Raw genomic sequence first — 115,343 nt, 5'->3', positions numbered from 1 at the left:
GAAGAGTACGAGGTGATGAAGCAGCACGCGGCCGTGGGCGCCGACACGCTGATGAACATCAACCCCGAGTTCCACGTCATTTCCGAGGCCATCCGCTCGCATCACGAGCGTTGGGACGGCCGCGGCTACCCCCGTAGCCTGGCGGGCACGCAGATCCCCATCTTCGGTCGAATCCTCGCGGTGGTCGATGCCTTCGAGGCGATGACCAGCGACCGTCCCTACCGGGCAGCCATGCCCACGCGCGAGGCAAGCCTCATACTTCAAGAAGGGGCCGGTTCCCAGTTCGATCCCGCCATCGTCGAGGTCCACCTCCAGCTCCTCGCCGAGGGCATACTTCACACGCAAAAGCAGAACGGCGAGCACACCGGCATGGGGCTGCCGGAGTTCTTCAACGCCGAGCTGCTCGAACGCGTGGCAAGCTGAATCCCCGCCCGGATCTCGTCCCGGGCGGGGAGACTCTTGGAGCCAATGGTCGGATTTGAACCGACGACCTGCCGATTACGAATCGGCTGCTCTACCGCTGAGCTACATTGGCGCGGGCGCTCGGCCTCGGCCGCTTGCGTAAGGCGGAACGCCGCCCGCCCTCTCGGGGGTGGCGGCGCCCACGCTCTCTGGTGGCCAGGGGCAGAATCGAACTGCCGACACTGCGATTTTCAGTCGCATGCTCTACCGACTGAGCTACCTGGCCTCGCCTTCGGGCCGGGCGAGCGTGCCGCTTCGGCAGGCGCTCGCCCTGATGGCCCTCGGGTTCTGGCGGAGCCGACGGGATTTGAACCCGCGACCTTCTGCGTGACAGGCAGATATGCTAACCGCTACACTACGGCTCCGCGATGCGCCTCTGTGCCGTTCTGGTCGGTATTCCCGGCCTCATAGGCGAAGGGTAGGATACCCGGCCGGCGCGCGGCGTGTCAACGAGAGTCGGGGGCTTCAGGGGCGTGCTGGCGGACGGTGGCCGTAAGCCAGAGGGCCGGGCTCAAGGTTCGAAGCGGGGGACGCGCGCCGCCTGCCTCAGGACTCGAAGCCGGCGACGCGCGCTGCCGGATACTTTCCCACGCCGAGGCTCTCCAGGGTGCGCCGTATCGCCTTCGGCCCGTAACCCAACTCCTCGTGTTGCGCCTTCGGATCGCCGTGTGGCACGCTCACGTCGTGGACGCCGAGCCTCACCACGGGCACCGTGGAACCGATGTCGGAGAGCGCCTCCAACACGGCGCTGCCCAGGCCGCCCATGACCGTGTGATCCTCGACGGTGACGAAGGCGCGCGTCCTGGCTGCAAGCCTCGACAACAGCGCCACGTCCAGCGGCTTCACGAAGCGGGCGTTCACCACTCCCACGCGCGGGTCGTCGGCCGCGGCCTCGAGCGCGTAACCTAGAGTCGGGCCTATGCCCAGGACGAACACCTCGGTGCCGGGCTTCAGCAGCTCCCACGTGCCCCACTCGACCTCGGGCCACTCGCTCACGGGTGCCTCGGGCGCGGCTTCCACCCCGCCACGGGGCCAACGGATGGCCTTCGGGCCGCCCACGCGCAGGGCGGATTTGAGCATGCCCCTCATCTCGACGGCGTCCTTGGGCATTCCGACCATGACGTGGGGGACGCTCCTCAGGTAGGCGAGGTCGTAGATCCCTTGGTGGGTAGCGCCGTCGCCGCCGACCAGGCCGGCGCGATCGACGGCGAAGACGACGTCGAGGCCCTCGAGGGCAACGTCGTGGATCACCTGATCGAAGCCGCGTTGCAAGAACGTGGAGTAGATGGCCACGATCGGCTTCTCGCCCCGCAAGGCCAACCCCGCGCCAACTGTCACCGCCACGTCCTCGGCGATGCCGACGTCTATGTAGCGGTCCGGGTGGAGCTTGCTGTACTCGACCAGGCCGCTACCCTCGCGCATGGCTGGGGTGATGACCCAGACGCGGTCGTCGCTGCTGGTCAACTGATCGGCGGCGGCGCCGAAGGCGTTCGACCAGGTGTAGCTCTTGCCCTTGGCCACGGGGTGCAGCGGATCGAAGCTGGAGGCGCCGTGCCACGTGATGGGGTCGGACTCGGCCACCTTGTAGCCCTTGCCCTTGCGCGTCACCACGTGGAGCATGGTGGGCCCGTCGAGCTCGCGGATCTTGCGCAGGTAGTAGAGGAGTTGCGCGATGTCGTGGCCGTCGATGGGGCCCACGTAACGCAAGCCCATGGCGTGGAACGGGTTGTTGCTGGCCGGATCGAAGAAGCGCCGGGTGGCCTTCTTGGCCCGGCTGGTCAGGTCGGCGAGCGGCTCCCAGACTCGCGTGAGGCGTTGCTTGGCGCGGTCCTCGGCCTTCTGGAACCACCCCTGCACCTGCAGCGTGCGCATGTAGTGGTTGATGGCGCCGACGTTCTCGCTGATCGACATCTCGTTGTCGTTCAGCACTATCAGCATACGCGGCTTCAAGTGGCCGATCTGGTTGAGAGCGGCGAGCGCCATGCCGCCAGTGAGGGCGCCGTCACCGATGACTGCGACCACGTCGTAGTCGGCGTTGCGCGCGTCCCGGGCCAACGCCATGCCCAAAGCCGCCGCCAGGCTGGTGCTGGCGTGACCCACCGTGAGGGCGTCGTGTTCCGACTCGCTGGAGGTCGTGAAACCCGCCAGGCCGCCCGGTTGGCGGATGGTCTCGATGCGGTCCTTGCGGCCCGTGAGGATCTTGTGCCCGTAGGTCTGGTGGCCGACGTCCCACACGATGCGATCGCGAGGGGTGTCGAAGACGTAGTGCAGCGCCACGGTGAGTTCGACGGCGCCGAGGCTGGAGGCCAGGTGCCCGCCCGCCAGGGAGCATGCGCGGATGATCTCGCTGCGCACCTCCTCCGCCAACAGGGGCAGCTGCGCCGGCCTCAGTCGCTTGAGGTCCGCGGGCTGGTCTATGCCCGTCAGGAGCCCTTCCGGTGGGGTCGCGCTCATGGACTCTGAGTCCCTACCGGACCGACGTTCGTGCTCACGAGCACTTGGCCGCTGCGCAGGCGCACGTCGCCGAAGTACGGGGTGAACCAGGTGGTCTGTTTCAGCTCCTCCTTGATGCCGCCGTTCTCGTCGGTGGTCCGGCTGGTGAAGTCGATGACGAACACCTCGATCTCGCCGGCGGGGACCGTCACCTTGCGCTTGTCGACGACGATGTAGCTGTAGTCCACCTTGACGTCGAGCGTCTGCTTGCCCTCCTGGGCGCTGATATGAACGTTGGTGGTGCCCGTCCACAGCTCACCGACGCGCAGGCTGTTGGGCGCCGGGTACTCGTGAAGCGGCGGGTCGAACTCGTACGTGGTCCCGAGGCGCTCCTGACGCTTGAGCCACACCCCGTCGGGGCGGACCTGGCGGTAGCTCATCTCGTCCAGGCCGCGGCCCCGCGCGTTCCAGGCCACCCAGACCTCGCCCTCCAAGACGGTGGGGCCGAGGATCTGCACGGTCGTGGTCGGGTCGGTGAGGCGCGCTCCGTTAGGCAGGTACTGCCAGGTGGCGCCCGTCTGGTTCGGGTAGTAGGTGATGGGCTCGGTGAGCTGAGCCACACCCACTCTCTTGGTGTCGTCCGTGGTGGGGGCGCAGGCGGCCAGCGTGAAGGCCACGAGGGCAAGTAAGGCGGCAGCCCGGGTCTTGTTGCGCATGGCCCGAGTCTACCGCGCCCTCACGCGGGAATCACTTACCGATGTCCGTCCGGTACTGAGCGCCCGGGAACTCGATGCTCGCAACCACGTCGTAGGCCGCGGCGCGCGCGGCCGCGGCATCTTGCCCGACGGCCACCACGCTCAGTACGCGGCCGCCACTGGTCGAGTAGACGTGCGGTTGGTCCACCGGCACCATGCCGCCGGCGAAGACGTGCACGCCGTGCGGCAGCCGGCCCGGCAGGCGTACCTCCACGCCCCTTACGGGCGCCTCCGGGTAGCCGGGGGCCGCCAGCACGACGCAGGCGGCGTGCGCGTTGCGCCAGGTCACCGGCGCGCCGGCCAGCCGGCCTTGCGCCACGTCGAGGAAGAGCCGGGGGGCGCTCGAGGCGAGGAGTGGCAGCACCGCCTGCGCCTCCGGGTCGCCGAAGCGGACGTTGAACTCGAGCACCTTGGGTCCGGCGGGCGTGAGCATGAGCCCGACGTAGAGCACCCCCCGGTAGAGCATGTCCTCCTCACGGACGCCCCTGAGGACGGGTTTGACGATGCCGTCCTCGATCTGCCCAAGGAGCCCGGGATCAGTGAGGGTCACCGGCGCCACGGCTCCCATGCCGCCCGTCATCGGCCCCAGGTCGCCGTCGCGCAGGCGCTTGTGGTCGCGCGCCGGCGGCAGGAGCCGGTAACCGCTCTCGTCCACGAAGAGCATGACGGTCAGCTCGGCGCCCGTAAGGAAGTCCTCGAGGATCACCTGGGCGGCGGACCGACCTTCGAACACGGCGCGTACGGCGGCCTCCGCCTCCGCGCGGGTCTTCGCGACGGTCACCCCCTTGCCGGCCGCCAGACCCGAGTCCTTGACAACGATCGGGACCGGTTGCTGGCGCAGGTGGTCGAGGGCGGGGGCGAGTTCGTCGAACGCCGCGTACTTTGCCGTGGGCACGCGCCAGCGCTCCATGAAGGCCTTGGCGAACGCCTTGGAACCCTCCAGGCGCGCAGCGGCCATGGAGGGTCCGAAGACCGGGACGCCCGACTGCCGGAGGATGTCCGCGAGGCCCGCCACCAGCGGCGCCTCGGGCCCCACCACCACGAGTTCGGGGGCGCTGCTCAGCACGGCCTCGGCTAGCTGCTCAACGGTCCCCCCCGCCTCGAGCATGGCGACCTCGGCGGCACCCTGCCGCAGGGCCCAGGCGAGCGCGTGCTCGCGCCCGCCGGTTCCGACGACCACGACCTTCACGGCAACTCCCCGCTAAGGAGGCGCCTTACGGCCTCCGGGTACGCCTCGTGCTCGGCATTCAGCGTGCGCTCGGCGAGGCTGTCCACGTCGTCGTCCGGCAACACGGGCACCCGGCGCTGCAAGATGATGGGCCCCGAGTCGACCCCCGCGTCGACCAGGTGAACAGTGCAACCAGACTCGGTGACGCCCGCCCGCAACGCCTGACCGTGCGCGTCTAGGCCGGGAAAGGCCGGCAGCAGGCTCGGGTGGACGTTCAGGAGCCGGCCCGCCCACGCCTCGGTGAACCCGGGCGACAAGAGCCGCATGAACCCTGCCAGGCACACCACGTCCACGCGCGCCGCGAGCAGCCGTCGCTGCGCTTCCGCCTCGAACTCGGGGCGGCTGCGCCAGGGCACGTGGACCGCCTCCACGCCTTCGCTCGAAGCCCGCTCCAACGCCCGGGCATCCGGACTGTTACTGAGCACCAGCACCACGCTGCCCAGCGCGTTGTCCGCGGGGAAGGCCTCGAGCAGCGCCTGAAGGTTGGAGCCGCGGCCCGAGGCCAGGACGGCCAGTCGGGCGGGTCTCGTAAGCGGGAACCTCACCGGCCTGGTCTCACTCGCGGTCCTCAAGCGGGGCGCAACCGTTCCGGGTGGAGCTTGGTGAAGTAACGCTTGACGCCCCCGACGGTCATGGCCGCGTCGGAGGTGACCCTGTAGCGCTGCCTGATGCCCGGCAGGGCGCCGTCGGCCGCCAGCTCGGCGTCTTCGAGGGTCCGGATCCTCGCCACCAGGGCTGCGTCGTCCTCGCCGGCGTTCATGCCCCCCAGCACCTCCTCGCTCCACACGCGGTTGCGCTCCAAAGTGAGGCGCAAGTGGGCCGCGGCGGCCTCGGCACCCGCCACCGGACCGAAGTGGGTGAGGATCAGCCGCTCGGGCCGCGCTTCCAGCATCCGCTTCACGCTGCCCTCCCAGGCGTCCAGGTCGAGGTCGGGCGGGGGCAGGGCGGGGCGCAGGACCCCGGAACCAGCCAGCTTCACCCCGGCGCTGTCGCCGGTGAAGAGCGTGCCGTCGTCCAGCAGGTAGCTGACGTGGTGCGAGGCATGCCCGGGGGTGTAGATGACGCGCACGCGCAGGCCGCCAACGTCGACCTCCTCGCCGCCCGCCACCGCAGTGACGGAGGCGGCGGGCACCGGCCGCATGTGGCCCCAGAGAACCTCCAGGGAATCGCCGTAGACGCGCAGCGCGCTGGCCATCAGGCGGCTCGGGTCCACCATGTGAGGCGCCCCCACCTCGTGAACGACGACCTGGGCGTCGGTGCCGGCCACCAGGTCACCCGTGGCCGAGGCGTGGTCCAGGTGGATGTGGGTGAGGAGGACGTAGCGCAGCTCCGCCGGGTCCAGCCCGGCGCCCTCCAGGCCGGCGAGAACCGCCGCCCTCGTGCTGCCGGGGCCACTCTCGACCAGTGCGAAGCCGCCTGTGGGCAGGGGCAGCGCGAAAACCGCTATGGTTCCAGGGTTGCCGCAGTGCCCGGTATCGAGTTGCAACACCCCGCCCCCGAGGTCGCGCACGCGCGGGTAGTCGGGCGGCACTACCCCGCCGGCGCCGGCGCCCCCACGCAAGGAGGCCGGATCGAAGGGCTCCGGCACGCTCACGCAGCGACGACCTGGTTCACGAGGGTCCCGATGCCCTCCACCGTGACCTCTACCGTGTCGCCCACCCGCAACGGGCCCACGCCCTCGGGGGTGCCGGTGAGCACGACGTCGCCGGGGCCCAACGTCATGAAGCGGCTGATGTAGGAGAGGACTTCCGCGACCGGGAAGATCATGTCTGCCGTGTTGCCGTCCTGCTTGACCTCGCCGTTCACCCGGAGGGTGACCTGCAGGTTCGTCGGATCGAGGTCGGTCTCGACCCAGGGCCCCACCGGGCAGAAGCCGTCGGCCGACTTGCCCCTCACCCACTGCAGGTCTGCGCGCTGCTTGTCGCGCGCCGTCACGTCGAGGGCGCAGGTGTAGCCCAACACGTACTGCAGCGCGTCTTCGGGGCTCACGTCGCGCATCTCGCGCGCGATCACTACCGCCAACTCGCCCTCGTGCTGCAGATCGCCCGTCCAGCTGGGGTAAGGCACGTCGTCGCCCGCGCCGGTAAGGGTGTTGAGGCCCTTCAGGAACAGCCCCGGCTCGGTAGGCAGGCCGGCCTTGTCGTTGCCCATCTCACGAATGTGGGCGGCGTAGTTGCGGCCGACGCAGATGATGATGCTCGGATCGCATGGGGGCAGCAAAGACACGTCGCTGAGCGGCACCGTGTGCCCGCTGGGCGAGCCGAGCATGCCCGTGAGCTGGTGGATCATGCCGCCCTCCAGCTCGCCCCAGTGAACCCCGTCGAAACTCCTGTAACGAACACGTTGCATCTTGGTCACGCCTCCTTAGGTAGTGAGCCTATCCGTGATGTCGTCCCACTCCTTCATCTGCTCGAGGAGCTTCGTCTCCAGACTGTCATGTTCCACCGCCAGCGCGGCGAGAAGCTCCGAGGCCGGCGGCGGCGGCCCGGGCGCGCTCCAATCACCCACACCCAAAGCGGCCAGGTCGGCCACGTCAAGTCCGACGGGCCTGGCCAGGAGCTCCCTCACGCTCTCCAGCCTGGCCTCGACCGCATGGATCTCCTCTTCGAGGCCCGCCAGGCGCCTGTCGAGCTGCCAGCGCGAGGGTCCGGCGGCTTCGCGCGAGGCGGGCTCGGAGGGCTTTGTCGCGGGCGGCGAGGCAGATGGCCGATATGTGGCCTCGCGCTTCCTCGCGTAATAGTCCCAGTTGCCGCGGTAGTCGGTGAAGGTCCCGCCTTCCACCTCCCAGACGCGAGTAGCCAGTTTCGCAAGGAACCGCCGGTCGTGGGACACGAGCAGCAGGGTGCCCTCGTAGGCGTTCAGCGCGTTCTCGAGCGCCTCGATCATCTCGACGTCTAGGTGGTTCGTGGGCTCGTCCAGCACCAGGAGGTTACAGCGCGCCAGGGTGAGGTCGAGAAGCGCCAATCGCGCCCGCTCGCCGCCGGACAGGTCGTTCACGCACTTGAACTGGGCCTCGTAGGGGAACAGGAAGCGGCCCAGCACGTTGTGGGCGTCGGCGTCGCCCATCCGCCGCAGCAGCTCCTCGAACAGCGTGGCCTCGCCGTCCACGCCGCGCAGGTCCTGGTCGTAGTACCCGAGCCGCACGCGGGCCCCGGTGCGGACGGCGCCCAGCGGGTGATCCGAGGTCAGCTCCCCGAGCAGCAGGCGCAAGAGCGTGGTCTTCCCCGCCCCGTTCGGCCCCACCAAGGCCACGCGCTCGCCCTGCCTGAGTTCCAGCGTGACGTCGTCCAGCAGCCGCGTGCCGCCGAAGCTCTTGCTCATGTGTTCTGCGGTGAGGACGATGGCGCCGCTCGGGTCGCAGTCGAAGGTGAAGCGGGTGGTGCGCTCGGCCCTCGCGAGCTCGTCGACCATGTCGGCCTCGTAGCGATCCGCGCGCTTCTCCATGGCCTTCGCGCGGCGGTGAAGCTTGGCGCTCTGCCCCGCCCAGCGCTTCATCTGGTCGGCCGCGGCGTCCAGGCGCTTCAGCTCCCGCTCCTGGTTCGAGCGCGTCAGGGCCTGAATGCGTTCCGCTTCCAAGCGCGCCGCGCGGTACTCCGTGGGGTTGCCGTTGCCTACTCGCAACTCGCCCCGGCTGACCTCGGCCGTCCGGCTGCAGGCGCCGTCGAGGAAGGCGCGGTCGTGCGAGACGATGAGCGCCGCCCCCGGGTAGCGTGACAGGTGGCCCTCGAGCCACGTGCGCATCTCGATGTCCAAGTGGTTCGTCGGTTCGTCGAGCAGCAGCACGTCAGGCTGCGCCATCAGCAGCTGGGCGAGGCCCAGTCGGGTACGCTCGCCGCCCGAGAGCCGCGGCACCGGGTCGTCGTGGCGGCCGCGGAAACCCAAAGCGTCCAACACCGCGTCGCGCCGCGCCCTACGCGCGTAGCCCCCGCGTCGCTCGAAGGTGGCGTGGAGCCCCTCCCAAAGGTGGTAGCGGTCGGGGTCGTCCAGGCCCGCGGCTTCCAACGTGGATAGGCGCGCCTCCAGCTCGTCGAGTTCGGCGAACGCACGCTCCGAGACGCTCAGGACCGTGTCGGCTTCGCCGAACTCTGGATCTTGGTCCAACATGGCCAGGCGCGTGTCGTCGGCCTGGAACACGGTGCCCCTATCGGGCTCCTCGACGCGCATGAGGAGCTTGAGCAAGGTGGACTTCCCGGAACCGTTGCGGCCGATGAGCGCCGTGCGGTCGCCGTCCCTCAGCTCGAGGGTCGCGGCGTCAAGTACGACCTGCTCGCCGTAGACCTTCTCGACGGAATGAAGCGCGGCCAGGAGCATGCGGCAACCAGTCTACCGCCCTTCCAGGCCGCGCTCCCGTCGCCCATCCACGGGCCAAAACCGGTCCTACTCGAAACGGATGTTGTTCTCGGTCTCCATGTCGAAGGCGTGGAGGTGGCTCAGGCGCGCCAGCAACTCGACGTTGTCGCCAGGCTTGACGGCGGCGTGGGAATCGACTCGCGCGACGATGCTCTGGTCGCCGCCCACGGAGGCGATGATGTGGGTCTCGGCGCCGAGCGGTTCGACCACGTCGACCACGGCCTTGATGACGTTGTCGCCCTCCGGGATGTCGGTGTAGCCCTTGAGGTCGATGTCTTCGGGGCGCACGCCCACGAAGACCTTCTTGCCGTTGTGCCGGGCCAGCTTGGACGCCAGGGCGGCATCCGGCTTCAGATCGAACTGCGGGCTCTTGAGCCGGCCGTCTTGCACGGTGCCGACCATGAAGTTCATCGCCGGTGAGCCGATGAAGCCGGCCACGAACTTGTTGACGGGCTTGTCGTAGAGGTTGATGGGGTTGTCGACCTGGTGGATGAGGCCGTCCTTCATGACCACGATGCGCGAGCCCATCGTCATGGCCTCGACCTGGTCGTGTGTGACGTAGACCGTGGTGACGCCGAGGCGCTGGTGCAGCTTGGTGATGCTGGCGCGCATCTCGACCCTGAGCTTCGCGTCGAGGTTCGAGAGCGGCTCGTCCATCAGGAAGACCTTCGGCTCGCGCACGATGGCGCGGCCGAGGGCGACGCGTTGGCGCTGGCCGCCCGAGAGTTCGCGGGGCCGGCGCTCGAGCAGGTGCTCGATCTGCAGGATGCCCGCGGCGTCCCTGACGCGCCTGTCGATCTCGGCCTTGGGGGTGTGGCGCAACCGCAAACCGAACGACATGTTCTGGTAGACGTTCATGTGCGGGTAGAGGGCGTAGTTCTGGAACACCATGGCGATGTCGCGGTCCTTGGGCGGAACGTCGTTGACGATGCGGTCGCCGATGCGGATGGTGCCCTCGGTGATCTCTTCGAGGCCGGCGATCATGCGCAAGGCGGTCGTCTTGCCGCAACCCGATGGGCCTACCAGGACCATGAACTCTTCATCGGCGATGTCTAGGCTGAAGTCCTTGACGGCGGTGACGTTACCGAACCGCTTGTAGACGTTCTCGAGTACTACCTCTGCCACAGTTCAGGCCCTCCTAGACCACAGGATGCTTGCTAGCGAGAGAATAGCATGCTGCGCTGCGAGCGACCCGAAGGGCATACAGGCGTAGTACTTTCTCAAGCGCCACTTCCCCCGAACCGCGCAGCCCGCGCCTCGGCCGCGGCGTCGCCGCGCGGAAGCCCGGAGTCCGGCCATCGACCCCGCCGCCCGAGCCTCGGCTAGCGACCCTAGGCCGGCGCCCGGGCCGCACTCCCGAACCAGCGGCGCTGCAGCGCCAGCGCCACGTTGACCAGCCCGATCATCACGGGCACCTCTATGAGGGGCCCGATGACGACCGTAAACGCCACCGCAGAGCCGATGCCGAACACCGCGATGGCCACGGCGATGGCGAGCTCGAAGTTGTTGCTGGCGGCCGTGAACGCGAGCGTGGTGCTGATGGCCCCGTCGGCCCCGAAGCGCCGCCCCATCCAGAAGCTCACCAGGAACATGACGACGAAGTAGAGGGTCAGCGGCAGGGCGATGCGCGCCACGTCGAGCGGCAGGCTGAGGATGGCGCCGCCCTTGAGGCTGAACATGATCAGAATCGTGAACAGCAAGGCTGCCAGCGTCAAGGGGCTGATGAAGGGTAGGAAGCGGTTCTCGTACCAGTCCTCCCCCTTGGCGGGTATCAGGATCACGCGGCTCAGGACGCCCGCGGCGAAGGGCACGCCCAGGTAGAGGAGCACCGCCCGCGCGACCTCGCCCATGGAGATCGCGACCAGGTGACCCTGCAGTCCCAGCGCCCGGGGCAGGACGGTCGCGAACAGGTAGGCGTAGGCGCCGTAGAACAGGACTTGGAAGATACTGTTGAGCGCGACGAGGCCGGCGGCGTACTCGCGGTTCCCGCCCGCCAGGTCGTTCCAGACAATGACCATGGCTATGCAGCGGGCCAGGCCTATGAGGATGACTCCCACCATGTACTCCGGGCGGTCGCGCAGGAGCAGCACGGCAAGCGCGAACATCAATAGCGGACCGAGGACCCAGTTCTGCACCAGGGAGAGCAGGAGCACCCGGACGTTGCCGAACACCGCCGGCAGGCGCTCGTAGCGCACCTTGGCCAAGGGCGGGTACATCATGAGGATCAAGCCGATCGCGATGGGCACGTTGGTGGCGCCGACCTGCACGCGTTCGAGCGCGCCCTCGATGCCGGGAACCAGCGCCCCCACGGCCACGCCGAGCGCCATCGCGACGAAGATCCAGAGCGTCAGATAGCGGTCCCGGACGCTCAATCCGGGACCGGCAGTAACGGTATTGCTCATCAGGCCTTGGGAGCCTACTCGGGCACGCGGAACATGAAGCGGAAGTGGATCTGGTTCGGGTGATCCTTCCAGGTCAGGATGGCCTGGCGGTAGAGGAACGGTTGCTCGTCCGCCTCGCTGTAGTCCTTGTTGCGATAGAAGGACGGGTAGAGGTCGATGACGTGCCAGCCGGGAGCCCAGCTCGCGGTGAACGGCACCTGGACGTCGCCGTTGGTGCTGAAGCCGCAGGCGTAGCCGAAGTAGACGTTGTCGATCACGATGGCGAAGATGTTGTCGGTCTGGGTCCAGCCGACGCCCTTCATGTGGAGCATGATGTCGGTACCGAAGGGGCCTTCGGCCGGATCGAGCGAGATGGCGATCGGGGTGATGTTGAAGAGCGTGGTGGCGAGGACCTCGCCGCCCGCGCTCGCCTCGAGCCTGTGCTCGCCCCCGAGGACGTCGGGCGTCTCGAAGGGGAGCGTGAAGGCCCCGCTCGCGTCCGTGGTCACCTTACCCACCTTGACCATGGCGGCGCCGTAACCCGCCAGTGTCACGCGGGAGCCGGCCATGTTGGTGAAGGCGAGGTCGAGCGCCGTGTTTGGCGCGAAGCCTTTGCCGTGGATGTGCCCTTCCGTGTACACGCCGGAACTGACCGGGTCGGTCCAGATTGCCGGGCCGGTCCCCGTCGGCTCGGTGCCGGCGATGGTGGCCGGGCCCTGCGTCTTCATTTCGGGTGGCATGACGGGTTCCCCGTCGGTGACGGTGAAGGTGAACTCCGGTTCGGGCAGGTAGGCGTAGGGCGAGGAGGCCAGCGCCAGGTAGGGCGAGTTGAAGGGCGCGTTGCGGAGTTGCACCAGGTGCTTGCCGACGCGGCCGGCGGCGGGGATGGTGACCACGGCGGTTCCCTGGGTCTCGACGGCCGTGACGAACCCGGTGATGGCGTTGTCGTACATGACGGCGTACCAGCCGGCGACGTTGTTCAAGATGTCGAGGCCGGTCACGGTGAGGGTTATGTCGGAGCCGACGGGCCCGCTCTCGGGCGTCATGCTGGCGCTCATCGCGACCTTGAAACCGGCCTTGTTGACGTTCACGCCGTCCTCGCGGACGTACACGTCGTGCGTGCCCCCGAAACCCTCGGGCACCGTGAAGTCGGCGGCGAAGGTGCCGTCGGCGCCCACTTGCGCCGTGGTCAGCAGCACGTCGTTCTCCTCGAACTCGCGGCCCGAGAAGGTGCCGGTGTACTCGCCGTCCTTCATCTCGAGCTTCCACTTGCCCTTGAAGGCGCCCCAGAAGATCTGGAGTTCGGCGCCGGCATCGAAGCCGCTGCCGGTGAGCGTGGCGTGGGCGCCGACGACGCCGTGGTCGGGGCTGAGGTCGACCTCGCCGACGATGCCTTTCGGGAAGGTCGCCTGGGAGCTGGCGGCATCGCCCTGGGCGAAGGCGGCGCCGAGGAGCATGCCTACGAGCGACAGGAGGGCGACGAGCTGGACCCAGCGTCCGCCATGGCCCGTGCCTTTGGTGATTGGTGAGTCATCCATGTGTTCACTGCTTTCATGTGCCTTGCTGCTGGAAGCGTTGGACGCCGCCGCAGATACTCGAGAGGCGGGCGTACTCAGAAGGCGGGCACTGGCGAGGGGGCACTTGCAGAGAAGTGCACGTATCAGGAAGGGGCGCCCCCGAGTTCGGAGGATCGTCGCAACGTTCCCGGGGGACGCCCAAACGGTCGAGCCTAGGTGTTGGGGATGCCTAACCGAGCAGCCAGTACCACCAGTGCGCCTTCTCCCGTTTACGCAGGAGGGCGTCTACCCCCCAGACATGCCCGGCGCCCAAGGACGCCACCAGGAAGAAGGCGAACATCTGGATGAGCTGGACTTCGAACCAGCCGTTGGTTGGCGGCATGTCGGCCGTGTAGAAGCTGAACATCATGAGCGTGCCGACCAGGGCCGAGACGCGTGTGAGCAGGCCCAGTACCATGCCGATGCCGACGGCCGCCGCCCCTAAGACGATGAGCCATAGCACGAACTCGTTGCCCCACAGCGCCGTGTAGATGTCGCCCATCGGCCCCTTGACCACGCCCGGCAGCAGGGCGCCGGCGTTCAGCCAAGCGTCCCAGCCGCCGCGGGCCAGGTTGTAGGCCACTTGCAGCATGCTGAGGCCGAGCACCACGCGCATGGCGAAGAGGGCGAACTCGCCGGTCGACAGGCGCGCGCTGCGCCCGAAGGCCTCCTCGGGCCACTCGCTTGGCGGGGTGTTGAGGCGCCCCTTGTCGCGGGTCGCCGGCACACCCTTGGGTGCCGCCGCTTGCGCTCCGTGGTCGGAGACTGCCACCTCTTACCTCTTCTCGATCGTCATCAACGAGCTGTAACCGCCCTCGCGGTCCTGCCCGATCGGTTCCCAGACGACGCTGTTACCCGCGTCATCGGTGACCGTGATGGTGTACTGCAGCGTCCCGGTGGGGTAAACGGGCGGGATGACCCAGGCGCCGACGAAGAGGTAGATTTGGGGTGGATCCTTGGGGTGCAGGCCGTATTCCATGTCGAACGAAGTGCCGTCCTCGAGCTTGGCGGTGACCTTGATGCCCCTGGCCACGACCTCTTCGGGCGTGAGCTTCTCGCCCGTCGCGGCGTCGTAGACCACCGCGCGCCACACGACCTGCTCACCGGTCTTGAAGACGGGCGTGAGGACGCACGTCGGTCCGACAGGGTTCTTGGCGCCGCGAACGACGTCGGCGTTAACGACGTAGGCGGGCCCCTGCGCGAACGCCGCTGCTGAGAGGGCGAACGCGAGAAGGACGGTCAAGCTAGCTAGTGTCTTACGCATGAGGTGGTGCTCCTATATCCGATGACTATTGAGCGACCGTGGACGGAATTGCCACGTGCCATTCTGTTCAGACGTGCTCTCGGGGCGACAGGGACAACCGTACCGGGGCACGGCGCCCCGCCCAGGGTGCACCAGAATAGGTCCACGCGCGAAGAGTAGCACGACGGTGGTCATGCACTACTTCGCGTGATACGTGAGCGACCTGCGCGCGAAGTATGGGAAGCGTAAGCGCTTATGGTCTTGAGGAACATGATTTCACGGTGCGGGCCAAATCAGGCGGCCCGTCAGCCTCCGACGTCGATCCGGAGTGACGGGCCGCCTGCTTGCGGGTGGTGGAGGCGGCGGGAGTCGAACCCGCGTCCGAAACCCCCTACAGTGGGCGTCTACGCGTGTAGCCGTTGATCGATTGTCGGCGCGCGGCTGGCTCATCGGCGGGCACTGCCGAGCGCTTAGACGTCAGAAGTCTCGCCTTCGGGTCAACGTCCGAACCCTACGGCCAGCCCACTTTAGGACGTTCGGTCCGGCGAGCCGTGGGCGGGGCTTCCGGGGAACGCTAACCGCGGTTAAGCAGCTAGAGCGTAGTTATCGTTGCCAGTTAATGGCGTTGCAGCTTGTTGACGCGGCCAGCTGCACCCGCGACGCGCAGCCTCACCTTCGAAGGGCCCCGTCGAAGCCGTGTCGCCCCCACGAGAACCACACCACCGGTGCGGCTAGAACTCCTGAGCCAGCCCTACGCCGGCCAGCTCGACGCCAGTATACTGGCGCATGGCCCATGCCGTCAGTATGCGGGGCATCACGAAGCGCTTCCCGCTGGTGATAGCCAACCAGGACGTCGATTTCACGGTGGACTGGGGCGAGGTGCACGCGCTCGTCGGCGAGAACGGCGCCGGCAAGAGCACGCTCATGAAGATCCTCTACGGCATGCAGCAACCCGATGCCGGCACGATCCAGGTGAACGACAAGTCCGTCGTCATCCGCTCGGCGCGCGAGGCCATTGCCCTCGGCATCGGCATGGTGCATCAGCACTTCATGCTCGTCGAGCCACTCACGGTGGCGGAGAACATCGTGCTGGGTTCCGAGCCGCGCGTGGGCCCCGTGCTCGACATGCGTACCGCCACCCGCCGTACCGAGGAGCTCATCGAGGAGTTCGGGTTCGACATCGCTCCGGACAACCGAATCGAGGACCTGCCCGTAGGGCTGCAGCAGCAGGTCGAGATCTTGAAGGCGCTGTACCGCCAGGCGCGCATCCTGATTCTCGACGAGCCGACGGCCGTGCTCACTCCCCAGGAGACGGTCGGTCTCTTCCGCTTCCTGCGAGACTTCGCGTCCAAGGGCCACGCGGCCGTGTTCATCAGCCACAAGCTCGACGAGGTGGTCGAGATCTGCGACCGCATGAGCGTCATGCGTGACGGAGCCATGATCGGCACGGTGGAACGCGCCAACACCGACCAGCGCCGCCTGGCCAACATGATGGTCGGCCGCGACGTGCTCCTGCGCGTCAAGAAGGGCCCCGCCGACCCCGGCACCGTCGCGCTGGAGGTGCGGAACCTGGTGCTCAAGCACGTCACCAAGCCGCGCAACGTCTTGGACGACGTCAGCTTCGAGTTGAGGCACGGCGAGATCCTGGGGATCGCGGGTGTCGAGGGGAACGGGCAGTCGGAGCTGGTCGAGGTCATCACCGGCCTGCGCCTCGCCGACTCCGGCACCGTGCTCGCCCGGTCGCGGCAGGACCCCGCGCTGCAGGACATCACCGAACACGACGTGCGGCAACGTCACGAGCTCGGTATCAGCCACGTTCCCGAGGACCGCACGGGCCGCGGCCTGGTGATGCCGTTCTCGGCCTCTCTCAACTCGATCCTGGGTGATCATTACCTGGCCCCCTACACGGGCGCGGTGGGCCTGCTGCGCGCGGGCGTCATAGAAGATCACGCGCGCAAGCTGATCAAGGACTACGACGTCAGGCCAACGGACCCGAACATCACCGTCAGCCATTACTCCGGGGGTAACGCGCAGAAGCTCATCGTGGCGCGGGAGCTGGAGCGCGGCCCGAGCGTCCTCGTCATGGCGCAACCCACGCGCGGTGTAGACATCGGCGCCATCGAGTTCATCCACCAGCAGATCGTCGCCGCGCGCGACGCGGGCCTGCCGGTCCTGCTCGTCTCCGCCGACCTCAACGAGATCATGAGCCTTTCGGACCGCATCATCGTCATGTACGAGGGCCGCGTGATGGGCGAGATGAGCCAGGCCGAGGCGACGCCCGAGAAGCTCGGGCTCATGATGGCCGGCTCGCTGGAGCAGGCGGGCACCGCGGCCCCGGGCGTCAATCGTCCTGGAGGAAGCGCCTGAGCTGCGCCGCAAGCTGCGGGTACTCGATGAGGAACGCGTCGTGACCGTGCGGTGAGGAGATGGTGGCGTAACGCGCGGCGGGCAGGTGCTCCACGAGGGCCTTGGCCTCGGCCTCCGGGTACAAGACGTCTGAGTCGATACCCAGGACCAACGCGGGCATGGTCATCTTGTTCAACACCTGGCGCAGCGTTCCCCGGCCCTCGGCCAGGTCGTAATCGTCCATGGCGCGAGTGAGGCTCAAGTAGGTGTTGGCGTCGAAGCGCTCCACGAGCTTCACGCCCTGATAGGCGAGGTACGACGCGATCTGGAACGAAGCGTCGAGGGCGTCGTTGGCACCGCGCAAGGCGGCGGTGGGGCCGTGCGAGTCTGCGCTGGCGCCGTGCGAGCCTGATGTGGCGCCGCGCGGGCTGTCCTTGGGGTTGCGCACGCCTCGATCGGAGCCGCGCACGTCGCCGTTCACCCGCTCACGTCCGAACTTCTGCTCCAGGGAGTCATACGAACGGTACGTGAGCATGGCGATGGCGCGGGCCAGCCCGAGGCCCGTCTCGGGTTGACGCTCGAGCGCGTACCGGCCCCCCTGCCACGCCGGGTCGGCGGTGATGGCGCGCCGTGCCACCTCGTTCAGGCCGATGGCCCAGGCGGAGTGACGCGCGCCGATGGCGATGGGCACGATGCCGCGCACCATCTCGGGGTGGCCGGCCGCCCACTCGAGGACCTGCATGCCGCCCATGCTGCCGCCGATGACGGCCCTCAGGCTGGTGACGCCGAGTTGGACGAGGAGCCGGTGCTGCACCTCCACCATGTCGCGGATCGTGTAGCTGGGGAAGTCGGGGCCGTAGGGGTGGCCCGTGTCGGGGTCGAGGCTGCTCGGCCCGGTGGTGCCGTAGCAGCCGCCGAGCACGTTGCTGCATATGACGAAGAAGCGCCGCGTGTCCACCGGCTTGCCGGGGCCGATGAGTGGGTCCCACCAGCCCGGCACGTCCTCCCGGTCGGTGACGCCGGCGGCGTGCGCCGAGCCCGTGAGCGCGTGGGCGATGAGGACGGCGTTGCTGCCGTCCTCGTTCAGTTCGCCGTAGGTCTCGAAGGCCACGGCCACCCGCTCGAGCCGGCCGCCGCGCTGCAGGTTCAGCGGTCGCTCGGGGGTGGCCACGTCCGCCAGGCGCGGCCGAACCTGCCCCACGCTCCCCTGTTTGCCCGTGCTCGCGCGGGCGATGAGGGCGGCATGATCGCCCCACGTCTCGTGGACGAGGACTGGGCGCTCGGGGCGCTCGTGGCTCACGGGCCTAATGCGGCTGCCGCTATCAGTCGGCCGCGACGCCGGCGCGCTCGCCTCTGGCTGCCGCCAGCGCCTGGGAGAAGTCCTCGATGAGGTCATCGATGTGCTCCAGTCCTGGGGTCACGCGGATGCGGCCCGGGGCCACTCCCGCGGCGATGAGCCCTGCCTCGTCGAGCTGCGAGTGGGTGGTGCTGGCGGGGTGGGTGACGGAGGTCTTGGCGTCACCCAGGTTGACGAGGCGCGAGGCCAGCTTGACGGCGTCGAGGAAGGCCTTCCCAGCCTCGGTGCCGCCCTCGATGTCGAAGGTGAAGAACGCACCGGCGCCCTTGGGGAACTCGGCGCGGGCGCGCTCGTAGCTCGGGTGGCCCGGGAGCTCGGGGTAGTTGACGCTCTCAACCTCGGGTTGCTTCAGGAACCACTGCACGAGCTTGCGCGTGTTCTCGATGTGCTTGTCGGCGCGCAGGCTGAGCGTCTCGAGCCCCTGCAGGAGAAGGAACGCGTTCTGGGGGGCGAGGGCCTGGCCCTGGTCGCGGAGGCCCTCCACGCGGGCGCGGATGGCGAAGGCGATGTTGCCGAACTGCGAGCCCTTGCCGAACACTTCTGAGAAGACGAGCCCGTGGTAGCTGGGGCTGGGCTCCGAGAAGCCGGGGTAGCGGCCATTGCCCCAGTCGAAAGAACCCATGTCGACGATCAGGCCGCCCAGTGCCGTGCCGTGGCCGTTGATCCACTTGGTGGCAGAGTGGATGACGATGTCGGCGCCGTGGTCGCCCGGACGGTAGAGGTAGCCGCCGATGCCGCCCGTGTTGTCGACCACCACCGCCACGCCGCGGTCATGGGCCAGCTGGGCGATCGACCGGATGTCGGGCAGGCGCAGGCTGGGGTTCGGGATGGTCTCGAGGTAGACGGCCTTGGTGTTCTCGTCTATCAGGCGGTCGTAGTCGGCCAGGTCGTCGTCGCCGCCCACGAAGCGCCCCTCGATGCCCAGGCGCGGTAGCGAGACGCTCAGCATGTTCTTGGTGCCCCCGTAGACGTTGGGCGACGCCACGATGTTGTCGCCCGTCTCGGCCAGCATCGTGAAGGTAAGGAACTCGGCGGCGTGCCCGCTAGCGGTCGCAAGCGCCGCGACTCCCCCCTCGAGGGCCGCGATGCGCTTCTCCAGCACGTCGTTGGTCGGGTTCATGATGCGGGTGTAAATGTTGCCGAACTCCTGCAGCGCGAAGAGCCGCCCGGCGTGATCTGCGCTGTCGAAGTTGTAGGCGGTCGTCTGGTAGATGGGGACGGCGCGAGACTTGGTGGTGCCCTCCACCGTCTCTTGCCCGGCGTGGATCTGCAGCGTTTCGAAGCGGTAGGCCATTTGGGTGGTGCTCCTGTTCAAGGTCCGCGGTCAGCGCGGTGGGAACGAAGGTCTTGGGGTGCTCCCGAGCGAGTCGGATCGCTGGCGCTTGTGTGCATGCGCATGGGTGCTCGTGAGCGGGTGCCCCTCAAAGTTGCTTGTGAGCGGGTGCACTAGCATGCGTGCTCGTGCACAACCGTACTAGCGCGTTGCTCGTGCGTTAGTGGAGCCGGCGGGTCCGCGTCTACCGGCCACCCGCGGGCGCCATGCAGCCGAACCGCCCGCCCCACCAGCCGTAGGGGCGGAGCGCCTCGGCTTCGCGGCCAGAGCCGCCTAGAACATTCGTTGAGGTGAAGGGGTGTTGCCCGGGCGCCTCAAGCGGTGCGCGTGTAGTTGCAAGTGGTGCATGCCGGCCCTCCTCGATGACCGTTCCGGCTTCGGCGCTGGGCCCGAGATCGTCTCGTTGGCACGCGCCTGTTCCTTCGGGTCGTAAAGATGAGGCTCTTCGCCCCTATCTGTCCGGTCGCTCACCATCGTGGCTGTGCTTCCGGCTGGAGTTAGCACCCGCCTGAATGAAGGCTGGTTGCTGCGGCGTCGTCGGGCCAGGTCCCTCGGCCGCTCTCGATAAGGCCACCCAACGTCCTGCTCGGTGGCGGCACCGCTCGCGTGGGCGCCTGGCCCGGCGCGAACGATTCGGCAGTAGAACATGCGGCCGGGCGAGAGCGCAAGGCCACCCCCGGTACGAATTAGTTTCGAGTTGACACGGGCCATGCGTGGCGCGGCCGCCCAGAACGTCAGAGTTACCGACACCCAACCGACAGCTACGGCACTCAGTCGACCGGCGACACCCAGGTGAGCTCCGCGGGGAGGCTCCTCACCGTCTGGAACTTGCCGACGACCGTGCCGCCCTGTTCCTCGAACGTGTAGCTGATGAGGTTCCAACCCTTCGAGGCACGCACGTCGTAAGTCACGTTCAGGCCGTCCGCGCTCTCGCAGCTGCCGGAGATCGTGAGAGGTTCGTAGGAGTAGAGGTAATAGCCGAGCGCGTCGCCGGGCTTCACGTCGTGCTTATCCACCGCGAGGCGGTCGAGAAGGTCCTTCGAGGAGGCCAGCATCGCCACGACGGGCGTGGAGGTCGTGTCGAACGCCATGAGGGTGTTGACGAGGATGTGCAGCGCGCTACTCGGTTCCATGCGGAGGTCCTGACCGCCGCTCTGGCATACGTTCTTGGCCTCGATGGGGTGAAGCACGTCGCCGCGCAGTTGCGCGGGCAGGTCGAACTTGAAGCTGCCGTCTGCTAGAACCTCGCCGAACGCGACGGCGCCGCTGGGGCTCATGTTGAAATATCCGGCCCAGGCCACGACGGTGCCCGACTTGCCCGTCGGGTTGATGATGGTCCCGCTCAGGGTCACCGGACGCTGCGCCGCGGCCGCCCCGAGCAGGCCGAGGCATGCCACCAGGGCGAGAACCTGGCGCCGCTTGCGCCCTCGAGCCTTGCCTTCGAATCGCACTTTAAAGCCTCCTGGGGCCGACCGTAAACGCGGTCAACCGAGTCTGAGTATATGTGGGCGCCCCCGCACGCGAGCGGGTCATTGGTCCTATGCTTACCGGCGTGTCGACCGACGTTGTTTACCCGATGCTCGACCTGAAGAGCGAGGTCGAGGAGATCTGGAGCGAGCTGCAACCCACCGTCGAGCGCGTGCTGCGCACCGGCCACTTCATCGGGGGCCCGGAGGTGGAAGGGTTCGAGCGCGAGGCGGCCGGGTACCTGGGCGCGCGCCACGCCCTGGGCCTGAACTCCGGCACCGACGCACTGGTCCTGGGCCTCGAGGCGTTGGGCGTGGGCGCGGCGGACGAAGTGGTCACCACGCCCTTCAGCTTCTTCGCCACCAGCGAGGCCATCTTGCGGTTGGGCGCAACCCCGGTGTTCGTCGACGTGGCCGAGGAGACGCTCAACCTCGACCCCGAACTCCTCGAGCGGGCCCTGACGCCGCGCACCAAGGCCGTCCTCCCCGTCCACATCTTCGGCCTCCCGGCCGACGTTTCGGCCATCGTGGCCATCGCCGATGCTCACCACATCCCGGTCCTGGAGGACTGCGCGCAGGCGTTCGGCGCCAAGCTGGGGGGCAGGCGCGTGGGTACCTTCGGCGCCCTGGGCGCCTTCAGCTTCTACCCCACCAAGAACCTCGGGGCCTACGGCGACGGTGGCTTGATCACCACGGACGACGACGCACTCGCGAGCAAGCTGCGGAGCCTGCGCAGCCACGGCTCGAGCCCACAGAACAAGTACTTGCACGAGGGGCTGGGTCACAACTCGCGGCTCGACGCCCTACAGGCCGCCGTGCTGCGGATCAAGCTGGAAAAGCTGGATGCATGGAACGCCCGCCGCCAGGAACGGGCCGGTACCTACCGCGCCGCGTTGGCCGGGCTGCCTGTGGGCCCCGACGGGCTCACGCTGCCGCCCGAGCGGCCCGAGCACCGCTACCACCAGTTCACGCTGCGCCTGCCTCCTGCCAGGCGCGAGGCCTTCGAGTCGGGCCTGCGGGCGCGGGGCGTGGCGTTCAGCCGTTTCTACCCGGCGCCGCTCACGCGCCAGCCCGCCGGCGCTCACTTCGGTGAGGCGCCGGTGGCCGAACGCGCTTGCGAGCGGGTGATCAGCGTGCCCATCCACCCGTGGCTGCCGGACGAGGCCATCGGGCTCGTGGCGGAGGCGGCCAGGGCAGCGTTCTAGAGCGGCGCGCCTCCTGAGGTAGGAGGCGCGCCGTGCGACTACTTGACCTCGAAGGCGATCTGGAAGGCAGGGATCTCCTCCACCGGGTGGTCCTGGTAGTTGAGCATGGGTAGTTGCAGGTAAGTGGCGTTGGCGGTTGCCGTGTTGGGCGGCGCGCCCGGACCGGCCAGGTCGCCCTGGTAGATGGCCGGGTAGAGGCTGATGAAGTGCGTGCCCGAGCGGGCCGGGGCCTTGAGGTTGATGGTGACGGTGCCCTTGCTATTGAAGCCGCAGCCGTAACCGATGTAGCCGTTGTCGAGCAGCAGCGTGAAGATGTTGGCCGTCTCGGTCCAACCCACGCCCTTGATGGTGACCGTGATGTCGCCCCCGGGTTCGACCGGAGCCGTCGGTGCGGCGGCGATGCTGGCGGTGATGGTGTAGACCAAGTCGGCGCTGACGTCGCCGCTGGTGGCGGTGATGGTGTGTGAGCCGCCCAAGTCGTCGGGGGTCGTCAAGGAGTACTCAAAGGCGCCCTTACTATCTGCGGTCACGGTGCCGAGGGGCAACTGGGTCTCGTCCCAGCCCTTGCCGCTCAGGCGGTTGCCGCGTACGGCGCTGAAACTCAGGTCTATCGCCGCGCCCGCGGGGAAACCGACGCCGGAGAGCTTGACCGGGCTGCCAACCGTGCCGCTAAGGAAGTCGGCCATAAGCGCGGCGCCCGTGTCGCGCGCCTGGGTGCCCGGCTGCCTGGGCAATTCTTGCTCGCCGAAGGAGGGCCAGGCCACTGCCGGACCGTCAGTGACCTCGAAAAGGGCTCCCATCACCGTGGGCACCTGCGGGAGGTAGATGGGCGCTTGTTGCTGGTTGAGGTAGGGCACTGGGTGGGTGCCGGAAAGCACCTGGAGCGAATGAAGGCCGACGGGGCCGGTGGCCGGGATGATCGCCGTGGCGGTGCCCTTGGTGGTGATGGCCGAGATCCAGCCGCTATGCGCGCCATCGTAGAGGAGGTGCCACACCAACTCCCAGAAGCGGTAGCCGACCCCCGTGAGCGTCACGGTGATCGGGGTTCCAGGGGGTCCGGACGTGGGCGAGATGCTGAGGCTCGGAACCACCACGAAGCCCTGCCTGGCGGCTTCGTCCCCGCCCTGCGAGACGAACACGTTGTGCATGTAGCCGTAGTCCTCGGGCACGGTGAAGGTAAGGGTTGCGTTGCCCTGCGCATCGGCCGCCAACTGGCCGAGGGTGGAGCGGGTCTCCTCCGCCGTGACTCCGTAGAACTCGCCGTCGGCCGCGTTCCAGGCGGCGTCAGCGCTAGCCCACACGAGGTCGTAGGCCTGCCCCGGCCGGAGGCCTGAGGCCGTGGCCGTGACCGAGGTGCCCACCGACCCCGAAGCAGGCGAGAAGCTCAGCTTGCCATCCTGTGCGAAGGCCATACCGGTTACGGCCAGCACTGCGGCCGCCAGTAAGGTTCTACTTCGGAAGCTGAGCGTAGTTGTCATCGGCCGAGCCCGGCTTCGCCCTTTGAGCTGCGACCAAGGTGGTGTCGACTGCACTGGCCGAGTTCCCCCATTGGCTGCGAACGTAGGTGAGGATGGCGGCGATCTCGTCGTCCTTGAAGACGTGCTCCCAAGCCGGCATGACGCCGTCGTAGTCCACACCCTCGACCGTGATCTTGCCCTGCAAGCCGTACAGCACGATACGCGTGATCAACGTCGGATCGTCGGCCGTGATGATCGGGTTGCCTGCGAGGGGCGGGAAGGAACCGGGGATGCCGACACCGGTGGCCTGGTGGCAGGCAGCGCAGTTGGAATCAAATAGCTTCTTGCCGTCGGCGGCGGGGGCCGCGTCGGCGGTGGTAGTGGCGGGTGGAGTGGAAGCCGCGCCGGCCGGAGCAGCGGGCGCACCGGACGGGGCGGGTGTCGCACCGGCCGAAGCCGGTGCGACGATGTTTAGGCCCCCAAGGCCAACGGTGTGGCCCATGGGTTGATAGCTAGCGGTGTTGCCAGCGGCGTCCTCCACCACTACGGACCACTGGTAACTGCCGGTGGCGTAGTCGACTGGAATCTGCCAAGCCGCGGCGTAGTACACCTCTTGTTGCGGCGCGCCAGGCGGGTGTGGACCGTAGTGCAGCTCGACCTTAACGCCACTGTCCAGTTCGCCGTAGACCTTGATGCCCTTGGCGTCGATATCAGCCTGGGTTATCAGCTCGCCGGTGTCGGCGTCGTACACGTACGCGAGCCACACGATCTCCTCGCCCTGCACGAAGACCGAGTTGGCCACGCAGACCGCGCCCATTGCCCCTACCGCGCCCCTCACGACGTTCGCCTGAACGAAGTAAGCGGGCTTGGCCGAGGCACCGGCGAAGACGAGCATCAAGCCTAGAGGAACGAGGACCCTGAAGGCCCATCGACCTACTCTACTCATACGTTTCCCCTTCCCGAAGTCACGGCCTCGGAAGTCGCCGTGCGGCGCGAGGAGCCCGCCCGACGCAAGCAGCAGCTTGCGGGCCCCTTGTCACCAGACACACCTGAACTCCGTGGTCCATGCTTCGCCAGAACTCTAGGGCCCGACGAGCACGGGGCGCAGTGACGCGACACATATGCCTCGCCCTTTCACGTTGCGCATCCGCGACTCACTGGCCCATCGACTCGGCAATACGGTTCAAGGGTGTGCGTAGGCGTGTAACGTTCGGTAAATGCTGGACGCCTACCGCACCCCCGACAGGCTGAAGGCCCGCATCGCGCTCTACGAGCGTTATCCGAGCCGCCAGGAGGACTTCCACCGCTGGCTGTTCTCCCACGCGCCGGCAGTGGGGGACGCCCGCGTGCTGGAGGTGGGCGCCGGGACGTCGCGGCTCTGGAGCACCAACGCGGACCGCGTGCCGCCGGGTTGGCGTTTGACCCTGACCGACATCTCGGAGGGGATGGTGGAGGCCAGCAAGCGTGCGGCAGCCGAGGCAGGGTTGAGCGCCCGGGTGCTTCGGGCCGACGTCCAGGACCTGCCGTTCGGTACCGCCGCCTTCGACATGGCTTTCGCGAACCACATGCTCTATCACGTCCCCGACCTGGCACGGGGCGTGGCGGAGCTGCGCCGGGTGCTGGCACCGGGCAGCACGCTGTTCGCCGCCACGAACGGTGAGCAACACCTGGCCGGCCTGAAGGAGCTTGCGGGTCCGCTCGCGGGCGTGGTGGATGTGCAACCAAGCGCACCGCTGAAGTTCACGCTCGAGAGCGGGGCCGAGCAACTAGGCGAGCAGTTCGACCGCGTGAGCGTGCTGAGGCGCGAGGAGGAGCTGCTGGTCGACGACGAGGCCGTCGTGCTCGGTTACCTCCGCTCTCTGGTCTACCTGCCAGAAACGCCCAGCGCGGCCGTCCTGAAAAGCCTTGCCGAGTGGGAGGAAGGCGTGCGCCGGCGCTTGGCCGGGGGGCCGTTGCGGGTGAGGGTCAGCAGCGGTTTCTTCATGGCGCGGTGAGGGTCGCCCGGTCGGGGGCCTACTCAGGGTTAGCATCGTCGGCATGGCAGACTCGCTGAGCAGCGCCGAACTCAACGCCGTCAAGGACCTCCTCGTGCCCCTCGCTCTGAAGGTCGGGAGTTGGGCGCGGCACGAGCAGTTGCAGCATTTCAGGGGCCACGCCGATTTAGGGATTAGCACCAAGACCTCCCCGGGTGACGTGGTCACGCGCGTGGACGTGGAGGCGCAGAGGCGCATAGCCGAGGAGCTCCGGGCCGCCTACCCGGCGTTCGGCTTGCTGGGCGAGGAGGGCCTGACCGACTTCGACGACACCGACCCCGTCTGGGTCATCGACCCGATCGACGGAACCCACAACTTCGTGCGCAACTACCCCGGCTTCTGCGTGTCGATCGGCTTGGTGCAAGCGGGCGAGAGCGTGGTGGGAGCCATCTACGATTCCGCCTCGGGAGGCGTCTACTGGGCCGTCAAGGGCGGCGGCGCCTGGCTTGGCGACGAGCGCCTGAGGCTCGCGGAGGACCCACCTCTCTCGCACTCGCTGCTCACCACGAACTTCACCGAGTCGGTGCGAGACCACGCGGCGCAGCAGCAGTTCTTCGCTCGCCTTGCGGGCGCCTCCGCAGGGGTTCGCGCCAGCGGTTCGGCGGCGCGCGATTTCTGCTTCGTGGCCGACGGCCGCGTTGACTTCTTCTGGCAGTTCGGGTTGAAGGCCTGGGACGTGGCAGCGGGCGCCGTGATCGTCCGCGAGGCCGGTGGGAGCTTCGAGATCTGGGGCGGGGGCGAGGACTGGTTGCGGGCGCCGCAGTTGAACGTGGCAGCAGGCGCGCCGCGGGTGACCGGCGAGGCCCGTGAGCTCGCCGCCGGGTTCGGGCTCCTGGACCGCTGGGCCCGCCCGTGACCCGATAGGCAAGCGCGCGGTTCGCCCGTCCTCCTCGGCGCCCATGTCGGACTACGCGCCCCCGATAGGCAAGCGCACGGTCGACCCTGCGCAGGACACTCCGGCCCCTTGGACGCCGCGGACCCAAGACCGGTTGGCCGTTGCGGAGCCACCTGTATACAATCGTCTGAGGGGTTCTGGGGCGAGCCGGGAGGGCATTACGCAGTGGCGAGCGGGAGCGCGGCGAAGGCCGTCGGTCGTGGCAGTGCAGTAGGGCGAGCGCCTAAGTGGGTGAGAAGGTTCGTGGGCAACCGCGCAGCCGTAGCTGGGCTGATCGGTGTGCTCCTGGTGCTGTTCGTCAGCATCTTCGCGCCGCTACTCGCCCCTCACGATCCTGCCAAGCAGTACTTCGACGGGCTGACGCTCGAAGGCTTCCCGCTGCCGCCCGAGAGGCCGTTCTGGTTCGGGACGGACCTACTCGGGCGCGACCTCCTCTCGCGCGTCATCTACGGGGCCCGCATCAGCCTCATCGTGGGCGTGGCGGCCAACGGCGTAGCGGTACTGATCGGCCTGATGGTCGGGGTCGCCGCCGGCTACTTCCGGGGCGTCCCGGAGACCGTGCTCATGCGGATAACCGACGTCATGACGGCCTTCCCCGCGCTCATCCTCGCCATCGCGCTCGCCGCCATCCTCCGCCCCAGCCTGTGGATCGTGGCGTTGGTCATCGCGCTGGTGAACTGGGTATGGATCGCGCGGGCCGTGTACGCGCAGGTCCTGTCGATAGGCCGTCGCGAGTTCGTCGAGGCGGCCGGCGCCCTGGGCGTGGGCACCTTCCGCACGCTCGTGAAGCACATCCTGCCGCACCTCGTCTCCACCCTCATGGTGTTCGGCACCTTGGGCATCAGCACCACGGTGCTGCTGGAGGCCAGCCTCTCGTTCCTGGGAGTCGGCGTGCAGCCCCCCACGCCGTCGTGGGGCGGCATCATCAACGAGAGCCAGTCATACTTCCTCAACGCCCCATGGCTGGTCGTGTTCCCCGGCGTGTCCATCCTCATCACCAGCCTCTCCTTCAACCTCCTGGGCGAGGGCCTGCGCGACGCGCTCGACCTGTCGGAGCGCCGATGATCTGGTACCTCGCTCAGCGACTGCTGCAAGCCGTGGGCGTCATGTTGGGCGTCACCGTGATCACGTTCCTGCTCGTGTTCCTGCTGCCGGCCGACCCGGCCCGCATGATCGCGGGGCGCAGCGCCACCCCCGCGACCGTGGCGAGCATCCGCTCCGAACTGGGCCTCGACCGGCCGCTCCCGGTGCAGTACGTGAGCTACGTCAAGGGTCTCGTGACCGGCAAGATGGGGCGGTCTTACGCCCAGAAGGCAGAGGTCACGCGCCTCATCAGGGCCAGGCTGCTGCCCACGGTGCAACTGGCCCTAGCGGGAATAGTCTTCGAGCTCCTCATCGGACTCCCGGCCGGCATCATGGCCGCCCTCAAGCGCGGCACGGGCGTCGACCAGACCGTCATGGCGCTGGCCTTCGTGGGCGTCTCGGCGCCCCAGTTCGTGGTGGGGCTCCTTCTCATCTACTTCCTCAGCTACCTGCTGCCCATCTTCCCCCTGGGCGGCTACGGCACGCCGCTGCACGTCATCCTGCCCGCGATAACGGTGGGGTTGGCAGGCGGCGGCTGGTACGCGCGAGTCACCCGCAGCGCCATGATCGAGGTACTGCGGCAGGACTACGTGCGCACGGCCCGCGCCAAGGGCGTGTTCCCCACCAAGGTGGTCTTCAAGCACGTCCTCAAGAACGCCGTCCTGCCCGTGGTGGCCCTGGTGGGGCTCGACATCGGCGTGTTCATGGGCGGCATCGTCATCGTCGAGAGCGTCTTCGGATGGCCAGGCATCGGCCAGATGATCTGGCAGGCCATCCAGCTGGTGGACATCCCCGTCATCATGGGTGGCGTCATCGTCACCGCCCTCTTCGTGGTGGTCGGCAACCTGCTGGCCGACCTCGTCTACCCGGCCCTGGACCCCAGGATCCGGTACTCCTAAGCGGACACCTCGCGCCCGCAAGCCCTCAGGGGCCAGGGCGCGAGTGCCGGAAACCTGCGCCACCGGCGCGAAAGGAAGATAACAATGGACACCGAGACCAGCAACCAGACGGGCAGGGGCAGCGCCACCAACCCGCCGCGGGCAGCCTGGCTGGGCCGCGCCTTGGCCGCCCTCGTGGTACTGACCTTCGGCACCGCCATGGCACAGCAGGGCGGCAGCGCCGTCGTGTCGTTCCAAGACGACGTGAGCACCCTGGACCCGGCGATCGGCTACGACTGGCAGAACTGGTCGATCATCAAGTCGATCTTCGACGGCCTGATGGACTACGTGCCGGGAACCACCGAGCTCGTCCCGCACCTCGCCGAGAGTTACACCGTGAGCGACGACGGCCTCACCTACACCTTCGCGTTGCGCGACGACGTGAAGTTCCACAACGGCCGCCCCCTTGTGGCGCAAGACGTCAAGTACAGCCTCGAGCGCACGCTCGACCCCGCCACGCAGAGCCCCGGTCAAGGCTTCTACTTCACCATCGCAGGGGCGCAGGAGTTCGTGGACGGTAAGGCCGACGGGGTGAGCGGCATCGAGGTCGTCGATGAGCACACCGTCAAGTTCACGACCACCGAACCCGACGCCTCGTTCCTCCACAAGCTCGGCCTGAACTTCGCGCACATCGTCCCGCGAGAGGCCGTCGAGGCCGCCAACGGCGACTTCGGCCACCAGCCGGTGGGCACCGGCGGCTTCAAGCTCAAGGAGTGGGTGCTCGGCCAGCGCATCGTGCTCGAGCGCAACCCCGACTACTTCGAGGCAGGCCTGCCGTACCTGGACGAGCTGACCTTCCAGGTGGGCGTGGACCCGAACGTGGCGTTCCTCCGGCTGCAGCGCGGCGAGGTTGACATCCTGGGCGACGGCATCCCGAGCGCCCGCTACACCGAGGTCATGGCGGACCCGACCTGGAGCAAGCAGGTCGCGGTGGGCGAGCAGATGCAGACGGGTTACGTGACCATCAACGTCCAGATGGAGCCCTTCACCGACGTGCGCGTGCGCCAGGCCCTCAACATGGCGATAAACAAGGACCGCATCGTGCGGATAATCAACAACCGCGCCGTGCCCGCCACGCAGATCCTGCCGCCGCTCTTCGAGAGCTACGCCGCCGACTACGCCGGCTACCCCTACGACGTTGCCGCCGCCAAGGCCCTGCTCGCCGACGCCGGTTACCCCAACGGCTTCGACACCGTGCTGTACGCCTACAACGTGGCGCCCAACGACCGCATCGCCCAGGCCATCCAGGCCGACCTGGCCGAGATCGGCGTGCGCGCCGAACTCCGCACCCAGGCCCAGAGCACCGTGATCGAGGCCGGCGGCGCCGGCGAGGCGCCATTGCTCTGGTCCGGCGGCATGGCGTGGATCGCCGACTACCCCGACCCCAACAACTTCTACTGGCCCATCCTCGCCTGCGCCTCCAACATCCCTGGTGGCTGGAACTGGTCCAAGTACTGCAACGAAGGCATCGAGGCGCGGGCCGCGTACGCCGACACCCTCGCCCGCACCGACCAGCACGCAGAACGCGTGGAGGCCTGGCGCTCCATCTTCGTCGACATCATGGCCGACGCGCCGTGGATCCCTGTCTTCCACGAGCTGCAGGTGAGCATGCACTCGACCAACGTCACGGGCCCGAAGGAGATCTTCGTGGACCCCATGCACATCCCCGTGCACTACGAGATGGTTCGTAGGGCCGAGTAAGTCCGAGCACGGTGAGGGATGCCCTCCAACGATACGGCGCGCGAGGGCAAAGCCTCGCGCGCCGCGTCTACGTGAGCATGCAGATTCCGCCTGAACCGGGGCTTCCGGGTGGGCAGGCGGCACTGGATTATGTGCGCCCGTGCAGTTTCCACCCTCCCTGGGTCCTGGAGTGGTTCCGGCATAGGTGGGTCCTGCGCGCACACGCAGATGTAACCGGGCGCACCGTCTAGTATGTGCTCACGCCTGCGTGCCCGAAGGGCTACTGGGTGCGGCGCGAGCGCGCGCGAACGGCTCATGCCGGCGCGTCCGAAGGGGCCACCGATGGCCGATCGGCTCGACGTACAAGACGCCGAACTGAGCGCCGCGCTGCGCGCGCTACGTAGGGCGCTCAAGGCGTCCGCCGACGATGAGTTCACCCTCCTGCTGGCGGTGGGTTCCGACACCGCCGGCGACGTGCAGGTCTTCGAGGCCGGCCGGCCGCCGGTTGCCGCCCGACCGCTCCTCGAGATACCGTCCGACCTGACCGCTTTCAGCTTCACGGCGGCGCTCGAGAGCGCCCATCCTTTCGATCGCATTGGCCTGCCCGGCGTTCAGGACAAGGTGTCTGGGCGGATGATCAACTTACCTGCCGCGCGGCGCGGCGAGCCCCTCATCCGACCCTGCCGTATGGTGACAACACCTTGGCGCTGGAGCTCGGCGGTAGCAAAGAACGGTTCTCGCGCCACAAGCTTCGCAGCTTCGCCGCTCACAGCGGATTGCCGCCGGCCCTGTCCGAGAGGGTTATCGACCAGTTGCTAGCCCGAACCCATAAGCCCCTCACGCCTGAAAACCTGGCCGCGCTGCCGTTCACCGGCAGCAGACTGCGAGACCTGACGAGGGGTCTCGCATACCGACGCCGGCAACTAGCCGCGTAGTTCTCGAACAGAGTGAGGTAGTCAAGTGAGCAGCTTCAAGACCATCCACCATCACCACCACCACTTCGGCTGGGACAACTCGCTGGAGCCCGCCCTCACCGTCGAGCCGGGCGCCGAACTCGAGCTCCGGACCATCGACTCCTCGGGCGACCAGTTGAACGAGCGCTCCACGGCAGCCGACGTCGGCGTGCTCGATTTCGAGAGGGTCAACCCGGTCACGGGCCCCATCTACGTCGCGGGCGCCGTTCCGGGCGACGCGGTGGAGATCGAGATCGTGGACTTCGACGAGAGCGGCTGGGGCTGGACCGGCATCATCCCCGGCTTCGGGCTGCTGGCCGACGAGTTCAGCGAGCCCTTCATCAACATCTCGCGCTACGACGCCAAGAGGGTGGTGTTCCAACCCGGCATCGAACTCCCCACCCGGCCGTTCCCCGGCACCATCGGCCTGGCGCTGGCCGAGGCCGGCCACCACTCGGTGGTGCCCCCACGCGCGCAGGGCGGCAACCTCGACGTGCGCGACCTCACGCGGGGCACCAAGCTGTGGCTGCCCGTCGCCGTTCCCGGCGCCTTGCTATCGATCGGCGACACGCACGCGGCGCAGGGCGACGGCGAGGTATGCGGCACTGCGGTGGAAACGGCCATGACCGTGCGCGTGCGCGTGAACCTGAAGAAGGGCGCGGGCTTTACCAACCCCCGCTACGAGGTGGCTGCCGGCGCGGCCGGCGAGCCGATGCCCAAGGGCTTCTACGCCACGACGGGCGTGGCGCCCGACCTGCTGGACGCCACCAAGGACGCGATCCGCGCCATGATCGACCACCTGGGCAGGGAGTACGGCCTGGAGCCGAACCTCGCCTACGCGCTCTGCAGCGTGGCCGTGAGATTACGCATCAGCGAGGTGGTAGACATGCCCAACTGGGTCGTGTCGGCGGTGCTGCCGAGGCACATCTTCGCGTGAGGCGCGCCACCCCGGGCCTTCGCCTCACCAGCGGTTGATCCCGGCCAAGCCCCCGAACTCCTCGTTCAGGCGCTCCTCCGCGGGGCCCTCGGCGAACTCGAGGACGGTTCCGGTGTCGCGCACCAGTTTAGGCAGGACCTCGAGGAGGTTCACCTCGGAGACGTCGGCGCCGGGCTCCAGCAGCCTGAGTTCCTCGGCGCTCGACGCCACCCGGCCGCTCTTGGTGAGGTACACATTGGGCAACTCGGACCACGGGACCATCAGCGTGTGAAGGCGGCGCTCCTGCAGTAGCGTCAGCGTCTCCTGCTTCCCCCACACGCCCGACTCGCGGATGCGGTCGAGCAAGGCAAGCTCGTGCTCCACCTCCGTCTTGGCTATGAGGTCCGCAACGTGCGGCTGCCACTCGTGCGCCGCGGCGTCGGGGTTGGAGGGCGGCGGCAGCGTCCCGGCAACGAGCTCCTTCATGCCGGACGGCATCGCGCCCTCGAAGGCTGCGATCGCGGGTGGTTGGCCGACCAGGATGAGGCGTCCGATGCGACCATCCCTGATCACCTTCTCTAGGTCCGGAAGCAGGCCACGGTACAGGCGCGCGGTGGCCTCGGCCATGCGGCGGTCGAAGCTGTCGACGTCCGCGCCCCCGCGTGCCGCCACGCCCGCACCTATACCCGGGCTGCGTCGCGCGTGGCGGTAGGAGACCCAGTCCTCGGTGTCGGCAGTGCGCGCGAAGTCGGCCAGCTCGTCGGCCTGCCCCAGGAACGCCTCGAACACCCGCACGCGGTCGGCGGCAACGTATACGACGCCGTAACGCTCCCGCTGATCGAGTTCGAATAGCAGCGGGGCGATCAGCGGCCGGCCCCAGTGCGCCAGAACGCCGTCGGTCGCCCCAAGGAACGGCAGCGCCGTCTGCAGGTAGTAGGCGTCGAAGGTCTCGTCGGGGTCCTCGCCCGCGAAGATGACGAGGGTACGACCCTCGGCGCGCGAGTACTCACGGTTCAGCTTGTCGCTCAGCTGGTTGATGTAGCCCTTGTCGAGGTCAAGTCCGCGCATGGCCTCTGCCACGCGCAGGAGGAAAGCCTTCCTGACGTTATCGGGGTTGGCCCGGTAAACGTCGATGTAAAGCGAAAGAACCGGCTCCGTGCGCGGTTCGATGTTGTCGAGCAGGGCCAGTTTAAGGGTGCTGCCTATCATGGTCGTACCTCCGTCAGCCCGCACTTGCTGCCTTGAACGATACCACGGGTGCGCCACAACCCGGGTGGTCATTTGACTTGAGTTCTGCTTAGGTCTAAGTAGTGCGCCTCATAATCCTATGCACTTTGCCATCCGGGCCCATTGTCTTTTCTCGCACAGGGCCGAACTTGACTAATCGAACCTCACCACCGACAGTATGTAATGCCATTCGACCTACCGCGCCCTCGTCCCCAGCGTGTCACGCTCGAGGGGCGTTACGTGCGCCTAGAGCCGCTCAGCCACGAGCTCCACTACGACTCGTTACTGGCGGCCTGCACTGCCCCCGGCGCGGCAGAGCGCTTCCGCTACCTGTTCGAGGGGCCGCAGGGGCCTGCGGAGCTGACGACCTGGTTCAGGCGCGTACAGGGGCTCGAAGACCCGCTCTTCTATGCCGTGATCGACCGCGCCAGCGGCCGCTGCGAGGGTCGCCAGGCCCTCATGCGGATCGTGCCGGAGCATGGGGTCATCGAGCTGAGCAGCATCTTCTGGGGCGCCGCCATCGCACGGACCCGCGTGGCCACCGAGGCGCTCTACCTGAGCGCCTCCTACGTGTTCGACGAACTGGGCTACCGCCGCTTCGAGTGGAAGTGCGACGCCCTCAACCAGCCCAGCCGGCGCGCCGCCCTGCGGTTCGGGTTCCAGTTCGAGAGTGTGTTCCGCCAACACATGGTGGTGAAGGGCCTCAACCGCGACACCGCCTGGTTCGCCATGCTGGACGGCGACTGGCCGCGACTGAGAGCGGGCTACCAGGCCTGGTTGGCGCCCGAGAACTTCGGCCCGGACGGCCGCCAGAGGCGGCGGTTGGGCGAGGTGCTGGCGGGGGACTGAGCCGGCTGGGGGCGTGAACCCGTGGGACCGGGGGCGTGAGCCGGTGGGACCGGAGGAGTGAGCCGGTGGGACCGGAGGAGTGAGCCGGTGGGACCGGGGGCGTGAGCTCGCGGAACCGGGTGCGTGGGCCGGTCGGACCGGGGCCGCTACCGCGCACGGCCGGCGTGTCGGCGCACCGCGCCCTCGGCGTGTCAGTGCGCCTCGCCCTCGGCCGCCTTGACCCGCGCCTCCCTCTCCCCCGCGTCACTCCTCAGCCGCCACGGCCACCACACCGCGCCGCCGAGGTCGTAGAGCAGGCCGGGCACCAGCAGCGAGCGCACGACGAAGGTGTCCAGCAGCACCCCGAACGAGACGATGAACGCGATCTGCGCCATGAAGATGATGGGCAGCACGGCGAGCGCCGCGAAGGTGGCGGCCAACACCACCCCCGCCGACGTGATCACGTTGCCGGTGAGGCGCAGCCCGCGCAGCACCCCCTCGCGGCTGCCGTGCGCCAGCGCCTCCTCGCGGATGCGGCTGGAAAGGAAGATGTTGTAGTCGATGCCAAGGGCCACGAGGAACACGAAGCCGAAGAGCGGCACGCTCGGGTCGGCGCCCGGGAAGTGGAAGATGTGGTTGAAGACGAGCGCCGAGACCCCGAGCGTGGCGAGGTACGAGATGACGGTCGAGGCCACGAGCAGCACGGGCGCCAGTATCGACCTGAGCAGCAGCACAAGGACGACCGTGATGACGAGCAGCACGATGGGGATGATCTTGAAGAGGTCGCTGCGCGCCGTGTCGCGCGTGTCTAAGTTCGCCGCGCTGCCGCCGCCCACCAGCGCGCCGGGGTCCTCGGCCCTCACCGCCGTGCGCAGCGTCCGCACCGTGTCGAGCGCTTCCTCGCTGTCCTCCGAGTACGACAGGGTGGCCTGCAACTCTACCCAGCTGCGCCCGTCGACGGTCACCACTGCGGGCTTGGCGGACTCACCGGGCCGCGTCGGGGCGCCCGAGCCGGCCGCGCGCGGCGTAACGCTCTCGACGCCGGGCACCTCGGCAACGGCCGCCATCACGGCGTCCGATTCCTCCGGGCTGGTCATGACTATGACCGGGGTACCCGAGCCCGCTACGAAGTACTCGGCGCGCACGTTCTCGCCCGAGCGCGCCTCCGAGGCGCCCAGAATGAAGTCGTTCTGCGAGATGCCGCTGGCGCGGAACTGCGGCACGAACAGCGCCAACACGACGAGGACCGCGAGCGTGGCGCCCCAGAGCACGCGCGGCCGGTTGGCCACCGCCCGGCCGATGCCGTCCCAGAAGCCCACCCCGTGGCTGGGGGCGGCATGGTAGCGCGGTGCACTCGGGAAGAACGCGCGGCGGCCCAGGAGCGCCAACAGCGCCGGCAACAGCGTGAGGGCCGACAACAGGGCGAAGACGATGCCCGAGGCCGCCACCGGCCCCACCGCCTTGTTGGAGTTGAGGTCGGAGAAAAGCAGGCACAACAGGCCCGCGATGACGGTGCCGCCCGAGGCAAGCACCGGCTCCACGCTGCCGAGCCAAGCCACCCTCAACGCCTTCAGCGAGCTCTCGTTCTCGAGCAGGGCCTCGCGGTAGCGGGCGGTGAGCAGCAGCGAGTAGTCGGTGGCGGCGCCGATGACCAGGATGAACAAGATCCCCTGCGCCTGGGCGTCCAGTTTGATGACGCCCGCCTGGGCCATGTAGAAGACGGCCACGATGGCGCCCGCCAACGCCGCTATCGCGCTGAACAGCACCACGAACGGCAGCACCGGGCTGCGGTAAACGACTATCAGGATGAGCAGCACCGCCAGCACCGCGACCAGCAGCAAGATCCCGTCGATGCCCGAGAACGCGTCGCGGATGTCCGCCAGCTGCCCGGCCGGCCCGGTCACGTACGCCTCGACGTTCCCCACCTGCTCGCGGTTGAGGGCGCGGATGCGCTCCACCGCGTCGCCGGGGTCACCACCCAGGAGCACGAAGGCCTGCAGGGCGTAGGGCTCGCCGGCCGCGTTGCGGTCCGCCGACGGGATGAGCGGCGAGGTCTGCTGCACCCCTTCGAGCTTCGCGATGGCCGCGAGTTGGTCCCGCAATTTCGCCTGCGTCTCCGGGCTGAGGCCGTCCGGCGAGTGGTAGACGAGGATGGCGGGAGGGTTCGAGTCCTGCGCGAACGCCTGCTGCAACTCGGTAACGCGCGTGGATTCCGCCGTGGCGGGAAGGAAGCTGGTGGCCGACTGCGTGGTCACCTCCGACAGCCGCCCGAAGTACGGCCCGCCGAGGCCGGCAACGACCAACCAGGCGACGAGGACTAAGGCGGCGACGATCTTCGAGAGGGTTGAGGACATGCTGGCACGTTCCTTCCGCCGCACGCCTTCTGCTCCGGCCAGGGCGTCGCGACGCAGGAGTGTAGCACCCCTGACGCACCTTGGAAGCGGAGGGCGCACGTCGGGTCGGTCCGGCGATAGGAGCCTCGTCGTACCTCCGCGCTTCGTGTATGCCAGTAGCTTCGTCAGAGGCGCTCGACGCCTTTTCAACGCCGATTACGGCAAGCTCGTCAGCGCCACGTTCGGGCAACTTCATCAGGACCCCGTAGCGGCACCCGGATCAGCGCCGCATACCTGCACCTCCGCCGCCAAGGCAGAAGTCGCCCCTAAGACCCGTGAAGTCGGCGCGCAGGCGCGGCGTGACCGCCGTAAGCGGCCTCAACTCCCCCGCCGCACTCACGTTGCTCCCGCCGAAGCCGGCCACCTCACGCAGCAACTTGGCGAGGCCAGCGGCGTCGGGATGCTCGAGCCACAACGCCGTCAAGCGCAGGCCGGCCCTCAGGGCCGCCGACGGGTGGGCCGAGCCACGCCAATCGATGAAGAACGGGAAGTGGCCACCGTAGGGGTGGCCGGTGACGAAGGTCAGCGTCCACTCGAGCAGTGAGCCGTCGGGGCGCACACGAGAGCCCGGCGACTCCGTCGCCTCCAGGCCCACCGCTCGTGCGCGAGCACACAGGGCGCCAAGATCGTCGACCCGAGCGCAGTAGGTGTGCAGGGCCGGCCCGTCCAGGTAGGCGATGGCGTCCGCGAACGCGCCGGACGGCGAGGCGGGGTCGGGCGCCATCAGTTCGAGGTAACGGTCGGCGTCCAGGCCGAGCAGCGCGTTGTGCGTGCCGAAGCCCTCGTGGCGCCCGCCGCCGGCGGGCGCAAGGCCGCTCAGCTGCTCGAGTTGCTGCTTGAGGGTCGGGAGGTCGGGGCCGGCGAAGAGCAGGTGGTCGATGGCTGTGGGCATGGGCCGATTATGTGCCTGCCGGTGGACGGGGTCCCTAACCCCCACTTAACCGAGCAGGCGCAACTTGGTGTCAAGGAGGAACACCATGTCGCCACGCACCTTGATAATCGCCATCCTCAGCGCCGCTGCCGCGTTCGCCGCCGGCTACGCACTGCTGGATTCCATGCAGCCTTCGCAGGCAGTCGACCCGGGGCTCGTCTCCGCGGTCGGTGGAACGGCGCTGCCCCTGCCCACCGGACCCGACGGCACCCTGACCATCTCCCCCGACGCCTACGCCGGCATCTACGGAGACGGCTACGTCGACGACTACGCCTATTACGAAGACGATGACGATGACGACCACGATGACGACGAGCACGACAAGGACCACGACGAGAAGCGCGACAAGGACCACGATAAGGACCACGACAAGAAGGAGTCGAAGGACCGCAAGTCCAAGCACGACGACGATGACGACCATCACGACGACCACGAGAACCGGACCGAAGTGGGTTCCTTGGTCCAGGGCCTGATCACGACGATCGCGAACTTCCGGAGTGCCGAATGACGCCGGGCGAGGCCAAACCCACGGCCGCGCCGGTCCGGCCCAAGCCCGGGCGGCGCCCCAAGTTCGACAAGGCCGCCTCGACCACCTGGCTGCTCGCCGCCCTGATCGGCGTGGGCGCGGGCGCCACTTGGCAACTGCTGCGCGCGCAGGCGAGCCCTGTACAGGCCGCGTCGCCCACCCAGTTGGTGGTGGTGGACACGTCCGGTCGAGTGATGGCCGTCTATCCGAGCCTGGCGCTCAACTCCGCGTCACAAGCCCAACTCGGGACCCGTGTGACCTTGGCGCCGGGCAGATCGCGTTCGGCGAAGGCGTCGACGCGCGCCTCATGACCGACCAGCAGACGGCAAGATCCTACCGGCGCCTCCCTGGAGTCCACCCTCGCGCCACGACCGGCTCCAAAACCAGCTTGAGTTTCAACGCCATGGGGACCACGGTCGTCATCGAGGCACAAGGGCATTACGGGCCGGCACGCGAGATGGCCGCCGAGCTGCGCCGCCTGGAGACAGGCTTGACGCGCTTTCACGAGTCGCCCGTCACGCAACTCAACCGCGCCGGCAAGCTGAGCGACCCGGAGCCCGTGCTCCTCGAGGCGCTGGCGTGGGCCGTGGAGGCCTGCAGGCTGTCGGATGGCCTGGTGACGCCGCTCATCGGCCGACTGTTGGAGTGGCACGGTTACCGCCAGAGCTGGACGGAGGGTGCCGGCCGGGGCGCCGGTTGGGAGCAGGGGCAGGGCGAACAGCCGGCCGTACCCGGCATCAGCCAGTTGCGGCTTTCGCCGAGCGAGGTAGTGCTCCCGGCGGGCGCCGCCATCGACCTCGGCGGCACCGCCAAGGGCTGGGCGGTGGAGCGCGTCGCCGCTGGTCGCCACGACGTGATCATCGACGCCGGTGGGGACGTGCTCGTCGACTCGCGACAGGCAACGGAGGTGAACTTGCTGGGAGGCGCCGAGGAGTGGCATCTCACGCTCCCACCGGGCAGGTGGGGAGTGGCCACCTCCAGCGTGGCTCGGCGCGCCTGGCGCGGCGCCCATCACCTCATCGACCCGCGCACCGGCAGGCCGAGCGAATCGCCTTGGGTGCAGGCCACCGTGGTAGGCCGCTCGCTCAAACGCGCGGAAGTAGCTACCAAGTTGCTGCTCTTCGGGGCCCCGGTGCCCGCCGCCCTGCAGGTGGAAAGGGCGTGGGTGGTCGACCGCGCCGGTGACGTCTTCGAACAAGATGTGAGAGGAGTAGCGCATGGCGCTGCCAGTAGTTTCGTACCCGCAAGTTAACCGTTACCTCCTGTGGGGGCCCGTGGTGGCCCTGGGCGCCTTCTGGCTGCTGGCGTACGCCGGCCTGGCGCCGAGCGCCTGGGTGTGGGCGTTCCTGCGCCTGACGGGAGTGATCGGCTACCTGCTGCTGGCGTTGAGCGTGGCCTCGGGTGCGTTGCTGTCGGCGCGGTTCACGCCGCCGCCTTGGCTCGCCAAGCCGCTGCAGTACGGCTGGCACGGCCTCACCGCCGGAAGTGGGCTGGTGTTGGTGGCCGTCCACGTGGCGTTGTCGTTGGTAGGAACCACTCACTCCCAGCCGCTGGTCGGCGTGCTGGTGCCGGGCATGGCCACCTTCTCGCCCTTCGCCATGGGGCTCGGAACGGTGGCGAGCTACTTCATGCTGGCGCCGTTCCTCACCTTCGCGTGGCGCCGCAAGCTGCCCGCTAAGTGGGTCAAGCTGCTCCACCTTCTGGCCTACCCCGCCTTCGTGGCCGGCACCCTGCACGGCGTGCTGGTGGGCAGCGACCGCCTGGGTTGGGCCTACCTCGGCGCCGTCACCCTGGTGGCCTTCACGTTCGCCATCCGCATGGTGGAGGGGCGCCGCGCGCCCGCCAAGGCGCCGTAGACTTGAAGCAGGAGGCGCGCGCATGAGGCTCCTGCTCGTCGAGGACGACCCGCGGATCGCCGCTCCCTTGCTCACTGCGCTCGAGGAGGCCGGCCACCACGTGACGTGGAACTCCGACGGCCACTCCGGCCTGGAGAGCGCCAGGGCCGGCGATTTCGACGCGATGATCCTCGACGTCATGCTGCCGGGCCTGGACGGCTTCGAGCTGGGCCGCACCCTGCGGGAGGAGGGCGTCACCACGCCCATCGTGTTCCTCACCGCTAGGGGCGCCCTGGCCGACCGCGTGGCCGGCCTGGACCTTGGTGGCGACGCCTACCTGGTGAAGCCGTTCGCGCTGGCGGAGCTGCAGGCCACGCTGCGGGCGCTGGTGAGACGCAGCCTGGAGCGCGCCACCGACGACGTGAGCTTCGCCGGAGGCCGCGGCACGCTGGAGGCGAAGGCGCGCCGCGTCTTCTGGGACGGTGACGAGGTTGGCCTCACGGGCAGGGAGTACGACCTGCTGGAGGCGCTGTTGCGGGCCCCGCAGCGCTGGTTCACGCGGCAGGAACTGCTCGACCGGGTGTGGGGCCCCGACTTCTTCGGCGAGCCCCGGGTGGTGGACGTCTACGTGCGCTACTTGCGCCAGAAGCTGGCGGACTCCGCCGTGGAGAGCGCCCGCGGCAGAGGGTACCGGGTGTCGTGAAGCGCTACTTCAGCCGGCCCAGCCTTCACCGCAGGCTGGCACTCATACTGGTGGTGCAGACGGTGGCGGTGCTGCTGCTCACGGCGCTGGCGCTGTTCCTGGTGCTGCGCAGCTTCCTCAAGGAGAGCGAGGAGCGGCGCCTCGAGACCCTCGTCGAACGCGTCAGCGTCCACGTACCCGACGAGAAGCACGAGGCCCTCGCACTCAAGAGCGACTTCCCGAGCGACGTCCACGTGAGGCTGCTGCAGCAGGGCGAGGTGGTGGCCGCCACGCCCGACTTCCCCAACGTGCCGCTGGACGCACCCACCGGTTACTCCATCGTGGGCCTGCACCAGGTCCTCAGCCGCGAGGTGCGCGAGGACGGCCAGCGCTTCGTGCTGCAACTGGCGGGCGACGCGGGCGGGGTGCGCGTGGCGCTGAGGGCCTACCTGTCGGCGCTGGCCGTCATCGTGCCGCTTGCCGCGCTGGTGGTGGCGGCCCTCAGCAACCTGGTGGCGGGCAACATGCTTGCGCCCGTCAGGCAACTGGAGCGCGCCGCTGCCGGCCTGTCGGGATCGCGCGAGCTGCGCACGCCGTTGCCGGGCGTGGCGGCCGGCGACGAGCTCGGGCGCCTGGCGCGCACCCTGCAAGCCACCTTCACGCGCCTGGCCGACGGCATGGACCGGGAGGTCGACTTCCTGAGGGCGGCAGCGCACGACCTCCGCTCGCCCCTCACCGCCCTGAGGACGCGCATCGAGGGCGCCCTCGCGCGGCCGCGAGCGCCGGACGCTTACCGCGCCACGTTGGTCGAGTTGCAGCAAGACGTGGAGAACATGCGCAGCCTGGTCGATCACCTGCTGCTGCTGGCGCAAGATCACGCGCCCACCAAGCTGGTGGAAGTCGACCTGCCGGCGCTGGCGAACGCCGCGGTAGACGCGGCGCGCGAAGCGCGACCGGGGGCCCTCCTCACCGCCGACCTTGCCCCCGACACGCCGCCGGTGCGCGGCGACCCGTTGCTGCTGACGCAGCTCCTCACCAACCTGCTCGAGAACGCCGCCTACCACGGCGGCGGCGCCCCCACCGAGCTGGCATGCTGGCGCGGTCCGGGCGGCGGCGCCGTGCTCCGGGTGAGTGACTCGGGCCCCGGCGTGGCCGCGGCAGAGGTGGCGCGGCTGGGCGAGCCCTTTTACCGTCCCGACCCGGCGCGCGGCCGCGCGGCGCCCTCCGGCCACCAGGGCAGCGGGTTGGGCTTGGCGATCGTCAAGCGGGTGGTGGAGTGGCACGGCGCCGCCTGGCGGATCGAGAGTGCGCCCGGCGAGGGCTTCAGCGTGACGGTGGAGTTCCTGCCGGCGTGACGTGCCGGGCCCGGCTCCACGGGCGCCCAACCGGCGCTTACGGTTCGGCCGCGGGGATTCCTCTCCTCGCCTCGAGGCGCTTCATGCGGTGGGCGGCCACGTGGCCGGCTGCGTGCCGCTCCCGCGTACTTGTCGGTGGTGCCTGCCGACCTGTTGGCATCTGAACGTGTACGGCGTGACCATGTAGTCGACGCTGCCTGGGCTGTCATTGCGTGGTTCATCCTGAAATGAGAAACCGGGGCCTACTGTCGCAGGCCCCGGTAAGCGTGAGAAGGGAATGTTACGGCGTAGACGTAGCCGCCAGTGCCGCGTCCGCGGTGGCGAGACCGGCGCCGGTGGCGTCGGTCCCCCAGCAGACATCTTCCGTTGCACCCGTGGGTCCGGTGATCGTGCGGCAGCCGGCAGCCAGAGGGATGGCCGAGCCCTCGAGGATGGTCTCGACCTCAGCTTGCGTCAGGCTCCCGTTCTTCTCCATCATCAGCGCCGCGATGCCGGCGACGTGGGGGCTCGCCATGCTGGTGCCACCCAAGTAGTAGTAACTGGGCGTGTTGCCGCTGTTCAGCTTGTACGGACCGACGATCCAAGAGCCCGGCGCGGCCACATCGAGATCCTGCCCCGCGAGTTCGCGGCTCGAGAAGTCGGTGATGTAGAAGTCTTCCGGGTCCGTGGGGTCAGGAACGTCTTTCTTGTACCACCAGCTCGCTTGCGTCCACTCCCCGACCCAACCAGAGGCGGCAACCGAAATGACCGGCGGGTAGGCGCCGGGGTAGCCCATGCCCGCCTCACCGCTGTTGCCCGCCGAGGCGACGATGATGACGCCCTGCTCGATGGCATAGTCGATGGCTGCTTGCTCCATGGCGTCCAGCGCCGGGCCACCCAGGCTCATGTTGATGACGACTGGCGAATCCTTGAGGGGTCCTGCCTTGAGATCGCCAACGTACTCGATACCTGCCGCCACCACCGACGACCAGCCCGAGCCGTTCTGGTTCAGCACCTTGACCGGGATGACGGTCGCCATGGGTGCCGTGCCGTTGATCGGCGTGCCGAGCCGACTGAAGCCCAGGATGGTGCTGGTCACGTGGGTGCCGTGGCTGTTCGTGTCGTGCTCCCACTTGTTGGGCTGCTCGGAGACCTTGCCGCGTTCCCCACCACCACCGCCGAACGATTTGGCGTACTCCACGGCAATGCGCTCTTGAGGGAAGAACTGCCGCCAGCTGTCCACCAGGCCGGTGTCCACCACGGCGACATAGACTCCAGAGCCCGCGAACTCGACTTGGCGATCGAGAGTGCCAAAGTCGGTTACGTTGATCGCGTCCTGGTCCCAAGTGCTCAAACCGTTCGTGAAGTCGGTGGCGGCCACCGTGTCGATGGGTGCGGCGTAGCGCTCGGCGTCGGGGTTGGCCGCGGCGACGAAGGGCAGCGCCCGGATTGCCGGGAGCTGGTCGGCCTTGGCATTCATGGTGACGCCGTCGATGGCCTCGAGCACGTCGCGCACCTGCCCGTAGCGCCCGAGTTCGGCCAGCACCTGCGGGCTGGCGTCGGTGTTGAGGAGCACGTTGAGGCGCAGGTTCCCCTTGCTGGCCTGCGCCTCGAGCGCCCCGCTCTCCTGTACCGAGTTGCACGCCGCCAGCACCAGGGCCAGCACCGCTCCGAGGACCAAGCTTACTCGAGCCTTGTTCATCTTCCCTCCCATTGTGGTGGCTGGCGAGGGCGCAGTTGGCTGTAGCCCCCATGCATCCACCTGAGTTGTGAAGAAGATTACTCTACCATGAGCAGTATGAGGGTGACAGCCGGCGTATACACCCCCGATTGGACTTCTACAGCGGTCCCGGCGGTCGTTCCCTAGTCCAGGGCACCCGCGGGGGCTCCACCATCGAGTCTCGAGAATGTCATCGGCCCCACGCCTGAACGGGTGGGGCCGATGACAACTGCCGATCGAGCCTGGCGACTAGGGCGTGTTCACGCTAACGGAGTTGGTCGGTGATGAAGGCGCTGAACATCAGGTCGGTCTTGTCGTAGCGGGTGAAGACGCGTCGGAAGCGTTTGATGCGGCCCAAGAGGCGCTCGATCTCGTTGCGGCGCTTGTACAACTCGGTGTCGTACTCCCATGGGTCTCGCCGCGTTTGCAGCGGTGGCACCACCGGCTCGAAGCCCAGCGACTGCGCCAGGTAGCGCGTCTCGTTGCCCTCGTAGGCGCGGTCCATGATGAGCGGGATCTGCAAGTTGTCGACCCCGAGGCTCTGGAGCAGTTCACGTCCGATGGGCGCGTCGTGCGCCTGGCCGGGGCTCAGGCAGAAGCCGAGGACCTGCTTGAGGCCCGCGGCAACCAGATGAACCTTGGTGTTGAGCCCGCCGCGGCTGCGGCCGATGGCTTGAGGCCCCCCTTTTTCAGGGCCCCCGTCCCGTCCGGGTGCACCTTGATGCTGGTGCTGTCGAGGCTGACGACCTCGATCCTGACGCGCAGGAGCTGGAGCATCTGGAGCTCCTCAAACACGCGGTCGAGGACACCGGCCTTCGCCCACCGACTCATGCGCGTGTAGACCGTGTGCCAGCGACCGTAGCGTGCGGGCAACCCGCGCCAGGTGCAGCCGTTCACCGCGACATAAAGGATCGCGTTCAGGAGCGTAAGGTTATCGATGCGCACGTTGCCGCGCTGCACCGGCAAGAGATGCTCGATCAGGGCGAACTGCTCGCGAGTAAGCTGCATGACACACACTACCACATATAGTGTGAACACGCCCTAGTAGAGCTGCTCCCTCTGCCCGAAACTGAAGACCGACACGCCCTTCACGCCGTCTTGCATGACCGTCGGGAAGTATGGCGGCTCGATCCCCATGGACATGCGCCGGTCGTAGGTAAAGGCGCGCGAGTAACCGCTGGATTGGTTCCCGGAGCCGGCGTTGAAGGTTCCGAATGCACCGTAGTAATACTCGATTATTCCGCCGAGGAGGTTGACCGAGCCGCGCACGCCCCCGTTGGAGTAGTCCTCGACCTGGACCCGGCCGCGGCTCGTCATCAACACGCCATGGACGGTCACGTCGTATGGCGCGTTGTCGCGCGTCTTGCTGTTGTTATGGCCGAAGTTGATATTACCCGTCTGGGTGTAGACGCCCAGTACGTTGGCGGCGTCCAGGTCGTCACACTCTGCCGGCACGACGACACCATCTACGCGCTTCGGGGTTCCCGTGCATGGGGGCCTCTCGTACTTCAGATCACCCGTAATCGTGACGTTGTCGTCGACCGCCAGGGTGAGCTGCGCGAAAGATGCCAGCGCGGGAGGCGCATTTCGGGGATCGTTGCTGTTCGAGGGTACGCGCGCAGGCCCCGTGAAGTGATCGACGCTCCCCTGTGTGTAGAGGACGCCATTGAAGTTGGCGCGTACGGTGGTCCACGTGTAGTTCGGGCCGTTACCGCTGCGCCTCTCGAGCAGACCGCTGTCGTCGTAGCGGTATGTTGTGCAGCTGGAGTCTTTCTTGCTCGTGCAGGCTTGGATGAACTGGTGGGTGGCGGGAGGCTGGAACTCGCCCGAGGCGTCCCTTGTGGGCGACTCACCGGCGCTGTTGGCTGCCCAAAGAGTCAGGCTGTCGAGGCTGCTTCCGAACATCAGTCCGGCAGTGTTGGCTGCTGCCTCCTGGTCCTGGTTGTTGGCAGGCAGCGGCACGTAGGCCGCTTCCCAGGCCACGCCGCCCGTGAGTTCCGGAGCGTGGGTGCCGTAGACGTTCCGGTAGCTGGGGTTGGTGGCGGACGGGCTCATGTTGGCGGACGAGATAAGCCCCTCGTCGTAGAACTCGGCACCACGCAGGCCGTACTTAGCGCAGCGGTCGGCTCGGACGTCGTCACAGCCGGCGCTGGTGACCGGGCCGCCGAACCACGGGCGGTCGTAGAAGCGGAAGTAGTTGTTGGTGTGCACGGGACCGTCGAACAGTGTGCGGTCCGTGAACCAGATGTCGTTGCCGTTGGGGCCCGTCGTGTGGACGTTGGTGAAGAGCGCGTACTTGGCGAAGGAGGCGCGACCGACCTCGAAGCGGTACTCGCCTTGCGCCACCACGTTTCGGTTGTAGGTGCCAACGCTGCCTTCGGCGACGAGCACGAACGGGAGGGCGTAGACCTGCTCCGCCCCCGATCCCTTGCCGCGAGGAATGCCGGAAACGAAGCGTCCTGCCGGCAGTTGCACGCTGGCTGGGAGGGCCACGCCACAGGCGCTATCGGTGAAGTAGACACGGAACCAGGCCGTTCCGGCCCCGGTAAGCGGGATGGCCTGATTACATAGTGCAGCGTCTACACTCGTCTGCAGCTTACGAGCCACGCTGGAGCTTCCTGTAGTCAGGGCAGTGGCAACGCTAGACGCGTCGGGTGCCGTACTGCTCGCGTTCCCGGTGCCGAACGACCAGCGGTTCGTGGTGCTGGAGTCTGCCTCGACGATGTTCTCGAGCTCGGCCCTCACGGCGCCCTGCATGACCGCGCCACCCATGTTGGCTGCGCCACGCGCAAGGAGCAGGGTCTGGATGATGGCCGCGTCATCGCCGCTATGCTTGATCTCATTGACGGTCCGCGCGAACATGAGCGTGCCGATCCCTACCACCACGACCATCAGGAGGAGGGCGTAGAGCATGGCTACTCCGCGTCGACTTCTTAAGGTATGCATGGCACCACCCTGTCAATCCTGAAGCTCGGGTTAGAGGCCATTTCGACCTGACCCGTGTACGACCTGCTCACGCTGTGACCAGCGCCGCTCGGCTCGGTCGCGCTCACGGTCAGCTGGATCCGGGCTAGGCTCACGTTCTCGCCGGCAACGTTGCCGCGCTTGACCGGGTTGCCGTTGGCATCCGCGTAGGGCGCGGAGAGCACACGGCTGGTGCCGTCATCGAGGAGATAGATGTACTCGAGTTCCACCCCATCGAGCGAGAAGGCCATCGGCACCTCGGCGCCGCCTCCACTCGTTTGGTTGAGGGTGCCGGTGGCGGCGTCGAAACTCATCCCGAGCGAAGTCACCAGCATGATCAGCGTGGAGTTGGGCGTGTAATCGATGGTGTTCGCGCAAGCGTTGTGCACCACTCGATAGGTGGCGCTCCCTGGCCCTTTGGTGGCGGCTACGTTCGTTACCTGCAGCACGGTAGCGTCGCCATTGCCGTTTATCAGCATGATCTGCTGACCGTTAAGCGCCGCCGTCACCTCCGCCGCACCGCCAGGCGCGATGATCTCGAAGTTGACGGAGGCCGGGAAGCCGCTACCCTGGTCGTGGGGCAAGACCTGGTAGCCTGCGCCGCCGTCGAGCAGGAGGAACGAGATGCTGGAGTTGTCCGAGGCATAGGGCTGGTTGCTCACGCCGCCGAGGACGGCGCTACGCAGTTCCTGGGTGAACACCTCGACCACTCGCCGCAGTTTGGCTTGAGCGCTGGTGGCAGCCTCATTCACCCCCTGCACCCTAAGGGCACTGATGACGCCCGACGTAGCGATCATGGCCACGATGCCGAAGATGAACAACGCTACCAGCGTCTCGATGAGGGTCATGCCCTGGTGTCTTGCTTGCTTGTTCATACGCAGGGCCTCCTAGTTGACACCGGGCAGCGGGGGTGTCGAGCCGGTCGAGCTTGCGGAAGAGCTGAGGGTGGTGCCCGTCACGCAGCTCTCTCCGTCCGGGGCCTCGAAGCAAACCAAAACGTCGTACTGCTGCAATGTGGCGCCTGCCACCGTAGAGGTGCCTACCGCCGAGACGTCTACCCGGTAACGGTCAACATCTGCCATTCCCGTAGCGCCTCCGATGTCGGGAAACGCCGCGGCGAGCTGCTCGTAGCCCCAAGAGAGGGTGTCACCGCTAGCCGGCTGGAGCGCTGAGTCCCCGCCTACGATGCGCCGCCCGAAGTAATTGAGCACCTGCGCGGCTTGGGTGCGCGTGCCGGCAGTGGTCGTGTGCCTCAGGTTACGCAGCACCGCAGTAGTGAAGACTGCCCCGATTATGGCAAGGACGGCGAGGGCGAGGATGACCTCGAGCAGGGTGAGGCCCTGCGATCGCCTCGCCGCGAACCGCCGGCGCTGGTAAACACTCACGGACATCAGCCCCCTCACCTTAGGCGCACCTCTCCGATCAGCGAGACCTCAACGTCCCTGGCCCTGCCATTGGAGGTGATCGTCAAAGGATCCGGTAACGCCGCCAGGCTGGCCTCGTCGACCTTACCCGGGGGCGTGAACTCGAGGAGGGTCGTGCCGCTGGGCACGTTGATACTGGCGGCAGCGGGCAGCTCGAACGTCCTGATGACGGCACCGCTGGACTGGTTCATGACGTCGAGGGTCGACCCGGTATAGGTGAGCTGTGTACGCACCCCCCGCGACGCCGCCATGGTGGCCCCCTGCCAAACGCTTTGCTGCACGGTCCGGAACGCGGCTTCTTCGGCCTGCGCCCGCACCAGCGGGCGGCCGGACATTACTGCTATGCCCGCCACTATTCCTATGATGGCGGCGACCACCAGCAGCTCCAGGAGGGTGAACCCGGAGCTACCAGCGTTGCGGAGCGTATGTGCTCTAGGTCGCATTTGGCAGCAGCATAGCAGCGGGGTGTCACGGGGGTCTTACAAGCTTCCTCAATCGGGGGATGGAGCTAGCGCCGCGCCAATGGCGCGCCTGCAACAAGGGGTCTCTTGCGCAAGGTCGCCTACGAGAGGCTCCTGTAGCAGCTTGCAGCACGCTCCGCTCATGGCCGGCTTGTTGCCGTGACGACCAGAGCATTTCCGCTTGGGAGGATGACGTCACGCTCCAGGCCCGCACCTCTCGTGCGGAGCCTAAAGGTAACTGACTGAAGCTTGAGATCCGGGCTCAACGGGTCGGTTACAACCTGGAACGGGCGCATTGATAGTCCATTTTCATCCTCGAGAAACAGGTCGGTTGCCACCAGCGATTCGTAGGTTGCGGTCACAGCGGTGGGGTTTGCCGGTGGCTGGGCACAGGTCGTACCACACCCTAGGTCCGCGCGATACTCGAGGAGTGTGGGAGTATCGGCCCCATCCCAACCTGCAGCAACTCCGGGATCGGCCGCCCAGCTAGAAAGCGGGATCACGCGATATGCCAGTAGTTCAAAACCGGTGATGTCAGATGTTTCGGTCGATCGGTCGACTACCGGCACCACCAGCGCAATGCACGGCCCGTCCGCCGACGTGGTCGAGCACGCGAAGCTTGATCCGCCGTAGGAAATCGCCACGCTGCTTTGCACGCCGCAGTTCACCGCGGGATCATTCGGGTTGCCGGCGGTTCCGACGGTGTTCTGGCAACCGAGTCCGCGAAGTGCTCGGCGCGCGTTGGTGGCGAGGTACCCCGAGACGTCGTTGAGTTCAGCTATGCCAGTGTTGATGACGTTTGCATGGCGTGAGTAACCCAGGAATGCCCCGGATAGCGTTACCACTGCTGAAATCAGTACGCCGAGAATTGCCATTGCCACTAGCAGCTCGACGAGAGTGAAGCCGCTACTGCGGGCGGAATCAGGCATTCGGATCACCGAATTCGGCTTTTATGTCTCGCTGCGGGAGAGTATTTGTGGCAGGACAGCTGATTGTGACGCGCCGGCGCTCGGGCGAAGGAGCCGTGACGCTCCCGGTGCAAGCTCGACCGATGGAAGCCATTTCGAGTTGCACGTAGTCGGCAACGGCCAGGGCGCTCGAGTCTGGAAGGTAGACTATTCCGCTGGACCAGGCCCCTGGGTTCGACCAGTCACGGGCGATCTGCTCGAAGATGCTGATGGCCTGCTGGCTTTCGGAAGTGTCGATTGTTGCCGCTTGCGTATTCCTGGTTATCATCGGCAGCATCGCAGTGAGCGAGACCCCGACGATCGCAAGGAGCGTCATGGCAACGATGGCTTCTATCAGGGTGAAACCGTCAGAGCGCTTCATCTGTCAACAACCGTTCGGGCGAAGACGCCGGTTACGTGGACTTGGGCACTCCTGTTACCCACCTGCACTCGTATCGTTTGAGCTGCCCCAGGGTATGTGCCATACGGCGGATAAAGGGTCATGCTTGCCGGACCGCTCGTTACGCTGGCGCCCTGCAGGTCGGTCGCTCGTGAGCCAACTTTCACTACCCATGCTCCTGCGGATTCTTCTACCGTCAGGGCAACGGGTTCGTCGGTCTCCTTTGCGAACCTACGGGCGTTGCCAACCTGCGTCTCGATCGTTGTTACTGCGCTGTTTAGCCTAGCGGTTTGGAGCAGTGCGCTTCCTCCGAGGCCACCGACGGCCGCTAGAACCCCTACGATTCCAATCACAATAAGGAGCTCTATCAAAGTGAAGCCGTGGTTCCGTTTCATCTGATCCGCCAGGTGTTGTTGAGTGCTTGGCCGAGTCCACCCGGGTCCGGGTTCGGCACCGTGAGTCCGGCTAAGGCTCGCATCAGGTGAAGCGGATCGTAATGGATATCAGTTGTGCCCTGGACAGACGTATCGACTGTTGCCTCTCCATCAACGATGATTGCACCATGGTATTGCGCGTTGCCTTGGATATTCGCATCACCGATTACGTAGATTAGCCCGATGAAATCGTTGCTGACATTGAGGTTGATCGTCTGGTTCGGATTGTTCTCGATGATCAGAATCCCGCTGCCCGTCTGATCCCGGAAGTTGTTGTCCGGGTTCGTCACCCACGTGATGCCGGAGAGCGTTCTGCCGGCCACTTGGGAGCCGGTAAGGCGGTTGGCGGCAGGTAGCGAGTCCTTGAGGAGGTTCGGACTAGCAACGTGGAAGGTCTTGTAGAAGAGGCTGGTCAAGTCGACACCGGCATCGCACCCTTGGGGGAAGCTCTGCGAAACGTTGGTTCCCGTCGGACACGCTCCCATAGTTACCCCCGAGGAAATATCGCGTCGCACGATGGTTCCTTCAGGCTGAGAGCTGGGAGGTATCGACCACTTGATCGTGAATTCGTCCCCGTCTATCCCCACGACTGTGCCCATTGAGTTCCCACCGATAGAGATGGGGCTGTCAAGGCCGAAGAGGGTCCTCGTTCCATGGGTAACTTTCACCGTGGAGGTCGGGGGGTTTCCGACTGGAGAAGGAAGATCTTCTGCAATGGCTGTGCCGCGAATACCTACTTTGGTGGCCCCGGGAAGTACGAACGGTGAATGGTCCGTAACGCGACTTACGCTTAGGTTCGCCGGGCACGTAGATGAGTCCGTAGCCACGTAGACGACTCCAGCGACTTCGATGTAGTCATCGGTGAGCGCATCGCAGGCCGTTGCATCTCGGTACGTCGTCTTGCTTTTCTCGATTATCGGAATCTGCGTTGTGGTCCAAGCTGCGTCGGTGTTGGGCTTGCCATACACGCGTGCCGCACCCGAGCTTGACTTAATGGACCCTACTGAGGTCAACGCACCGGGCACAGTGGCCGAAAGCGGCAGGGGCGGGCCAATCACGATCTCGAACTCTTGCACTACGGTGCGCCGGAAGGGCCCAACCGCCCCCACCGATTGCACGGTGATTCGGTTGGCATCCTCGTCCTCATCCACCACCGAAATTGTGGCCGTGACCCCGTCTCCCATATCCAAGGTGGCGAAGTTCTCGGCAATCCAGTTGGTGAACGAGCCATCCGACTCCGAATACGGGATGGTCGCGCCGCGGGCCTTCAGCGTCTTGAGGCCCGAGTCTGCGGCCAAGAGGGCCTGGGTCGAATTCCTGTCACTTGAGGCGGAACCTCTACTCGCCACACTTAGTGCGGCCGACGTGAATAGCGCAGTAAGCATAGTTACTGCTGCAATCACGATGACGAGAACGATTGCGATGCCCTCGGTTCTGTGCTTCATTGAGCCACGCTCCTAGCTGGAGGTTAGGTCTACCTGTGCGATTTCTCTACCCCTGGCTGGGGGAGATGGGCGCTAGCAGTGAGAAAATGGTGGTTGGGGTGAGAGCGTCTGAGTTGCAGACTAGTCGACGTTTCCATGTGTAGGCCCCCTTTTGTCAAGGGCTCCTGGGTTGTGATGGCCTGTCGTCTTGGTATTGACGTTGCCCTTTCCCTGTGCTTCCATACGCACTCTGTTCAGGCTGTCTCTTCGCCTGGGTGCATGATCGGATCCGTCCAAGAGTGGGTGCTGCACGCTGAAGTGCGACCTAGAGTGGTCAGATCGACTACCGCAGTCACCCGCCTTGGAGGGTGGGCAAGCCTGGTTTAACCGTTCACGACAATACCAGCGCTGGAGCCGCGGACCGGAGTTCCTTGGCCGCGGAGGTCGCGCTAGCGACTGCGTTATCGTCGTAGGGAAAGGCCGACGTAACTGTTGCGTCAAGCCCTAGGTTTTCGCGGTACTCCCGGAGGGTACCTGGGACTTGTACAGCAGCGGGGCGAATGACCGCAAGGCGTGAGGCGCCCGCTAAGCCCTGGACGGCTCTAGGGAAGTCGACATTGAAGTATTCGTCTGGCGTGCGCCAGCGCGTCCGAGGGTTCCTGGTCGGTGTTCTAGGCGGTCGAGTAGCCAGGCCAGGAATCGAGCCAAGATAGCCGGGGTTCCGGTGAGGGCCTTCATGATCTTGTGCAGGTTCATGGCCGCGGCAGCGAAGATGACGTTGAGTCGGTCGCCGAGCTCGCCTTTCAAGCGGCTCTTGTCCAACCGCTTATGCGCCTTCAAGTGCCCGATGGTCGGTTCGATGGCGGACCTTCGCTTCATCCAGCGCCAGGTGCTCTTAGGCGTCCTGCCGCGCCGGCGTTTATCGACGTTCACGGTGACGGGCCCCTCGTAACCGTGGCCGCGGTAACCCATGTCCACGAAAGCGTGTTTAGGTTCGCGCCCGACCAGGTCGGTGACCTGCTCGAGCGTGCTCGCGAGAGTATGCCCGTCGTAGGGGTTGCCCGGGTGAGCCTTGGCAGCGAGTAACCAACCGCCCTTGCTGGTGGTGGCCAGGGCCACTTTGCAGCCGAACTCGTAACGCTTATGCGCCTTGCCCTTGCTGATGCAATCCACGTTGGGTTCGTGCAGACTGTAAAGCTTGCCCTTGTCGCTTCGCTTCTGAGAGTGCAGGCGTTCTGAGAGCGCTAAGAGGTTCTGGAGCTCAGGGCTGGGGTTGCTGGCTTTGCGCTGCACGTCGCGGATGACGCGACCCAAGAAGGTCTTCAACCTCCTGGTGGCCTTACGCGCCCTCTTGAACTGTTTGGCGTGCGCGTAACGAGACTGCAGCAACAACGTCTGCTTCCCGATGCGCACGTACGATTGCCTCAACTGGATGCCTTCGGCGCGGGCTTGCTTCACGAGCTTCTCCCGCGCCCGATCGAGGAGCCTGGCATCGGTTGGGTGACGGACGTTCTTCTCCATCACGGTGGTATCCACGTTCACGCGCGCTAGTTGACTGGCCTTGATGAGGTTGAGGCGCAAGCCGGCCTGGATGGTTTCCTTCAAGAGCTGTTCGGCGCCGGCTTCACCGACTCGGTTACGCCACCTGGTCATGCTGGATGAGTCGATGGGTGGTTCGTGCTGGAAGAACTTCTCACCAGAGAAAAACTGCCAGTAAGGGTTCTCCAGCCAGCGCAAGATGACGTTCTCGTCGCTCAGGTCGAAGGTGTACTTCAGGTAGTGCAGCGCGACCAGCAGCCTCGTGGGGGCGGGTGGTCTGCCGACGTTGCTGTCGGCGTAAGCCACACCGAACGCCTCGTCGAACGCCGCCCAGTCGATCTCGCCCGCCAAGCGCACGAGCGGATGCCGCTCGTCGACCAGGTGAGCGAGCTCGGTCTGGAACAGCGCGCCTTGTGCGTCCTCCACCGCGCTTCTCGGGGGTCTCATAACCCATTGTATTGCAAGGAAACGACGCCCAGGACGACAAAACCTGCAAAACGAGGACACGAAACCAGGACAGAACTACCCGCTGCTAACGAGACGAACCCGATTCTTCAGCGCCAACTGGACTAAAGCTAGGCAAAGTCCAGCTTCGCGTGGAGAGCGCCCTTGAGGGCACTTCTGACGGACGCCAACGAGGGGTTGACGATCCGGAGTAGGTTGTCAGGTGAGATCAAGACTACTCTCCGGGTATGCGAACTTCACCCATCCGGTCCACGGGGCCAACTACTACGTGCAGTCTACTGGGAGCCCCGCGCGAGGCAAGGCAAGATGGAGCTTAGACAACCTGTCGGAGCAGCTTGCTGGGGTGAGGTTGTCAAGTTAGTGAAAAGGCCGCCCCGAAAGGCGGCCTGCATGCCCGTCAATCAGGCAGCTTACGGAGCAGCAGGAGCAGTAGGCTGGGTCGTGCTCACGCCACTGCCTGCCGAAATGTAGTAGGTCTGACCGCCACCCGTATGGACGCCAGAGTAACCGAACCAGGTCGTGCCAGAGCCCGTGAGAGCCGTTACCGTAACGTTGTCGCATGCGTTGGCGTCGGCCGCAAGTCCGCCAGTCCCGTCATATATATACGGATCGTCAATCGCATTTGCTTCTTCAAGGGTGGCGAGTTCCTTCAAGCAGGCTTGGGCGCCGGTCTCAAAGGCCCGAACGCGGGCGTTGAGCAGGTTCGGAATGAGTACCGCTGCCAGGATGCCGATGATCGCGATTACGATCAGCAGCTCGATCAGGGTGAAGCCTTGCGTCTTACGGTTGCGCATTTTGCGCTCCTTCCGAATGGGCAGCCGGGAAATGATATGGATTATTGGCCCGGTCGCCTGGTAGTACACGCACAGGCTTTGCCCGTGCTGAGGAAAGCCTAGCAGGCAATCCTTACGAGACTCTTACTTCCGCCGGATCCTCTCATGCACGACAACTAGGCAAGGGCCAAGAAGCGGCCTCGTTATCGCCTAGACAGAACGTTTGCGGGGTACTTCACATGTGAGGAAACGGGTAAGGGGGTCTCAAGAGACCCAGACAACAGGCCGAATAACGAGAACCACGCGGCACCAAATGCCGACCGTCACCGACCGTGTTACCATCCCCCTGCCCCGTCGGACCAGCGCGGTGGCGACCCTCGAACCAGGTCAGGTCGGAAGAAGCAGCCTTAAGAGGTGATCGTCAGGTGCCGTTGGAAACCGGCGGGGCGCTCATTTCATGTACACCGGCGTCGAAAGACGCCAAGCGGGCCCTTATCTCAGCCAGCAACCCGCCAGCAGCCTCCTCGATCATGTCCAGCACCAGCTCGAAGCCCTCGGACCCGCCCGCGTAGGGGTCCGGCACCTCCACCTCGGCACGCCCAGCTGCGAAGTCCATGAACAGCCGCACTCGGGCGCGTTGCCCATCGCTCGGCTCGGCGCTCCCGAAGAGGCCAACGGTGCGGTTGTAGTTGCCGCGGTCCATCACCAGCACGTAATCGAACCGCTCGGCGTCGTACTCCGATAGTTGGCGGCCCCGCAGTCCACTCAGGTCGTAGCCACGCGCGGCCGCCGCGGCCTGCGAGCGGGCGTCCGGCGGGTCGCCCACGTGGTAGGCGTGCGTGCCCGCCGAGTCCACCTCCACGCGCCCCGACAGGCCGGCCTCTTCCACCAGCTTGCGGAACACTCCCTCCGCCGTGGGCGAGCGACAGATGTTACCCATGCATACGAACAGAACGCGGATCTTATCGGTGTCGGCGGCCGATTCCGACAACTTCACGCCTTCCACCCGGGCTTGCTCCTGTACACCCGCGTCACGTCGGCGATGCGCCCCACGTTGTCCTTGATGAACTCGATCTCCGAATGGTCCTTCACGTCCACCCGGAACATGATGCGCGCGCGCATGGCGCTCTGCACGTCGGCGGCCACGCGGCTGGCGCTCTTGTTCATGCCGTTAATCACGTCTAGCACGTCCTTCAACAGGCCGGGGCGGTCCACGCCGATGACCTCGAAGTCCACCTGGAAGACCTCGCCCGAGGGGCTGTCCCAGGTGACCTGCACGAAACGGTCGCTGTCGGTGAGCATCAGGTGCTTCACGTTGGGGCAGTCGACGCGGTGAACGCTTATGCCGCGGCCGCGCGTCACGTAACCCACCACGTCGTCGCCGCGCACGGGGCTGCAGCACTTGGCCAGGTTGGCGGGGGCGTCCAGCCCGTCCACGTACACGCCGCTCACGCCCTTCTTGGGCGCCTCGCTGCTGGGTGAGGGGCGGCGCTCCTGAACCAGGTCGGGCACCAGCGCCTCCACCACGCTCTTGGGCGACAGGCGGCCCGACTCGAGCGCCAACAGCAGCTCGTCGGTGTTGTCCACCTTGAGGAGCTGCTTGGCCACCTCCTCGAGCTTCGCGCGCGTGGTCAGCTTGGCCACGGGCAGGCTGCGGCGCCGTAGCGCCCGCTCCAACGAGCGCCTGCCGCTCTCGAGCTGCATCTGCCGGGCCTGGGCGCGGAAGTAGTGCTTGATCTTCTGTTTGGCGCCGCGGGTGACCACGATGTTCACCCAGTCGGCCGACGGCCCGTACTGGCTGGAACGGTTCGTCAAGACCTCCACGCGGTCGCCGGTGGTCAGCTCGTGGTTCAGGGGCACTATCTCGCCGTTCACGCGCGCGCCTATGCACCTGTGCCCCACCTCGGTGTGCACGTGGTACGCGAAATCGATGGGCGTGGAGCCCCGCGGCAGGTTCACCACGTCGCCGGCGGGCGTGAACACCAGCACGCGCTCGCTGAAGAAGTCGGTCTTCACGGCGTCGATGAACGAGTCGGCGTCGTCCGAGCTGGTGTCCACCTCGAACAGCTGCTTCATCCAACCCAGGCGCCGCTGGATCTCGGCCGTGTCGGTCACGCCCTCCTTGTAGGCCCAGTGCGCCGCCACCCCGAACTCGGCCACCTCGTGCATGCGCCGCGTGCGGATCTGCACCTCTATCGGCTGCCCCAACAACCCGATCACCGTGGTGTGGAGGCTCTGGTAGCCGTTGGGCTTGGGCACGGCCACGTAGTCCTTGAAGCGGCCCGGGATGGGTGTCCACAGCGAGTGGACGATGCCGAGCGCCCGGTAGCAGGCGGCCTTCTCGGCCTCCTCGCTGGGCATGTCGCTGCCGTTGGGTTCCGGGTCGAGGATGGTCCTTATCGCCATGAGGTCGAAGATCTGGTCGAGGTTGCGGTGGTCGCGCTGCATCTTGCGGTGGATGCTGTAAAGGTGCTTGCTGCGGCCCGACAGTTCGAACTTGAGGCCTTCCTGCTCGAGGCGGCCGTCAAGTAGCTTGATGCTCTGCTTCACGTACGACTCGCGCTCCGACTGCCGCATGCGCACCTGGCGCTGCAGTTGCAGGTAACGCTCGGGCTCCAGGTAGCGGAAGGAGATGTCCTCCAGCTCGCTCTTGATGTGGTTGATGCCCAAGCGGTTGGCGAGCGGCGCGAAGATCTCGAGCGTCTCCTCGGCGATGCTGAGTTGCTTGTGAGGCGGCATGAAGCGCAGGGTGCGCATGTTGTGCAGCCTGTCGGCCAGCTTGACGAGGATGATGCGCGCATCGCTCGTCATGGCCAGGAGCATCTGGCGCAGGTTCTCGGCCTGCTCGTTCTCGTACACGCGCACGGCCAGCTTGCTTATCTTGGTCTCGCCCTCGACTATGCGCCTTACCGTCTCGCCGAACTTCTCCTCCACCTGCTCGAAGGTGGCGGGGGTGTCCTCCACCGTGTCGTGGAGCAGGCCGGCCATCAGCGCGCTTATGTCTAGCCGCATCTCGGCGAGGATCTCGGTGACGGCCACGGGGTGCGTGATGAACGGCTCGCCGGAGCGCCGCAGCATGCCGCGGTGCATCTCCTCGGCGAACTCGTACGCCGCCGCCAGCTTGGCGGCGTCTTGAGGCGCCAGGTAATCGGTGGCAGCTAGCAGGCTCTTGGGCACCACGGTGACCATCAGGCTGTCGAGGATACCACTCTAGGGCGCGTTTGTTGGGCGTTCTGGCCGACCTGGACGGGGTTCCCTTACGCTCAGCGCGCCCGCCGCGCCAACAACCCGAGCCCCAGCAGCGTAAACACGATGTTCCCCAGCCAGGCGCCCAGCCACACGGGCAGTTGGCCCGTCTGGGCGAAGAGCTGCCCGAACGTGTAGAAGAGGTACCAGATCAGCGTCACCACGAGGCTCAGGCCGAACGCCACCCCGCGCGTGCGGGCGTACGTGAGGCTCAGCGGCACGGCCACCAGCAGCAGGGCGAGGTTGGTGAACGGCTCGGCCAGCTTGCGGTGCATGAGGGCGGAGGCCTGCCGGCGCTCGGTGGCCGACGCGCTCTCGCGGCGCGCGTCGCCCGCCAGTTGCGTTATGGACCGGTTGTCCTCGAACCCGCCGCTGCCGAAGCGGGTGACGAGCTCGTCCAGGGTCACGCTGGTGGTGATCGTCAGGGTCGCGGTGGGGTCTGCGGGGACGTTGCGCAGCTTGATGAGCCGGCCCAGCGCCGCCGCCGGGTCGGACGTGGGGGCGTCGAGGGCGCTCAGGTCGAGGGAATCGATGCGGTAGCCCGTCAGCTCGAGGTCCACGCCGTGGAAGCGTCCCTCGCTGGCCCGTACGAGCGTCAGCGTTTCACCGTCCCAACGCTCTATGCGCACGCCGCGCATGACGGTGCCGCGATCGGTGGCCTTGTCGAAGCGCAGTGTGAAGTCGTCGACCGGCACGGCCTGCTCCGCCAGTCTGAACAGACCGGTCTGGCCGGCCGTAAGCTCCCAGTACTGCTTCGTTATCAACGTGTTCGTAACGGGCAGGACCCACTGGTTGATGGCTAGAACGATCAGTGCGCTTACCAGGCCCATGGTCACGAACACGCCGGCCGTCCGCCTGACCGGCACGGCACCGGCCTGTAACGCGAGCAGCTCGTTCTCGCTTGCCAGACGCCCGAAAGCGAGGAGCACCGCCAGCACCAGGGCGATGGGGAACGTCTGCACCATGGCCTGCGGGAGCTGCACCAGCAGCCAGCCGGCCAGCTCCAACACGGGCGCCCCGACTATCCACTGCAGCCGCGGGATGGTGACGCTGACCACGGCCAGGCTCGAGTAGAGCAGCAGGCCGAAGAGAAAGGGGGGCAGGCTCTCCTTGAGCAGGTAGACGTCGATCTTGGTTACGAGGGGCGGCCTCATGGCGTGCCCGGCATGATACCCGGCTCCGCCTCGTTGCCCTCACCCGCCGCGCCGCCCTCCACGGGCGCAAGGCTCGTCGGGGCGGCCTCTCCCCCGCCACCGCCGGGCCGGCGCTCGAGGTCCACGCTCACCGAGACGCCCCACTTGCCGTAGTCGTTGAGGGCGCCCAGCGTGAACGAGCCGCAGCAGGTTATGAACGTGAGGTCGAGCCCGTAGCCGCTCAGGTAAGCGGAGCCGCCCTGCAGGGCGCGCGCGAAGTCGACGGCCACGAACGGGCGCAGCTCGAGGTTCTCGAAGGCCACGGGCACGGCCATGCGGGCCGACAGTCGTTCCAGCTCGCCGCCAAGCAGGTCATACTCGCCGCCCACGCCGAACTCGAACGAGCCGTGGGGCACGTGACTCGCTACGACGGGCCAACCGAAGCGCCTGGCGCTCACGTCCAGATCGGCGAACGCGCGCACGTTGGGCAGGGCGTTCACCAGGCCGGCCGTCTCCAGCGCAGCCTTGACGGTCACGGTCCACGGCTGGGCGTCCAGTTCCAACCGGCCGTCGGCTCGCAGCACCTTGACGCCCGCCACGGCAACCGGGGTTGCGAACGGGTCGTACGCGGCGCTCAGCTCTAAACTACCGCTGAAGCCGCCCCCCATGGGCCCCTCCACCACCAGGTTGCCCGTCGCGCGCTGCAGCGGGGTTAGCCCGTCGACGCTGATGCCGAAGGGCGAGGCCGAGTTGGTGAAGCGCGCGTCGTAGCCCAGCGCGGCCGTCACGGGCCCGGTCCGGAGGCGCCACGACGGCGCCAGGCGCACGCCCCACTGGGTGGCCGGACCTGCGGCGGTGCTGCCCCAGACCACGGGGTAGGCCGTCACCTGGGCGCGGCTCTCCAGGGAGAGTGTGCCCAGCGGCACCCCGTCAGCGCTCAACGAGGGCGTGGCCGCCTTGGCGGTGGCGCTGACGCCCAGCCGCGGCCCGGCCACGTCGGGCTGGGCGGTGGCCGCGTTGGCCGTCAGCGCCGTGGCGGCCGCGAACACCTCCCCCACCACGCTGCCGCCCAGGTCCGGCACGGCAGTGGAGGCGGTAAGCCCCACCCGGCCCTCGTGCCTCGCGCGCCGGGCCGGGGCCGCGCCGCTGCGCGCCCCGAACGAGGCGGTAAGCCACGGGTTGACCGGCGCCGTAACGTTCAGGTCGAGGAAGGGCGCACCGGCCTCCAGGCCGAACGTGGCGTTGGCCCTGGTGGGCTCGCGGCCAAGGTGTTCGGGGTCAGTGGCCTCGCCGCTCGAAGCCTGGTCGCTGGGCGCAACCCGCAGCAGCGCCACGGGCAGCAATTGCCCCGGCACGTCCAGCCCGGTGGCGCCCAGCTCCAGCGTCACGTCGTCGGCCAGGGGTATGCCCACCACGCGCACGCTCAGTCCGGCGCCCGGCGTGGGCACGGTGCTGGGTGGGCTCGGCTCCACCGTGGCGACCTTCACGGGGAACTCGAGCTCGGAGAGCGTCTGGTCGCTCAGCGTCAGGCCCTCCTTGAGCGCGATGCGCAGGGCGCCCACCCTGAGCACTCCCCCGCCCAGGCGCACCTCGCGCGAGCCCAGCGCCACCGTGGCCACCTCGCTCTCTAGCGCTATGGGGGCGCTCTCCATGCCAATGCAGGTCGTCACGTCGGCGCCCTCGACCGTCAATTCCTCGCCCTGAAGCGTGGCCAGCGTGCCGCTCACCTGGAATGCCGCCCCGGCCAGGAGCAGGTCCTGGAGGGTGATCTCGCCCGAGGCCACGTCCACCTCCAGCAGAGCGGCCTTGCCGCTGGCGTCGGGCCCGACGATCTTGGCCTCCTCCAGGCTGAGGTGCTGGGCGTCGGCGACCAGCATGGCGCCCGACATGCGCCAGCCCGCCATGTAGAGGGTGGGTTCCGGCGCCCTCAGGTAGATGTCGGTGCTCAGGTTGCCGACCAGCACGTTGTCGGCCAGCACGGTCCACTCGCCCCCGACGGCGGTAACGCAGACCCCGCCGTAGAACTCGGCCGTGTCCTCGAGCGCGTTGCTGCGGAACTGTTGGTAATAGACGGCGAGGAAGCCGGGCAGCGTCACCTCCGCCGTCTTGGGCCCGCGAGAGCACTGCGCCGACGCCACCGATAGGCAGCCGAACAGGAGGGCGGTGGCGAGGTGCCGCAGTTTCACCAGGCGATCATGACCTACGAAGGCCGCCGGGTGGCCCGACGTTCACCACGCGCCGCGCCTCACAGCTCGGCGCTGAACCTCGCGAGCATCTCCGGCGTGACTTCAGTGGCGGCGTCGTAGCCGGCAACGCCGTCCTGCACGACGAGCTTGAGCGCCAGCATGCCGCCGCCCTCGGGCGAGCGCATGGTGAACAGCCCGCCGTCGAAGACGTACTCGCCCTCCAGCAACACGTCGCCGTTCGTCACGTCGAGCAGCACGCGGTCGGCGGTGAAGGCTGGTTCGGTGGAGGTGACGCCGCCCCCGAACACGGCGATCTGCGTGTTGGCGTCGAAGCGCAGGTTCAGGGCGTCGACCGCCAGCGCGTCACGCTCGAGGTGCAGCCCACCCGACGCCGTCAGAAGCCCGGCCGCGAGGTCTATGCGCAGCGCTTCGGCGGCCACCTTGCCGAACGACCCGGCGAGGCTGACGCTCCACGCCTCCACGTAGTCCTGCGCGCGGTACTCGATGCGCTTGGCGTCCAGCGAGACCCCCGTGTCCTGATCGGTGATGGTCCCGCCTTCGGGGAGCGTCGTGACGCCCGTCGTGATGTCGTACACCTGACTGCCGAACGGCGTGACCGTGAGGGCCGCGAAAGGCGCCTCCGCGCCCGCAGTGCCTGCGGGGAGCGTGCCTACCAGGAAGAGCAGCAGGAGAAGCCGGAGCGAGGCCCTGCCGGAGTGCTGAGAACGCATGCGCCGAGTGTAACTAGCGCTTGGTGAGAAGGCCGTCCTCCGGATGAAGCGTGTCCTAAGGATGAAGGGCACCCTCAGGATGAGGGGTGCACCCCGTTGGGCGCCGGGCGCGCTCAGTCCTTTGGGCCGAGCGTGACGAGGTAGTCCCGGTCGAACGGCCTGGCCTCCAACAACCTGGCCCCCGCCTCGAGGGGCGTCTCCATGACCTCGTTCACCAGTTCGGTGAGGCTCTGGTACGCGCCCAGGGTCTGGTAGTTGGTGGCGAACGACATGAGGCGGCCCATGGGCGTCTCGGCGCGGAAGGTGAGGCCCGTGGCCGTGCGCAGTTGCGCGCGGCGCCACTCGTCCTGCGTGATCCCATGCTCCTGGGCGTCCCTGATGACCTTCAGGTACTCCTCCAGCACCGCGTCGGCCCTCTCCGGGTCGGTGCTCACGTAGCCCACGAACGAGCCGGCGCCCTCCTGCGCCTCGTGCGACAGCGAGGCGTTATCGGCCAGGCCCTTGTCCACGAGCTCCCAGTAGAGGCGGCTGCCGTCGCCGGCGCCGATGACGCTTGCCAGCAGTGAGGCCGCGTACCTGTCGGGGTCCTCGACCGCCACGCCGGGGGCGTAGTAGGCGGCGTGGAGGCGGTGGAGGTTGGCGTCGACGATCTCCTCGCGCCCGGCGAAGGTGCTCGCGCCAGGGTAGTCGCGGTGCGTCTCGAACGCGGGCCACTGCCCGGCGCGCTCGGTGGCCTGCGCCAGTACGGCGTCCCAGTCGTAGTTGCCGGCCACAGCCAAGATGACGTTCCCGGGCGCGTAGCGGCGGTCGAAGTAGGCCTTCATCTGGTCGCGGCTCAAGTCCGACACGCTCTTGGTGCTCCCAAGCACGCTGTTGCCCAGCGGGTGGGAGTTCCAGAAGCGCTCGTTGGCGTGCTCGAACAGCCGCCTGGACGGGCGGTCCTGGTACATGGCGATCTCTTCGAGGATGACCTTCTTCTCCACGTCGAAGTCTGCTTGCCGCAGGCTGGGGCGCATGAGCTCGCTCAGCACGTCGAGGAGGGCGCCCGCCCGGTCGGCGACCACCGAACCGAAGTAGACGGTGCGCTCCTCGCTGGTGAAGGCGTTGTACTCGGCGCCCAACTCGTCGAAGGTGCGGTTGATGTCCTCGGCGCTGTAACTCTCGTTGCCCTTGAACACCATGTGCTCGAGGAAGTGCGACACGCCCGCCACCTCGGGCGTCTCGTCGCGCGAGCCCGTATGGACGAGGTAGCCCATGCCGGTGGTGGCGGCGTTGGGGTTGTGCTCGCCTATCACCCGCAGGCCGTTGGCCAGCGTGGCCTCGTCGAACCTGAGGTTCTCGCCCCTCATGGCTTGGGCCCCAGCGTGACCACGGTGGGCTCGGGGATGGGGTTGGCGGCCAGGTAGTCGTTCACGGCCTGCAAGGTGACTCCTTCGATGCGGCCAGAGATCTCCGCCAGGGTGCGGGGGCGGCCGAAGAGCGCGATGTCGTTGGCCAGCCTGCCGGCGGTGCTGCCCGTGGCCTCGCCCGACATGACCACGCTGGAGAGCAGGCCCGTGCGGGCGCGTTCGAGTTCGGCCGCGCTGACGCCCTCTGCCATGCGGCCCAGCTCCGCGAGGAACACCTCGAGCGTCTCGGCGGCGCGCTCGACGGTGGTGCCGGCGTAACCGAGGGTGTAGCCGAAGCCGCGCAGGCTCCGGTAGAACGCGGATACCGAGTAGACGAGGCCGCGCTTCTCGCGCACCTCGGTGAATAGCCGCGCCCCCATGCTGCCCGAGAGGACCTCGAGCGCCACCTGGTAGGTGTAGGCGTCGTCGGTACCCGGCGCCGGGCTGGGGAAGCCGAGGCCGATCTGCACCTGGGTCGATTCGGCGTCCACGTGGTGACGGCCGACCGGCGCCAGCGCGGCGGCCGGCAGCGGCACGTTGCCGCCCGACCAACCACCGAACGCGTTGGCGACGATGGCCTGTAGCTCGTCCCACTTCCCCCCACCCGCGAGGCCGAGGACGGCGCCGCTCGGCCCGAGCCGCGCCGCGGCGTCCCGCCTCACCCCCTCGGGGCTCAGGGCGCGTAGGCCGGCCTCCGTCCCGTAGCCGCTGCGGCGCTGCGGGCTCTCGAAGAGTCGCTCCTGCAGTTCCTCGAACAGGAGTTGCGTGGGCGCGTCCTTCAACGACTCGAGTTCCTGCAGCGCCAGCTCGCGCGAGGGCTCGAACTCGGCGTCCTCGAAGCGCGGGCGCACCACGCTGTCGGCGAGGAGCCCGAGCGCCGGTTCGGCGACCGATGCGAGGAAGGCGAAGCTCAGGTTGCTGCGTTCGCGGCCACTGCCGCCGCCGCGGCGCACGCCGAGGTCGAGCAGGGCGTCGGAGTACTCGCGCGACCCGAGGTCACCCGCGCCACGCTGCAGCCACTCGTGCAGCACGTTGGCCGAGCCCTCGAGTCCGTCCGGGTCGGTGGCGGAGCCCAGGGGCAGGGAGAGCGTCACGCTGAGGGTGGGAAGCCACGGCATCGGCGCGAACGCGACGCGCAGGCCGTTGGGGAGGGTCAGCTCGTGGATGGCGGCTTCGGAAGCCGGTTCGAACGACATGAAGCGGAGTATAGCGCCGGGGTCGGAACGGAGTTGAGCGCCGGTGCAGGGGACGGTCGGAAGTTGAGCGCCGGTGCAGGGGACGGTCGGAAGTTGACCGCCGGTGCAGGGGACGGCCGGCAGTTGACCTCTAGCGCAAGCGAGGGCCGCTAGTTGACCGCTGGCGCAGGCAACGGCGCGGCTCAGGCGCCCCGCAACCTCGCCAGCGCCGCACTCAGGTCGCCGCTGCCTGCCAGGCTGGTGCCCACCAGGACGGCGTCGGCCAGCCCCGCCACGCCGCGCAGCTCCTCGTTGGTCCTGTAACCCGACTCCGCCACGCTCGTGCCGCTGAAGCCCAAGGCGTGCGCCTCGCGGATGAGTCGCGGCGCGGTCTTGAGGTCGACCTCGAGGGTCGCTAAGTTGCGGTTGTTGACGCCGAGCAGCGTGGCGCCCGCGTCCACGGCCAGTTCCAGCTCGGCGGCGTCGTGCACTTCCACCAGCGCCTCCAGCCCCAGCGCCTCCGCGTAGCGCAGGTACGCGCCGACGGCGTCACCCAGCACGCTGACCATCAGCAGCGCGGCGCTGGCGCCATGCTCGGCGGCCTCCCTGAGCTGCGCCGGGTGCACCACGAACTCCTTGCGCAGCAGCGGGAGCGGCACCGCGTGCGCCACGCTGCGCAGGTGCGAGAGCTCACCGCCGAAGTGCCGCGGTTCCGTGAGCACGCTGAGGGCCGCGGCGCCGCCGGCCGCGTACTGCCGGGCGGCCTCCACCGGGTCCAGCGCCGCGATGGCGCCCTGCGAGGGGCTCGAGCGCTTCACCTCCGCGATTACTGCCAGCGGCGTGAGACCCTCGCGGTCGGCGCGGGCTTTGGCGTAGAGCAGCGCCGGGGCGAAGCGGCCCCTGGTGGGCGGCGTCGCGGCGCCCTGGCGCGGGGCAGCCGCGTAGTCGAGGGCGCGCTCGCGGCAGATGGTGCCCAGCACGCCCGGGATGGCCTCGAGGCGCTCCCGCGGCAGTGGTTCAGGCGCCTCGGGGTTCCTGGTGAACGGGCTCATCAGTAGATGTGGAATCCCGGCAGCGCCCCGCCGCCGTCGGCCCACTCGACGTCGATGCCCTCCACCTGCGAGTGCGTGGGCCCCATGCGGAGCTTCACGAGGAGGACGTCCAGGGCGTCCTGCGGGCCCTCCGCCACCACCTCCACGCGGCCGTCGGCCAGGTTCTCCACGTAGCCCCTCACGCCGAGGTCGGTGGCGTGGCGCCTTGCGAAGGCGCGGAAGCCCACCCCCTGTACGTTCCCCGAGATGAGGGCGGTGAAGCGGCGGCTGGCATGGGGTTCGCTCATCTGGCGGGCATGCTACCAAGGTGGCAGCGGCCGGCTTCATCGTCTCGTTAGGTTGGCCAACGCGCACGCGGCCTTCTCATGGGGAAGTGGTAGGCTGGCCGCTATTCGAAGCGCGTAGGGCACGGGGTTCCTGCCGCCTCCTGCCTGCCACCCCGGCTGACCCTGAAGAACTGGAAAGCACCCTTAGCGCAATGCCGCGGAAAACCCTGCTCACCGCCGCCATCGTGACCCTGCTGCTGGGCGCAGTGGCGTTGGCGCCGCTGCTTCCGGCCGTCAGGGACGCCGCGCTCGGCTACCTCCTGCGCGTGGTGGAGGGGCAGGGCGTCACGCTCACCTACCAGCGGAGCGAGGGCAACCTGTGGCGCAACGTGACGCTGCTCGGCGTGAGGGCGGACGGTTTCGGGTCTACCGTGAGCGTGGACCGCCTCAGGATCGACTACTTCCTGCCCGCACTGCTCGGCGGCGAGTTGCCGCTCGACGTGGATGTCGCCGGCGCTACGGGCGAGGTGGGCCTGAGCGACCTCGACGCGCTGCTTGCCGGCAGCGGCGCGCCAGGCGGCGGCGGCGGCTTCGCGCCGCGGGTGCGGCTGGGAACCGTCCACCTCTCGGGCGTGCAGCTGAACGCGCGGCAGGTGCCGTTCACCCTGCCCGAAGCCAGCATCACGGGCCTGGACGTCACCAACGAGGCGGGCGACCTGAGGGTGGCCGCCCGGGTGAGCACGGCGGACGGCGAGCTGGCGTTCCACGGCACCCTCGACCCGAGCACCCTCGACTTCAACGCCGTTATCGAGCATGCCGACGCGACCATCGCCAGGCAGTGGTGGCCCGGCGCGCGGGCCGGCACGGTTTCGGGCACCCTGTCGGTCAAGCGTGGCCAGTTGGCGGGCGACTTCGAACTGAAGGGCGGGGCCGTCTCGGACCTCGGCCTCGAGGCCCACGGCGTGAGCGGCACCGTCAAGCTCCGCTACCCCGTGATCAGTGCCGACGTTCAGGGCGAGGGCATGGGCGGCCACGTGCAAGCGACCGGCACCGTCGACGTGGAGGCCATGAACTTCTCCGCCACGGGAACCGCAACGCCCTCCATGGTCCGGGCCGCCGACTGGCTGCTGCGCGACTCCTTCCCCGATGGGCTCCCCGTGGACGCCGAAGGCGCGCTGCAGCTCGAGCTGAACGTCAGCGGCTGGGAGGACGTACTGGCGCGGGGCAAGGCCACGGGCGGCGGCACCGTCAACGGCCTGCCACTAGCCGACCTCGAGACGCGCTTCGAGGCTGGTACGGCGACCAACCTCACCGTCGACGCGTCGGCCACCCTGGGCGGCGGCCCGGTGGCCCTGACGATCGCCTCAACCCCCAGGGGCGAACCCATGCTGCGGGTGCGGGCGAAGGCCGTCGACCTCGGCGGCTTCGAGTTCTCCGGCTTCGAGCCGGGGGGCCGCATCGGTTCGGCGGTACTCGAGCTGCCGTTGGGTTCCGCCCCCGACGCCCTGCTCACCGCCGACTGGACGGGGCAGGTCACGGGCGCGCCGACCACCATCGAACTCGAGGCCCAGCGCGACCAGGACGGCTGGGGGGCCTTCGTCTCGGGCAGCACCGACGCGTTCGCGTACTCCAGCGCGGGGGTGACTCTTTCCGGCGCCTTCGTCTTCGCCGACGACAAGCTGGACGGCGCCATCAACCTAGACAACGCCTACGTCCCCGGCACCAGCGGGCCCGCTACCGTGTCGCTCAGGGCCGAGGGTCCGCTCGACGCGCTGGCGTTGAGCCTCGACCTGGACGGCCCGGAACCCCTCACGCCGGACCTGGCGGCCGCGGACCCGGCGCTTCCCGCGGGCCTGACGGTGTCGGCCGACCTGCGGGGGAGCGCCACCGCCTCGTTCGCCGGTGGGACGCTAGGCGCCGTGCAGGGCAGCTTCGGGCCGCTGGCGCTGCGTGCCGAGCTGCTCGAGGGCGGCGTGCGGGCCGAGTGGACGCTCGGCCCGGTGACGGTGACGGGCGACGGCGTCGGCGGCACCGTCAGCGTGGCCGATGGCCGGCTGACTTTCTCGAACGACACTCTCAGCGTGACCGGCACGGCGGCGCTTACCAACGCGGCGGCGGGCCCCCTCGAGGCGGCACCTGGCCCGCTGGACCTCGACCTCGGCCTGCTGCTGGGGGCGGGCGCCGACGCAACCTGGAACCTGAGAGTGAACGGCGAGCACGTCGACCTCAGCGCCGGCTCCTCGACCGCCTTCGGCGCCACCGTCACGGGCCTGCCCGTGAGGCTCGAGGGATCCGACGACTGGGCGCCCCTCAGCGGATCGGCCGCCGCGCTGGCAGGCGGCGGACTTGGCGTGAGCGCGTCGCTGCCCGCCAACGCCAACGTGGCGGGGTTGGCGCTTCCTGCCCCCCTTACCCTGGAAGGCTCGCTGGCCCCCGACATGGGCTCGCTCGAGGCGAGCGGCACGCTGGGCGAGCTGCCCCTCGGCCTGAGCGCCGACTGGGCGGGCACCGGGCTGCTCGCCGCCGAGGCCGCCGGCCTGCGCCTCCAGTACTCGGTCGCCACCGGGGAGTGGGCCGCCACCGGCACGGCCGACGCCGCAGAACTGGCGGCAGCCGTGGGCCTGGATTCCGCCGCCGCCGCCGGGGAGTTGACCCTCGACCTGAAGGGCAGCGGCGCCGAGGTGAGAGGGCCGCTGTCGCTAACGCTCACCCAGCCCGCTGCGCTCACGCTCGTAGCGGTAGGCGAGGGCGACGCCTTCGCGGTTAGCGTCACCGGCGACCTCGGGGGCCTGCCGGTATCGGGTACCGGCACGGTGAGCCTGCAAGACGTTGGCGCAGCGGGCCTGGTCGGCAACGTCGGGCCGTTCGAGGGCGTGAGCGTCGACACGAGCGGCGCACGCGGCAGCGGCCGGGTCGAGGCGCTCGAACTCGGGCCCCTCACGGTGCTACCCACGCCATGGATCCTGGACTTCACCTGGGCCGACCTGGCCGGCAGCCTGAGCCTGGGGGGCGAGCGGCTGAACGTTCGGCAGGCGGGCGACGCCTGGACGCTCGAGGGCGGGGTGGCCGCGAGCGTGGAGTACGCCGGCAAGCCGTACGCTCTCACCCTCGCGCCCGGCAGCGTCGGTGTGCCCGCAACCAGCGCGCCCGGTAACGCCGGTGTGCCCGCAACCAGCCTCACCGACCTGGCCACGCTGAAGCTCCACGGCGCCCTCGAAGACCCCTCCACGGGCGCGCGCCTGGCGACCGTGGAGGGCACTCTCTCCGACCTCTCCGTGGAACTGGACGTGGCGGGCGCAGAGCTCGCGGCGCCCCTACCCGAGGACCTGAGGCCCGACTGGCGGGTCACGGGGCGTGGCTCGGTCGACCTTCTCGGCGGACCCAGTTACCAGGCGACGCTCGAGCTCACGCCCGGGCCGTCCGCCGCCGACCGAACGCCCTTGAAGGCGCGGCTGACGGGCAGGGCAGCGAGCGCCGACCTGGTGGTGGAGGGTGCGGGCATCTACCTGAGCAGCGGCGTGGAGGACGGCGGCAATCAACTCCGGCTCCGCGCCACGGACGCACCCTTGGGCCGCTACCTGCCGGCCGGCTTCGACGGCAATGCGTCGGGAACCTTGACCCTCGCCCCCGGCGGCTGGCGCGGGGCGCTCACGGCGACCATCACGGGCCCGCTCAGCGCAGCCCTCACCTTCACGGGCGCGGGTGACGAGCTCGCCGTCAGCGCCACGGCGAGCGGCCCCGCCGACAGCACCCTCAGCGCCCGTGGCACGCTGCTGCCCGTCCTGCGCCTGGAGGGCCGGCTTAGCGCTCTTAGCGAGTGGGCCACCGCGGACCTCGTGTACGACGCGGGCGGGCAAGGCGCGACCGTGGACGGCGCGACTCAGCCAGGCGCAACTGGGCCGGAAGCGGGGGCCCAAGCCGCGCCGGCCCCCACCCTGAGCGGCACGCTCCGCACGGCGCCGTTCGACCTGGCCGAGCTGGGCACCCTACCCGAGCAGCATCTCGCCCTGTCTTACGACCCACTCTCCGGCGTGGCGCGGGTCAGCCAGACTGGCGACGGCGCCGTGACCCTGGAGGGCGACCGGCTCTCTGGCTCCCTCACGGTGGCGCTGACCAGCGTGGCGGGCCCCGTGAACGTCACGGCCGCCGTGGCGGGTACTCTGACGGACCCGCAGATAACGGCGACCCTGGCGGGCGCCCTCGAGGGCCAGGTCGAGGCCTCGCTGGCCGACGGTGTGAACGCGAGGGTCAGCGTTCCCGGCGCCAGCGTAGTGGCGGCGGCGCCCGAGATCGAGCCCGTGACGGGGGTCCTGCAGGGTCCGGTCGACGTGAACTTGAAGCTCACGCCCGCCGGCACCTGGGTCGCCACCGCCGGGGCCGAGGTCCAGAGCGGCAAGGAACCCACGCGCCTGCGCGCCGAGCTGGACGGCGATGGCCTCGCCTACTCGGGGCGGCTGCTCGCTAGCCGCGGCGGCGCCGACCTCGCGACGGTCGAACTGAACGGCGAGGCCGCGGACCTCGAGGCGCGCCTCGACCTCGGCGAGGTGGACTGGGCCGCCGTCGGCACCGCGCTGGGCATCGACCTCGAGGTGACGGGCGGCGGCGTGGCCACCTTCGCCACCCAACCACTGGCAGCCGGCCTGACGCTCGACCTCACCGCGCACACGGGTGGCAACGACCTGCGCGTGTACGGCACCGCACCGCACGATCTGCACCTCGCGCTGAGCGGGCCCGCCGGGGAGCTCGACGGCGCCCTCACCTGGACGACCGAGGCGGGGGGACAGCCGCGCGCCAACCTCGAGGGTCACTTCGGGGCCACGCCCGTCAACCTGAGCGTCAGCGCCGACGCCAGCGGCGGCGGGACCCTAACGGCCAGTTACGGGGAGGCCCACCTGAGCGCCGTCCTGAGCCCCGAGCAGAGTGCCGAGGGTAGCAACGGCGCGGGCACCCGACGCACGGTCACCGCCACGCTAACGGCGCCGGCCGGCAGCGTGATCGCCTACGGACTCACAGCCGACGCCACCGCCGAAGTGGTCGGCACCGACGTGACGCTCGACGCCCTCACCGCCAGCCTGACGGGCCTGCTCGAGAACGGCGCACCGGTCGAACTCAGGGCGGCGGGAGCCGTTACCGGCGGCCTGAACCTACGCGGCACCCTGAGCACGCCGGCGTTGCAAGGCGACGCGGGCGTCACCCTAGTGGCCGACCACTTTAGCCTGACGTGGCGCGACCTGAAGGCGGAGGCGACCACCGACCTCGCGTCGTTCGCCCTGAGGGGCAGCGCCAGCGCCGACGACGTGCGCGACCTGCTCCACGTCGTCCCGACCCTGCCGCCCACGCTCGAAGAGTTGGGCGCCGGCCTGACCTCCGCCGACCTGACCTGGTCCAAGGACCGGGGCTTCGCCGGCGACCTCGAGGCCGCGGCCACCCTCGACCTGAACCTGGACCCGCTGGAAGGCCGGGTGCGCCTCGGCCTGCAGGCCACCGGGAACGGCGTCTTGAACCTGACGGCCGGCGCGTGGCTCGACGGGGAGGCCCCGGTGGCAAGCGGCACCCTCACGCTCGCCGCCGATCCCCTCGGGAACCAGGGCCTCACGGGCGCCATCACCGTGGCGCTGCCCCTACAGGCCCTCGTCGAAGAACTGAGCGCGGTGCCCACCACCCTCGGCGCCGATCTGAGCCTCGGCGGCACCTTTGCCGGCCCGACGGTGAGCGGCACCGCCTCCCTCACGGGCGAGCTGGAGGCCGGCGGCCCCGTCACCTACTCGGGCGGCACGGCGGCCGTGCGGCTGGAAGGCGAGGCGCTTACGGCCACGCTCGACGCGCAAGTGGCGGCGACGGGCCTCGACTGGCGGGCCGGCGTGCAGCTGAGCGGGCTCGACCTGTCGCCGTGGCTGCCCCAAGTGACCGCCCCGCGCCTCGCCATCACGGCACAGGCGGACGCCGGCGGCGTGACGGTCGAGGAGCTGGCCCTCAGCGCCCCCGGGACGCTCGTCTCGGGTTCGGGGCGCTTCGGTTTCCAGACTGGTGGGCTACGCGTGGGCCTCGACGCGCAGCTGGACCTAGCCGACCTCGACCTGGGCACGTCCCTGTCGGGCACCCTCACCGGGCCGCTCACGCTGGCCGCGCCGGACCTCTCCAGCCTGAGCGGCGCGACGATAACCACCGCGCTCGACGCGGCCGGGGTCAGCGTGGCGGGCCTCGGCGGCAGCCTCAGCGGCAGCGTCTCCCTCAGCGGCGCCGTCACCGACCCCGTCTTCAGCGCCAACCTCCAAGGCGAAGGCGCCCTCCGCGGCGCCCTCATCGCCGGGGGGCGGCCCCTTGCGGGCGAGTTGAGGCTAACCAGCAACTTGAGCCTGGGTGAGCTGGCCACCGACCTGCGCGCCAACCTCCAGGACGGCACCGCCAGCGCCTCCGGGTCGGCGCGTTACGGCGAGGCCGTGCTGCTCTTCTCCAACGGGCGGGGCGCCGACGGCTCACGGATAGTCATGACGGGCGCCGGGCGCCTGACCGGCTGGACGGCGTGGGTGGCCGCGGACCTCGGCTCGGCCGAGCTCGAAGGCGATCTCGCGAGCATCGACCCCGGCCTCGGCGGTGCCCTGGCCCTCGCGCTGAACGGGGGCCAGAGCGGCGACTGGCTGCAGGCGGACGTGAAGGGCGCTGTGGCCGCCGGCATCGAACTCGGGCACGTGAGCGTCAGCGCGGCCTCGCCCCTGGGCCGACTCGAGGTCACCAGCCCGCACCTGCAGGGCACGTTCTCACCCACCGGCGGGCAGTGGACGGCAACCGTGAGCGCTCTCGAGGTAGGCGCCGGCGTGGCGGTCAGCGCGCGGGGCAGCGGCGTGCTGGACTCCGGCAGGCTGGACGCCACCGCCAACGGCCCCGGCCTCGACCTGGGGCTCGAGCTCACCAGCGGCGGCGGCGGGGCCGTAGTCGTCAAGGCCCTCGGCAGCGCCTACGGCGGCGCGGTGACGGCGACCGTGCGGCGCGGCGGCGGCGGCTCCGGCGCGTGGACGGGTTCGGTGGGCGTCGTCGGCGCGGCCTTCGGAGACTGGCGGGTTAGCGCCCTGGGGACCGTCCAGGGCGTCGGCGCCCTCCCGCAGGTCGTCCTCGACACGAACGCCGCCGGGCCCCTCGACGCGGTCGGCCGGGCGAGCGTGTCCAGCGCCGGCGTCACCCTCGACCAGGTGATCAGCGGTGGGCATCTCACCAAGCCGGTGAGGATCCAGGGACGCATGCTGCCTACCACCGACCTGGTCGTTGCCACCCTTGCCGAGGTGCCGGGTAAGAGCGCGAGCCTGGACCTGCCGGTCACCTCGCAAGTGAGGCTTCGCTCGATCCCCGGCGCCGGACTGCATGCCGTGGGCGCCGCACGGCTGGAGTTCGGGCCGCTCCGCCTGTCGCTCGCGGGCCAGGACTCCACGCCCACGCTCGACGTGCAGGTGACCGGGCTGCCGCAACTGCACCTGAGCACGGAGCTGCGCGCCCCGGACCTCGTGGCGCTCGCGTCGCAGGTCGTGGCCGACGGCCTACTGTTCCACGGGGAGGACGGCGTGCGCGGCACCGCGCTCGTCACGCTGGACCCCGAGCCGGCGCTCGAGCTGGCGGGCTTCGGCTTGAACATCGCGGGCGTGGACGTAGAGGCCGACGGGCGCGCGAGCCTCGCGGCCGCCGACTTGCACGGCACCGTGGTGCTGGTGACCGATCTGCCCCTCACGGGCGGCGGCGACCAAAGCCCTACCGGGACGACCGAGTACTCGCTCCCATGGACCCTCACCACCGCGGACGGCGTGTGGCAGCTGGCATACGACGGCCCGTTCGGGGTCATCCGCGGTGATTACGCCCCCAACGAGGCGCCCGACGCCGTAACGCTGGACGTAGACCTGAAGTTGAGCGGCGGCGAGGTGCGGGCGCGCCTGGACCACGTCGGCGGGCAGCTCTCGGGCAGCCTCGAGGTGAGCGACTTGAGACTCGACCCGCCCGGCCTGGGAAGCGTCGCCCTGGACGTCACGAGCAGCGTGGGTGACGGCCGCGTGGGTGGCAGCGCCACCCTCGAGTCGGACGCCGGGCGCGTGACGCTCACCGGGTCGTGGGGCTTGGCGGGCATCCTCCCCGCCGCGCTGGCCGAGGGCGCCCCGACGGGCGGCAGGCTCGAGGCGCGGCTGCGGACGCTCGAGATCTCGCGGATCCCGGTGCTTCACGACCGGGCCCCCTACCTGTCGGGGGCCGTCACCGGCGTCGTGCAGCTGCGCGACCAGTTCGTGTTCGGCCAGCTGGTGAGCCCGGAAGTGTCGGCGGGCGGCAGCACGTCGCAGCTCGAGCTCTCGCTCAGCGGCAGCCTCGCTTCGCTCGACGCGAACCTGCGGCTGAAGGGCCTCACGCTCAACGCCAACCTGAAGGACGATCACGTGAGCGGCGTGGGGCGCTTCGAGCGCTTCCCGGCGCAGATCCTCGCCCAGGCGGTGGTGGGGCCGTCCGACGTGACCGCCGACGTCACCGGAGTCCTCCGCTTCGACGTGCCCCTCTCCGACGCCCTGTCGGGCTACTTGCGCCTGGCCACGGAGGAGGTGCGCCTGGAGCGCGCGGGAGTGCCGACGCTGGGGAACGTGACCGTCACCCTCGACCAGGGCTCGCTGGTGGTCGAGCGCGCCGAGTTCGTCGGGCTGGGGCGCTGGGAGGCGCAGGGCCGGCTCACGCGCGACGACCTCGACTTCCACCTGGAGGCGGTCGACGCCGACTTCACGCCGCTACTCGGCCTCTTCCCCTCCCTAGCGCGCATCGGCATGGGCGCAGAGGGCACCTTCACCTTCGTCGCCGGCGGCGACGTGGCCCACCCCACCGCCAAGCTGAGCAGCCCGAACCTGGACGTGGAGGTGGCCGGCAGCCGTTACCGCCTCGAGGACACCGACGTGACCCTGAGCGGCACCGACCTGACGCTGGCCGCGCAGCTCAGCGGCGTGTCGCCGCTCTCGGGGAGCCTGGACGTCACGGGTGGCGCCCGCGTCACGCTCGTGCCCGCGGCGCTCACCGGCGTGCAGGTGGACTTCGGCGGCAGCCTAGACGTGCCCGGCATCGGCGTGGTGGAGGACGTGAAGGGCGCCCTCACGCAGGACGCCTCCGGGGCGCTGGTGGTGGAGACCACCGGGCGCATGGGCGCCGGCGAGCTCCAGGTGAAGGGCGGGCTCGTCCCCCTCGACCTGCACGCCACCGGCACCGGCTTGAGCGTGGCGTTCCCGGCGGTGTTGGTCGCCAACGCCCTCACCGACATGGACCTGACACTCACGAGCGAGCCCGGCGGCGTCGCGCTCGGCGGCGCCATCAACGCCTCCGAGGTGATCCTCGACCCGTCGGTTGCGGCCGCCCCCGCCGCTGAGGCCGAAGCAGGCGGCACGCCGGCCGCCGCGGGAACCGCGCGGGCTCCGCCGCCGGCCCCCGTGGCCGGTCCCAACCCCATGGCGGCGCTGCGCTTCTCCAACCTGGTCATTTCGGCGCCGCAGCGCGTGCTCCTCACCACGAGCCTGGGTTCGGGTGAGGCGGCGCTCGACCTGGTGCTGAGCGGCAACGCCGCCGAGCCGCGGCTGGCCGGCACCGCGACGGCGCTGCGGGGCAACCTGCGCTTCTCGGGCCGCGACTTCACCGTCGACCGGGCCGTCGCCACCTTCAGCCCCGGGCGCGGCGTCTTCCCCGAGCTGGACGTGGCCGCGCACACCGAGTTCGACAAGTCGCGGGTGGAGGTTCCGGGCGGCCGCGTGAGTTTCACGGCGCCCCGCGAGGGTCAGACGTTCGTCGTGAACCTGGCCTTCACGGGCGAGATGCTGCCCGCCCCGCCCGAGGAGGGCGGCTTCAAGTTCGACCTGAAGCCCCGCGTGTCATCCGACGCCCGCATCGACGTGGAGGGCGAGGGCCCGGGCTCGGGCATCCGCCCCTTCACGGACGCCGAGCTGCTGAGCCTCATCACGCTCGGGCGCTTCGAGCTCAACGCCGACCTGATCGGCTCGGGCGGCCTCGGTGCGGCGGTGGCGCAGGGGGCGCTCGACACGGCGGTGGACGTCCTGGTGGTCAGCGAGCTCGCCAACGCCCTCAGGCAGGCGCTGGGCCTCGACGTCGTCGAGATCCGCACCTCGGCGCTGTCGAGCCTGCTCGACGACACGGCCCAGCCGTTCGGCGTCTCGTTGCGCCTAGGCGGCTACCTCAACCCCGACCTGTTCGCCAGCTACCGCATCGGCACATACGACGGCCCCGACCGCGCCTACTCGTTCACCAACGAGGTGCAGCTCTCTTACGGCCTGGGGCCGCTCGACTTGGACATCACCACGCGCATCGACTTCCCCGCCGCGGGCGTGCCCGACTCGCCCCGGCCCGAGCTGGGCGTGGCGTTGTCGTACGCGTTCTCCCAGACGTTCGGCGCCGACGCCGGGGTGATCCTGAACACCGATCGCAGCGCCTTCCAGGTCGGCCTCACCCTCAGGTGGTGAGGTGTGGTGCGGCCGGGCGCAACCGAGGGTGTACGGTTGCTGGAAAGCCGGTCGCGGAACCGGTCGAAGCGGCTGGTATAAGAGTCGAGTGCCCCAGCGCCTCGTGGAGGTAACGACGCCATGACCGACAGCCGCAACCTCAACCAGCAGTCCTCGGCGAGCGAGGTGGCGCTCGGGGCGGCTCACGGCGTCGACCTGAGCCCCAAGCGCATCCACTTCGACCTCCAGAGCGCAGAACTGGTCGAGCACGCGCTGACGCGGCGCGAGGGCAGGCTGGCAAGCACCGGCGCGCTCGTCGTAGATACGGGGCAGTTCACCGGCCGCTCACCCAAGGACAAGTTCGTGGTGACGAACGCCGGCAGCGAGGGCGTCGACTGGGGAAGCGTGAACCAGGCGGTGTCACAGGAACACTTCGACCGCCTGTTGGCCGACATGTGCGCGCACGCCGCGGGCCTCGAGCTGTACGTCCAGGACCTGGCGGCCGGCGCCGACCCCGCCTATCAGGTATCGGTGCGCGTGGCCACGGAGTACGCCTGGCACAGCCTCTTCGCCTCCAACCTCTTCCGCCGGCCGGCCCCCACCACGGAGGCCTCGGAGTGGTTGGTGCTCGACCTCCCGAGCTTCGAGGCCGACCCGAAACGCCACGGCAGCCACAGCACGACGGCGATCATGCTCGACTTCGAGCGCCGCGTGGTCTTGATCGCCAACACCGAGTACGCGGGCGAGATAAAGAAGTCGATCTTCAGCGCCCTCAACCTGGCGCTGCCCAGGCGCGGGGTCTTCCCCATGCACTGCTCGGCCAACAAGGTGCAGAAGGGCGGCGTCGCCCTCTTCTTCGGCCTCTCGGGAACCGGTAAGACGACCCTGTCCGCCGACCCCGACAGGCGGCTCATCGGCGACGACGAGCACGGCTGGTCCGACGACGGCGTCTTCAACTTCGAGGGCGGCTGTTACGCCAAGGTCGTGAACCTCTCCGCCGCCGCGGAACCCGAGATCTTCGCGGCCAGCACGCGCTTCGGCACCGTGCTCGAGAACGTCATCCTCGGACCGGGCCGCGAACCCGACTACACCGACATCTCCAAGACGGAGAACACCCGCGCGGCCTACCCCATAAGCTTCATCCCCCACGCGTCGAGGTCCGGCGTGGGCCGGCCCCCCTCTCACGTCGTGTTCCTGAGCGCGGACGCTTTCGGGGTGCTGCCGCCCATCGCGCGTCTCACCGTGCCGCAGGCCCTCTACCACTTCCTCAGTGGCTACACGGCCAAGGTGGCGGGCACCGAGCGCGGGGTCACGGAGCCGACGGCCACGTTCAGCGCCTGCTTCGGGGCGCCGTTCATGCCCCTACCGCCGGTGGCCTACGCGGAGATGCTCAGGAAGAGGCTCGAGAAGCAAGGCACCCACGTGTGGCTCCTGAACACGGGTTGGACGGGTGGCGGCTACGGCGTGGGCGAACGCATAAACCTGCGCTACACGCGCGCGCTGGTCCGCGCGGCGCTGCTCGGCGTGTTGGACAACATCGAGACCTACGAGGACGAGGTCTTCGGGCTGGCGGTCCCGAAGCGCGCCCCGGCCGTGCCGGAGGAGGCCCTCCATCCTCGCGGCACGTGGGCGGATCCGGCGGCCTACGACGCCGCGGCGGCCCGCCTGGCGGCCATGTTCCGCGAGAACTTCGCGCGCTTCGAGGCCACGGCGCCCGCCGACGTGTTGGCGGCGGGCCCGCGGGTCTGAGGCGTCAGTTCGAGTCAGCGTTCGATTTCGTTTTGGCGATGACGTCTTCCAAGGTGGCGACGGCGGTCTGCAGGGCCGTGTCGGTGTCGAGGTGCACGATGGCCTCCCCCTGGACCGCGCTGATCTCGGGCGCCTCACCCAAGGTCAGGATCTTGAAGTTGCCGTCCTCGTCGGCCACTGCCTGTCCGACGACCTTGCCGTCTACCACCAGCTCGGCCGTCTGACCCTCGCGCAACCCCTGGCCGTCGGCCACGATCGTGCGGGGGTAGCGGGTGTCGGGCGCGTTGACGTCGGGTGTGATTCCCCTGTCGGCTATGGAGCGGCGGTCAGGGGTGAGCCACTCGAACGACACGTAGCGGAACTGGCCCCCGTCGGAGAGCGAGAGCACCGATTGCGCCACGCCCTTGCCGAAGGTCTGCTCGCCCACCACCAGGGCGCGGTGGTTGTCCTGCAGGGCGCCCGCCACGATCTCGGACGCCGAGGCCGAGTTCTCGTTCACCAGTACCACCATCGGCAGGTCGTAAGCCTTCGGGTCGGCCGTAGCGAGGCGCTTGGTGACGCCGCGGGAGCGCTGGAAGACGATGTCGCCTTCGCTCAGGAAGTCGTCGGCTATCAAGATGGCCTGGTTGAGGAGCCCGCCCGAGTTGTCACGCAGGTCGAGTACCAGCGAAGTGGCGCCCTGCGCGATGAGGTCGTCGAGGTGTTCGATCGTCTGCTCCTGCAACTGCTGGTTGTTGAAAGAGCTGAGCGCCAGGTAACCCACGTCGTTTGGCAACATGGTGCTGGAGACGCTGACGATCTGGATGGTGGCGCGTTGGATGTTGAAGGTCAGCTGGCCGTCAGTGCCCGGACGTTCCATGACGAGGGTGACGGTCGTGCCCCTCGGCCCCCGCACGAGGTCTGCCACCTCGCTGGTGGACATCTCGCTCACGTCCACCCCGTCCACGCTCACGAAGATGTCGCCCCGCTGCACCCCCGCCTTCGAGGCCGGGCCGCCGGCGTAGACGGTGAGGATCTCGACACCCTTGCCCGACTTGCGGTCATGGGGCGTCAGGACGGCGCCCACGCCCTCGAATGAACCCGACAGGTCCTGGTTCTCGCGCGCGGCATCCTTGGGCGGCAGGTAGCTGGTGAACGGGTCGTCGAGGGCGGCGATCATGCCGTCCATGGCGCCTCGGATGAGCTTGTCGTCGTCTACGTCGGTAAGGTAGCCGCTCTTCAGCGCGCCGAACGCCTGCACCAGCGCGCGCCCGGTCGGGTTATCGAAGAACTCGCTCGCGTAGTCTCGCGAGAGTTGGGCGTTGACGGCCATGGTGCCCGCCACGAGCACGGCGAGGACGGCCAGGTACCATCTCCGCTTCATGAGACTTCCGGTGACTGAATACGCATGTAGGACAGTTTATACGCGCCCAACATGAGAGGCTTGCTCGGCAGGCTACGTGCGGGCGGTCGCCGCCCCGAGTGAGGGGGTATGAGGTCGACCTGCTGCCCCGTTCGCGGGCCTCCCAGCCGCCACGGCGCGTGAGGGGGGCAGGGCGGCTAAGCTTACGCCTGTGAAGGTCCTCTTTCCCGCGGCCGAGGTGGTCCCTTTCAGCAAGACGGGCGGCCTGGCCGACGTGGCGGGCGCGCTCCCCCAGGCGCTGGCGCGCTTGGGGCACGAGGTCCTCGTCGTCACCCCCTGGTACGCCAAGCTGGGCGGCGGCGCGGCACCTTACTGGGTGGGTGACGTGGAGGCACCGTTCGACGGCGGCTTCGAGCCCGTCGGGGTGGGCGTGCTCGAGAAGCACGGCGTGCGCTACGCCTTCGTGGGGCACGAGGACTACCGGCGCCCGAGCCTCTACGGCTACCCCGACGACGCGCGCCGGTTCGCCCGCTTCTCGCGCGCCGTGCCGCAGGTGGCCGAACGCCTGGGGTTCCTGCCGGACATCGTCCACGCCCACGACTGGCACACGGGCTACCTGCCCATGCTGTTGCAACGCGGCTGGCACCTGCCGCGGGGGTTCCCGGGCCTGCCGAGCGTGTTCACGGTGCATAACGTGCAGTTCCAGGGTGAGGCCGGGCTCGACGAGACCGTGCGCTGGCTGCGCCTCGGCCCCGACCTCAAGGGCACCTACCTCGACCATTTCGGGTCCGCCAACGCCCTGCAGGCGGGCGTAGGCTTCGCCACTCGCGTGACGACCGTGAGCCCGACGTACGCGCTCGAGATCCAGACTCCGGAGTACGGCTTCGCGCTCGACGGCACCTTTCGTGCGCTGGCGCACAAGCTGGTGGGCATCCTCAACGGCATCGACACCAGCGTGTGGGACCCCGCGAACGACCCCGTGCTGCCGGCCCCCTACTCCGCCGCCGATCCGTCCGGCAAGGCGCTCGCCCGGGCGCTGCTGGCTACGCGCTTCGGCCTGGACGCCGAACGGCCCGTGCTGGCGGTGGTCTCGCGGCTCGCAGAACAGAAGGGGATAGACCTGGTCGTCGGCGGCGCACGCGCGCTGCTCGAGGCCGGTTGGAACCTCGTGTTCCTGGGCTCGGGCGACCCCGGCCTGGAGGCCGGCATCGCACGGCTCGCCGGCCGCAACGAGGGCCGGGTGGGGGCGCGCTTGGGTTACGACGAGAACCTCGCGCACCTCGTCTACGCCGGGGCCGACGCGCTGGCCGTTCCGAGCCGCTTCGAACCGTGCGGGCTGTCGCAACTGATAGCCCTGCGCTACGGCACGGTGCCCATCGTGAGGTTGACGGGCGGCCTCAAGGACACGGTGAGCCACGGCGTCACCGGCTTCACCTTCGAGCACGCCACGGTCACCGGGCTCCTCTGGGCGGCGGGCAAGGCGCTGCGCGCGTTCGGCACTCCCGCTTGGGACCGCATCCGGGCGAACGGCATGGCCGCCGATCACTCGTGGGCCGTCTCCGCCGCCGCCTATTCCGAGCTGTACGGGGCCGTGCTACGGTCTTGGACGTGACGACCGCCACCCCCGCCGAAACACCCCCCGGACCCGACTGGCACGCGCTATTGGAAGAACGCCGCTTCGGCGTCGCGCGGCAGGCCTACCTGCTTACGGGCGGCGACGACGGCCGCGTGAAAGCGGCGCTCGCCGCGCTGTCGGACGTGGAGGAGCTCGTGCGGGAACGCTCGTTCGCCAAGGCAGTCACGCGGATCGAGCGCCTGGACGACCCAGCCGCGCTGGCGCCGTGGCAGGAGCTCAAGGACCAACTCGAGGTGCTCGGTAACGCCGCGGCCCACCTCGACAAGCGCGACCCCGACGCCGCCGCCGAGGTCCTGAAGGCCCTGGATGACGCCACGTGGTTCCCGGCGGAATACGAGACGCAACTGGGCACCGTGAGCATCTACGACTCCGACCTGAGCGCGGCGCAGGCGCACTTCGAGCGCGCCGTGGCGCTCGACCCCAAGCACTTCCGGGCACTCACCAACCTCGGCAACGTCGCCCTTGAACAGGGCCGCGTGGACGACGCCATCGAGAACTACCAGGCGGCACTCAAGATCGACGAGGAGTTCTCCAACGCCCACCACAACCTGGGCGTGGCCTACCGCCGCAAGGGGCACCTCAACAAGAGCGTCAAGTCGCTGCGCCGCGCGCAGCGCACGCAGCAGCGGCACCAGGCGGCCGTGGCGCGCGAGAGCCTAGGAAAGTGGGCGGGCCAGTCCGGCGCCAAGTACCTGAAGTACGGGCTGTGGGCAGCCGCGGCCGTCGGCGCCTACCTGATCCTGAGGGCGGCCGGCTACCTCTAGCTCACTCGTCCAGGAGGTCACGCAACAGCGCCTTTATGTCCTCGTCGTCGAGCGTCAGCAGTGGTTCGCCCTTGGCCTCGGATTCCAGTAGTCGTTCGATCTCGTCCAGCAAGGTCGCGTTGTTGCACTCGCTCACGCGTTCGACGATGGCATCACGAACGTCGGTCAATGTCCTCACGTCGTCAACGTCCTCGGTGTTCTCATGCAATTGCCGTCCTCATCTAATCAAGCCTCGCCCCGATACTAATGCGGAGATTCGGCTCGGGCGAGGACGGATGCACATGCGCCCCGCGGGCAGGTCGTCGCGTCACTCCACGGTTACGCTCTTCGCCAGGTTCCGCGGCTGATCGACGTCGCGGCCCAGGCTGCAAGCCACCTCGTAGGCCAGCAACTGCAGGGGAACGGCGTTGATGATGGGCGAGAGCAGCTCGAGCGTCCGCGGCACGCGGAGCACGTGCTGGGCGTGCTGCCCGATGCTCTCGTCGTCCTCGTCGGCGACCACGATCAGCCGCCCCTCGCGTGCCTTTACCTCCTGGAGGTTGGAGACGGTCTTGTCATACAGCGCCGAGGCGGTCGCCACGGCCACCACGGGCAGGTGCTCGTCCACGAGGGCGATGGGCCCGTGCTTCATCTCCCCCGTCGGGTAGGCCTCCGCGTGGATGTACGAGATCTCCTTGAGCTTGAGCGCGCCCTCCATGGCGGTGGCCACGTTGACCCCGCGTCCGAGGTAGAGGGCGCTGCGGGCGCCCTTCACCTGATCGACCAGCCCGCGGATGTGCTCGCGCTCGCCCAGCGCCCTCTCCACCTGCTTGGGCAGGGCGCGCAGCGCGCGCACGAACTCGGCCGCCGTACTATCGTCCACCTCGCGCCGCGCGCGGCCCAGCCAGAGTGCCAGCAGGGAGAAGGCGGCCACCATGCCGAGGTAGGCCTTGGTACTCGCGACGCCGATCTCGGGACCCGCGTGGATGTAGAGGACGTCGTCGGCCTCGCGGCTGATGCTCGAGCCCTTGACGTTGAGGATGGCGAGCGTGCGCGCGCCGCGGCGCTTGGCCTCGCGCATGGCCTCGAGGGTGTCGATGGTCTCGCCCGACTGCGACACGACGATGCACAGGGTGCGTTCGTCCACCACGGGTTCGCCGTAGCGGAACTCGGACGCCACCTCCACGCCGGCGCTTAGGCGCGCCAGGCGGCGCAGGAGCGTCGCCCCGACCTGGCCCGCGAACGAGGCCGTGCCCGCGGCCGTGATGACCACCCTGTCGACCAGGGCGGGGTCGAGCGTCAGGTCAAGCTCGACGTCCATGCCGTTCCCCGCGAAGCGGCCGAAGAGCGTGTTCTGCAGCACCGTCGGCTGCTCGAAGATCTCCTTGAGCATGTAGTGCTCGAAGCCGCCCTTCTCGGCTGCCTCGGCGTCCCACTCCACCCGGCTGACCTCGCGCTCGAGGGGGTTGCCGGCCAGGTCGGTGATGCTCACGCCGGCGCGCCCCAGTTCGGCCACGTCGCCGTCGAGGAGGTAGATGACGTCGCGCGTGTACGGCAGGAGGGCCGGGACGTCCGATGCCAGGAACGTCTCCTCCGTCCCCAAACCGATGACGAGCGGGCTGGTGTTACGCGCGGCCACCAGCAGGTCGTGGTCCGAGTGCTCCACGACGAGGGCGTAGGCGCCCTGAACCTGGCCCAGCGCCGCGCGCACGGCCGCCGCCAGGTCGTGGTTCGAGGTCGCGTAGCTCTCCTCTATGAGGTGAACGAGAACTTCGGTGTCGGTCTCGGACAAGAACACGTGCCCGCGCGCGCTGAGGTCCTGACGCAACTGCACGTAGTTCTCGATAATGCCGTTGTGGATCACGGCCAGGCGGCCGTCCTCGGAGAGGTGAGGGTGGGCGTTCACGTCGTTCGGGCGGCCGTGCGTCGCCCAGCGCGTGTGCCCCACGCCGACGCTGCCGGGAAGGAGGCTGGTGACGAGCGCCTCGCGGAGCACGCTCAGCTTGCCGGCACGCTTTACCGCTTGCAGTGGCGCGCCGTCCTCCGGCCCCTTGACCGCGATGCCGGCGGAGTCGTAGCCCCGGTACTCCAGCCGCGCCAGGCCGTCGATTATGACCCCCGCGGCCTCGCGGTCGCCTACGTAACCAACGATGCCACACATCTCGCACGCCTCCGTCCGTCGCCCGCCCGCCGCCGACCCGACCGTCCGGGGAGGCCGGGTGCCTCGCCACCAGTCGGGTAAGGTCCGGTCGACCACGAGCTACCCGGCCATCCTAGGGGGCCTACTCTGACGTCGTCCTTACTCGTTCCACGGTTCGCCGACCACCAGCCACGTGTGAAGCGCGCCGTAGGCACTCCACTCGGCGCTGGCCCTGGTCTCTGCGGGCGTGGGGGCGGGGAGGAGCGGATGCAGCAGGATATCGCGGCCCGTGGCGATCAGCGGTGACCGGTTGAAGGTCACGGCCAGGCTGCCCGGCGCCGTGCGTGGCGGGTAGTACACCTCCCGCTCGTTGGCGGGGTTGCGTTGGATGGGCAGTGACGTCACCAGGGCGAACATGAGGGCGAGCCCGAGGACCCCGCCGCCTACCCCGCCCAGCACGGCCGTTCCCCACCCCTGGCGGCGGCTTGCAGGCACTAGGCGCTGGCCTATCACGGCCAGCAGGATGCCCCCCAGCAGCGCGGCCACGAGCGCGAGCCACAGGTCACGGCCGGCGACCACGAGCAGGGGCCGCAACAGCAGGACCCCGCCTATCCCGACGGTCAGCCCCACGAGCCGCCGCTTGGCCCCAAGCGTGGTGATCACGACCACCATGAGGACCAGCAGGGCGTCGATGTAAGTGACGTTCATCATGCGCGGATATCGTAGCCCGCGTCCCTTACCGCCCGCATGACATTCTCCATAAGCCCGTCCACCTCGGCGTCGGTAAGCGCCCTGCCGGCGTCGCGGAACCTGAACCTCAGGGCCAGCGACCTGGTGCCGTCCGGCAGCTTCTCGCCGCGGTACTCGTCGAAGGGCGTGAGGCTGAGCAGGCTCTCCCCCGCCGCAGCGCGAAGCAGGCCGGCCAGGGCCGCGTAAGTGACCGCCGCCGGCACGACCACCGCCAGGTCACGCTCCGCGAACGGCTGCCGCACGATCTCCTCGAACGCGATCTTGGTGCCCGGGAGCGGTAGGTCGAGTTCCGCCAAGTACGTGTCACTCAACTCGTAGCTGGCCGCGACCGCGGGATGGAGCAGCCCGGCGTAGCCGACGCGGACCCCGTTCCAGCGCACCTCGGCGCTCACCCCCGGGTGAAGGTGCGGCTGCTCCGCAGGCAGCGTCTCGAGCGTGGCGCCGTCCAAGCCCGCGAGGCTTTCGAGGACGCCCTTGAGGGTGAAGAAGTCGCCGGGCAGGCCGGGCCGCCAGTGGCCCAGGGCGCGCGGTCCGCGCATGAGCAGCGCCACGCGCTCCTCCTCCACCTCGCCGAACACGTGGCCCACCTCGAAGAGCGCCAGCGACTCAGCGCCGCGGTTGACGGCCGCGGCGGCGAGGAGCCCAGGGTAGAGCGCCGTGCGCATGACGCCCTTCTCCACGCCCTGGGGCGAGGCGAGCTCCACCACCGGTTCGGGCGCAGCGGCGCGCGTGAGTTCGGCCGCGCCGGTGAAGACGTACGTCATGGTCTCCTGCAGGCCCATGGCGGCAAGCCGCTCGCGCAGCGCGCGGTGGGTCGGGTCGCCGGCGGGCGGCACGAAGCGCATGGCCGGTTCGGTTAGGCCGATGTGCTCGAAACCGTGGAGGCGCGCGACCTCCTCGATCACGTCCTCCTCGATGCCGATGTCGTAGCGCCAGCTGGGCGGGCCCACCCGCCAGTCGTCCATGGCGAGCTCCTCGACCGTGCACCCCAAGCGCTCCAGGTAGCCGCGCTGCTCGCCGCGCGGCACGTCGAAGTCCATCAGGAAGTGAACCCTGGAAGGACGGTACTTGACGGCCGGCCGCCTCACGCTGCGGCCCACGGCCGTGAGCCCGGCATGCGCCTTGCCCCCCGCGGTCTCCTCGACCAGGGCCACCACGCGCGCCGAAGCCAGCTCCTGTAGGTTCGGGTCCACGCCCCGCTCGAAGCGGGTCCGGGCGTCGGTGATCAGCTTGTGGCGCTGCCCGGTGCGCCGCACCGTTACCGGATCGAAATAGGCGACCTCGAGGGCCACCTCGGTGGTGCCGGCCGCCACGCCCCCGAGAGCGCCGCCCATGACGCCCGCAAGGCCGAGCGGCACGCCGCCGCCTGAACCCGACGTGGCTATGAGCAGGTCGGCCGGGTCGAGGTCGACCACCTCCTCGTTGAGCAGGGTGAGGCGCTCACCCTCATGGGCACGCCTGACGATCATGCGCCCCTCGCCGAGGAAACTCAGGTCGTAGGCGTGCGTGGGCTGGCCCAGCTCGAAGGTCACGAAGTTGGTGGCGTCCACGACGTTGTTGCGGGGCCGTAGCCCCAGTTGCGCCAGGCGCCGCTGCAACCAGAGTGGGCTGGGCCCCACGCTCAAGCCACTGACGCGCCTCAACGTGAAGCGCGGCGCGCCGAGCGGGTCTTGCACGTCGATCGTCAGCCCGTCATCCAAGGTCGGGTCGCCGGCCGGCAGGCCCGCGGCGGGGTGGCGGTAAGCGAGGCCCAGCTTGGCGCCCAGGTCGCGCGCGATACCCAAGAGGCTGAAGGCGTCTGCGCGGTTCGGGGTGAGCTCGATCTCGATGACCTGATCGGCCGCCCACGCCTGCCCCAGCTCGGTCCCGAGCGGGGCGTCCTGGCCGAGGGCCAACACGCCGGCCCCGTACTCGAAGAGCCCGAGCTCCTTGGCGCTGGCCAGCATGCCGTTGCTTGGAGCGCCCAGGAACTCCCGGGCCTTCACCCTCAGCTCTACGGCGGGCAGGTACGCCCCGGGCAGGGCGAGGGCGGTCCTCGTGCCGGCTCTCACGTGGGGGTCGCCGCACACCACCTGGTGCCGCGTGTGTCCGTCGGTGACGACCGCCTTGGAGAGCGGGCCCGTGGCGCCCTCGATGGGCTCGACGTGCTCGACGTCGACTACCAACACGTCGCCGGGGGCCGCGGGGGTGGCGGTGACACCCTCGACGGCCAAGCCGAGCCCGTCGAGGAGCTCCACCACCCGGCCGACCTCAGGCAACGGCTCGGCGAAGAAGGTCTGCAGCCAGCCGTACGGGACCTTCACAGGACGCCCCTGAACTGCTCCAGGACGCGCAGGTCGCCCTGGTACATGTAGCGGATGTCCGGGATGGCGTAGGGCACCAGCGCCAGGCGTTCGATGCCGAAGCCGAACGCGAAGCCCGTGACGCCCTCGTAGCCCACGGCCTCGAAGACCTTCGGGTGCACCATGCCGCTGCCACCCAGCTCGAGCCACTCCTCGCGGCCGCTGCGGGGGTTGGTCCACCAGATGGCGAACTCGGCGCCGGGTTCGACGAAGGGGAAGTAGGTGGGCTGCAGGCGGGTGCGCGTGCCGGGCCCGATGAGCGCCTGGGCCATCTCGTTGATGGCGCCGCGCAGGTCGGCCATCGTGACCCGCTCGCCGACCACCAGCGCCTCGAGCTGGTGGAACTGCGCCTCGTGCGTCGCGTCTTGCGCCTCGTTGCGGAACACCTTGCCCGGCACCACCACCTTGAAGGGCGGCTCGTGGGTCTCCATGTACCTGACCTGCATGGGGCTCGTGTGGGTCCGCAGGAGCCGACCGTCGGTCGTCCAGAAGGTGTCCTGGGTGTCGCGCGCCGGGTGATCGGGCGGGAAGTTGAGCGCGGCGAAGTTGTAATGGTCGGTCTCGAGTTCCGGGCCGGTGACGACCTCGTAGCCCAGGTTCTGGAAGACTTCGAGCAGCTTGTTGGTGACGAGGGTGAGGATGTGCAGGCCGCCCTGGGGGGGTCTCGTGCCGGGCAGGGTCACGTCTACCCTCTCGCCGGCCAGCTGCGCCGCCAGCGCGCGCCTCTCGAGCTCGCCCTTGCGCTCGTCCAAGGCCGCGCCCAGGGCGGCCTTGACGCGGTTCCACTGCTCCCCGACCAGCCGGCGCTCGTCGGGCGCCATCCCCCCGAGGGCCTTGAGGCGCTGGGTTATCTCGCCCTTCTTCCCGAGCAACCTGACCCGCAGGTCCTGCAGCGCGGCCGGGTCGTCCGCCGAGCGAACGGCCTCCAACCACGTGGCCACCTCGGCGGACCTGGCGTCCGCGTGGTGGTTCCCTTCGACTTCGGCGTCGTGCTCGGCCATGGTGTGCGCTCACCCTCTCCTTGACTACCCTGCCGCAAGCAAAAACCACCACCCGGTCCGGGCAGTGGCGTGTTCCGCGCGGGCCCCTCCGGCGCCGCGCTCAGCGGGTAAAAGGCTGCGAAGCCGGCGGGCTTCTCATGTCGGCGAGTGTAAGTTGCGCGCTCCGAGCGTGTCAACGAGACACGCGAGACCCACCCCCGGCCCGGCCCCGCCTCCAGTCGTAACGCGAGACGCAGCGGGCCGGGCCCGTTCGCGTCGGCCCTAGCGGCTGCCTGCGGCGCGAGCGGGTGTGAGGGGGTCGTCAAGCGGGTGTCAGGCGTCCCTCAGTCGTCGAGGAGTTCGCTCAGCAAGAAGAGGTCGCAGAGCCACGCGTCCGCCAGACGTACCGTGTCGGCGGCGAGCCCATGCACCTGGACGCCCGCGTACCACGCCTTGGCGCTCTCCTCGTCGGGGAACGGCCCTACCACCGCCTCCCCGCCCTCGTAGGCCTCGGGTGGCAGCGGTACGAGCACCTCCACCCGCCGGCCCCTCGTGTCGGTCACCTCGCGAGCCACCGCGTGCAGGCGCCGCCACTCGGGCCTCGCTACGAGATCGTGAAGATGATCCAAGAGCCGCCTGGAATCTTGCAGCGCCAGGGCCGGTCTGGCCGCGAACGTCACCCAGCCTCCCTCCATGGCGCTGACGAAGCGCTTCTCGGGGAACATCGCCGGCAACAGCCGGGCCGCCACGTCCGCCAACTCGGCGGTCGCTCGCATGGCCTCCACGTAGCCGCCCCGGTCCGGGGTCGCCGGCGGCGAAGCGCTGGTTGGGTGCTTGGGCGTCACCGTGCGATTGTAAGACCCGACGCCCATGCCTGGCGTGGGCGGAAGGCGCACCGACGCTTGCTCGGCCCTTGTGGTAATGCGGGCCGGAGCGGTAAGATTGCCGGTGGACAAAGTCCCGGCGGGACCGGCGGGTGGGTTCTGGCCCACCGCCTTTTCGTTGGGGGAGTCCGCGCACGGGAGGTAGCATGGATCTGGCGCAGGCAGCCGCCGAGGTGTTGGGCCCCCTCGGGTACGAAGTGCTGGAGGTTACCGTAAGCACTTCCGGGCGCTCGCGTCGCGTGCTGCTTCGCATCGACCGCCTCGACGAAGGGGTAGTCGGCATCGAGGACGTGGCCCGGGCCTCCGCGGTCTACGGCTTGGAACTCGACCGGCTCGATCCCTTCACCACCCCCTACCGGCTCGACGTCGAGTCTCCGGGGGCGGAGAGGCCGCTGCTGCGGACCCGCCATTTCGAGCGCTTCCACGGTCTACTGGCCAAGTTCCGCGTGGCCGGCGAGACGTTCAAGGGGCGCATCGAGGGCGTTAGCGGTGACGACGTCACCATCGACGTAGCCGGCACCGAGCGCGTCGTGAACGTGGCCCAGATGGAGCTAGCGCGGCTGGCCGAATGGCCCGATACACCGCGTTGAGCGCCCCGCGGGAAGGGCCCGCGGAACCTTGCTCAGGGCGCCGGCGCCCTGAGCACCCGTAACGAAGGCCCGCGTACCCGGCGCGGGACTGCCGCGTGGCTCAGCGCCAAGCGGCCACAACTGAATAGGTAGGGAGATACTGGATGAATAAAGAGTTCGTCGACGCGCTCAACCTCTTGGCTGCCGAGCGCAACCTCGACAAGGAAAAGTTGCTTACCGACCTCGAAGACGCGCTCAGCCAGGCCTTCGAGCGCAACGTCATGCCCGGCCATCAGATCGAGGTCGACCTCGACCCCGAGTCGGGTGAGATGGACATCATGATCATCCGCCGGGTCGTCGAGACGGTGGAGGACGAGGCCAAGGAGATCCTCCTGGCGGACGCCCTCGACCTCGACGACGAGGTCGAGGTGGGCATGGAGATGGAGTTCCCGGTCGACCCGGAGAAGTTCACGCGCATCGCGGTGCAGACCACCAAGCAGGTGATCACGCAGAAGATCCGCGAGGCCGAGCGCGAGTACGTCTTCGAGGAGTACAAGGACCGTGCCGGCGACATCATGACCGGCGTCGTGGCCCGCACCGACAACAAGCGCAACGTCTTCGTGGACCTGGGCCGCGGCGAGGCCATCATGCCCGCCAAGGAACAGATCCAGGGCGAACGCTACATGGTCGGCATGCGCCTCAAGGTCTACGTGCAGAACGTCGAACTGAGCCCCCGCGGCCCTTCAATCCACGTGTCTCGCGCCGCACCCGAGTTGCTCGAGTACCTCATGCGCCAGGAGATCCCCGAGGTGGCCGACGGAACGGTCGAGCTGCGGGCCATCGCCCGCGAGGCCGGCCAGCGCTCCAAGGTCGCCGTCAGCTCCAACAACCCCAACGTCGACCCGATCGGCGCCTGCATCGGCCACCGCGGCAGCCGCATCCAGGCCGTCACCGCGGAGTTGCAGCGCGAGCGGGTGGACATAATCCAGTACGACTCGAACCCCCGCGAGTTCATCCGCAACGCCCTGTCGCCCGCCAAGGTCGGGAGCATAGAGATAGACACCGAGGCCAAGGCGGCGCGGGTGATCGTCGGCTCCGACCAGCTCTCGCTGGCCATCGGCAAGTCGGGCCAGAACGTCCGCCTGGCGGCGAAGCTGACCGGTTACAAGATCGACCTGCAGGGCTCGGAATCGGTGTCCGACTTCGACGCCGCCTTCCAGGCCGCTGCTTCCAGGAGCGCCGACACGGCCCAACCCGAACGCACCCACTCCGCGTTCGACGCCCTCTTCAGCCAGGCGTCGGAGCAGGCGGAGGGGACGGCGGAAGGGGCCACCACCGGGTCGGGGGCAGCGCCGGAGCCGGCGGCCTCCGAGGCCGAAGAAGAAGCAGCCGTGCGCTCGGGCACCGACGAAGGGGAGAACTGAGCGTTCCGATGACGGCCGAGGCCCGCACCCGCCACGTCCCACTACGCCGCTGCGCCGTCTGCCGCAAGGTGGCGCCCCAGTCGCAACTGTTGCGGCTGGTCAGGCAAGACGACGGCTACCGGCTCGACCCCGGCCGCAGGCTCGGTGGGCGTGGCACCTGGATCTGTGCCGAATGCGCCGCCGAACCTAACGAGAAACGCCTGCGCCAGGCCTTCAAGGGCCACGCGCAGCAGGTGAGGGGGCTCCTAGCAGCCCTCCCCCCACACACTCCCCGAACCGCCCCAGGCACCGCGGGGAACCCCGCCTCGGAGGCTTGAATGTCAGAGAAAGTCCGAATCTACCAGCTAGCCAGGGACCTTGGGATAGAGAACAAGGCCCTGCTGGCGATCCTCGACGAGATCGGCGTGGAGTACAAGTCCCACTCCAGCACCCTCGACGCCGAAACGGCCGACACGGTGCGCCAGCTCGTCGCGGGTGACACCGCTACGGCAGTAGAGTCGCCCGCGCCCGCCGCCGAGAAGCCCGAGGCGGCAGCGGCGAAGCTAACGCCCGAGGCGAAGGCCGCCAAGGCGGCGAAGCCCGGCAAGGTCGCCACCGCGGAACCCGCCGCCGGCAAGGGGGCCAAGGCAGAACCGGCGCCCGCCAAGTCCAAGGCGAAGGCGCCCGCGAAGGAGAGCCTGCCCCGGCGCGCCCCCGTCGTGACCGTCATGGGCCACGTCGACCACGGCAAGACCTCACTGCTCGACGCCATCCGCAAGTCGCGCGTGGCGGAGCGCGAGGCGGGCGGCATCACGCAGCACATCGGCGCCTACCAGGCCCAGACCCCGCACGGCGTCGTGACCTTCCTCGATACCCCCGGCCACGAGGCGTTCACCACCATCCGCCAGCGTGGCGCCAACGCCACCGACATCGCGGTCATCGTGGTGGCGGCCGACGACTCGGTGATGCCGCAGACGCGCGAGGCGATAGCGCACGCCAAGGCCGCCGGGGTACCGATCGTGGTCGCCATCAACAAGGTCGACCTGCCGCAGGCCAACGTCGAGAAGGTCAAGCAGGACCTCATGCAGGCAGGGCTCATCCCCGAGGAGTACGGCGGCGAGACCATCACGGTCGAGCTGAGCGCCCGCAGCGGCCAGGGCATCGACGACCTCCTGGAGATGCTCTCGCTGGTGGCCGAGGTCGAGGACCTGCGCGCCGCCAACACCGGCTTCGCGAAAGGCGTCATCATCGAGTCGGTCCTCGACAAGCGCGCCGGGGTCCTCGTGACAGTGCTGGTGCAAGAGGGCGAGCTCAAGGTGGCCGACTACGTGGTCTCGGGCGAGTCGTGGGCGAAGGTCCGGCGCCTAACGGACTACACCGGCGCGACCATCGCCAAGGCCTACCCCGCCATGCCCGTGCAGCTCCTCGGCTTCTCCGAACAGCCCCACGCCGGCGACACCGTCGAGGCCGTGGCCGACGAGGCCACCGCCAAGGCGGCGGCGGCGGCGCGGCGCGACGAGCGGCAGGAACTCGAGCGCGAGTCCATCGGCAAGAAGGGCCTCACGCTGGCCGACCTGTTCGGCCAACCCACCAAGAAGACCATCAACATCCTCCTGCGCGCCGACACGCAGGGGACCCTCGAGGCCATCAAGGGGGTTCTCGAGAAGGAGTCTGAGGCTACCGAGGAGGTCGACATCGAGGTGATGCTGGCCGAGGTCGGTGCCCCCACCGAGTCGGACCTGCTGCTGGCCTCCACGGCCAACGCTTCGGTCTTGTCGTTCGGCGTGACGGCCCCCGGCAGCGTGCTCAAGTCGGCGGAACGCCTGGGGATCCCGGTGAAGAGCTACCGCATCATCTACGAACTCGTCGCCGACGTGGAGCGCATGGTGCGCGGCCAGATCGAGCCGGAGTTCGAGGAGCGCGTGCTCGGCCACGCCGAGGTGCGCCAGGTCATCCGCGTGCCCCGCTCCGGCAACATCGCCGGCTCGTACGTCACCGACGGCGTGGTGCGGCGCGGCGCCAAGGCGCGCATCTCGCGCAACGGCAAGGAGGTGTACAAGGGCTCGATCTCGGGCCTGCGGCGCTTCAAGGACGACGTGCGCGAGGTGACCACCGGCTACGAGTGCGGCATCAGCCTCCAGAACTACGACAACGTGCAAGAGGGCGACATCATCGAGGCCTACGACATGGTCGAGGTGCAAGCGGTCTGATGCACGAGCGGCGAGCGGGCACGCCCGGGCGGTCCTGGTGGTTCAGGAGTCGGCCCTACTGGGCGCCGCTGGCGCTGGCGTTCACGCTGGCTCTCCTGCCCTTGCCCCTCAGCCACTCGCTGGCCCGGGCCTCCGCACCGGCAGGCGGGCCAGAAGGCGGCATGAGCGCGCCCGTCCTGATCATGGTGGAGGGCGGCGCGCGGCTGCCGGCCCCAGCTACCGGGGTGCTGTTGGTTCTTCCCAACGCGCTCGTGGCCGCGCGCCGCGTCCAACTGCGACCACTGCGCACCCGCGAGCGGCCCGCGTCGACGCTACCCAGGCGCGCCAGGCTCGTGGCACTGGGGCGGCTCGAGTTGGAGGGCGGTTGACCCGGCGGCCGCTGCCCTCACGCCACTCAACCACCCTTCCTGATCGACTAGTACCGTTTGGAGCCTGATGAACAACCGCGTATTCACCGGCGCAGCGCTGTTGGCGCTCGTCGTCCTGTCAGTCCTGTTCCTATGGCAGCCCTGGAGCCCGGGGCCCGCCCTCAAGCTCGGCCTCGACCTGCAGGGCGGCCTGCGCGTGACGCTGGTGGCCGACGTCCCCAACCCCGACCCGGAGGACCTCGCCACCGCCCGCAACATCGTCGAGAACCGCGTCAACCAGTTCGGCGTCGCCGAGGCGCTCGTGACCACGATCGGGAACCACAAGATCGGCGTCGAGCTGCCCGGCCTCACCTCCGAGGACCAGCAGCGGGCCCTCGACCTGATCGGCCAGCAGGCGGTGCTCGAGTTCCGCATCGTGAAGGCCGAAGCGAACTCCCTTCCCACCAGCGCCCTCACGCTGGACGACCTCGAGCCGGCGGCCTTCACGGGCGAGATCGTACAGACCGCCAGCGCCCAGTTCCAGCAGGTGCCGGGGGCGCCGTCCGGCCCCGTGGTCGTCTTCGGCATCAGGCCCGCGGACGTGCAGGCGTTCGGGAACTTCACCGGGAGCAACGTAGGCCGCCGGATGGCCATCGTCCTCGACGGCCGCATCGTCACCGCCCCCACGCTGCAGTCGCGCATCTCCGACTCCGGCCAGATCACGGGTATCGACTCCTTGGATGAGGCAACCGACATCGCCGTCGTGCTGCGCTCCGGGAGCCTGCCGATCAGCCTCAAGGTCGACGAGGTGCGTTCGATCGGCCCGACGCTCGGCCAGGACTCGATCAACAAGGGGACCACGGCCGCGATCGTCGGCGGCGCCCTCGTCATCCTCGCCGTCCTCCTCTACTACGGCCCGCTCTTCGGTGGCGTGCTGTCGTTCGGCGTGCTGCTGGCGATGCTGTTCATCTTCGCCGTGTTGGCCGGCCTCGGCGCCGCGCTCACCCTCCCCGGCCTCGCCGGCCTCGTGCTGACCATCGGGGCCGCCGTGGACGGCAACGTCATCTCGTTCGAGCGCATCCGCGAGGAGTTACGCGAGGGGCGCGGCCTACGCGTCTCGATGAAGCGCGGCTTCGGCAACTCGCTTTCCGCCATCATCGACGCCAACATCACCACGCTGCTCGCCGCGCTCGCCCTCTACCAGTACACGACGGGCCCGGTGCGCGGCTTCGCCATCACGCTGGCCGTCGGCATCGTGGCCTCCGTGTTCGTCAACACGGTCGTCGTGCCGTACGTGCTCGGGCTGTTCGCGCTGAAGAGCGACCGCACCTACATGTCCAAGGGTTGGGAGGTGCGCGGCCTGCGTCCGGTGGAGCGCGCCAGGCCGCTGGTCATCTCGACCGGTCTGCTGGCGGTGGCGGCCATCGTCTACACGAGCGTGGCGGGCCTCAACCTCTCGACCGACTTCACGGGCGGCTCCAGCACGCTCCTGGAGGTGCCGGCGAGCACCACGATCACGGACATCCGGCGCACCATCGACGAGCTCGGCTTCCCCGGCGTGACCGGCGAGGGCGCCACCATCGTCGAGTCGAGCGAGAAGGCCGCCGACGGCTCGCGCCAGGTGTCGGTGCGCGTGGGGCTCGGTAACGAGTCTCAGTCGTCCAGCGACGACTTCGCCATGAAGCTCGCCGCCGCGACGGGCAGCACCAAGCTATCGTCCGACTTCGTGGGGCCGTCCGTCGGCGCCGACTTGAGGCGCGGCGCCATCATGGCCGTCGTCGTCGCCCTGCTGCTCGTGCTGGCGTACCTCGCCTGGCGCTTCTGGCCAAACTGGGTCGTGGCCCTGGCGGTCGTGCTCGCAAGCGCGCACGACGTGGCCATCACCATGGGGGTGCAGGCGCTGTTCGGCATCGAGTTCTCCATCCCGGTGCTCGCGGCCCTGCTGTTCGTGGTCGGCTACTCCCTCAACGACTCGATCATCATCTCGGACCGCATCCGGGAGAACGTGCGCGTCATCCGCAACAAGTCGTACCGGGAGCTCGTCAACCTCGCGGTGAACCAGACCCTCACGCGCACGGTGGCCACCTCGGCCACCACGCTGCTGCCGGTCCTGGCGCTGCTGTTCTTCGGGGGCAGCGTCCTCCGCGGCTTCAGCATCACTCTCCTGGTGGGCATCGGGGTCGGCACCTTCTCCAGCATCTTCCTGGTATCGCCCGTCATCGTGTGGGTGCGCGAGTGGCAGCAGCACCGCCACGATCAGACGCGGCACAAGAAGTTCGCCAAGGCCTGACGACTGGCGCCCGCCCATCTACCCAGTCAGTTGAGGCCGGGCGCGATCAAGCGAATGCGGTCAGGCCGGGCGCATTCAAGCGGGCACGATCACAGCGGGCGCGGCCCCGAGGACCGCGCCCGCCTCGCTCGGATCCTGTCTTGCGGGGCTCAGGGAACCGTGAGGAGGAACTGTCGCAGGAGGGCGTCGCCGTAAGACACCACCGCTCGCCACTCGCCGGGCCGCAGGGGCACGTCGGCGGGCAGCTCGAACACCGCCTTGGCGGCGCCCGGTTCCACGCGAACGCTTTCCGAGGCGGCCTCGCGCCCGTCGGGCCCCAGCCACTGCACCGCCAACCAGCCGGCGGCAGGCACGTCGAGCACCTCCAACTCGAGGCGTGGCCGACCATCGTCGTTCAGGGCCAGGGAGCTGTCGCCGCTCAGCCGCGTGGGGTGCGGTGCGGGCAGCCCATCGTCCGGCACCAACGGGATGTAGAGGGGGCTGCAGGCGACCACCACGACGAGGGTGCCGATGGCGAGAGCCAGCGTCCTCGCGGGGTGAGCCCTAGCGCGAGGATTCAAGGGCCTCGCCCTCCCGAACCGGCTCACGGGCGTTGTCCTCCCGGCCAGGCTCCGGGGCCTCCACCTCGCGAGCCGACTCACCGGCCTCGCGCAACAGCGCAACCGCCGCCAGAGCAACCGGTGCCGTCTCGGCGCGCAGGATGCGCGGACCGAGGCTCGCGGCAACGGCTCCCCGGTCGACCAACTCCATGACCTCGCTGGCGGCCAGGCCGCCCTCCGGGCCCGTGACGAGCGTCAAGCGTTCGCGGGCCCCAGGCGTCCCCAGCGCGGCGCTCAACGCCAGCGGCGCGCGGGGGTCGGCCACGATGGCGACCCCCTCCCACTCGAGGCGACCCAACTGCACGGGTCCCTCGATGCTCGGCACGCGCGCCCGCTCGCTCTGCCTGGCGGCCTCCGCCGCCACGTGCTGAAGCCGCTGACGCTTCGCCACCGACAGCGAAGTCACGTCGGCGTGGCGGGTCTGGAGCAGCACGAAGCGGTCCGCGCCCAGCTCGGTGCACTGCCTCACCACGCCGGCCAGCTTGTCGCCCTTGAGCAGCGCGACGGCCACCGTCACCGTCAAGCCCGGTTCGGCACGGCTATGGCGGGGTTCACCCAGTTCGAGCACGACGCCGCCCTTGTCGGCGGCCGTGACGCGGCCCTCGGCCACGCTCCCGCGCCCGTCGAACGCCTCCACGGGCGCCCCCGGAACCAGCCTGAGCACGTCTCTCAAGTGATGCGCCTCGGACCCCCTCAGCACCACCTCGCCGGTGCGCAACTCAGTCACGAGCACCCGGGTGAGCCTCACCGCGGCCCCTCAACCTCGTACTCGAGCAGCAACCAGTCGCCCGCCCGGTCCTCCCCCACCAGTTCGGCGGACGGCGGCGCGGCCTCTTCCACCAGCTGCCTGCGCTGGGCCAAGATGCCGCTGAGGATCAGACGGCCGCCTGCCACGACCCTGCTCACGTAGGTGGGGAACAGGCTCCGGTGAAGCTCGGCGTAGAGGTTGGCCACGACCACGTCGAAGTGCCCGGGCAAGCCGGGCGTGTCCAGCGTGCCAGGCGCGAACCGGGCCCGTGAGGAGTTGCGCGCCGCGTTCTCCCTCGCCACGCCGATCGTGGCCACGTCGTTGTCGACCCCGTAGGCGTGCTCCGCCCCCAGCCGATCTGCGGCTATCGCCAGCAGGCCGCTGCCCGCACCGACGTCGAGCACGCTCTTCCCCGCGAGGTCCAGGCGCGTGAGGGCCGTCAGGGCCATGGCCGTGGTCTCGTGGTGCCCGGTGCCGAAGGCGGAGCCGGGATCGAGCCACAAGGCCAGCTCGCCCGCCACCAGCTCTACCCGGCTATGGCTCGGCGCCACCACCAGCCGCCCGAAGCGCACCGGCCCGAGGCCCGCCTGGTACCTAGCGACGTAATCCACGTCCGGCAGCTCCAACCACTCTCCGGGTACGGGCAGGGCTCGCTTCTCCTCGAAGTAAGCCAGTAAGGCGAGGCCACCCGGGCCCTCCTCCTCCTGAACGCCGAGGCACCCCAGGTCCCACAGCGCCGCCAGTTCCACCGCCTCGCCCGTCAGGCCCTCGATCCTGTAGACGTTCAAGCGGGCACCTTGGCGGGCGCCAAGCGCGCGTCGCGCGTGACGATCTCGAAGCCGAGGCGCTCGCCCTCGAGGAGGTAGAACTCGATGTCGGCTGAGCGCGTGCCGTTCCCCAGGCTGCGGCGGGAGTACTCCCCGGTGGCGGTGAGGATCATCGTCTCCGCCAGGCAGGCGGGGACGTTGCCGTCGCCGAAACGCAGGTCGATGCGGCTGCGCATGCTGCCGGGCGGCTTGACGACCCCGCCAGGCACGAGCTCCACCCCTGGAACCTCGCGCACGCTCTCGTCGGCGTCAACGGGCCGGCCGAGGTCGTAGATCCAGGCGCCAGGCTTCACGTGGTGCGCGAATATCACGGGGTTGGGGTCCGAGGTGGCGGTGAAGATGAGGTCGGAGCCCGCCACGGCGTCCACGTCGGTGGTCGCCAGGATGCGGGTGTGCGGGTACTTCTTACGGAGGCTGTCGGCCGAGCGGTTGAGGCGCTCGCGGTCACGGCCCACCAGCAGCAGCTCACCTACCTCGGGGGCCACCATCCGAGCGACCCCGAACGCCACCACCCCGTTGGCCCCGACCACGGCTGCGCTGGCGCTCTTGAGGCTGCCGCCCTGCGCCTTGAAGCGGCGCAGGAGGCCGGGAACCGCGGCCTTCACGGTGGCGGCCGTATAGGCGCCGCCGTTGGTGACCACGATCTCGGGCACCGCCTCCTGCACGGCCGCGCCCTTCTCCCCCACCGTGGACCACAGGGCTCCGAGCCCCACCACCTCGGCGCCCAGGCGGTGAGCGAAGCGGGCCCCCTGGATGGCGATGCGCAGCGCGTCGTCGGGGTTGGTGCGGAACTGATCGGGCATCAGGGGCGCCGAGATGAGCAGGACCCTGAGCTTGCGGCCGTCCGTCAGCTCGATGCCCTCTATGACGCCGTGGAACTGCGGCCTGATGTTGAGGAAGAGCCGCTTGAGCCACCGTTCAGGCACGATGCCCGGACGCACGAGCGCCTCGACCACCCAGCGCAGCCAGCGGCTGGACCGCGGCTGCCATACGTCGTCGTAGGTGAGGGGGTGAACCATGAATGCGCACAGCACGGTGTTGGCATCGAGGCCGCGAACGGGCGGTGGCGCGCCGAGGCGCGCCTCGGTGCCGTCCCTGATCCGCATGAGCGCGGCCTTGTGGCGCCAGAGAAGGACCAGGGCGGTGGCAAGCACCGCCACAGCGGGGCCCCAGTCCAGCAGGCCGAGCGCGGCGGCCAGCAGTCCGAACCCGGCCAGGGCGCCAAGTCCGGCGACACTGGCGAGGGCGACGAACCCGCTGAGTGCGAGCACCGTCGAGTAGACGGCCACCGCGCCGGTAGGCAGCCAGAACGGCAGCACGCCCAAACCGAACAGTGCCGCAAGCGCGCCGACCACGACGCCGTTGCCGCGCCCTCGCGGCACGGCGGCCAACCGCCTGATGGGCAGCGGATGCAGGTGGCCGAGCAGTACGCCGAGGAACGCGGCCCCGGCCGCCGTGGCGAAGTCCGTCGGGGCAACGGCTGACAGGCCGGTGAAGCTGCCAAGCCCAGTCAATGACCAAGGGTTCGTGACCCTCAGTCCCATGAGCGGGTCGAACATCAGGCTGGTCGCGCCGCCGGCCGCGGCCATCACGAACGCCCCGAGGATGACTCCGAGCGCGCCCTTGAGGATGTCGAGCACGAAGGAACTCACGGCCACCCAGGGGCCGACGAGCTTGTAGACGTTCTCCACGCCCAGGAGATGCGGGTTGACGTCGCGCGGGTCGAAGCCGGAAGCCGCCTGCACCAACCACGCGCCAAGCGGCAGCGAGCCCACCAGGTATGCCGTCAACAGCGGTAAGACCCATGTGCTCAGCAGCTCCATCAGGGCCCCATTCTATCCGCCGCCGACCTCCCACGGGCCCTCCGGGGGTGCCTCCGGGCTCCGGGCTCCGGGTAAGATGCCGGGGTGGAAGGCCGCACACCGCCGCACAACCTAGAGGCAGAACAGAGCGTCCTGGGCAGCATCCTGCTGGACAACGAGGCCTATGGGAACCTCGAGGGGACGCTTCAAGCCGAACAGTTCTACAAGGAAGCACACCGCAAGGTCTTCCTGGCCCTCGAGAGGCTCCACCGGCGCGGCGAGCCCATGGACCTGGTGACCCTGACCGAGGAGCTCCGGCAGTCCGGCGACCTCGAGGGCGTGGGTTCCGTGGCGTACGTGGTCGGCCTCGCCGACTCCGTCCCCACGGCGGCGTACGCGGAGAGTTACGCCCGGATCGTCAAGGAGAAGGCCACGCTGCGCGACCTGATCAGCGCCGGCGGGCGCATCATGCAGGCGGCCTACGACCAGGCGGGGCCACTTGAAGAGGTGCTCGACACGGCCGAGAAGGCCATCTTCGACCTCACCACCCGCAAGCGCCGCAGCAACTTCGCCGGCATGCGAACCCTCGTCACCGAGACCTTCCAGGACATCAACGAACGCTTCGCGAACCCGAACCCCGTCTCGGGGCTCCGTGCCGGCTTCCGCGAACTCGACGGCCTGACCGGCGGCTTGCAACCTTCCAGCCTGAACGTCCTGGCCGCCCGCCCGTCCATGGGCAAGACGGCGCTGGCCCTCACGATCGGCCTCAACGCCGCCCTCAAGGAGGGCGCCTCCGTTGGCATCTTCTCCCTGGAGATGTCGGGGGTGCAGCTCGTGCAGCGCATGTTGTGCGCGGAGGCGCGGGTCGACATGTCGCGCGTGCGCTCCGGCCAACTCTCCGACCGCGACTTCCAACGCCTCGCCGACACCGCCGGGCGGCTGTCGGAAGCCAAGATGTACATCGATGACCACGCCGACCTGACCGTGATGGAGCTGCGCTCCAGGGCGCGCCGCCTGCAGGCGGAGCACGGCCTCGACCTGCTGATCATCGACTACCTCCAACTCATGTCCGGCAGCGCCCGCAGCGCGAGCGAGAACCGGCAGCAGGAGATCTCTGCCATCTCGCGCGGCCTCAAGGGCCTCGCCCGCGAGCTCGAGGTGCCGGTGCTCGTCCTGTCCCAGCTCTCGCGCGCCGTCGAGGCCCGCCCCAACAAGCGCCCCATGCTCTCGGACCTGCGCGAGTCCGGCGCCATCGAACAGGACGCCGACCTCGTGATGTTCATCTACCGCGACGAGTACTACGATCCCCACAGCGAGAAGCACGGGATCGCCGAGATCATCATCGGCAAGCAGCGCAACGGCCCCACCGGCAGCCTCGAGCTGCAGTTCCACAACGCGCACGTGCGCTTCAACGACCTCGCCAAGGGCCCTCACTGAGCGGCCCGCAACGGTAGGCGCCCGCTTCCCTCATGAGCGATGCAAGATTCCTTACACGAGCCGCTCACGAACGACTCATCGGCGGTTGCCGTGGTGGACGCGATACTGGCACGCAGGCGGGTCGTTGGGGGTAGCGGCTCAGAAGGCATTTTTCACGTGGTGGCGCGAAGCGCCCGTGATAGACTCCCCCAGATTTACGAGGAGGAGACGCTTATGGTCTCATTGCGCGAGCGGATGTCCCGCTTGCTAAGTCCCAAGATCGAGGCAGTAGGGCTCGAGGTCGGGACCAGTGCGCTGAAGGTGGTGGAGCTTCGCGCCGGCAACCCGCCCACTTTGGGTGCTCTGGCTGTGCGGCCGATGCCTCCCGGCCTCGTCACCGAGGACGAAGTCACCGATCCGCAAGGCCTAGCTGAAGAGATCAAGGCGCTCTTCCACGAAGCCGGGATCCAGAAGCGCTTCACGGTCACGGCCGTCAGCAACCGTCAGGCGATCACGCGTAACATCCACGTGCCGCGCATGACGGTCGCCGAACTCGACGAGGCGATCCGCTGGGAAGCAGAGCGCTACATCCCTTTCCCCATCGACGAGGTGGTCCTCGACTACTTCGTCCTCGACAACCCGGAGGACGTCGAAGAAGGCGGCCAGCTGGAGGTCGTGATCGCGGCGGCCCGCCTCGACGAGGTCTCGCAGCAGGTCGAGTACCTGAAACAAGCCGGCCTCGAACCGCACGTGATCGACGTCAAGCCGTTCTCCCTCCTGCGGGCGCTGCGCGGCTCGCTCCACGGGGAGCACCTCACGAAACAGACGCTCTCGGGCCAGAACTTCACCGAGGCCAACGAGATCGGCGTCGTGCTCGAGATCGCCGCCAGCACCTCGACCATCACGCTCGTGCGCGGCCAACGCGTGCTCATGAACCGCAACATCAACGTCAGCGGGGATGACTTCACGACCGCCGTCCAGCGCGCCTTCGGCCTCGATTTCGACGCGGCCGAGGACGTGAAGACCGAATACGGCACGGCCACCATCCCCACCGAGGACGAGGAAGACCTCCTCAACTTCGACGTCAAGCGCGAACAGTTCTCGGCTCCCAGGGTCTACGAGGCCCTGCGCCCCGTGCTCGTCGAGCTGACCACGGAGATCCGCCGGTCACTCGAGTTCTTCCGCGTGCAGTCCGGCGACGCCACGATCAGCCGCATGCTGGTCACCGGCGGCGGCGCCAAGCTGCGGGGCTTACCCGAGGCCATCGGCGACGCCCTGGGCATCAAGGTCGAGCTCGGCGACCCATGGCTGAGCGTCACGGTGGACGAGGGCCGCTTCGATGCGCACTACCTCAAGAAGGTGGCGGCGGAGTTCGCGGTGCCCCTCGGCCTCGCCCTGAGGGGGGTGGCGGGCCTTGATTAACATCAACCTACTTCCCAAGAACCTTCGCCGCGTACGCGAGCCCGGCTACTGGCGACTGTTGGCGGTCGCCTTCCCCCTGCTCGTCTTGGTGGTCGCCGGCATCATGCAGTACTCGGCCAACACCACGGCCAACAACCTGGCCAGGGAGAAGCTGGCCCGCGAGGACCAGCTCGCCCTGCTGCAGCCGTTCCTCCGCGAGCAGCGCGACCTGTTGTCAAGGCAGCAGCAACTCAACCAGCTCATCTCCGTGGCGCGCTCCGTGCGCGAGAACACCATCGTCTGGTCGGGCGAGATAGCGGGGTTGCTCGAGACACTGCCGGTGGGCGGGGGCACGCGGCCCGATATCGACTTCCGCTCGCTCTCGATGCAGAGCGTCACGAGGCCGAGCCCCGATCCACAGCGTTACGAGGGCAAGCCGGTGTCCGCCGAGATGACGGTGTCGGGCACGGTCGTCAATCCGGAGGTGCTGGCCGAGTTCATCAGGGCCCTGGAGCACAGCGCCAACTACGGTGTGGTGTTCCAGAACGCGCAGCGCGATAGCGACAAGGGCCTCTACCAGTACTCGCTGACCGTCGGCGCCCTGCAAGAGGGTGCCCAATGAGCCGCTCGTTCGATATCCGCAAGCTGAGGCAGCGCGACTGGGCCATCATCTTCCTCGTCCTGTCGATCCTGGCGGCGGTGGTCTGGTACTTCTACCTCTACTCGCCAACCCAGGACCGCATCGCGACGCTCGAGACGAACATCACCCAGCTGGACGCCGACATAAGGCGCGGCGAAGACGCCAGGCGCAACCTGCCCAACCTGCGCTTGGCGGTCTCGGAGCTGGAGGCCGACCGCCGCGACTTCCTGGCTCAGTTGCCGCGTGAAAGCGACATCGCGGGCCTCATAGACTCCTTGCGCACCAACGCGCTGGAGTCCGACGTCGCCATCCAGTCGTTCAGCCAGGGATCGGCCCAGGAGCAAGTACAAGACGTGCGGCCCATCGGCTTCAACATCGCCACCCAAGGCACCTACGCCGAGACCATGGCGTACCTCGACCGGCTCGAGGCCATGCAGCGCTTCGCCAAGATCGGAAGCGTCTCGTTGGACATCGAAGACAACACGTCGAGCGACCCCAACCTCAACGCCGCCTTCTCGTTCACCGTCTACGTGTACACCGGTAGCGATCCAGGGGAGCAGTAGGCCATGTCTCTTTCTAGAACCGCACGCATCCTGATCGCCCTCCTGCTGGTCGCCGCGGCCGCGTTCTTCTGGGTCAACTTCCTCAGCCAGCCCGAGACGCCGACGCCCGTGAGCGCGCAGTCCAGCACGCCAAGCGCGCAACCCGGCGTGCCGACTCCATCACCCGCCACCAGCGAGGCCGGTGAGGCAGCGGCGCCCGGCGCCGCTGGCCAAGCTCCAGCCGGGACCGAGGACGCCGCCGCGGCGGGCGCCGCCGAGGGCGGTGCGGCAGGGGCCTCCGGCGCGACCGTCACCACGACCCCCGGCGCCGCGCCGGGCGTGGTCACCGCGCCGGCCGTGGTCACCCCGCCAACCGTCGTGCTCCGCGACCTCGTCGTGGACGACCTGCCCTTCCTCGTCACCTCGCCGCCCGTGGCCGAGACGCCCGAGGCGGAAGCCGAGGGTACCGGCGCCACGCGCCCGCAGGGGAGCCGCCGCGGCAGCATCAACCCGTTCTCCCCCGTCGTCGTGCAGGCGCCGCCCGCACCGCCGGCTCAACCCGTGGCAGCGGCCCCGGCCGAACCCGGGAGCCTGGCCGCGGCGCCGAGCGAGGAGCCGACAGTCGTGGTAGTGAACTCGGACGGTACCCCGCAGGCAGGCGCCACAACGGCGGAAGCGGGCACCTCGCCCACCACGGCGCCCGGCGCTACTACCGCCAAGCCGGTTCAGGCGCCCGCGCCCCGCGCGTTGGCTCCCGCACCGACCCGCGCCTCCGACCTACCGCGGCCCCTGCCCAGCGGCACCTTGCCGATCACGCCCGACATCTTGCGTGACGCGCGCACGGCGCCGACCACGCCGTCGGGCCCGGCGAACCTGGCCGACGTGGCGGCCGTCAGGCTGCCCCCGGACAGTGCACCTTCCGCGCTTCCCGCCTCGGGCAGCGAGGCGAGCACTACCGTTGCGCCGACCGGAGTAGACGTGCTCGGACCCGGCCAGCCGACCGCCGAGTCGGTCAGCAAGCCGAGCGCTCCCACGCTTCCGCTGGTGGTAGGCGCGGACGCTCTCAGCAGGTACTTGCGCGACAACGACGTGCGCTTCACGGGCACCGCACTGGGTCCATTGAGCGTCGGAGTGTTCCGCTCCAAGCAGTTCGACCAGCCGGTCGTCCTGACCCTCGGTCAGTCCCTGCCGGAAACCGAGATCGTGCTTGCTGACCTGCGCGGCTACGAAGCTAAGTTCTCGCTGGGCGACAACACCCAGGTGCTCTCCTTGGATATCAGGCGGTGATCATGAAGCGAACCTTCCTCCTTCTTACCCTCCTCGCGACTCTGGCGATCGCGACAGCACAGGGAACCCTTACGCCCCTGCCGGACGACGCGCGCTACGACGCGCCGGTGGAGTTCAGCACGGGCACCAACGGCGAGCAACTGTCGGTCATGATCACGGCGTTGGCCAAGGCCATCGGGCTCACGGCCGTGACCGACGACGTGCCCGACTCGACCATCGTCTACGACATAGGCGATCCGAAGCCCTTCCGCCAGGTGTGGAACCTCGTCCTCACCCTCAACGACCTCGATTACGTCCTCCTCGACAACGACCTCGTGGTCGTGGGGCCGCCCGCGTCCGTCAACAAGCTGCGGGCCCCGGCGACCGCCGAGGCCGTGGGCGAGGCGCCTGCCCCGGCGGAGGCCCCCGCGGCCGTCCCCACGGAGCAGCGTTTCTACCGCGTCAACTCCGACCCGGCGCAGGTCGTCCAGATCCTGACGCAGGCGATCCCGGGCCTCGACGCCCAGGGCCTGCCCGGAGTCAACAGCGTGATGGTGGTCGGCACCGAGGCCGAGCATGACCGCGTGACCAGGCTCCTCGAGCAGTTCGACACGGCGGCCGAGCAGGTGCAGCTGGAGCAGCGCACCTACTTCCTCAACAACGCGGTCGCGACCGACCTGGCCACCGTCTTGCAATCGACCAACCTGGTGACTACCGCCGCCGACGGCACCAGCGCCCCCACAGCAGAGTTCACCGTAGTGGCGGAGCCCCGCGCCAACGCCCTGATAGTCACGGGCTCGCGCGCGGTGCAGGCGCGCTTCGCGGAACTGATCCCGCAGCTCGACGAGGCCCGTAAGCAGGTCAACGTCCAGGTGCGCATCCAGGAAGTCGCGCACAGCATCACCTACGACCTGGGACTCGACCTCACGGGTGGCTTCGGCCAGCTGTCGGCGAGCATCCTCGACACCGGCCTGAACTTCATCTTCGACACTGCCGCGGCAGTCTCCTCCTTCAACATCTCGGCGGTGCTCGACGCCCTCGAGACACAGGGCCTCTCGCGGCGCGTGGACGACGGCAACGTGACGGTCCTCGACAACCAGAAGGGGCGCATCCAATCGGGCGGCACCATCTTCATCAGCATCCCGGGCGCCAGCGAGAACATCGAGCGCGAGATCCCCTACGGCGTGCAGCTCGACATCACTCCGAGAGTGGCCAACGACGGCAGCGTCACGCTGACCATCGAGGCGAAGGTCGAGGACGTGCTCTCCAAGACCAACGACCCGAGCTTCCTCAACCTCTCGAACCGCTCCGTCACCTCGACCATCAACCTGAAGCCAGGGCAAACGGCGCTGCTGGGCGGCCTCATGCAGAACCAGCTCACGCTCACGAAGAAGCGCGTCCCGCTGCTCGGCTACATCCCGGTCATCGGCGAGCTCTTCGGCTCCACCACTTCCGAGGACACGACCACCGACCTGCTCCTGATCGTCACCGCGCAGGTGGTCGACTGAGCGTCGGCTGAAGCTTCGCTTTACCGCCTGGGCGCCAGGTCCTTTCGGGCCTGGCGCCTTCTCGTCGCTCCTGGCGGGGCAACGGCAGACGGGCGTCCGGTGACCGCCGCCCGCGCCCGCTCGTGAGCGCGACTCCAGCGTGCGGGCGGCAGCAAACCGGGCATCCGGCCGGCCGACGAACCGCCGTTTGCCCCCACCTGCACGCGATTGCGCGCGTGCTACGCTTAGCGGATGCTCAGGTACTTAAGCGCCGGTGAGTCACACGGCCCCGCCTTGACGGTCCTCCTCGACGGCGTCCCGGCCGGCCTTCCCCTCGTGGCCGCGGAACACATCGACCCCTGGTTGCGGCGCCGCCAGGGCGGCTATGGCCGCGGGCAACGCATGATCATCGAGCAGGACCGCGCCACCTTCAAGGGCGGTGTGCGCGCCGGCCGCACCACGGGCGCGCCCCTCGCCATGGAGATCCTCAACCGCGACTGGGCCAACTGGCAAGACGTCATGGCGCCCGAGCCGGGCAACGAGCCACGCAAGCGCGCCCTCACGCAACCCCGCCCGGGGCATGCGGACTTATCGGGCGGCATCAAGTACGGCCACAAGGACCTGCGCGACGTGCTCGAGCGGGCGTCCGCGCGTGAGACCGCGTCTCGCGTGGCCGCCGGCGCGGTGGCCATACGGCTGCTGGAGGAGCTCGGCATAGACGCCTGCGCCCGCGTCATGAGCCTTGGCGGCGTCGACTGCAGCGGTGACATGGACTGGGACCGCCTGTCCGACCTGGACGCCAGCCCGCTGCGCTCGTTCGACTCGGGCGCCGAGGAGCGCATCATCGACCTGATCGACGCCGCCAAGGAGCGCGGGGACACGCTGGGCGGGGTGGTGGAGGCCCGGTTCCGAGGCGTCCCCGTGGGCCTCGGCAGCTTCACCCAGTGGGACCGCAAGCTGGATGGCCGGTTGGCGCAGGCGGTCATGAGCATCCACGCCATCAAGGGCATGGAGATCGGTGAAGGTTGGCGCGCCGCCACCATCCCAGGCAGCCAGGTGCACGACGCCATCGTGGGCGGCGCCGAACGTTACGGCCGCGCCTCCAACCGCTCGGGCGGCCTGGAGGGCGGCATGAGCAACGGCGAGGAGCTCGTCGTGCGCGCCGCCATGAAGCCGATCGCCACCCTCATGCGACCGTTGGCAACGGTCGACGTGGTGACTCACGAGGTCGCCGACGCCGCCCGCGAACGCTCGGACGTCACGGCCGTGCCGGCCGCCTCCATCGTGGTGCTCGCCATGGCCGCGCTCACGCTCGCCAACGCCGTCATGGAGAAGTTCGGCGGCGATACCCTGAGCGAGCTCAGCGAGCGCATGAGCGCCCACCGCGCCTACGCGGCGGCTTTCTGAGTCGCGAGCCGGCCTCATGTCTCCCCGCCACCGTCACCTCCCACCCGAGCGGGTGGTCACTTGGTTGGCCATGGCCGGGTTCATGGGTACCGGCAAGAGCCGCATCGGCTGGGAGCTATCGCGGCGACTACAGTTGACCTTCATCGACACCGACCGCGTCATCGAGCGCGTGAGTTGCCTGCGCATCGCGGACCTCTTCGAGCTGTACGGGGAGGCCGTCTTCCGCGACTACGAGACGGAGGTCGTGCGCCGCTCCGTCAGGCTGGACGAGGTCGTGGTGTCGACGGGAGGCGGCACGGTCGTGAGGCCCGAGAACCGCGCCATGCTCCGCGCGCGCGGACCGGTGATCGTCCTCACGGCCAGCGCCGAGACCGTCCTGCGCCGCACGCGCCGCCACCGCCGCGTGCTGCTGGAGCACGAGGACCCACTCGCGCGTATAACCGAGCTCATGGCCGCGCGCGCCGAGGCCTACGACGAGGTGGCCTCCTTCAAGGTCTCGACGGACGGTCGCCCGTCCACGGAGGTCGTCGAGGAGATCGTAGAGCGGCTGGTGGCCTGGAAACAAGACCAGGACGCGGCGGCCGGCCATGACGATGGGGGCCGCGCATGAGCCGCGAGACGCCATCGTCGACGTCATCGTCGGCGTCATCATCTTCGTCCTCGTCGGCGTCTTCGTCGGTGAGCGGTCGGCGGTCCGGCAGGGTCGCCGTGCAGGTCGCGGTCGAGCCGCCCTATTCCGTCACCGTCGGCCCTGGTCTGTTGCAGGAGTTGCTGCCGGAGGCCGTCGTTCAGGAGCGCGTCGCGCTCATCACCGACGAGAACGTCGGCCGCGCCCACGGCCAGCGGGTCGTCGACGCCCTTACGGCGGCGGGCAAGTCCGTGCAGCTCCTCGTGGTGCCAGCCGGTGAGGGAAGCAAGTCGTTGGCACTCTACTCGTCGCTGCTACAGGACCTGGCCGCGGCCGGACTGCCTCGCGACGGCGCCGTCATCGCGTTGGGTGGCGGGGTCGTGGGCGACCTTGGCGGGTTCGTCGCCGCAACCTACATGCGCGGCGTCGCCTTCTACCAGGCCCCCACGTCGCTGTTGGCGATGGTCGACGCCAGCGTGGGCGGGAAGACCGGACTCGACCTGCCACAAGGCAAGAACCTCGTCGGGGCGTTCTGGCAACCTCGGGCGGTGGTGGCGGACGTCGCGACCCTGCGCACCCTCCCCCTGCGCGAGTTCCAACAGGGCACGGTGGAGGCCTTCAAGCACGGGCTGCTTGCCGCTCCCGACCTCCTGGGCGCCCTGGGGCGGGGCTGGGCGCCGGACGCGCCCGTAGAGCGCCTGACGGACGTGGTGGCGCGCTCGGCCGCGGTCAAGGCGGCCGTGGTCGCCAGCGACGAGCGCGAGCATGGTGCGCGCGCGCACCTCAACCTGGGCCACACGCTGGCCCACGCCCTGGAAGCTGCCAGCGGGCACGCCCTTGCACACGGCGACGCCGTGGCGTACGGCCTCGTCTACGCCGCCCTGGTGGGCCGCGGACGCGGTTACGCAGACCTGGTGGAACGCACGCTGGAGTTCTTGCGCTGGGTGGCTCCTGCTCCCCTGCCCCGCACGGACTTCGCCACCCTGTCGGCGTTCATGAGACGCGACAAGAAGGCGCTTGGCGGCCAACTGCGCATGGTGCTCCTCGAGAACGTGGGCCGACCCGTGATCGTCTCCGACCTTAGTGACTTAGAACTCGAGGCCGCCTGGGCCCAACTGGAGGCAGACCTGTGATCCTCGTACTCAACGGACCCAACCTGAACCTGCTCGGAAGCCGCGAGCCCGACGTCTACGGCAGCTTCACTCTGGAGGACGTGGACCGCTCGTGCCGGCAGGCCGCCTCCGAGCTGGGGACGTCGGCCACGTGCCGGCAGAGCAACCACGAGGGCCAGCTCATCGACTGGCTCCACGGCGCGCGCGCCGACGGGGCGACCGGCATCGTCTTGAACCCCGGCGGCTACACGCACACCAGCGTCGCCCTGCGCGACGCGATCAAGGCCATCGACCTTCCGGTCGTCGAGGTCCACCTGAGCAACACCGCGGCGCGCGAGGAGTTCCGCCACCGCAGCCTCGTGGCGGCCGCGTGTGCGGGCAGCATAATCGGGCTGGGCTTGGCCGGCTACCGCCTGGCCGTCCGCTTCCTCGCAGAGCTGGAGCCCGGCGCGGCCTGAGCCGGTCAACCTCGAAGGAAGTTGGCCGCCTGATCGCTCTCCATGGGCGGTAGGTCCGCCAGCGAAGCCAGGCCGAACTCGAGCAGGAACCGCTCGGTGGTGGCGTAGAGCATGGGCCGCCCGACCACCTCGCGCTGGCCGACGATCTTGATGAGTTCGCGCTCCTGGAGCGTCTCCAGCGTCGAGGAGCAAGACGCGCCCCTGGCGGCCTCCAACTCCCCTCGCGTCACGGGCTGGTGGTACGCCACGAGGGCGAGAGTTTCGAGGGCAGCCTGGCTGAGCCGCGGCAGCGGCGCCGGCGACAGCAGCGTGGCAAGCGCGGGGACCAGCACGGAGTCGACGACGAGGCGATAGCCTCCCGCGACGTGCTCCACGACTATCCCCAGCCCGGCCTCGGCCAACGTGGTCCGCAGCGCTGCCACCTCACGCTCGACGGCGTCCGCGCTGACGCCGAGCAAGGACTCGAGTTCCCTCCCGGCGACCGGCCGGCCACTGGCCAGGAGCGCGGCGCAAAGGAGTGCCCGGGTCGTGTCTTGGGTGCTCGTCACGCCGTATCGTTTCAGCCTCCTCCACTCGTGTCAAGGCGAGCGCCTCGGCGCGGTTCAGGGCCGCCACCGCACCACCAGCTCGGGCTCGAGCTGCAGCACGAGCTGCGCCGCCCGCGCGGGCTCGGCGGCGCCTAGCCGAGCGACCAGGTGAACGGTGCCGGGCCCGACCTCGCTCACGCTCACCCGCGCGGGCACCCCGTGGCGCGGCCAGGGCCCCAACTCCTTGGGCGGTGGCCAACCGCCGCCAACCAGCTCCGCGGCGGCCAGACCAAGGGCGCCTTGCAAGGCGGCGCCCTCGGTCGTCGCCCGGGCGGCGCTACGGGCCGCCATGGCGCCTAGCGTGGTGGCGAACACGGCGGCGAAGATGAGAGCCGCCACCAGCAGCATGGCGCCCAGCACCGCCACCAGCACGAAGCCCCGCTTCTCGAAGCTCACGGCAAGGCCCCGACGCTGACGAGGGGCCGCGACGGCAGCTCGACGACGAACTCCCGTACTACGTCGGCGACCACGACCTCCACCCCGAGCGCCGCCAGCCGCGAACCGTCGGCGGCGTAAGGTGGCAGGCGCACGCCTGCCGCATCGATCACCCAAGCCACGCGTAGGGCCTCCACCTGCTCGACGAGCGGTTGCTTGCTGGCGCCGCTCGGCCGCCGGTAGAGCTGCGCCTCGCCCCGCGCGTCGGTGCCGACCTCGAAGGTGAGGTCGCGCGGGACCAGGCCGGCGGCGCCGCGGTGATCCACCGCCCGCATGCCGATCGCGTGGCCCGGCCCTCGCGCCGTCAAGGTGAGGGCCGGCGCAAGCCAAGCCAGGGGGTCCGGCTCCACTCCGGGCAGGCCTACGGGCACTGGCCACGGCACGCTGCCGGCCAGGCGCAACTCCTCGCTCAGGAGCTCGGCGGCGAGGCGCAGCGCGGTGTTGGTGTCGGCCTTGGCTTCCAGCTCGGCGGAGTACTTCCTGCCCGCGGCCAACGACGGCCCGAGCAAGCCGAAGAGAATACCGCCCACGGCGAGTGCCACCAGCAGTTCGACCAGCGTGAAGCCGCCTCGCCCACTCACGGGGTGCGCTCCAAACTGGGGAACGTGGCGGAGCGAACCACGTACGCGGGGCCGAGCGGCCGCGAGACGCGTACCGTCAACGCTACGGCGGAGCAAGGACCGAGCGCGCCGGGTACGCAGGTGCGCTCCACTTCGCAGGCGAAGTCGGGGTTGGGCGGCGGCGTCAGGCACGCCCCACCCTGTGCGGAAGCCGCGACGCGCTGGAGGACGAGCTCGCTGGACGCCATGGCGGCCGCTGAGTGCAGAGCGTCGGAAGCGCGCTGCGCCTTGAGGGTCGCCTGCTGTAACCCCGCCAGCGCGCCCCCAACCGCAGCCAGGATGGCCAGCGCCACGAGCACCTCCACCAGCGTGAAGCCGGACCTCACGGCGCCTCCAGCCGCACGCGCCCGAGCGCCGAGACGATCACCCTGGCGCCGGCGCGACCGTCGGTGAGTTCGATGGTGCCCGATATCACCCCGCCTCCGTTGCAACTCCTGCCCGACCCGGTGGGCAACCAAACGAGGCCGCGTGGCAGGCCCGCGACCAGGCGCACGCCCGGATGCTCCGATAGCCGCACGCGAGTAAGCTCCGTGCCGCTTTCGCAGGGCCTCTCCCGGTCGGAGGCGGCGCTGACCACGAAGCCCGAGCGGTCCGGTAGCTCGATGATGCTGACGGGCAGGCCGCGCCACATGGCCTCGGTGCGCGCCCACAAGATGGCGGCCCGGACGCTGCGGGCGGCCCTCGCCGAGTGGCTCGGCCGGCCGAAGGCGTACGCCAGGGAGGCCAGGATGGCCAAGAGGGCGAGGGCGACGATCAGTTCGAGCAGGACCAGCCCCGAGCGGGGCGCGCGTGGCCTGCGCCCGGGGGTGGAGGTTGGCGTTCGGCCCATGGCGTCACCGTAGCCGTGGCCGCCTTCGGCGCAGCCGCGCGCTGGGTCCGAGCCCAACGGTTCTTGGTTCGTGCCTGGCCGTGCGCTACCCGGGTGCGGCGCTTCGGCTAGCGTCGACGCATGCTAGTGGCTCACTCGTCAGCCGGCAACCAGCCCGAGTTCGGCGGCGCGCCTCACAGCGCTCACCCGGTCACGGACGTCCAGCTTGCGGTAGACGTTCTCGAGGTAGTCCTTTACGGTCTCGGGGCTGATGCCGAGCTCCGCGGCTATGGCCTTGTTGCTGAGGCCGCGGGCCAGGGCGGCCAGCGCCTCCGCCTCTCGCGGCGTCAGTTCTGGCACCGACACCTCGGGCAGCCAGTCGCGCTCGGGGTCGGCGAGGATCTGGCGCAGCATGCGGGCGAGTTCTCGCGGGCTCGTCTCCTTGGACAGGTAGGCGGTGGCCCCCGCCGCCCGCGCCGCCAACACTACCGCCGGTTCCTCGAACGTGGTGAGCATGACGACCACCGGCGCGTCGGCCGCGCTGGTGATGATGGTGCACGCGTCTATGCCATCGAGCTCGGGCATGCGGACGTCGAGCACCACGACGTCCACGCCCGCGTGCCTGGCACGCTCCACGGCCTGGCGGCCGTTCTCGGCCTCGGCCACCACCTCGAACCCATCCGCCTTCAGCGCCAGGGCCAACCCCATGCGAAAGAGCGGGTGGTCGTCGGCTATGAGGACGCGCAAGGGAGCGTTGGCCGCGTCACCCTCGGCACCGTTCGATCGGTCGACCATCGCCTTCCCCCTTCCTCAGCCGCCGAAGTAGGCCAGCAGGGCCGTGCCGCTGCTGCCAGTGGCCTCGCACACGAGCCGGCCCCCGTGAGCCTCGAGCACCCGCCTGGCTATGAAGAGCCCCAGCCCGCCCGTGCCGCTGGCGTACTCCTTGCCGGCTATCTCGACGTTGCGGCCAACGAACGGCTGGGCCAGCTTCTCGAGTGGTGCGGGGAGTCCGGGACCGTCATCTTGCACCCTCACCATGGCGTTGAAGACCTCGATGTGAATGCTCGTGCGCGCATAACGCACGGCGTTGCTGAAGAGGTTGTAGAGTGCCCGCTCGGCTTCGCGCAGGTCCACGCGTGCGCGCCCGTCGCCGGTCACCGTGCACTCTATCCCTCGCTCCGCCGCGAGGGGAGCGAGGCGTTGCATCACGACCTCGGCGAGCTCGAGAAGGCTCGTGTCGCGGGGCGCGAGCGGCACGTCGGCACGCTCGAGCCGGTGAGCGTCCACCAGCTTCTGCACGAGGTCGATAAGCGCCTCCATCTCGCTGCCGATGCGCGCCACCAGCTCTACCCTGCTGGCACGTGGGAGCGCGTCGTCGTCGCGCACGACCGTAAGGAGGTTGTTGGCGGCTATGAGGGGCGTCTTCAGGTCGTGCATGAGGGCGGCCGTGAAGGCGTTGCGCCGGCTCTCCTGCAGCTCCACTTGGGCAAGGAGGGTGTTGAAGGAGCGTTTGAGGGCGACGACCTCGGGAGGGTCGTCCGGGCTCAGCGGAACGCGCGCGGCAGCGAGCCGCGAGGCGGCGCGCGGCAGCGCTTCCACTTCACGCGCGGCGCGGATGAGCGGTGCCAGCAGTTGGCCGGAGAGCACGTAGCCGACTAGCGCCGAGAGCACCACGACTCCCACCAACCAGAGCACGACCGGCCACCCGAGCACCGCGCCCGCGGCGCCACCTGGACCGCGGTAAACGGGCAATAGTGCCGTGACCACCAGGATCACGTTGGGCAGAGCGGATAGTAGCGCGATCACTAGGGCGACCTGCAGGCGCAGCCTGAGCGGTCCGCCGCGCCGCCGCGCCGGCTCTTGCTCGGAAACGCCGGTACTGCCGGCCGACCTGCTAGTCAACCGTCACTCCTCCGTGCTCAGCACCGCCAGGAAGGCCTCCTGCGGCACCTCGACCGTGCCGATCTGCTTCATGCGGGCCTTGCCTTTCTTCTGCTTCTCGAGAAGCTTCTTCTTGCGGGTTATGTCGCCACCGTAGCACTTCGCCAGCACGTCCTTGCGGAAGGCTTTCACCGTCGCACGCGCGAGGATCTTGCCCCCGATGGCCGCCTGCACCGGGATGGGGAACATCTGGCGGGGAATGACCTCGGCCATGCGGTCGACCATCTTCCGGCCGACCTCGTACGCCTTGTCGACGTGGGCGATGATGGAGAGGGCGTCCACCCGCTCCTCGTTCACCAGCACGTCGATCTTCACCAGGTCGCCCTCGCGGTAGCCGAGGAACTGGTAGTCCATCGAGGCGTAACCGCGCGACAACGACTTGAGGCGGTCGTGGAAGTCGTAGAGGATCTCGCCGAACGGCACCTCGTACCTGAGCTCGACACGGTGCCCGTGGTAGACGATGTCCTTCATCTCGCCGCGCTTCTCCTGGAGCAGGCCCATCGCGGGCCCCACGTACTCCTCCGGCAGGAACACCGACAGGTTCACGAAGGGTTCCGAGATCGACTCGAGCCGGTCGGGCGTGGGCAGCTCGCTTGGGTTCTGCACGTCGAAAGCCTGGCCGTCGGTGGTGACCACCTTGTAGACGACCCCGGGCGCGGTAGCTATGAGGGAGAGGTCGAACTCGCGCTCCAGGCGCGACTGGACGATGTCGGCGTGCAGCAGGCCCAGGAAGCCGCAGCGGAAGCCGAAGCCGAGTGCCTCGGACGTCTCCGGCTCGAACGAGAAGGCGGCGTCGTTGAGGCGCAGCTTCTCGAGCGCCTCGCGGAGTCGCCGGTAATCCTCGGTGTCCGTCGGGTAGAGGCCCGAGAACACGACCGGCATGGCGGGTTTGAAGCCGGGGATGGGCTGCTTGATTGGCCGTTCGGCGCTGGTGATGGTCTCCCCGATCTGCGTCTCGGAGATCTCCTTGATGCCGGCGGTGAACCAGCCCACCTCGCCCACGCCAAGTTGCGCCGCCACCGTGGGTTCGGGTCTGAAGAAGCCGACCTTGTCGACCTCCACGACGTTCTGGGTCGAGTAGATGAGCACTTGGTCCTTGGGCTTGATGGTGCCATCGAACACCCTGATGAACGCGATGACGCCCTGGTAGGCGTCGTACACCGCGTCGAAGACCAGGGCCCTAAGTGGCGCGTTGGGGTCGCCCTTAGGCGCGGGAAGGTGGGCCA

95 protein-coding genes, 3 tRNA genes, 2 other RNA genes, 1 pseudogene and 1 riboswitch (2 of these 102 only partly in view) are annotated in these 115,343 nt (G+C 68.8%); of the genes and pseudogenes, 38 read left to right on the top strand and 63 right to left on the bottom strand.

Going from position 1 to position 115,343, the window contains the following annotated elements; all coding sequences use genetic code 11:
- Positions 1 to 423, top strand: partial view of an HD domain-containing protein gene (locus ROY82_05525; GenBank protein ID MDT3681923.1) — the 3' end only. 579 nt of this gene lie to the left of the window's left edge; the window shows 423 of its 1,002 coding nt (coding positions 580-1,002); the start codon falls outside the window, past its left edge; its stop codon occupies positions 421 to 423.
- 37 nt (positions 424 to 460) lie between these two features.
- Here ROY82_05525 and ROY82_05520 read toward each other — a convergent pair.
- The 16 genes from ROY82_05520 to ssrA all read right to left on the bottom strand — a co-directional run bounded on the left by ROY82_05520 (position 461) and on the right by ssrA (position 15,115).
- Positions 461 to 535 (bottom strand) — tRNA-Thr (locus ROY82_05520).
- Between the two features lie 77 nt (positions 536 to 612).
- A tRNA-Phe gene (locus tag ROY82_05515) sits at positions 613 to 688 on the bottom strand.
- Positions 689 to 751: 63 nt separating this feature from the next.
- A tRNA-Asp gene (locus ROY82_05510) sits at positions 752 to 827 on the bottom strand.
- A 181-nt stretch (positions 828 to 1,008) separates the two neighbouring features.
- Positions 1,009 to 2,916 (bottom strand): 1-deoxy-D-xylulose-5-phosphate synthase, encoded by a 1,908-nt coding sequence (dxs, locus tag ROY82_05505; protein ID MDT3681922.1) that lies wholly within the window; start codon positions 2,914 to 2,916, stop codon positions 1,009 to 1,011.
- Positions 2,913 to 3,611, bottom strand: coding sequence for a hypothetical protein (locus tag ROY82_05500; GenBank protein ID MDT3681921.1), 699 nt, complete (start codon positions 3,609 to 3,611; stop codon positions 2,913 to 2,915). The genes dxs and ROY82_05500 overlap by 4 nt, the downstream gene beginning before the upstream one ends.
- Before the next feature lie 31 nt (positions 3,612 to 3,642).
- Positions 3,643 to 4,839 carry a phosphoribosylamine--glycine ligase gene (gene purD, locus ROY82_05495; GenBank protein MDT3681920.1) on the bottom strand — a complete coding sequence of 399 codons (1,197 nt, stop codon included), beginning with the start codon at positions 4,837 to 4,839 and terminating at the stop codon, positions 3,643 to 3,645.
- Positions 4,836 to 5,423 carry a phosphoribosylglycinamide formyltransferase gene (gene purN / locus ROY82_05490; GenBank protein MDT3681919.1) on the bottom strand — a complete coding sequence of 196 codons (588 nt, stop codon included), beginning with the start codon at positions 5,421 to 5,423 and terminating at the stop codon, positions 4,836 to 4,838. The genes purD and purN overlap by 4 nt, the downstream gene beginning before the upstream one ends.
- 23 nt (positions 5,424 to 5,446) lie before the next feature.
- A complete protein-coding gene (locus tag ROY82_05485) occupies positions 5,447 to 6,472 on the bottom strand; it encodes an MBL fold metallo-hydrolase (protein MDT3681918.1) in 1,026 nt (341 codons plus the stop codon).
- Positions 6,469 to 7,227 (bottom strand): fumarylacetoacetate hydrolase family protein, encoded by a 759-nt coding sequence (locus ROY82_05480; GenBank protein MDT3681917.1) that lies wholly within the window; start codon positions 7,225 to 7,227, stop codon positions 6,469 to 6,471. Before ROY82_05480 ends, ROY82_05485 begins: the two co-directional genes overlap by 4 nt.
- Before the next feature lie 15 nt (positions 7,228 to 7,242).
- The gene (locus tag ROY82_05475) at positions 7,243 to 9,189 is read right to left on the bottom strand and encodes an ABC-F family ATP-binding cassette domain-containing protein (protein ID MDT3681916.1); all 1,947 of its coding nucleotides are present in this window, start codon (positions 9,187 to 9,189) and stop codon (positions 7,243 to 7,245) included.
- 66 nt (positions 9,190 to 9,255) lie between these two features.
- Entirely contained in the window at positions 9,256 to 10,353 is a 1,098-nt protein-coding gene (gene ugpC / locus ROY82_05470) for a sn-glycerol-3-phosphate ABC transporter ATP-binding protein UgpC (protein ID MDT3681915.1), read from the bottom strand.
- 206 nt (positions 10,354 to 10,559) lie between these two features.
- A complete protein-coding gene (gene arsB, locus ROY82_05465; protein ID MDT3681914.1) occupies positions 10,560 to 11,630 on the bottom strand; it encodes an ACR3 family arsenite efflux transporter in 1,071 nt (356 codons plus the stop codon).
- 14 nt (positions 11,631 to 11,644) lie between these two features.
- Positions 11,645 to 13,147 carry a hypothetical protein gene (locus ROY82_05460; protein ID MDT3681913.1) on the bottom strand — a complete coding sequence of 501 codons (1,503 nt, stop codon included), beginning with the start codon at positions 13,145 to 13,147 and terminating at the stop codon, positions 11,645 to 11,647.
- Positions 13,148 to 13,355: 208 nt separating this feature from the next.
- Positions 13,356 to 13,937: a DoxX family protein gene (locus ROY82_05455; GenBank protein MDT3681912.1), complete on the bottom strand. Its 582-nt coding sequence runs from the start codon at positions 13,935 to 13,937 to the stop codon at positions 13,356 to 13,358.
- Positions 13,938 to 13,940: 3 nt separating this feature from the next.
- Positions 13,941 to 14,408 (bottom strand): hypothetical protein, encoded by a 468-nt coding sequence (locus ROY82_05450; GenBank protein MDT3681911.1) that lies wholly within the window; start codon positions 14,406 to 14,408, stop codon positions 13,941 to 13,943.
- A gap of 351 nt (positions 14,409 to 14,759) precedes the next feature.
- Positions 14,760 to 15,115, bottom strand: a transfer-messenger RNA (tmRNA) gene (gene ssrA, locus ROY82_05445).
- 79 nt (positions 15,116 to 15,194) lie between these two features.
- On the opposite strand from ssrA, the gene ROY82_05440 reads away from it, so the two are divergent.
- Complete coding sequence (locus ROY82_05440; protein ID MDT3681910.1) at positions 15,195 to 16,775, top strand: ABC transporter ATP-binding protein; 1,581 nt, start codon at positions 15,195 to 15,197, stop codon at positions 16,773 to 16,775.
- On the opposite strand, the gene metX is transcribed toward ROY82_05440, so the two are convergent.
- The 3 genes from metX to ROY82_05425 all read right to left on the bottom strand — a co-directional run bounded on the left by metX (position 16,750) and on the right by ROY82_05425 (position 20,895).
- On the bottom strand, positions 16,750 to 18,054 hold the full coding sequence (metX, locus tag ROY82_05435; protein ID MDT3681909.1) for a homoserine O-acetyltransferase: 1,305 nt from the start codon (positions 18,052 to 18,054) through the stop codon (positions 16,750 to 16,752). The genes ROY82_05440 and metX overlap by 26 nt on opposite strands.
- A gap of 22 nt (positions 18,055 to 18,076) precedes the next feature.
- On the bottom strand, positions 18,077 to 19,405 hold the full coding sequence (locus tag ROY82_05430; protein MDT3681908.1) for an aminotransferase class V-fold PLP-dependent enzyme: 1,329 nt from the start codon (positions 19,403 to 19,405) through the stop codon (positions 18,077 to 18,079).
- A gap of 487 nt (positions 19,406 to 19,892) precedes the next feature.
- Positions 19,893 to 20,015, bottom strand: a riboswitch (SAM riboswitch).
- A 199-nt stretch (positions 20,016 to 20,214) separates the two neighbouring features.
- A complete protein-coding gene (locus ROY82_05425; GenBank protein MDT3681907.1) occupies positions 20,215 to 20,895 on the bottom strand; it encodes a hypothetical protein in 681 nt (226 codons plus the stop codon).
- Positions 20,896 to 20,996: 101 nt separating this feature from the next.
- Between ROY82_05425 and ROY82_05420 the strand changes: the two genes are divergently transcribed.
- Positions 20,997 to 22,115, top strand: coding sequence for a DegT/DnrJ/EryC1/StrS family aminotransferase (locus ROY82_05420; protein MDT3681906.1), 1,119 nt, complete (start codon positions 20,997 to 20,999; stop codon positions 22,113 to 22,115).
- 38 nt (positions 22,116 to 22,153) lie between these two features.
- Here ROY82_05420 and ROY82_05415 read toward each other — a convergent pair whose 3' ends face one another.
- Together ROY82_05415 and ROY82_05410 are read right to left on the bottom strand one after the other, a co-directional pair.
- Positions 22,154 to 23,545, bottom strand: a complete 1,392-nt coding sequence (locus tag ROY82_05415; protein MDT3681905.1) for a hypothetical protein — start codon at positions 23,543 to 23,545, stop codon at positions 22,154 to 22,156.
- A 19-nt stretch (positions 23,546 to 23,564) separates the two neighbouring features.
- The gene (locus ROY82_05410) at positions 23,565 to 24,467 is read right to left on the bottom strand and encodes a c-type cytochrome (protein MDT3681904.1); all 903 of its coding nucleotides are present in this window, start codon (positions 24,465 to 24,467) and stop codon (positions 23,565 to 23,567) included.
- A gap of 322 nt (positions 24,468 to 24,789) precedes the next feature.
- Here ROY82_05410 and ROY82_05405 point away from each other — a divergent pair, with 322 nt between their 5' ends.
- From ROY82_05405 to ROY82_05375, 7 genes are all read left to right on the top strand, one after another.
- The gene (locus ROY82_05405; protein MDT3681903.1) at positions 24,790 to 25,566 is read left to right on the top strand and encodes a class I SAM-dependent methyltransferase; all 777 of its coding nucleotides are present in this window, start codon (positions 24,790 to 24,792) and stop codon (positions 25,564 to 25,566) included.
- A gap of 43 nt (positions 25,567 to 25,609) precedes the next feature.
- The gene (locus ROY82_05400) at positions 25,610 to 26,461 is read left to right on the top strand and encodes an inositol monophosphatase family protein (protein MDT3681902.1); all 852 of its coding nucleotides are present in this window, start codon (positions 25,610 to 25,612) and stop codon (positions 26,459 to 26,461) included.
- A 282-nt stretch (positions 26,462 to 26,743) separates the two neighbouring features.
- Positions 26,744 to 27,565: an ABC transporter permease gene (locus tag ROY82_05395; GenBank protein MDT3681901.1), complete on the top strand. Its 822-nt coding sequence runs from the start codon at positions 26,744 to 26,746 to the stop codon at positions 27,563 to 27,565.
- Entirely contained in the window at positions 27,562 to 28,482 is a 921-nt protein-coding gene (locus ROY82_05390) for an ABC transporter permease (GenBank protein MDT3681900.1), read from the top strand. Before ROY82_05395 ends, ROY82_05390 begins: the two co-directional genes overlap by 4 nt.
- Positions 28,483 to 28,566: 84 nt before the next feature.
- Positions 28,567 to 30,222, top strand: coding sequence for an ABC transporter substrate-binding protein (locus ROY82_05385; protein MDT3681899.1), 1,656 nt, complete (start codon positions 28,567 to 28,569; stop codon positions 30,220 to 30,222).
- A 321-nt stretch (positions 30,223 to 30,543) separates the two neighbouring features.
- Positions 30,544 to 31,020 (top strand): hypothetical protein, encoded by a 477-nt coding sequence (locus ROY82_05380; protein ID MDT3681898.1) that lies wholly within the window; start codon positions 30,544 to 30,546, stop codon positions 31,018 to 31,020.
- Between the two features lie 141 nt (positions 31,021 to 31,161).
- Positions 31,162 to 32,091 (top strand): acetamidase/formamidase family protein, encoded by a 930-nt coding sequence (locus ROY82_05375; protein MDT3681897.1) that lies wholly within the window; start codon positions 31,162 to 31,164, stop codon positions 32,089 to 32,091.
- 24 nt (positions 32,092 to 32,115) lie between these two features.
- On the opposite strand, the gene ROY82_05370 is transcribed toward ROY82_05375, so the two are convergent.
- A complete protein-coding gene (locus ROY82_05370) occupies positions 32,116 to 33,279 on the bottom strand; it encodes a VLRF1 family aeRF1-type release factor (GenBank protein ID MDT3681896.1) in 1,164 nt (387 codons plus the stop codon).
- Positions 33,280 to 33,480: 201 nt separating this feature from the next.
- Here ROY82_05370 and ROY82_05365 point away from each other — a divergent pair, with 201 nt between their 5' ends.
- The gene (locus tag ROY82_05365) at positions 33,481 to 34,146 is read left to right on the top strand and encodes a GNAT family protein (GenBank protein MDT3681895.1); all 666 of its coding nucleotides are present in this window, start codon (positions 33,481 to 33,483) and stop codon (positions 34,144 to 34,146) included.
- A 191-nt stretch (positions 34,147 to 34,337) separates the two neighbouring features.
- On the opposite strand, the gene ROY82_05360 is transcribed toward ROY82_05365, so the two are convergent.
- Together ROY82_05360 and ROY82_05355 are read right to left on the bottom strand one after the other, a co-directional pair.
- A complete protein-coding gene (locus tag ROY82_05360; GenBank protein MDT3681894.1) occupies positions 34,338 to 36,479 on the bottom strand; it encodes an efflux RND transporter permease subunit in 2,142 nt (713 codons plus the stop codon).
- A gap of 259 nt (positions 36,480 to 36,738) precedes the next feature.
- Entirely contained in the window at positions 36,739 to 37,410 is a 672-nt protein-coding gene (locus ROY82_05355; protein ID MDT3681893.1) for a VOC family protein, read from the bottom strand.
- Positions 37,411 to 37,495: 85 nt separating this feature from the next.
- On the opposite strand from ROY82_05355, the gene ROY82_05350 reads away from it, so the two are divergent.
- The 6 genes from ROY82_05350 to ROY82_05325 all read left to right on the top strand — a co-directional run bounded on the left by ROY82_05350 (position 37,496) and on the right by ROY82_05325 (position 41,847).
- Positions 37,496 to 37,957 carry a hypothetical protein gene (locus ROY82_05350; GenBank protein ID MDT3681892.1) on the top strand — a complete coding sequence of 154 codons (462 nt, stop codon included), beginning with the start codon at positions 37,496 to 37,498 and terminating at the stop codon, positions 37,955 to 37,957.
- Complete coding sequence (locus tag ROY82_05345) at positions 37,954 to 38,286, top strand: hypothetical protein (protein MDT3681891.1); 333 nt, start codon at positions 37,954 to 37,956, stop codon at positions 38,284 to 38,286. Before ROY82_05350 ends, ROY82_05345 begins: the two co-directional genes overlap by 4 nt.
- A 92-nt stretch (positions 38,287 to 38,378) precedes the next feature.
- Positions 38,379 to 39,227: an FAD:protein FMN transferase gene (locus tag ROY82_05340; protein MDT3681890.1), complete on the top strand. Its 849-nt coding sequence runs from the start codon at positions 38,379 to 38,381 to the stop codon at positions 39,225 to 39,227.
- Positions 39,193 to 39,831: a hypothetical protein gene (locus ROY82_05335; GenBank protein ID MDT3681889.1), complete on the top strand. Its 639-nt coding sequence runs from the start codon at positions 39,193 to 39,195 to the stop codon at positions 39,829 to 39,831. The genes ROY82_05340 and ROY82_05335 overlap by 35 nt, the downstream gene beginning before the upstream one ends.
- Before the next feature lie 22 nt (positions 39,832 to 39,853).
- Positions 39,854 to 40,513 carry a response regulator transcription factor gene (locus ROY82_05330; GenBank protein ID MDT3681888.1) on the top strand — a complete coding sequence of 220 codons (660 nt, stop codon included), beginning with the start codon at positions 39,854 to 39,856 and terminating at the stop codon, positions 40,511 to 40,513.
- Positions 40,510 to 41,847, top strand: a complete 1,338-nt coding sequence (locus tag ROY82_05325; GenBank protein MDT3681887.1) for a HAMP domain-containing sensor histidine kinase — start codon at positions 40,510 to 40,512, stop codon at positions 41,845 to 41,847. Before ROY82_05330 ends, ROY82_05325 begins: the two co-directional genes overlap by 4 nt.
- Before the next feature lie 280 nt (positions 41,848 to 42,127).
- Here the strand turns inward: ROY82_05325 and ROY82_05320 are convergent, their stop codons facing one another.
- The 12 genes and pseudogenes from ROY82_05320 to ROY82_05265 form a co-directional block, all read right to left on the bottom strand.
- The gene (locus ROY82_05320) at positions 42,128 to 43,528 is read right to left on the bottom strand and encodes a S8 family serine peptidase (protein ID MDT3681886.1); all 1,401 of its coding nucleotides are present in this window, start codon (positions 43,526 to 43,528) and stop codon (positions 42,128 to 42,130) included.
- Positions 43,529 to 43,811: 283 nt separating this feature from the next.
- A protein-coding gene (locus ROY82_05315) for an IS5 family transposase (protein ID MDT3681885.1) occupies positions 43,812 to 44,554 on the bottom strand; the annotation gives its coding sequence in 2 pieces (ribosomal slippage) (positions 43,812 to 44,230 and positions 44,230 to 44,554; 744 coding nt in all).
- A 33-nt stretch (positions 44,555 to 44,587) separates the two neighbouring features.
- Positions 44,588 to 46,459 carry a DUF4900 domain-containing protein gene (locus tag ROY82_05310; GenBank protein ID MDT3681884.1) on the bottom strand — a complete coding sequence of 624 codons (1,872 nt, stop codon included), beginning with the start codon at positions 46,457 to 46,459 and terminating at the stop codon, positions 44,588 to 44,590.
- 20 nt (positions 46,460 to 46,479) lie between these two features.
- Positions 46,480 to 47,385 carry a prepilin-type N-terminal cleavage/methylation domain-containing protein gene (locus ROY82_05305; protein MDT3681883.1) on the bottom strand — a complete coding sequence of 302 codons (906 nt, stop codon included), beginning with the start codon at positions 47,383 to 47,385 and terminating at the stop codon, positions 46,480 to 46,482.
- Positions 47,386 to 47,397: 12 nt separating this feature from the next.
- Positions 47,398 to 47,901, bottom strand: coding sequence for a prepilin-type N-terminal cleavage/methylation domain-containing protein (locus ROY82_05300; protein MDT3681882.1), 504 nt, complete (start codon positions 47,899 to 47,901; stop codon positions 47,398 to 47,400).
- Positions 47,902 to 47,909: 8 nt separating this feature from the next.
- Positions 47,910 to 48,377 carry a type II secretion system protein gene (locus tag ROY82_05295; protein ID MDT3681881.1) on the bottom strand — a complete coding sequence of 156 codons (468 nt, stop codon included), beginning with the start codon at positions 48,375 to 48,377 and terminating at the stop codon, positions 47,910 to 47,912.
- A gap of 158 nt (positions 48,378 to 48,535) precedes the next feature.
- Positions 48,536 to 49,324: a prepilin-type N-terminal cleavage/methylation domain-containing protein gene (locus ROY82_05290; GenBank protein MDT3681880.1), complete on the bottom strand. Its 789-nt coding sequence runs from the start codon at positions 49,322 to 49,324 to the stop codon at positions 48,536 to 48,538.
- Complete coding sequence (locus tag ROY82_05285; GenBank protein MDT3681879.1) at positions 49,317 to 49,724, bottom strand: prepilin-type N-terminal cleavage/methylation domain-containing protein; 408 nt, start codon at positions 49,722 to 49,724, stop codon at positions 49,317 to 49,319. Before ROY82_05285 ends, ROY82_05290 begins: the two co-directional genes overlap by 8 nt.
- On the bottom strand, positions 49,721 to 50,137 hold the full coding sequence (locus ROY82_05280; protein ID MDT3681878.1) for a prepilin-type N-terminal cleavage/methylation domain-containing protein: 417 nt from the start codon (positions 50,135 to 50,137) through the stop codon (positions 49,721 to 49,723). Before ROY82_05280 ends, ROY82_05285 begins: the two co-directional genes overlap by 4 nt.
- Positions 50,134 to 51,621 (bottom strand): pilus assembly PilX N-terminal domain-containing protein, encoded by a 1,488-nt coding sequence (locus ROY82_05275; protein MDT3681877.1) that lies wholly within the window; start codon positions 51,619 to 51,621, stop codon positions 50,134 to 50,136. The genes ROY82_05280 and ROY82_05275 overlap by 4 nt, the downstream gene beginning before the upstream one ends.
- Positions 51,622 to 52,326: 705 nt before the next feature.
- A pseudogene (locus ROY82_05270) lies at positions 52,327 to 53,586 on the bottom strand (IS5 family transposase).
- A 428-nt stretch (positions 53,587 to 54,014) separates the two neighbouring features.
- Positions 54,015 to 54,398 carry a type II secretion system protein gene (locus ROY82_05265; GenBank protein MDT3681876.1) on the bottom strand — a complete coding sequence of 128 codons (384 nt, stop codon included), beginning with the start codon at positions 54,396 to 54,398 and terminating at the stop codon, positions 54,015 to 54,017.
- 330 nt (positions 54,399 to 54,728) lie between these two features.
- Here ROY82_05265 and ffs point away from each other — a divergent pair.
- Positions 54,729 to 54,825: signal recognition particle sRNA small type (gene ffs, locus ROY82_05260), an RNA gene on the top strand.
- 545 nt (positions 54,826 to 55,370) lie between these two features.
- Here the strand turns inward: ffs and ROY82_05255 are convergent.
- The 8 genes from ROY82_05255 to ROY82_05220 all read right to left on the bottom strand — a co-directional run bounded on the left by ROY82_05255 (position 55,371) and on the right by ROY82_05220 (position 65,575).
- Entirely contained in the window at positions 55,371 to 57,566 is a 2,196-nt protein-coding gene (locus ROY82_05255; GenBank protein MDT3681875.1) for a bifunctional (p)ppGpp synthetase/guanosine-3',5'-bis(diphosphate) 3'-pyrophosphohydrolase, read from the bottom strand.
- 74 nt (positions 57,567 to 57,640) lie between these two features.
- Positions 57,641 to 58,777, bottom strand: a complete 1,137-nt coding sequence (locus tag ROY82_05250; protein MDT3681874.1) for an LptF/LptG family permease — start codon at positions 58,775 to 58,777, stop codon at positions 57,641 to 57,643.
- Positions 58,774 to 60,942, bottom strand: coding sequence for a hypothetical protein (locus tag ROY82_05245; protein ID MDT3681873.1), 2,169 nt, complete (start codon positions 60,940 to 60,942; stop codon positions 58,774 to 58,776). Before ROY82_05245 ends, ROY82_05250 begins: the two co-directional genes overlap by 4 nt.
- Before the next feature lie 59 nt (positions 60,943 to 61,001).
- Positions 61,002 to 61,673 (bottom strand): hypothetical protein, encoded by a 672-nt coding sequence (locus ROY82_05240; protein MDT3681872.1) that lies wholly within the window; start codon positions 61,671 to 61,673, stop codon positions 61,002 to 61,004.
- 113 nt (positions 61,674 to 61,786) lie between these two features.
- Positions 61,787 to 63,022 carry a pitrilysin family protein gene (locus ROY82_05235; protein ID MDT3681871.1) on the bottom strand — a complete coding sequence of 412 codons (1,236 nt, stop codon included), beginning with the start codon at positions 63,020 to 63,022 and terminating at the stop codon, positions 61,787 to 61,789.
- Positions 63,019 to 64,257: a pitrilysin family protein gene (locus tag ROY82_05230; GenBank protein ID MDT3681870.1), complete on the bottom strand. Its 1,239-nt coding sequence runs from the start codon at positions 64,255 to 64,257 to the stop codon at positions 63,019 to 63,021. Before ROY82_05230 ends, ROY82_05235 begins: the two co-directional genes overlap by 4 nt.
- A 182-nt stretch (positions 64,258 to 64,439) precedes the next feature.
- Complete coding sequence (gene trpC, locus ROY82_05225) at positions 64,440 to 65,288, bottom strand: indole-3-glycerol phosphate synthase TrpC (GenBank protein ID MDT3681869.1); 849 nt, start codon at positions 65,286 to 65,288, stop codon at positions 64,440 to 64,442.
- Positions 65,288 to 65,575, bottom strand: a complete 288-nt coding sequence (locus ROY82_05220; protein MDT3681868.1) for an acylphosphatase — start codon at positions 65,573 to 65,575, stop codon at positions 65,288 to 65,290. The genes trpC and ROY82_05220 overlap by 1 nt, the downstream gene beginning before the upstream one ends.
- A gap of 191 nt (positions 65,576 to 65,766) precedes the next feature.
- Here ROY82_05220 and ROY82_05215 point away from each other — a divergent pair, with 191 nt between their 5' ends.
- Together ROY82_05215 and pckA are read left to right on the top strand one after the other, a co-directional pair.
- A complete protein-coding gene (locus ROY82_05215; protein ID MDT3681867.1) occupies positions 65,767 to 76,029 on the top strand; it encodes a translocation/assembly module TamB domain-containing protein in 10,263 nt (3,420 codons plus the stop codon).
- Between the two features lie 120 nt (positions 76,030 to 76,149).
- The gene (pckA, locus tag ROY82_05210) at positions 76,150 to 77,757 is read left to right on the top strand and encodes a phosphoenolpyruvate carboxykinase (ATP) (GenBank protein MDT3681866.1); all 1,608 of its coding nucleotides are present in this window, start codon (positions 76,150 to 76,152) and stop codon (positions 77,755 to 77,757) included.
- 4 nt (positions 77,758 to 77,761) lie between these two features.
- Here the strand turns inward: pckA and ROY82_05205 are convergent, their stop codons facing one another.
- Positions 77,762 to 79,120: a S41 family peptidase gene (locus ROY82_05205; GenBank protein ID MDT3681865.1), complete on the bottom strand. Its 1,359-nt coding sequence runs from the start codon at positions 79,118 to 79,120 to the stop codon at positions 77,762 to 77,764.
- A 190-nt stretch (positions 79,121 to 79,310) separates the two neighbouring features.
- Here ROY82_05205 and ROY82_05200 point away from each other — a divergent pair, with 190 nt between their 5' ends.
- Both ROY82_05200 and ROY82_05195 read left to right on the top strand, forming a co-directional pair.
- Positions 79,311 to 80,711 carry a glycogen synthase gene (locus ROY82_05200; protein ID MDT3681864.1) on the top strand — a complete coding sequence of 467 codons (1,401 nt, stop codon included), beginning with the start codon at positions 79,311 to 79,313 and terminating at the stop codon, positions 80,709 to 80,711.
- Positions 80,708 to 81,499 (top strand): tetratricopeptide repeat protein, encoded by a 792-nt coding sequence (locus ROY82_05195; protein ID MDT3681863.1) that lies wholly within the window; start codon positions 80,708 to 80,710, stop codon positions 81,497 to 81,499. Before ROY82_05200 ends, ROY82_05195 begins: the two co-directional genes overlap by 4 nt.
- A gap of 1 nt (position 81,500) precedes the next feature.
- Here ROY82_05195 and ROY82_05190 read toward each other — a convergent pair whose 3' ends face one another.
- The 6 genes from ROY82_05190 to ROY82_05165 all read right to left on the bottom strand — a co-directional run bounded on the left by ROY82_05190 (position 81,501) and on the right by ROY82_05165 (position 88,535).
- Positions 81,501 to 81,707, bottom strand: coding sequence for a hypothetical protein (locus ROY82_05190; GenBank protein ID MDT3681862.1), 207 nt, complete (start codon positions 81,705 to 81,707; stop codon positions 81,501 to 81,503).
- A gap of 99 nt (positions 81,708 to 81,806) precedes the next feature.
- Entirely contained in the window at positions 81,807 to 83,639 is a 1,833-nt protein-coding gene (glmS, locus tag ROY82_05185; protein MDT3681861.1) for a glutamine--fructose-6-phosphate transaminase (isomerizing), read from the bottom strand.
- Between the two features lie 138 nt (positions 83,640 to 83,777).
- The gene (locus ROY82_05180; GenBank protein ID MDT3681860.1) at positions 83,778 to 84,329 is read right to left on the bottom strand and encodes a hypothetical protein; all 552 of its coding nucleotides are present in this window, start codon (positions 84,327 to 84,329) and stop codon (positions 83,778 to 83,780) included.
- Positions 84,326 to 86,671 carry a phenylalanine--tRNA ligase subunit beta gene (gene pheT, locus ROY82_05175; protein MDT3681859.1) on the bottom strand — a complete coding sequence of 782 codons (2,346 nt, stop codon included), beginning with the start codon at positions 86,669 to 86,671 and terminating at the stop codon, positions 84,326 to 84,328. The genes ROY82_05180 and pheT overlap by 4 nt, the downstream gene beginning before the upstream one ends.
- Positions 86,668 to 87,711 (bottom strand): phenylalanine--tRNA ligase subunit alpha, encoded by a 1,044-nt coding sequence (pheS, locus tag ROY82_05170; protein MDT3681858.1) that lies wholly within the window; start codon positions 87,709 to 87,711, stop codon positions 86,668 to 86,670. Before pheS ends, pheT begins: the two co-directional genes overlap by 4 nt.
- Before the next feature lie 323 nt (positions 87,712 to 88,034).
- Positions 88,035 to 88,535 (bottom strand): hypothetical protein, encoded by a 501-nt coding sequence (locus ROY82_05165; GenBank protein ID MDT3681857.1) that lies wholly within the window; start codon positions 88,533 to 88,535, stop codon positions 88,035 to 88,037.
- Between the two features lie 185 nt (positions 88,536 to 88,720).
- On the opposite strand from ROY82_05165, the gene rimP reads away from it, so the two are divergent.
- The 6 genes from rimP (at position 88,721) to secD (ending at position 95,393) form a co-directional block, all read left to right on the top strand.
- Positions 88,721 to 89,164: a ribosome maturation factor RimP gene (gene rimP / locus ROY82_05160; protein ID MDT3681856.1), complete on the top strand. Its 444-nt coding sequence runs from the start codon at positions 88,721 to 88,723 to the stop codon at positions 89,162 to 89,164.
- Positions 89,165 to 89,307: 143 nt separating this feature from the next.
- Positions 89,308 to 90,567, top strand: coding sequence for a transcription termination factor NusA (nusA, locus tag ROY82_05155; protein MDT3681855.1), 1,260 nt, complete (start codon positions 89,308 to 89,310; stop codon positions 90,565 to 90,567).
- Between the two features lie 8 nt (positions 90,568 to 90,575).
- Complete coding sequence (locus ROY82_05150; protein MDT3681854.1) at positions 90,576 to 90,884, top strand: DUF448 domain-containing protein; 309 nt, start codon at positions 90,576 to 90,578, stop codon at positions 90,882 to 90,884.
- Positions 90,885 to 92,756 (top strand): translation initiation factor IF-2, encoded by a 1,872-nt coding sequence (gene infB, locus ROY82_05145; GenBank protein ID MDT3681853.1) that lies wholly within the window; start codon positions 90,885 to 90,887, stop codon positions 92,754 to 92,756.
- Complete coding sequence (locus ROY82_05140) at positions 92,756 to 93,124, top strand: hypothetical protein (GenBank protein ID MDT3681852.1); 369 nt, start codon at positions 92,756 to 92,758, stop codon at positions 93,122 to 93,124. The genes infB and ROY82_05140 overlap by 1 nt, the downstream gene beginning before the upstream one ends.
- A gap of 67 nt (positions 93,125 to 93,191) precedes the next feature.
- Positions 93,192 to 95,393 carry a protein translocase subunit SecD gene (gene secD, locus ROY82_05135; protein MDT3681851.1) on the top strand — a complete coding sequence of 734 codons (2,202 nt, stop codon included), beginning with the start codon at positions 93,192 to 93,194 and terminating at the stop codon, positions 95,391 to 95,393.
- Positions 95,394 to 95,542: 149 nt separating this feature from the next.
- On the opposite strand, the gene ROY82_05130 is transcribed toward secD, so the two are convergent.
- The 4 genes from ROY82_05130 to ROY82_05115 are packed head-to-tail and all read right to left on the bottom strand — an operon-like array spanning position 95,543 to position 99,390.
- The gene (locus ROY82_05130) at positions 95,543 to 95,953 is read right to left on the bottom strand and encodes a hypothetical protein (protein ID MDT3681850.1); all 411 of its coding nucleotides are present in this window, start codon (positions 95,951 to 95,953) and stop codon (positions 95,543 to 95,545) included.
- Entirely contained in the window at positions 95,937 to 96,740 is an 804-nt protein-coding gene (locus ROY82_05125; protein MDT3681849.1) for an RsmE family RNA methyltransferase, read from the bottom strand. The genes ROY82_05130 and ROY82_05125 overlap by 17 nt, the downstream gene beginning before the upstream one ends.
- The gene (locus ROY82_05120; protein MDT3681848.1) at positions 96,737 to 97,528 is read right to left on the bottom strand and encodes a 50S ribosomal protein L11 methyltransferase; all 792 of its coding nucleotides are present in this window, start codon (positions 97,526 to 97,528) and stop codon (positions 96,737 to 96,739) included. The genes ROY82_05125 and ROY82_05120 overlap by 4 nt, the downstream gene beginning before the upstream one ends.
- Entirely contained in the window at positions 97,525 to 99,390 is a 1,866-nt protein-coding gene (locus ROY82_05115) for a glycerol-3-phosphate acyltransferase (protein MDT3681847.1), read from the bottom strand. The genes ROY82_05120 and ROY82_05115 overlap by 4 nt, the downstream gene beginning before the upstream one ends.
- An 84-nt stretch (positions 99,391 to 99,474) precedes the next feature.
- Here ROY82_05115 and dnaB point away from each other — a divergent pair, with 84 nt between their 5' ends.
- From dnaB to aroQ, 10 genes are all read left to right on the top strand, one after another.
- The gene (gene dnaB / locus ROY82_05110; protein MDT3681846.1) at positions 99,475 to 100,806 is read left to right on the top strand and encodes a replicative DNA helicase; all 1,332 of its coding nucleotides are present in this window, start codon (positions 99,475 to 99,477) and stop codon (positions 100,804 to 100,806) included.
- Positions 100,807 to 101,019: 213 nt separating this feature from the next.
- Positions 101,020 to 102,207, top strand: coding sequence for a type IV pilus assembly protein PilM (pilM, locus tag ROY82_05105; protein ID MDT3681845.1), 1,188 nt, complete (start codon positions 101,020 to 101,022; stop codon positions 102,205 to 102,207).
- Positions 102,200 to 102,808: a hypothetical protein gene (locus ROY82_05100; GenBank protein ID MDT3681844.1), complete on the top strand. Its 609-nt coding sequence runs from the start codon at positions 102,200 to 102,202 to the stop codon at positions 102,806 to 102,808. Before pilM ends, ROY82_05100 begins: the two co-directional genes overlap by 8 nt.
- On the top strand, positions 102,805 to 103,389 hold the full coding sequence (gene pilO, locus ROY82_05095; GenBank protein MDT3681843.1) for a type 4a pilus biogenesis protein PilO: 585 nt from the start codon (positions 102,805 to 102,807) through the stop codon (positions 103,387 to 103,389). The genes ROY82_05100 and pilO overlap by 4 nt, the downstream gene beginning before the upstream one ends.
- Before the next feature lie 3 nt (positions 103,390 to 103,392).
- The gene (locus ROY82_05090) at positions 103,393 to 104,655 is read left to right on the top strand and encodes a hypothetical protein (protein MDT3681842.1); all 1,263 of its coding nucleotides are present in this window, start codon (positions 103,393 to 103,395) and stop codon (positions 104,653 to 104,655) included.
- 2 nt (positions 104,656 to 104,657) lie between these two features.
- Positions 104,658 to 106,142, top strand: coding sequence for a secretin N-terminal domain-containing protein (locus tag ROY82_05085; GenBank protein ID MDT3681841.1), 1,485 nt, complete (start codon positions 104,658 to 104,660; stop codon positions 106,140 to 106,142).
- A gap of 231 nt (positions 106,143 to 106,373) precedes the next feature.
- A complete protein-coding gene (gene aroC, locus ROY82_05080) occupies positions 106,374 to 107,528 on the top strand; it encodes a chorismate synthase (protein ID MDT3681840.1) in 1,155 nt (384 codons plus the stop codon).
- A 16-nt stretch (positions 107,529 to 107,544) separates the two neighbouring features.
- Positions 107,545 to 108,138, top strand: coding sequence for a shikimate kinase (locus ROY82_05075; protein ID MDT3681839.1), 594 nt, complete (start codon positions 107,545 to 107,547; stop codon positions 108,136 to 108,138).
- Positions 108,139 to 108,236: 98 nt separating this feature from the next.
- Positions 108,237 to 109,289, top strand: coding sequence for a 3-dehydroquinate synthase (gene aroB / locus ROY82_05070; GenBank protein ID MDT3681838.1), 1,053 nt, complete (start codon positions 108,237 to 108,239; stop codon positions 109,287 to 109,289).
- A complete protein-coding gene (gene aroQ, locus ROY82_05065) occupies positions 109,286 to 109,726 on the top strand; it encodes a type II 3-dehydroquinate dehydratase (protein MDT3681837.1) in 441 nt (146 codons plus the stop codon). The genes aroB and aroQ overlap by 4 nt, the downstream gene beginning before the upstream one ends.
- Positions 109,727 to 109,731: 5 nt before the next feature.
- Here the strand turns inward: aroQ and scpB are convergent, their stop codons facing one another.
- The 8 genes from scpB to lepA form a co-directional block, all read right to left on the bottom strand.
- Complete coding sequence (scpB, locus tag ROY82_05060; protein ID MDT3681836.1) at positions 109,732 to 110,274, bottom strand: SMC-Scp complex subunit ScpB; 543 nt, start codon at positions 110,272 to 110,274, stop codon at positions 109,732 to 109,734.
- 54 nt (positions 110,275 to 110,328) lie between these two features.
- A complete protein-coding gene (locus ROY82_05055; protein MDT3681835.1) occupies positions 110,329 to 110,709 on the bottom strand; it encodes a hypothetical protein in 381 nt (126 codons plus the stop codon).
- The gene (locus ROY82_05050) at positions 110,706 to 111,329 is read right to left on the bottom strand and encodes a prepilin-type N-terminal cleavage/methylation domain-containing protein (GenBank protein ID MDT3681834.1); all 624 of its coding nucleotides are present in this window, start codon (positions 111,327 to 111,329) and stop codon (positions 110,706 to 110,708) included. The genes ROY82_05055 and ROY82_05050 overlap by 4 nt, the downstream gene beginning before the upstream one ends.
- Positions 111,326 to 111,694 (bottom strand): prepilin-type N-terminal cleavage/methylation domain-containing protein, encoded by a 369-nt coding sequence (locus ROY82_05045; GenBank protein MDT3681833.1) that lies wholly within the window; start codon positions 111,692 to 111,694, stop codon positions 111,326 to 111,328. Before ROY82_05045 ends, ROY82_05050 begins: the two co-directional genes overlap by 4 nt.
- Positions 111,691 to 112,197, bottom strand: coding sequence for a GspH/FimT family protein (locus ROY82_05040; protein ID MDT3681832.1), 507 nt, complete (start codon positions 112,195 to 112,197; stop codon positions 111,691 to 111,693). The genes ROY82_05045 and ROY82_05040 overlap by 4 nt, the downstream gene beginning before the upstream one ends.
- A gap of 138 nt (positions 112,198 to 112,335) precedes the next feature.
- Positions 112,336 to 112,971: a response regulator transcription factor gene (locus ROY82_05035; protein MDT3681831.1), complete on the bottom strand. Its 636-nt coding sequence runs from the start codon at positions 112,969 to 112,971 to the stop codon at positions 112,336 to 112,338.
- A gap of 15 nt (positions 112,972 to 112,986) precedes the next feature.
- Positions 112,987 to 114,078, bottom strand: a complete 1,092-nt coding sequence (locus tag ROY82_05030; GenBank protein MDT3681830.1) for a HAMP domain-containing sensor histidine kinase — start codon at positions 114,076 to 114,078, stop codon at positions 112,987 to 112,989.
- Between the two features lie 3 nt (positions 114,079 to 114,081).
- Positions 114,082 to 115,343, bottom strand: partial view of a translation elongation factor 4 gene (lepA, locus tag ROY82_05025; GenBank protein ID MDT3681829.1) — the 3' portion only. The gene runs 526 nt beyond the window's last position; only the last 1,262 of its 1,788 coding nucleotides appear in the window; the start codon falls outside the window, past its right edge — the gene reads right to left on this strand; its stop codon occupies positions 114,082 to 114,084.

This window comes from Truepera sp., from assembly GCA_032027045.1.
Lineage (GTDB): Bacteria > Deinococcota > Deinococci > Deinococcales > Trueperaceae > JAAYYF01.
This window is presented reverse-complemented; position numbering and strand designations above follow the sequence as displayed.

Coding starts and splice junctions, on each gene's coding strand:
- ROY82_05360 (MDT3681894.1), bottom strand. CDS start 36,479: ATGTCCTCAACCCTCTCGAAGATCGTCGCCGCCTTAGTCCTCGTCGCC.
- ROY82_05345 (MDT3681891.1), top strand. CDS start 37,954: ATGACGCCGGGCGAGGCCAAACCCACGGCCGCGCCGGTCCGGCCCAAG.
- trpC (MDT3681869.1), bottom strand. CDS start 65,288: ATGAGCCCGTTCACCAGGAACCCCGAGGCGCCTGAACCACTGCCGCGG.
- ROY82_05115 (MDT3681847.1), bottom strand. CDS start 99,390: ATGGAGCTGCTGAGCACATGGGTCTTACCGCTGTTGACGGCATACCTG.
- ROY82_05140 (MDT3681852.1), top strand. CDS start 92,756: ATGCACGAGCGGCGAGCGGGCACGCCCGGGCGGTCCTGGTGGTTCAGG.
- pheS (MDT3681858.1), bottom strand. CDS start 87,711: ATGGCCGAGCACGACGCCGAAGTCGAAGGGAACCACCACGCGGACGCC.
- pilO (MDT3681843.1), top strand. CDS start 102,805: ATGAGCCGCTCGTTCGATATCCGCAAGCTGAGGCAGCGCGACTGGGCC.
- ROY82_05475 (MDT3681916.1), bottom strand. CDS start 9,189: ATGCTCCTGGCCGCGCTTCATTCCGTCGAGAAGGTCTACGGCGAGCAG.
- arsB (MDT3681914.1), bottom strand. CDS start 11,630: ATGAGCAATACCGTTACTGCCGGTCCCGGATTGAGCGTCCGGGACCGC.
- nusA (MDT3681855.1), top strand. CDS start 89,308: ATGAATAAAGAGTTCGTCGACGCGCTCAACCTCTTGGCTGCCGAGCGC.
- ROY82_05290 (MDT3681880.1), bottom strand. CDS start 49,324: ATGCCTGATTCCGCCCGCAGTAGCGGCTTCACTCTCGTCGAGCTGCTA.
- ROY82_05040 (MDT3681832.1), bottom strand. CDS start 112,197: ATGGGCCGAACGCCAACCTCCACCCCCGGGCGCAGGCCACGCGCGCCC.
- ROY82_05250 (MDT3681874.1), bottom strand. CDS start 58,777: ATGAGGCCGCCCCTCGTAACCAAGATCGACGTCTACCTGCTCAAGGAG.
- ROY82_05180 (MDT3681860.1), bottom strand. CDS start 84,329: ATGATGAACGTCACTTACATCGACGCCCTGCTGGTCCTCATGGTGGTC.
- pilM (MDT3681845.1), top strand. CDS start 101,020: ATGGTCTCATTGCGCGAGCGGATGTCCCGCTTGCTAAGTCCCAAGATC.
- ROY82_05410 (MDT3681904.1), bottom strand. CDS start 24,467: ATGCTCGTCTTCGCCGGTGCCTCGGCCAAGCCCGCTTACTTCGTTCAG.
- ROY82_05090 (MDT3681842.1), top strand. CDS start 103,393: ATGTCTCTTTCTAGAACCGCACGCATCCTGATCGCCCTCCTGCTGGTC.
- ROY82_05365 (MDT3681895.1), top strand. CDS start 33,481: ATGCCATTCGACCTACCGCGCCCTCGTCCCCAGCGTGTCACGCTCGAG.
- ROY82_05275 (MDT3681877.1), bottom strand. CDS start 51,621: ATGAAGCACAGAACCGAGGGCATCGCAATCGTTCTCGTCATCGTGATT.
- ROY82_05255 (MDT3681875.1), bottom strand. CDS start 57,566: ATGGTCACCGTGGTGCCCAAGAGCCTGCTAGCTGCCACCGATTACCTG.
- ROY82_05310 (MDT3681884.1), bottom strand. CDS start 46,459: ATGCTCTACGCCCTCCTCCTGATGGTCGTGGTGGTAGGGATCGGCACG.
- ROY82_05355 (MDT3681893.1), bottom strand. CDS start 37,410: ATGCCCACAGCCATCGACCACCTGCTCTTCGCCGGCCCCGACCTCCCG.
- ROY82_05300 (MDT3681882.1), bottom strand. CDS start 47,901: ATGTCCGTGAGTGTTTACCAGCGCCGGCGGTTCGCGGCGAGGCGATCG.
- ROY82_05035 (MDT3681831.1), bottom strand. CDS start 112,971: ATGGTCGACCGATCGAACGGTGCCGAGGGTGACGCGGCCAACGCTCCC.
- ROY82_05320 (MDT3681886.1), bottom strand. CDS start 43,528: ATGAACAAGGCTCGAGTAAGCTTGGTCCTCGGAGCGGTGCTGGCCCTG.
- ROY82_05350 (MDT3681892.1), top strand. CDS start 37,496: ATGTCGCCACGCACCTTGATAATCGCCATCCTCAGCGCCGCTGCCGCG.
- ROY82_05440 (MDT3681910.1), top strand. CDS start 15,195: ATGGCCCATGCCGTCAGTATGCGGGGCATCACGAAGCGCTTCCCGCTG.
- ROY82_05460 (MDT3681913.1), bottom strand. CDS start 13,147: ATGGATGACTCACCAATCACCAAAGGCACGGGCCATGGCGGACGCTGG.
- aroC (MDT3681840.1), top strand. CDS start 106,374: ATGCTCAGGTACTTAAGCGCCGGTGAGTCACACGGCCCCGCCTTGACG.
- ROY82_05205 (MDT3681865.1), bottom strand. CDS start 79,120: ATGAAGCGGAGATGGTACCTGGCCGTCCTCGCCGTGCTCGTGGCGGGC.
- ROY82_05380 (MDT3681898.1), top strand. CDS start 30,544: ATGGCCGATCGGCTCGACGTACAAGACGCCGAACTGAGCGCCGCGCTG.
- ROY82_05370 (MDT3681896.1), bottom strand. CDS start 33,279: ATGATAGGCAGCACCCTTAAACTGGCCCTGCTCGACAACATCGAACCG.
- ROY82_05235 (MDT3681871.1), bottom strand. CDS start 63,022: ATGAGGGGCGAGAACCTCAGGTTCGACGAGGCCACGCTGGCCAACGGC.
- ROY82_05385 (MDT3681899.1), top strand. CDS start 28,567: ATGGACACCGAGACCAGCAACCAGACGGGCAGGGGCAGCGCCACCAAC.
- ROY82_05340 (MDT3681890.1), top strand. CDS start 38,379: ATGGGGACCACGGTCGTCATCGAGGCACAAGGGCATTACGGGCCGGCA.
- pckA (MDT3681866.1), top strand. CDS start 76,150: ATGACCGACAGCCGCAACCTCAACCAGCAGTCCTCGGCGAGCGAGGTG.
- infB (MDT3681853.1), top strand. CDS start 90,885: ATGTCAGAGAAAGTCCGAATCTACCAGCTAGCCAGGGACCTTGGGATA.
- ROY82_05295 (MDT3681881.1), bottom strand. CDS start 48,377: ATGCGACCTAGAGCACATACGCTCCGCAACGCTGGTAGCTCCGGGTTC.
- ROY82_05240 (MDT3681872.1), bottom strand. CDS start 61,673: ATGCGTTCTCAGCACTCCGGCAGGGCCTCGCTCCGGCTTCTCCTGCTG.
- ROY82_05500 (MDT3681921.1), bottom strand. CDS start 3,611: ATGCGCAACAAGACCCGGGCTGCCGCCTTACTTGCCCTCGTGGCCTTC.
- ROY82_05285 (MDT3681879.1), bottom strand. CDS start 49,724: ATGAAGCGCTCTGACGGTTTCACCCTGATAGAAGCCATCGTTGCCATG.
- ROY82_05330 (MDT3681888.1), top strand. CDS start 39,854: ATGAGGCTCCTGCTCGTCGAGGACGACCCGCGGATCGCCGCTCCCTTG.
- ROY82_05335 (MDT3681889.1), top strand. CDS start 39,193: ATGGCGCTGCCAGTAGTTTCGTACCCGCAAGTTAACCGTTACCTCCTG.
- ROY82_05220 (MDT3681868.1), bottom strand. CDS start 65,575: ATGAGCGAACCCCATGCCAGCCGCCGCTTCACCGCCCTCATCTCGGGG.
- ROY82_05390 (MDT3681900.1), top strand. CDS start 27,562: ATGATCTGGTACCTCGCTCAGCGACTGCTGCAAGCCGTGGGCGTCATG.
- ROY82_05075 (MDT3681839.1), top strand. CDS start 107,545: ATGTCTCCCCGCCACCGTCACCTCCCACCCGAGCGGGTGGTCACTTGG.
- rimP (MDT3681856.1), top strand. CDS start 88,721: ATGGATCTGGCGCAGGCAGCCGCCGAGGTGTTGGGCCCCCTCGGGTAC.
- ROY82_05265 (MDT3681876.1), bottom strand. CDS start 54,398: ATGCGCAACCGTAAGACGCAAGGCTTCACCCTGATCGAGCTGCTGATC.
- ROY82_05215 (MDT3681867.1), top strand. CDS start 65,767: ATGCCGCGGAAAACCCTGCTCACCGCCGCCATCGTGACCCTGCTGCTG.
- ROY82_05400 (MDT3681902.1), top strand. CDS start 25,610: ATGGCAGACTCGCTGAGCAGCGCCGAACTCAACGCCGTCAAGGACCTC.
- ROY82_05305 (MDT3681883.1), bottom strand. CDS start 47,385: ATGAACAAGCAAGCAAGACACCAGGGCATGACCCTCATCGAGACGCTG.
- dxs (MDT3681922.1), bottom strand. CDS start 2,916: ATGAGCGCGACCCCACCGGAAGGGCTCCTGACGGGCATAGACCAGCCC.
- ROY82_05430 (MDT3681908.1), bottom strand. CDS start 19,405: ATGGCCTACCGCTTCGAAACGCTGCAGATCCACGCCGGGCAAGAGACG.
- ROY82_05480 (MDT3681917.1), bottom strand. CDS start 7,227: ATGCAACGTGTTCGTTACAGGAGTTTCGACGGGGTTCACTGGGGCGAG.
- ROY82_05280 (MDT3681878.1), bottom strand. CDS start 50,137: ATGAAACGGAACCACGGCTTCACTTTGATAGAGCTCCTTATTGTGATT.
- secD (MDT3681851.1), top strand. CDS start 93,192: ATGAACAACCGCGTATTCACCGGCGCAGCGCTGTTGGCGCTCGTCGTC.
- ROY82_05150 (MDT3681854.1), top strand. CDS start 90,576: ATGACGGCCGAGGCCCGCACCCGCCACGTCCCACTACGCCGCTGCGCC.
- ROY82_05230 (MDT3681870.1), bottom strand. CDS start 64,257: ATGTCGTTCGAACCGGCTTCCGAAGCCGCCATCCACGAGCTGACCCTC.
- glmS (MDT3681861.1), bottom strand. CDS start 83,639: ATGTGTGGCATCGTTGGTTACGTAGGCGACCGCGAGGCCGCGGGGGTC.
- ROY82_05405 (MDT3681903.1), top strand. CDS start 24,790: ATGCTGGACGCCTACCGCACCCCCGACAGGCTGAAGGCCCGCATCGCG.
- ROY82_05085 (MDT3681841.1), top strand. CDS start 104,658: ATGAAGCGAACCTTCCTCCTTCTTACCCTCCTCGCGACTCTGGCGATC.